A 115,343-nucleotide genomic window follows, 5' to 3' on the forward strand; every position below is an offset into this window, starting at 1 on the left:
GGGTGCGCTCGACCTCCGGGTGGAGGAAGAAGACGAGGCCCGCGGCGACCAGGGGCATGAGGAAGTAGCCGAGATCGGTGAAGGCGGCGGGCGGTACGGCGCCGATGATCAGGTCGCGGAAGAGCCCGCCGCCGAGGGCGGTGACCTCGGCGAGGACGGCGATGCCGAAGACGTCGAAGTTCTTGCGGACGGCGAGGAGGGCGCCGGAGATGGCGAAGACGAAGATGCCGACGAGGTCGAGGGCGTGCTGGACGGAGGGGGTGAACAGGTTGTGGAGCACCGGCCAATTGTGCCGGTAGTTCCCGCGGGGGCCGCGGGGGCTCCCCGCCCGGGGGCTGGGCCCCCGGAGCCCCCGGCTCCCGCGGGTGGCGCGGCGGGTGGCGCGGCGGGTGGCGCTGCGCGCGGCGGGTGGGGTGGGGCGCGGCGGGCGGCGCGGCGGGCGGGGTGGGGCGCGGGGCGGGTGGCGCTGCGCGGGGCGGAGACTCCCCCACCCCACCCCTTCCCGAAACCCTGACGGGACCGGGGGCTCCGCCCCCGACCCCCCGTGCGCCACGGCCCGGCCGGGCGGGCACGCCCGGCAAGGCGGGCGGGGAGCCCGCCGGGACCGGGGGGTCGGGGGAGGCCGGGGGGCCGGGGGCGAGCCCTGGCCACGCCCGGGGCCGGGGCCAGGGCCGGGGCAGGGGCCCCGGGCCGGGGCGGGGCAGGGGCCCGGGCGGGGCGGGGCAGGGGCCCGGGCGAGGCGGGGCAGGGGCCCGGGCGAGGCGGGGCAGGGGCCCGGGCGGGGCAGGTGCCCCTGGGCCAGCCCGTGGCCGGGGCCGGGGCCAGGGCCAGGGCCAGGGCCAGGGCCAGGGCCGGGGCCGGGGCCAGGGCCGGGGCCAGCCCGGGGCCGAGGCAAGGCCCGGAGCCGGGGTCGAGGTCAGGGCCGGGGCCGGGGCCGGGGCCAGCCAGGGGCCAGGGCCACGCCCGGGGTCGAGGCCAGGGCCAGGGCCACGCCCGTGGCCAGGGCGGGGCAGGGGGCCAGGGCCGGGGCGAGGCAGGGGCAGGGGCCGGGGCCGAGGCCAGGGCCAGCCCGGGGCCGAGGCTGGGGTCGACGTCAGGGCCGGGGTCGAGGTCAGGGCCGGGGCCAGCCAGGGGCCAGGGCCACGCCCGGGGTCGAGGCCAGGGCCACGCCCTGGGCCAGGCCGGGGCAGGGGCCAGGGCCAGCCCGGGCCGGGGCTGGGGTCGACGTCAGGGCCGGGGCCGGGGTCGACGTCAGCCCCGGCCCCGGGCCTGGCCAGGACCATGCCGGGCCTGAGGCCCGGTCGGAGGCCGCGTCCGGGCCTGAGGCGGGACCCGAGGCCCGGGCCCCGGGCCTCTCTTGCAGCCGGGCGCGCGGAAGCCCCCGGTGCCTTTCGGTGCCGGGGGCTTCCCCTTGGTCACGCCTTCGGTGCGTCGTCCTCGGCGGCGGCCGGGTCCGCCGGCGACTCCGGCGTCTTCGGCTCGGACGGCGTCTCCGGGTTCGGAGCGGGCTGTGTCTCCGCCTTCGGCTTCGTGATCTCCACCGACTCCCTTGCCCCCGGGATCGTCAGGGACTCCGCGTTCTCCGGGTGGTGGCAGGCCACTCGCTGGCCCGGGCGGAGTTCGACCAGCGGGGGTTCCGCCGTGCGGCAGACGTCCGTGGCCTTCCAGCAGCGGGTGTTGAAGCGGCAGCCCGGCGGCGGGGCGATCGGGGACGGGACGTCGCCCGTCAGGAGGATGCGGTCGCTCTTCGCGCCCCGCCGGCGGGGGTCCGGGATCGGGACCGCCGACATGAGGGCGCGGGTGTACGGGTGCATCGGGTTCTCGTAGAGGGACTTGCGGTCCGCGAGTTCCACGATCTTGCCCAGGTACATCACCGCGATGCGGTCCGAGACGTGCCGGATGACCGACAGGTCGTGCGCGATGATCACGTACGTGAGGCCGAGCTCCTGCTGGAGGTCGTCCAGGAGGTTGACCACCTGGGCCTGGATGGAGACGTCCAGGGCCGAGACCGGCTCGTCCGCCACCACGAGCTTCGGCTTCAGGGCCAGCGCGCGGGCGATGCCGATGCGCTGGCGCTGACCGCCGGAGAACTCGTGCGGGTAGCGGTTGTAGTGCTCCGGGTTGAGGCCGACGAGGCCGAGCAGGCGCTGGACCTCCTTCTTCACGCCGCCCTCGGGCTCCACGCCCTGGAGCTTGAAGGGGGCCGAGACGATCGTGCCGACCGTGTGGCGCGGGTTCAGCGAGCCGTACGGGTCCTGGAAGATCATCTGGATGTCCCGGCGGAACGGACGCATGCCCGAGACGCCGAGATGCGAGATGTCCTTGCCCTGGAACTCGACCGTGCCGCCGGTCGGTTCGAGGAGCCGGGTGATCAAGCGGCCCATCGTGGACTTGCCGCAGCCGGACTCGCCGACGACGCCGAGGGTCTCACCGGGCAGGACCTCGAAGTCGATCCCGTCGACCGCCTTGACCGCGCCGGTCTGCCGCTGGAGAAGCCCCTTCTTGATGGGGAAGTGCTTCTTCAGGCCGGTGACCTTGAGGAGGGGTTCCATGGTCTCGCTCACAGTTTCGGCGCAATCTCTTCGGTCCAGATACGGGTCCGCTCCTCCTGCGGCATGTGACAGGCCGAGAAGTGGCGGTCCCCGGCCGGCGCGAGCTCCGGTCGCCGGGTGCGCGTGATGCCGCCCTTGGGGACGTCCGCGTACGGGCAGCGGGGGTTGAAGGCGCAGCCGCTCGGGATGTTGATGAGGCTGGGCGGGTTGCCCTTCACCGGGATGAGCCGCTCGGTCTGCTCGCGGTCGATCCTCGGCATCGAGCCGAGCAGGCCCCAGGTGTAGGGGTGCTGCGGCTCGTAGAAGACGGACTCGGCCGGTCCGCGCTCGACGCAGCGCCCGCCGTACATCACGAGGATGTCGTCGGCGAGCTCGGCGACGACGCCGAGGTCGTGGGTGATGATGACGACCGCGGAGCCGAACTCCTTCTGGAGGTCCCGCATCAGGTCCAGGATCTGGGCCTGCACGGTCACGTCGAGCGCGGTGGTCGGCTCGTCGGCGATGAGCAGCGCGGGGTTGTTGACGAGCGCCATGGCGATCATCGCGCGCTGGCGCATGCCGCCGGAGAACTCGTGCGGGTAGTTGTCGAACCGCTTGGCCGGCTCGGGGATGCCGACCCGGTCGAGGAGTTCGACGGCCCGCTTGCGCGCCGTCTTCTTGTCGACGTCGTGGTGGACGCGGTACGCCTCCACGATCTGGTTGCCGACCGTGTAGTACGGGTGCATCGCGGACAGCGGGTCCTGGAAGATCATCGCCATGTCGCGGCCGCGCATCCTGCGGACCTCGTCCGGGTCGGCCGAGAGCAGCTCCCGGCCGTCGAGCCAGATCTCGCCCGAGATCTTCGCCTTCTGCCGGCCGTACTGGCCGACGGTGTGCAGGCCCATGATGCCGAGCGAGGTGACCGACTTGCCGGAGCCGGACTCGCCCACGATGCCGAGGGTCTTGCCCTTCTCCAGCTGGAAGCTGAGACCGTCGACCGACTTGACCAGACCGTCGTCGGTCGGGAAGTGGATCTTCAGGTCGCGCACGTCGAGGAAGGCGTCGGAGGGGGCGGACCCGGTGGCGACGGGTTCTCCCACCGCCGCGCCGGTCTTCGTCAGCTTGTCCGTCATGCGAGCCTCACTCGGGGGTCGATCACGGCGTACAGCAGGTCCACGACGAGGTTGGCGATGACGACGCACGCCGCGGTGATGAGCGTGACGGCCAGGATCAGCGGCAGGTCGCGCTCGCTGACGCCCTTGATGGCGAGGCCGCCGAGGCCGTGGAGGCTGAACGCGGTCTCGGTCAGGATCGCGCCGCCGACGAGGGCGCCGAGGTCCATGCCGAAGATGGTCAGGATGGGGGTCATGGTGGAGCGCATGGCGTGCTTGCCGAGCACGACGGACTCCGGAAGGCCCTTCGCCCGCGCGGTGCGGATGTAGTCCTCGCCGAGGACCTCCAGCATGGTGGCGCGGGTGAGCCGCGCGTACATCGCCGCGTACAGGAAGGCGAGGGTCACCCAGGGCAGCAGCAGGCCGCCGAACCAGCCGCCGACGGACTCGGTGATCGGCGTGTACGAGGCGTTGAGCCAGCCCAGTTGGGTGCGGAAGATCAGCATCGCCAGCATGGCGGTGAAGAAGATGGGCAGCGAGACACCGGCGAGCGCGGTGATCATGGCCGCGCGGTCGATGATCGTGCCCCGCTTGAGCGCGGAGACGACGCCCGTGGAGACACCCAGGATCAGCCACAGCACGGCGGCGCCGATGACCATGGAGAGGGTGACGGGGAAGGCGTCGACCAGCATCGACGAGACGTCCTGCTCGGTGCGGAACGAGTAGCCGAAGCAGGGCGCCGCGCAGTGGATGGTGTCGCCGCCACCGGTGTAGTCGCGACCGACGAAGATGCCGGAGACGAAGTGCCAGAACTGCACCAGGATCGGCTCGTCCAGGCCCAGTTTCTGCCGGACGGCCTCGATGGATGCCGGATCCGCCTGCTTGCCGACGAACATCGCGGCAGGGTCGCTGCCGGTCAGCTTGGGTATGAGGAAGAAGATGCTGAGCGTCACGAGTGTGACGACGAGCAGCATCACGACGACCGCGAAGAGTCGCCGGACTATGTATGCAAGCATGCGGTCGGCCGGTCGGCGGCCGGGGGACCCGATCGGGTCCCCCGGCCGCCGCCCTCGGCCATCACCTGCCCTTCGGACCTGGCGGCGGGTGGTGCGCCGGTGGAACGGGTCGGATTACTTGACGACGCCGAGCGACGCGTAGTCGTAGCGGCCGTTGTAGGCGTCCGCCGTGTAGACGTTGGTCAGCCGGGAGCTGCGCCAGATGATGTTCTTCTCGTGGGTGAAGGGCAGGTAGACCGCGGCCTCCGACACCTTCGTGTTGATCTGCTTGTAGAGCTCGCCGGCCTTGACCGGGTCGGTCTCCTTCAGGGCCTGGTCGAAGAGGCCGTTGACGGCCTTGTCGTTCAGCTCGGAGAAGTTGTTGTTGCCGCTCTGCAGGATGAAGCGGCCGTCGACCAGCGGCTGGAGGAAGCCCTGGCCCGACGGGAAGTCGGCGCCCCAGCCCATGATGATGATGCCGTAGCCCTTGTCCTTGACGACCTTCGGCGAACCGATGATGCCGGACGTCTGGGCGCCGTCGAACTGGTCGATCTCGGCCTCGATGCCGACGGCCTTCAGCGACTGCTGGAGGGACTCGGCGGTCGCGATCTCGATCTTCTTGTTGTTGCGGACCGCGATCGTGGTCTTGAAGCCGTTCGGCTTGCCGCACTTCTTGAGCGCGTCCTTGGCCTTGGCCAGGTCCGGGGCGCCACCGAGCTTGCCGTACGGGTCGGCCTTCGGGTCGGCACCCTTGATCGCCGGCGGCAGCATGTTGGAGGCGATGTCGCCACCGGCCTGCGGGCCGCCACGGGCGGTCTGGAGGGACTTGGAGTCGGCCGCGTAGATGATGGCCTTGCGGCAGTCGATGTTGGGGATCACCGTCTGCGGGAAGACCGCGTAGCGGATGAAGCCCGTCTGCGGGTTGTCGACGTTGCCCTTGTGCTGCTGGAGCACCTTCTGGCGGGCGGAGGCGCCGACGCCCGTGGCGTTGATGTCGAGGTCGTACTCGCCCTCGACGAGGCGGTTGTCCATGTCGTCGGCGTTCGTGGTGAACGTGACGCTGACGCTGTCCGGGAGGGCCTTGCGGACGGTGTCCGTCTTGGCGTCCCACTTGTCGTTGCGGACGAGCTTGATGGACTTGTTCGGGGTGTACGACTGCCACTTGTACGGGCCGGAGGAGAAGGGCTTCAGGCCGTACTTGGCCTTGGTGTCCTTGTCCTGGCGGACCGGGGAGGCGGCGGGCATGGCCAGCATCTGCAGGAAGTCACCGTTGGCGACCGGCAGCTTGAAGATGATGGTCTTGTCGTCCGGGGTCTCGATCGCCTTGAGGCCGAGCTTGTCCGCGGAGGTGTCCTTGTAGGGACCCTTGTACTCGCCCTTGGGGTCGAGGACCTGCTGGAGGTAGATCGGGCCGCCGGAGATGACGTCCTGGGCCCAGATGCGCTCGATGCCGTACTTGATGTCCTTGGAGGTGATCGGCTTGCCGTCCTCCCAGGTCACCCCGTCCTTCAGCGTGAAGGTGTAGGTGAGGCCGTCGGCCGAGACCTTGCCGGCGTCGGTGGCGAGGTCCGGGACGAGCTCGGTGGAGGCGGCGCCCGGCTCGGCCTTGAAGGTGACCAGCTGACGCGTGTAGTAGCGCGCGAAGTCCCACACGAAGCCGTAGTAGCCGCGCTGCGGGTCCCACGAGTCGGCCTCCTGCGAGCCGATGAACTTCAGCTCGCCGCCCTTCTTGTCGGAGGCGTTGGCGACCTTGTTCACACCGGCGTTGAAGCCGGGCGCACCGCCCTTGCCCTTGTCGCCGCTGTCGCCGGTGCCGCCACCGCATGCGGTGGTGACGACCATCGTGGCCGCCGCGAGCAGCGCGCCCGCGGCGATTCTGCGCTGAGAGCTCTTCAGCATGGGTCCAGCAACCTCCGGGATAGTGGCGGCCGTACGGCGGTCCGCCGATTGGGGTTCAGCCTCCTGTCGCCAGCGGCAGGGGCGGGTCGTGCGGGTCGTCGGCGAACGGTCAGCGGGAGCCCTTCGGGTCGAGCGCGTCACGCACGCCGTCGCCGAAGAGGTTGAACGCCAGAACGGTGATGAAGATCGCGAAGCCGGGGATCACCATGAACAGCGGATCCGACTCGTAGGTGGTGATGGCCGTCGACAGCATCTGTCCCCAGGAGGCCGTGGGCGGCTTCACACCGGCACCGAGGAAGCTGAGCGCCGCTTCGGTGAGGATGTTGGTGGGGATCATGAGGGTCGCGTAGACCGTGATCGGGGCGATCAGGTTCGGCAGCAGCTCGCGGCGCAGGATGTAGAGGCGGCCGGCTCCGAGGCTCTGGGCGGCCTCGACGTACTCGCGGTTGCGCAGCGAGAGGGTCTGGCCGCGGACGATGCGGCCCACGTACGGCCAGCCGAAGAAGCCGATGACGAGCACCAGGGCGGCGATGCGGACGCCTGAGCCGTCGAGGCCGAGGAGCTGGTTCGGCAGGACGGAGACCAGGGCGATCGTGAAGAGCAGCTGCGGGAAGGCGAGCATCACGTCCATGACGCGGCTGAGGGCCGCGTCGATCCAGCCGCCGAAGTAGCCGGCGATGATGCCGAGGATCGTGCCGAGGACGACGGCGAAGACCGCCGCGAGGAAGGCGACGAGCAGGGAGATCCGGGCACCGTAGACGATGCGGCTGAAGACGTCGCGGCCGTTGACGGGCTCGACTCCGAAGAGGAAGTCGGAGCTGACGCCGCCCCAGGAACCGATCGGGGTGCCGAACAGCGGGTCGATCTGGTCCTCGTGGAACTCGTCCGGCGGGTGGCCGAGGAGGCCCACGATGACCGGCGCGAAGATCGCGACGAGGACGAGGAAGACGACGATGAAGGCGCCCGCGAGGGCCAGTTTGTCGCGCTTGAGGCGGGTCCAGGCGATCTGCCAGGGCGAGCGGCCCTCGATCGCCTTGGCGGGGGCGCCGTCGGGAGTGCCGGGGGCGTCGGGCGCGCCATCGACGGTGGCGGTCGCCTCGCCCGCACTCTTCTCGTGCAGTGGTGCCGTCATCGTGGTGAGGACCCCTCTCGGCCGCCGGTAGCCGGCCCTTGCCCGCCGCGGGTAGCGGCTCGGTGGAACAACCTGCTGGGCACCTGCTCGAAAGGAGCCGACGCCCGGTGTTCCGGGGAGTCTTCAATGCGCTTGTGATCACCCGCCAGCCCTGACGAGGAATGTTTGCTCAAACGTGATGCGGTGCTGCGACTTCCGTTATCCGGACGTCGCGATCACGTGAGCGGACCATCTCGGGTCCTCTTCCCCCCAATCGGACATGTCCCCTCAACTAGGCGTTCGGGCTCCTCAATTGGGGCGAACGAAAGCCTCCGGAGCGAGCTCCGGAGGCTGGTGGGGCGAGGGCGATCAGGGGTACGTCTCAGTATCCGGACGGCGCCGGGGGCGGGTATCCGTACCCCGGAACGGGCGCCGATCCGCGTCCGGCGTGCGCCTCGCGGTCGTAGAACGGGCGGCCGTTCGCCCGCAGCCAGAGCGCCACCGGGTCGTACGCGTCGGAGAGGGCGACCGTCGAGACGGGCAGCCCCTCGGGTACGGATCCGATGGACTGGCGCATCATCGCGCGGACCGTGTCGACGGCCGCCTGCGAGGTGTCGTACAGGTCGAGACCGATGACGAGGTACGGGGAGCCGAGGGCGGGCTGCACCCAGCCGCGGCGCAGTGCCCGGACGGCCGGGGTGCGGTGCGCGTTCTGCGTGAGCAGGGCGTAGAACTGCGGGATCTCCAGGGTGGGCTCGGTGACCCGGAGCGGCCCGGCGGGCATCCGGTCGAGGCCGGTGGCGATCCGGCGCAGGTCGGCCCAGGGGATGCCGACGCCACCGCCGGGGGCGTGCGGATTCAGCCAGACGCCCCAGCGGTCGGGGTAGAGGGCGCGGGCGATCTCCCGGCCGGTGACGAGCTCGTGGGCGCGGTGCCAGCCCGAGGCGGCGAGTTCCTGGGCGGAGGTGACGCAGGGCGCGTAGCCGAAGCCGTCGACCTCCATGTTCCCGTACTGGGCGTCGGACGAGCCGGGCGAGCCGTGCCAGAGCAGCATCCAGAGCTCGCCGTCGGCGAGGGCGTGCAGCAACTGCTCGTACGCGTCGTAGCGTCCGGGTGCCACCTGGCGCAGCATGTGCTCGACCTGTCCGGTCGCCGCGGTGCCTGACGCGCTCACCCTGGGTCCCGCCCCTCTTCCGTCACCACGTCTGTTCCGACGTCCGTCCCTGGCGTCCGTCCTGACGACGTCCGTCCTGCTGTCGAGAAGTTCAGCTTAAACAGGCCGTCCGTCACACGGCGGCGCGCTGGTAGAAGGGGCGCACCCGCTCCAGCATCCAGTCGCCGACCGGGTCCTGTGCCATGTCGAGCAGGATGAGGTTGACCGGCCAGGCGCATTCGACGCGGCCGAGGGCGCGGCCGAGGGCGTCCAGCGGCGCGTTGCGGTCGACGCCGTCCCAGGCGGCGAGCTGCACGCCGACGAAGAGGGCGGGTTCGGTGCCCTCGACGCTGGCGAGCGCCCGGCGGGCGGTGGTGACGACGCCGGTGGCCTCGAACTCGGCGGACGCGGCGGCGAGGAAGTCGACCGGGTCGTCCTGCCAGTCGGGCTCGAAGAGCCGGACGCGGCCGCCGGTGGCGGGCCCGTCCAGCGGGGTGCGGCCGACGCGGCAGAGCTCGGCGACGGCCGGCGGGGGCAGCGGGACGCCGACGACGCCGCCGGGGTTCACGGCGATGCCGAGCTGCGGGGGCAGACCGCGGGCGAAGTCACGGGCCGGGGCGACGGTGAACGACATGTGGCTGCCGACGCAGGCGAGGAACTGCTCCTCGGAGCTGAAGACGGGGACGTACGCCGCGCCGTCGATCTCCATGGTGGCGAGGTCCAGGTTCGGGCTGTCGGGTCCGCCGCCGTTGGGCAGGGGCACCCAGACCGGGCTGCGGCCGAGGACCTCGACCAGGCGGGCGCCCGCCGCGGGGTTGCCGAGGGAGGCGGCAAGGACCTCTTCGAGCTCGTTGCCCGGCCACGTCACGTCCACGGTCCCGTTTCCCCTTCTCGCACGGCCTGCCGTACCGGCCGCCCCGGCAGCACCCTAACGCCGCCCCGGCGCCGCCGTGGCCAAAAGGAGGGGTACGGGCACACCTGGACAGCGGCGTACGTCACAGCGGCCGGCGCCGGGCCCCCCGGCGGGGGACGCGGCCGCGTGTCGGGCGCCCCGGCGCACATCGCGGCGCCCCACCTCGTCCCCTACCTGCGGACGGGGCGGGAGCCCGTCTCAGGCCGCCCCGCGGAAGCCGATCTTCCGCAGGGTGTCCGCCGCGTCCCGGTCGAGCAGGGTGGCGGAGGCGCAGCCGTGCGGCAGCCGGCCGGACTCCGCCGCCGCGACGAGCCGGCCGACGGCCCGCCGGTGCCGGGCGAAGGCGTACGACGAGACGCCCCGGCCGCGGGCCTGCTGGCCCGCACGGGCGGTGTCCGGGTCGACGTCGAGCAGGACCAGATGGAGGGAGCGACCGCGGCGGCGGGCCTCCCGGGCGAGCCAGCCCCGCACCCAGGACTGGGTGCCGCAGTCGTGGACGATCACTCCGGCGCCGGACCGCAGGGCGCGGCGCAGCCCCGCGTAGTGCGCGATCCGGACCAGCGGGCGGTAGACGGCGTACGGCAGCAGGCGGGGCATCCGGGCCTCCCAGCGCTCCCGGGTGTCCTGGGAGTCGATGCCGGCGCCCTCGGCGGCGCGCCGCATGAGGGTGGACTTGCCGCTGCCGGGCAGCCCGGAGACCACCACCAGGTCGCCGGCGGCGAAGGTGAGGGCGCGGGGGCCTCGGCCGCCGCGCTCGCGCAGGTCGCGCAGGAGCCGCCCGCGGCCGCGGGTCCTGGCACGGGCTCGCTGGGACGGTATGCCGGTACTCGGCGCGTACGCGCCGGTGTGCTGGAACCTCATCGCTTCTCCCCCTGCCGGGCCTGGGAAGACCCTTGCCCACAAAGTGTAAAGAAGCGGTAATGGGACACAAGCGATGTGCCGCGCCGACCTCGCGTGCAATGATGTGCGCGCCAGGCGCGCACAGTCGCCACACAATCGCATACCGGCCGCTCGAATCCGCGCGGGAGAGTTCCGGACGCCGTACGTGTCCGGACGCCGAAGGAGCAAGACCCTCCCTTGAATCTCTCAGGCCCCGTACCGCGTGGATGAGGCAGATCTGAAAAGCGGGACACCCTGCCGTGTCCCCACCCAAGGTGCAAGCCGAACTCTCGGTGCCGGTCTCCCGGCGACGAGATGCTCTCGGTGAACCTCTCAGGTTCCATGACAGATGGGGAGGACGTCCTCGCCCGTCATGTGTTTCGTCACCGAACCGCCCTTGGGACCCGGGAGCCACCCCATGAGCACTGCCCCCCGTCTGACCGCCCTCGATGCGCTGCATCGTTCGCTGGGCGCGACCATGACCGACTTCGCGGGCTGGGACATGCCGCTCCGCTACGCCAGCGAGCGGGACGAGCACCTCGCCGTCCGCACCAAGGCGGGTCTCTTCGACCTCTCCCACATGGGGGAGATCACCGTCACGGGGCCGCAGGCCGTGGAGCTCCTCGACCACGCCCTGGTCGGCAACATCTCCACGGTGGGCGTCGGCCGCGCCCGCTACACGATGATCTGCCAGGAGGACGGCGGCATCCTCGACGACCTGATCGTCTACCGCCTCGGCGAGACGGAGTACATGGTCGTCGCCAACGCCTCGAACGCGCAGACCGTCCTGGACGCGCTGACCGAGCGAGCGGCGGGCTTCGACGCCGAGGTGCGGGACGACCGCGACGCGTACGCCCTGATCGCGGTCCAGGGCCCGGAGTCCCCCGGCATCCTGAAGTCGCTCACCGACGCCGACCTGGACGGTCTGAAGTACTACGCCGGCCTGCCCGGCACGGTCGCCGGTGTGCCCGCGCTGATCGCCCGTACCGGCTACACCGGCGAGGACGGCTTCGAGCTGTTCCTGAAGCCCGAGCACGCCGAGGGCGTCTGGAAGGCGCTGACCGAGGCCGGCGCGCCGGTCGGTCTGATCCCCTGCGGCCTGTCCTGCCGGGACACGCTCCGCCTGGAGGCGGGCATGCCGCTGTACGGCCACGAGCTGACCACCGCGCTGACCCCCTTCGACGCGGGCCTCGGCCGGGTCGTGAAGTTCGAGAAGACGACCAACGACGGCCGTTTCGTCGGCCGTGAGGCCCTGGAGAAGGCCGCCGAGCGCGCCGAGTCCGCCCCGCCGCGCAAGCTCGTCGGTCTGGTCGCCGAGGGCCGCCGGGTCCCGCGCGCCGGCTTCTCCGTCGTCAAGGACGGCGTGGTGATCGGCGAGGTCACCTCCGGAGCCCCGTCGCCGACCCTCGGAAAGCCGATCGCGATGGCGTACGTGGACGCGGCGCACGCCGAGCCCGGCACCCAGGGTGTAGGTGTGGACATCCGCGGTACCCACGAGCCCTACGAGGTCGTCGCGCTGCCGTTCTACAAGCGCCAGAAGTGACGTATCCGTCTCACTTCGCGTCTCACCCCGCAAGACCCACGTTCATCAGCACTCCCTCGATCCAGGAGAATCAGGTCATGAGCAACCCCCAGCAGCTGCGCTACACCAAGGAGCACGAGTGGCTGTCGGCCGTTGAGGACGGCGTCGCGACGGTCGGCATCACGGAGTTCGCGGCCAACGCGCTCGGTGACGTCGTCTACGCCCAGCTCCCGGCGGTCGGCGACACGGTGACCGCGGGCGAGTCCTGCGGCGAGCTGGAGTCCACCAAGTCGGTCAGCGACCTGTACGCCCCGGTGACGGGTGAGATCGTCGAGGCCAACCAGGACGTCGTGGACGACCCGTCCCTCGTGAACACCGCTCCGTTCGAGGGTGGCTGGCTGTTCAAGGTACGGCTCACGGGCGAGCCGGAGGACCTGCTCACCGCCGACGAGTACGCCGCCTTCACCGCCGGCTAAACCGAGACCCCTAGGGATCGATTCATGTCGCTTCTGAACACTCCCCTCCACGAGCTGGACCCGGACGTCGCCGCCGCCGTCGACGCCGAGCTCCGCCGTCAGCAGTCCACGCTCGAGATGATCGCCTCGGAGAACTTCGCTCCGGTCGCCGTCATGGAGGCGCAGGGCTCCGTCCTCACCAACAAGTACGCCGAGGGCTACCCGGGCCGCCGCTACTACGGTGGCTGCGAGCACGTCGACGTCGCCGAGCAGATCGCGATCGACCGGATCAAGGACCTGTTCGGCGCCGAGTACGCCAACGTCCAGCCGCACTCCGGTGCCTCCGCGAACCAGGCCGCCCTCTTCGCGATCGCCCAGCCCGGCGACACGATCCTGGGTCTGGACCTGGCGCACGGCGGTCACCTGACCCACGGCATGCGCCTGAACTTCTCGGGCAAGCAGTTCAACGTGGTCGCGTACCACGTGGACGAGGCCGGTCTGGTCGACATGGCCGAGGTCGAGCGCCTCGCCAAGGAGCACCGCCCCAAGGTGATCATCGCGGGCTGGTCCGCCTACCCGCGCCAGCTGGACTTCGCCGAGTTCCGCCGGATCGCGGACGAGGTCGAGGCCTACCTGTGGGTCGACATGGCCCACTTCGCGGGTCTGGTCGCGGCCGGTCTGCACCCGAACCCGGTCGAGTACGCGGACGTGGTGACCTCCACCACGCACAAGACGCTCGGCGGCCCCCGCGGCGGCATCATCCTGGCGAAGAAGGAGTTCGCGAAGAAGCTGAACTCCTCGGTCTTCCCCGGCTTCCAGGGCGGCCCGCTGGAGCACGTGATCGCGGCCAAGGCCGTCTCCTTCAAGGTCGCGGCCTCGGAGGAGTTCAAGGAGCGCCAGCAGCGCACCCTGGACGGCGCCCGCGTCATCGCCGAGCGCCTGGTCCAGGACGACGTCACCGCCCACGGTGTCTCCGTCCTGTCCGGCGGTACGGACGTCCATCTGCTCCTCGTCGACCTGCGCGACAGCGAGCTGGACGGCCAGCAGGCCGAGGACCGTCTCCACGAGGTCGGCATCACGGTCAACCGGAACGCCGTTCCGAACGACCCCCGCCCGCCGATGGTCACCTCGGGTCTGCGCATCGGTACGCCGGCGCTCGCGACCCGCGGTTTCCAGGCCGAGGACTTCGCCGAGGTCGGCGACATCATCGCGGAGACCCTGAAGCCCGGCTTCGACGCCGACAAGGCCGCGTCGCTGAAGGCCCGGGTGACGGCGCTCGCCGACAAGCACCCGCTGTACCCCGGCCTGAAGTAATTTCGTACGCTTTTGTTCGTACGGACCTTCGGGGCACCGCGCACACTGGACGGTGAGCGCGGTGCCCCACCCCATGTCCTCGCGCCGTACCGCACGTCCTTCTTCTCCGCGCTTTTCTGCTCCACCCCGGCAGACAACGGCGTCTAGCCCCCACAAGGAGTCCTCCGTGGCCATCTCGGTCTTCGACCTGTTCTCGATCGGCATCGGCCCGTCGAGCTCCCACACGGTGGGACCGATGCGCGCGGCCCGGATGTTCGCCCGCCGCCTGAAGAACGAGGGCCTGCTCGCCCACACCGCGCGCGTCCGGGCGGAGCTGTACGGCTCGCTCGGCGCGACCGGCCACGGCCACGGCACCCCGAAGGCGGTCCTGCTGGGCCTGGAGGGCAGCTCGCCGCGCACGGTGAACGTCGAGACCGCGGACGCCGAGGTCGAGCGGATCAAGTCGAGCGGCCGGATCAACCTGCTCGGCGCGCACGAGATCCCCTTCGACTTCGACGCCGACCTGATCCTGCACCGGCGCAAGGCGCTGCCGTACCACGCCAACGGGATGACGATCTTCGCGTACGACGCGGAGGGCGGCCTGGTCCTGGAGAAGACGTACTACTCGGTCGGCGGCGGCTTCGTCGTCGACGAGACCGTCCTTTCTCAGGAGGGGGGCCAGGGCGAGAACCCGATCGTCCCCGACGACACCGTCCTGAAGTACCCCTTCCGCACCGGCGACGAGCTGCTCCGCCTCGCGAAGGAGACCGGCCTGTCGATCTCCGCGCTGATGCTGGAGAACGAGAAGGCCTGGCGCACCGAGGACGAGATCCGCGCCGGCCTCCTGGAGATCTGGCGGGTCATGCAGGCCTGCGTCTCGCGCGGCATGTCCCGCGAGGGCATCCTGCCCGGCGGCCTGAAGGTCCGCCGGCGGGCCGCGAACCTGGCCCGCAAGCTGCGCTCCGAGGGCGACCCGAAGATGCACGCCATGGAGTGGATCACCCTCTACGCGATGGCCGTGAACGAGGAGAACGCGGCGGGCGGCCGGGTGGTCACCGCCCCGACGAACGGCGCCGCGGGCATCATCCCCGCCGTCCTGCACTACTACACGAACTTCGTGCCCGGCGCCGACGACGACGGCATCGTCCGCTTCATGCTGGCGGCGGGCGCGGTCGGCATGCTCTTCAAGGAGAACGCCTCGATCTCCGGCGCCGAGGTCGGCTGCCAGGGCGAGGTCGGCTCGGCCTGCTCGATGGCGGCGGGCGCGCTCGCCGAGGTCCTCGGCGGCACCCCGGAGCAGGTGGAGAACGCGGCCGAGATCGGCATGGAGCACAACCTGGGCCTGACCTGCGACCCGGTCGGCGGCCTGGTCCAGATCCCGTGCATCGAGCGCAACGGCATGGCGGCGGTCAAGGCCGTCACGGCGGCGAAGATGTCCATGCGCGGCGACGGCAGCCACCTGGTCTCCCTCGACAAGGTCATCAAGACCATGAAGGAGACCGGCGCGGACATGAGCGTCAAGTACAAGGAGACCGCGCGCGGCGGTCTCGCGGTGAACATCATCGAGTGCTGAATCGATTGTTCACGTGACGGTCCCCGGGCCGGACGGCCGCCGCCGCCCGGGCCGGGGCCGGATCCGTGGCCGCGGTGCGAGTGCGGCTGCGATGCGATGCGGCGGTACATGGCCGGTGGCCCCGGCCCTCGTCACGCCGGGGTCGGCACCACGCTCCTGCCCGTCTCGTGGGCGTACAGCATCGCCCGGTCGCGGAGGGCCGCGTGGACGGCCATGCGGGCGTCGCGGCGGCGCTGGGCCGGGCCGTCGGGCAGGTGCAGGATGCCGGCGTTGCCGCGCGAACCGCGCTGGATCTCCGCCGTGCGGGGGATCCGGAGCGCCTGGTAGCGGTCGAGCCGGGCCGCGGTCGTCGACGGCGCCGGATCGGCCAGACAGGCCGCCAGGTCCATCGCGTCCTCGACCGCCTGGTTCGCGCCCTGCGCCATGAACGGCAGCATCGGGTGGGCCGCGTCGCCGAGCAGGGTCAGCCGGCGCGAGGACCAGACGTCCAGCGGCGGCCGGTCGTGCAGCGCCCACTGGAGGGTCGTCTCCACGGCGCCCACGACGTCCGCGACCAGACCGGTCCAGCCGCCGAACACCCCGCGCAGCGCCTCCGGATCACCCGGGACCGACCAGGACTCGCCCGGGGACTGCGCCATCGGCACCGTCGCCGCGAAGCTCAGGTACTCCCCCGCCGCGACCGGGTAGCACACGAAGTGCCCGCCCGGGCCGAGCCAGAGGCGCACCAGAGGCGCGCGGGCCGCGTCCGGGAGCCGGTCCATGGGCACCAGGCCCCGGTAGATGCCGAGCCCCGAGAACTCCGGCTCGTCGCGCCGGAACGCCTCGCGGACCGTGGAGTGGATGCCGTCGGCGCCCACCACCAGCTCCGCCCCGCGGACGGTCCCGTCCTCGAACGCCAGCCGGACGCCGTCACCCGACGCGTCCGTCTCCCGCGCCTCGCTGAGGCGCTCGCCCAGCTTGAGGCTGCCCTCGTCGACGAGGGTGAGGAGCGCGTCGTGGAGATGCGCCCGGTGCACCGTGAAGTACGGGGCCCCGAACATCCGCTCGCACTCCGCGCCGAGGGGCGTCCGGGCGATCGGCCGCCCGCTCCACCCCCGTACCTCCATGGCCTCGATCGCCACCGCCCGCTCGCGCAGGGCCGGGCCGAGGCCGAGCCGCAGCAGCGGCCTGACCGCGTTGGGCGAGAGCTGGACTCCCGCCCCCACCTCCGCGAGCCGCCGCGTCTGTTCGTACACCGTGTACGGAACACCCATGGAGGAGAGCGCGCCGGCCAGCGTCAGTCCGCCGATGCCGGCACCGACCACCGAGACGTGCGGCCGCTCCTCCGCTCCCCACTCGTCCAGATCCCCGAACCGCACCTTTGAGACCGCCTTCCGCGTCGCTGCTGTGTCGGCACCGTCGGCGTCACCGGCCGCGGTCTCCCGCAGCCCGGCCGTCCGCCGCACCCCGAGCATGGGTCGCCCACCGGCCCCCGGCAACGCGGGTCACGCCCCCCTCTGACAACTGTCGCGGCTTCCATGACGTCCGTCACCGCCGCCCCCGCGGGCCCGGTCCTGCCCACCGGCCCGCGCCTAACGTCGAGGCTGCGCCCCGGAGTCCGTCTGCGGGCGACGACCCCACGACGTCCCACCACCACGCCGGGAGGCACACAGTGACACGAGCCGAGGGACCGCGGTGACCGCCGCGGTGGCCGTCGAAGGCCTGCAGAAGCGGTACGGCGACCACGAGGCCGTGCGCGGCGTCGACTTCAGCGTCGCCGAGGGCGAGATCTTCGCCCTGCTCGGGCCGAACGGCGCGGGCAAGACCACCACGCTGGAGATCCTGGAGGGCTTCCGGGAGCGCGACGGCGGGCGGGTCGAGGTCCTCGGCCGCGACCCCGGCGTCAAGGCCGACGGCCACTGGCTGCGCGGCCAGGTCGGCCTCGTCCTCCAGGACATCGCCGTCGAGCCCTATCTGTCGGTACGGGAGACCGTGGCCCGCAACGCCGGCTACTACCCGGACCCGCGCGACGTCGACGAACTGCTCGACCTCGTCGGCCTGAACGAGAAGAAGAGCGCCAAGGTCAAGGACCTGTCGGGCGGCCAGAAGCGCCGGCTCGACCTGGCGCTCGGTGTCGTCGGCCGGCCCAGGCTGCTGTTCCTGGACGAGCCGACCACCGGCTTCGACCCGAACGCGCGCCGCGGCGCCTGGGACGTCGTGCGCAATCTGCGCGACGACGGCACCACCATCGTCCTCACCACCCACTACATGGACGAGGCGCAGGCGCTGGCCGACTCCGTCGTGGTCATCGCCGAGGGCCGGATCGTCGCCTCGGGCACCCCGGACACCCTCGGCGGCCGCGACAGCGCCCAGACCCGGATCCGCTTCGCGCTCCCGACGGGCGCCGCGCTCGCCGACGTACCCCTGCCGGTGAGCGATGTCGAGGACGGCCTCGTGACGGCCGAGACGACCGAGCCGACGGCCGCGCTGCACCGGCTGACCGGCTGGGCGCTCGACCGGGGCACGCCGCTCGACCGGCTGACCGTGGAGCAGCCCACGCTTGAAGACGTCTACCTGAGCCTGACCAGCGAGTACGTGCAGCAGGAAGCCTCCTCGCCGTCGTCCGGGCGGGAACGCAAGGCGCCCGCCGGACGAGGCCGCCGACCCGGACGGAGCCGCTCATGACCACCCTGATCCCCCCGACCGCCGAGACCACCGCCCCGGCGGTCCCGGCGCCCCGCGCGGACGCCCCGCGCGAGCGGAACCCGCTGGCCCTGCTCGGCCATCAGATCCGTTACGAGCAGCTGTCGTTCTGGCGCAACCCGCAGTCGATGGTCTTCACCTTCGTGCTGCCGATCGTCATCATCGGCATCTTCGGCGCCGTGTTCAGCGGCAGCGAGGGCCAGGACTTCTTCTTCGGTCTGACCGGCATGCAGTACTACACACCGGTGATCGCGGCCGTGTCCGTACTCGGCGCCTGCTACGGCCAGTTGGCGATCGTGCTGGCGATGCGCCGGCAGACCGGGGTCCTGAAGCGGCTGCACGCCACGCCGCTGCCCGCCTGGGTCTACTTCGCCGGTCTGCTCGTGCACTGCGTCGTCGTCAGCATCGTCGACGTCGCGCTCGTCTTCGGCATCGGCGCGCTCTACGGCGTCGACCTGCCCACCCACTGGGGCGCGGTCCTGCTGACGCTCGTCCTCGGCGCGGCGAGCTTCTGCGCGCTCGGGGTCGGCGTGGCCTCGCTGATCAAGAACTCGGAGGCGGCCCCGGCCGTCGTGCAGTTCATCCAGTTCCCGCTGGTCTTCATCTCGGGCAGCTACTTCCCGATCCACGCGGAGCTCCTCAACACCATCGCGGGTCTGCTGCCCGTGAAGCCGTTCAACGACGCCATGCTGGCGCTCTTCACCCAGGACGCCGGCTTCCAGTGGCGCGACCTGGCGGTCCTCGCCGCCTGGGGTGTCATCGGCGCGCTGATCGCCGTCCGCAGCTTCCGCTGGGACCCGCGCCCCGAGTAGGGACCGGGCGCGCACCACGAAAAGGCCCGACCGGGAGACCGGCCGGGCCTTTCGTGATCCCCGTGGGGGGGCTGTGTCGGTCAGACGTTCCGCGGTACGGGGGTGTTCTCCGGTGCCGGGGTCGTCTCCGGTACGGGGGTGTTCTCCGGTACGGGGAAGGCGTGGGCCAGGACCGCGTAGGTGCGCAGTTCCTCCAGGAGGCTCAGGCCGAGCCGGTTGTGGAGCATGTGCGCGTGCGAGAAGAGGACCATGCCCGGGTGGGCCGGCGACTGCTCCCGGATCTCGTCCGCGTGGGCGGCGATCCTGGCGTGCCAGCCGGCGAAGGGGCCGTGGGAGCCCGGGTCGAGGGTCACCGCCCCCTCGACCCGGGAGATCGTGTCGAGCAGTGCGGCCGGGTGGCCGGCCTCGGCTGCCCAGGCGCGCCAGGCGCCGAGCCCGTGGGCGTAGTAGTACGCGCGTTCCGCCGGGTCGCCGAGGGCGGCGGCGACCGCGACGGTACCGCGCAGGGCGAGGGCGGCCCGCTGCCGCTCGTTGCCCACCTTGGGCAGGGCGGCGAGGACGAGGCTGCTGGACAGGGTGAAGAGGGACTCTGCCGCGGGCATGAGGGATCGGCCGCCGTAGCGGTCGTACTCCGGCTCGTAGACGGCCGGATGGACGCCGGGGGGCAGCAGGGCCTTCACGGAGGTGTTCTCGCCGGTCTCGCCCGCGGCGGCGAGCCGCTCGGCCCCGCTGCGGTAGGCGGCGGGGTCGAGCGGCTCCTCGCCCGGGGCGGGCGCGCCGGCGACGGCCAGGCGCTCGGTGAGGGCGGCCTCCACGCGCGCGCGTGCGGCGGTGTCGAGGTCGCCCACGCGGAGCCGGAGGTGCGGGCCGGACTGCCAGTAGCGGATGAAGAACCACGGGGTGCCGGGCTCTAGTTCGCGGATCGTGGGGCCGATGACATCGGTGACGACCCGGTCGTGTGCCGACCGGGCCGTCGTACCGAGGTGGAGGTGCCAGGCGGTCCAGTCGGCCGCCCGCGCCGCGGGTGGCGTGGGCGGGGCCGTGGCCGCCGTGGGGATCGGGGTCGGGGTCGGGGTCACGGGGGACGCTCCTTCAGAGTCTGAGGTCGAGCAGCGCGCCGCCGGTGTCCTGCGGTACTCCCACGACCACGGACAGGACGATCATCTCGTCGGGGTCCAGGCCGAGGACGCGCTGGGTGGGAATCTCCTTGAAGGCCCGCACGGGGCGGGCGAAGAGGCCGGAGGCGGCGGCGGACAGGCAGAGCCCGTGCGCGGCCCAGCCGGCGGCGTGCTGGACGGCACCCCAGCCGGCGGTCCCGAGGCGTTCGAAGAGCTCCCGGGTCCGTACGGAGAGGAACACGGTGAGCGGCGCGTCGCGGATGCCGCAGCCGTTGACGGGCGAGACGCCGTAGCCGTACTGCTCCTCGAGGCGCTCGGGCGCGGTCGGATCGGCGCGCAGGAGACGCGTGGCGCCGTCCCGGAGCCGGTGGACGCCGTCGGCGTGTCCTTCGACGCCCTGGACGACGGCGGTGACGGTCAACGCCTGGAAGGCGGCGGCGAGTTCGGCTCCGGGCGGCGGTACGGAGAGCCAGCGGGCCGCGCTGTCGAGTGCCTCGGCGGGCACGCTCCGGCGTCGGCCGCTCATCCCGTGCAGGGCGCGCGGCATGCGTCCGGAGTGGCGCCGCCAGAGCAGTTCCGCCCAGTCCGGCACGGTCGCGGATGGGCCGAGGCCGGCCGGGACGGCGGTGGTGAGCGGGGCGGGGGCGCCGCCGTATGTCTGCTCCCGGTTGACGCGGATCAGCTCGGCGAGGGCGGGGTCGGTGCGGGCGAGGTGGGCTGGCGGCGCGGGAACGGAGTCGGCCTCCCGGGCCGGCGTTCCCCCGCCGTCGTCCAGCTCCACGACGAACGGCAGAGACCACGCCCAGGCGTCGTCCAGGCCCAGGGCGGGCAGCAGCGCGTGGGCGTCCGGGCCCGGAAGCCGGAGCCGCGCGGGCACCTCGAAGAGTTCGAGCCCGAGGCTCAACGCCCTCAGCACGAAGCCGAGTTCGATGGCGATGAGCGAGCCGCGGAACCACTGGTAGGCGGGCGGCACGCTCGTGTACCGGCCGGTGAGCACGACGTTCCCGGCGGGGGCCGCCGGAGCGCCGGTGAGGGCGTGCCGGTCGGGTTCGAGCAGGCGCCACGGCATGCCCGCGCCCCCGTCCACGAAGGCGTGGACGGGGAAGAGGCAGCGCGGCGAGGCGTACGGCCGGTGGTCGTTGTAGGGGTTCTCGGGCTCTCTTCGCTGCGGCCCGAAGGCGGTGACGAGAGCGCGGCCGAGCCGGTCCCCGACCGGTTCGGCCGCGCCCCGGCCCCGGGCGCCGCCGGGTGGCGGCGCGGGGTAGGGCAGCGCCGCGAGCCGGTCGTGGGTGCCGAGCGGCAGGGCCCGGCGCGGGCCGCCCCCGCGCGGCGGCGGGGGCGGTACGTGCGTGTCGGGCGGCGGTTGCGGCACCCAGGTCCACGGGGGCGCCTCCGGCGCGTCGTCGCCGACCCCGTACGCGTACCAGAGGGGCTCGCGGGCGATGCTGTTGTCGCCCTCGGGGCCGGGCAGGTCGACCGGGCCGCGCCGGGGCGGAACCCCGGCGCCGGTGTCCGTCGCGCGCGGGGCCGTCGGGGCCGTCACGGGAACGGGTGGGGGTCGAGGGGGAACGCCCGGTGCTCCTGCCCGGTGCCGCGCAGGGCGGCGGTGAGCCGGGGCAGTCCGGCCAGCCGCTGCTGGGCGTGGCCGAAGCACATCGGGACGATGCCGGGGACGACCGCGCGGGCCACGTGGATGCCCGCGTCGGCGTGCTCGCGGCTGGTCTGGTCGACGAGCACGATCCGGTCGAGCCCGGCCCCGGCGAACAGTCCGCGGACGAAGTCCAGGGCGCCGCGCACGTCCCCGCCGGAGCCGCGCTCCATCCGGGCCGGCCAGTCGGGGAAGGCCTCGTCGAGCGTCACCCGGGGGCCGCCGAGCGCCGCGGTGGCGCGGGCGGCGGTCTCGGGCAGCGAGGAGAACCGGACGTGGTCCTCCAGCTCCTGGACCAGCCACGGGTCCTCGACCATCGGCTCGACGGTCTCGCGGGTCCAGTCGACCGGGTTGGTGACGAGCTGGGCGACCTCGCGCAGGGCGCCTCGGATCGCGGACTGCGGGTCGGCGCCGGAGCCGGCCGAGGAGAAGGTGGCGGGGAAGGGGTCGAGCCGGTTCACCGCGAGCACCCAGACGACCGGCAGGCCGATGTCCTGGGTGGCGACGAGCAGGTGCACGTCGAAGCCGCGCGACTCCATCAGCTCGATCATGGCGCGGCTGGTGGGGTCGGTGAGGGAGGAGTTCGGGATGGTCGGCAGGGGGGCCGCCCGGTGCCAGGAGAGCAGGAACGCGTCCCGCTCGGCCAGCTCGAACAGCGAGTGCAGGGCGGCCTCTTCGAGGTTGGCGCCGACGGCGCAGCCGCTGGACGACTCGTAGAAGTAGTGCTTGCGGCCGGGTGTCCCGGCGGCGCGGGCGGCCCTGCGGTCGCGGCGGTGGTTGTACTCGTACTGGTAGAAGGCGTGGTCGGCGGGGACGAGCAGGGCGCGCCCGTCGTCGAGGTCGTGGCCCCACACCCAGTCCATCGGGGTGTCCGCGTCGAACGGCGTGGCCCTGCTGGTCGGGTGGGCGAGCTGCTCGGCCGTGTACTGCCCGAGACCGGCCGGGTCGACGGCGTGCTCGGCGACCTCGGCGTACGAGCGGTGGGTGAGGACGGGGATGTCGTACGGGAAGCCCGCGAGGCGCTCGTACGCCTCCAGGATCGCCACGGGTCCGGTCTCGGCGAAGGTCCGGGCGCGGCCGTGGCCCATCGCCGGGGCGTCCGGGACCACGGCCATGCTCATCGCGAACGGGGCGCGGGACTCGCGCAGGAGCGCGCGGACGGGACCGAAGCGGTCGTCGACCAGGCGGTCCTGCAGCACCCCGCGCTCGACGAGCCGGCTGGCGGCGGTGCGGGTGCAGTCGTCCGGGAACGCGGGCCGGTCGGTCGGGGTGAGCGGCGGCGGGGTCTCCGTGCCGTCGAGCCGCTCGTACGCCGGTCCGCAGAGCGGGCAGTGGAAGCTGCGGGCGATCCGGTGCCGGCGCAGGCCGCGCGGCGAGACGGAGAAGAGTTCGCCGGGCCCGAGCGGCCGCCTCACCAGGTGCTCCAGGGTCGCCCGGAGCAGTTCGGGGAGGAGCGGCGCGCCCGGCCCGGGGGCGGTGGTCGCGTGCCGCAGGTCGCCGACGAGGGGGTGGTCGGGGACGGTGCGGTCGCGGACCTCGGCGCAGCCGGCGCAGCCGGCGTCGGTGCCGGGCCGCCAGAGCGGCCCCACGAGGACCTCGTCGCCCAGGAGGCGTACGGAGAGGTGGGCCCGGCCGGCGGCGACGGCCTCGTCGAACCGTGCCCGCTCCCAGTCGAGGTGCCAGCCGCGGTCGACCGCGACCGTTCCCTCGGGGAGGAGGTCCGCGAGGACGTCGAGCGCGGAGCGCCAGGCCTCGTCGGCGGGGTGGGCGTCGAGCCCGGGGCCCCGGGTGAGGGCCGGGGCGGGGACGGGGGTGAGCGTGTCAGTGGGCATCGTGGGCCTCCACGGGGCCGTACCAGAGGGGAAGCTCGCCGAGCACGGGGTCGTGGCGGAGGGCCTCGCCCCGGTACGTGGTGCCGGTGCGGGCGGCCAGTTGGATGCGGAGGGCGTCCAGGGCGGCCCGGTCGGCGAGGAGCAGGGCGTCGGTGGAGAGCGGGTCGACGGTGCCGGGGCCGTCCGCGGTCTGGGTGCGGGCGAGCGCGGTGCAGAGGGCGTTCCGGGCGGCTTCCGCCGCGTCGGCGCCCCAGGCGCGGCCGAGGGTGACGCCGTCGGCGGTCACCTCGGCGAGCCGCCAGTCGAGGCCGGGCACGCCGTGCAGCCGGAGCGCGGGTTCGTGCGGCAGGAGGGCGCGGAGTCCGGCGAGGATCCGCAGGCCCTCCGGGTCGAGACCCTCGCACGCCACGCCGCCCGCGGCCGCGGCGGGAGCGCCCGCCGGGAGGGCCGCGGGCGGCACGTGCGGGGTGGCGGTCTTCGCCGGCAGGGGTGCCGTCTCCTCGGCGAGCAGGCGCAGCGCGCCGTCGAGGAGCCAGTGTTCCCTCGTGAGCCCGGCCGCCGGGGTGGGAGCCCCGGGGATGAGGGCCCGCAGGGCCTGCAGGGTGGCCGCCACGGTGGCGGTCTCCTGATGGGCGGCCCAGGCGAGGACCGTGGTCGTGGGGCGGCCGGCGGCGCGGAGCTCGGCGGCGCGCAGGGCGAGCGGCATCTGGGGCAGGTCGGCGCCCTCGGTGAGGGCGAGCGGTCCGGTCCAGCGCGCGGTGAGCGGGGTCGCCGTCTCGCGTGCCTCGTCCGGTTCGGGCCGGGGGTCGGCGGGGGCGGCGCCGAGGGTGAACGTTCCCTCGGGGAGGGAGCCCGGTCGGCCGGTCGCGGCCGCCTGGTGGGCTCCCTCGACGGTGACCCGGTCGGAGACCAGGTCCGTCCCGTGCACGACATGGGCCTCGCCCGGGTCCGCCGTACCGGTGAGGGTGTCGATGAGGAGCTGCGCCCCGAGGGCGCCGGCGAGCGCGTCCGCCATGGGGCGGGGCGCGGGCGCGGTGGACTCGGCGGCGGCCCAGGCGCGGGCCCGGTCGTGGAACGCGGCCCGGACGGCCGGGTGTCCGGGGCCGGTGAGGGCGGGTCCGACGAGGGTGACGCCGGTGCCGCCGAGGAGGACGGGGACGACGAGCGGCGCGTCGAAGGACGGTGCCGGGCTCCCGTCGTCCTCGCGGACGTCGAGGACCGCGTCCGGGGTGGCGGCCGTCTCCTCCGCCCCGGTGAGGACGGTGCCGACCCCCGCCCTGCGCAGACCGCGGACGGCCGGTCCTGTCGCGGTCGCCGGGCCGGTGACCAGGACCGTCGCCGTACGGAGCCGGGCGAAGGCCCCGTACGGGTCGTCGAGGAGGCCTTCGAGGCGGGCGAGGGACTCGGCGTGCCGCTGCCGTACGTCGGCGGGCGGTTCGGGCGCGGTGTGCGCGGCCGGGTCGAGCAGCAGTCCGTTCTCGCGGAGCTTGTCGACGAGGAGGCGGACGGCGGGGCGGGCGCGTTCGGTGCCGATCTCGGCGACGAGGGCGTCCTCGTCGGTGCCGTCCTCCAGGAGCGGGACGCAGCCCTGGGCGACGGCGTGCAGGACCTCGGAGCCGCGCAGCACGAACCGGGCGCGGGCGCCGCTGAAGTAGACCCCGCCGGGGACGGGTGCGTAGTGCAGGTCGGGGCGCGTCCTGAGCGCCGCTGCGGGCTTCGTCATCGCTCCTCCCCCTCGGTCGTCGGGTGGTAGGTGAAGCGGCCGCCGGCGGTCCGGCCGACCTCGACGACCCACTCGGTGGCGTGGGTGCCGTCGACGACGCCGGGCAGCGCCTCCTCCAGGTAGCTGCCGCCGGTGTCGGCGCCGCGGCGCTCCAGCATCCGGGGCAGGACGCGGGCGCCGAGCGCGCTGCTCAGGTCCACGTACTGGGGCTTCTGCTGGAGGCGCTTGGACTGGATGTCGGGGGCGCCGACGGAGAGCGGGCCCTCGTCCTCGGGGACGGTCTTGATGACGACCTCCTCGGGCACGCCGTACTTGGCGCGCCAGGCGTTGAGGGCGAGGAGCCGCTCGTGCTCCTCGGGCCCGGCGGCCAGGGCGGTGCCCAGCTCCTCTCCCCCGTACCAGCGGCGGCGTCCGATGAGGACGTCGCCGACGGCCATCCGGGGCGCGACGCGGGTGGTGGCCCGGTCCCAGGGGGTGGCCGCGTGCCAGCTGTTGGGGAGGGCGTTGAAGAGGCGGCCGCTGATGGCGAGGCCGGAGGCGACGGAGAGCGGCGGCGGGAAGAGGCCGGGGTGGCCGGTGCCGAGCGGCAGGACCCGCAGCGGGGCGCCCTCGGCGTCCTCGACGCGCAGGGAGTCGGTCTCGGGGTCGTGGGCGAGCCGCAGTCCGAACCAGTCGTCGGGGGTGAGGCCGCCGGGCAGGATCGGCGTGTGGGCGTTGACGTTGAGTCGGTGCAGGCCCAGGTCCTCGGTGACCCGGGCGCCGTCGTAGCCGTACACCCGGCGCACGTGGTCGGCGAGGCGGGGCAGCGCGCGGCCGCCGAGGCGCCGGTCGGCCTCCAGGAAGCGGGCGTAGAGCATGCCGTGGCCGGGCAGGCCGTCGTTGAGGACGAGGTGGCCGTCGCCGCGCTGGAGCAGGATGCCGTAGATCAGCGGGTCGCGGCGGAAGCGTTCCGGCAGGTCGCCGGTGAGGCCGGCGACCTGCTCCGGGCTGATGCGGAGGGTGTCGTCGCCGCGCTCGACGGCCTGGCCGATGAGGGCGTGGAGCGCCTCGGTGACCTCGCGGCGCAGCTCGTAGATGCGTTCGAGGGAGCCGTCGGCGGGGCCGATGCCCTTGAGCGCGGTCGGGTCGCCGGGGCCGTCGGGGCCGTACACGGCGGCCATGGCGGCGGCGCGGCTCGAGACCTCGCCGACGACGAAGGGGGCGTTGGCGGCGAGGGGGACGTTGGCCCCGGGGCCGAAGCGCTCGACGAACGCGGCGGTCATGAGGACGCGCACGTCGTGCAGCCAGTCGAAGACGGTGAGGAGTTCGACGGCCGGGCCGAGGTCCTTCAGCGACTCCTTCCAGGGTTCCGTGGCCACCTTGAGCGGCGGCATCACGTAGTCCTCCTCGACCGTGACGTGGGCGGGGCGGCCCGCAGCGTGGCTGAGTTCGCCGAGGGCGCCGCGCAGCTCTGCGAGCGCGTCGCCGCGTTCGGCGGCCGGCGCGGCGGTGAAGGCGGGCATGCCGGCTTTCACACGGTCGGTGAGCCGCTTGGTCACCGGGCGGGGGTCTTCCGGGGTGAGCAGGACGTCGTAGTCGGTGGAGCCGTCCTCGGCCTCGTGGAAGGTGCAGAGGAGGCCCTGTGCGACGGCGCCGCGGACCTTCTGGTCGGCGTCCTCGGCGGCGATGCCGGAGCGTTCGGCGACATGGGCGACGACGGACGGGAAGGGGCGGGGGCCCATGGAGACCGCGTCGAGGAGGTCTCCGGCGGGGCCGTCGAGGGAGACGGCGGCGCGGCGCATCCCCTCGGGGGCCGGCTTGAGGAAGAACAGCTTCCCGGCCGCCGGGTCGGGCGCGGAGGTCGGCGGAAGGCCGATCCACAGGTCCTCGATCGCCCGGTCGGCGGGGTCGGGCAGTCCGCCGAGCACGTAGTTGAGCATCACGCGGTCGAGTCCGGGGAAGGCGGTCGCGCCGCCGAAGCCCGCCTCGTCGGGTCCGGGGCCGGCCGGGTCGGGCTCGGCGATGCCGACGGCCGTGAACCGGGCGAGCGGGCTCGTACGGACCATGGCGCGGGTGACGTACTGGATGAGGCCGCGCTCGGACTTGCGGGACTTCGACGGCACCCTGCCGGGGGCCCGGACGGCGGCGCGGTAGCGCTCGGCCTCCTGGTGGACCTCGGGTGCGACGAGGGCGAGCGAGCGCAGCAGGTCGGCGTCGCCGAGGAGTTCGGCGAGGACTCCGCGTTCCCGCTCGGCGGCGTCGGGGTAGCCGGCGACGAGCTCCGCGCGGATCCGTTCGCGCTCCTCGCGGGCTTCGAGCCACGCGCCGATCGCGGGGGTGGCGGGCTCCGGCGCCCTCTTCGGGGCCTTGCCGCTGTTCACGGCGCGGCGCAGGGCGATCAGTTCGCGCCGTTCGGCGTCGTCCGTCGCGGCGCCGATCCGCTCGTACAGCTCGGCGGAGGCGGCGGCGGAGGCCTCGGCGAGGGTCTGCTCGGCGGCGGTGACGAGGACGAGCTGCCGGCGCAGTCCGGCGTCGGCGAGCCGGGCCCGGCGCAGCGGGTTGACCCGCAGGAACCAGAGGGGCTCGGGGGCGGGCGCCGGGTGCGCGGCCGCCGGGGCGAGCACGGGCGCGGCCGTCGGCGCGGTGGTCCGGTCGGGAGCCGGTGCGGTCACCGGCCCGGGCGGCGTGTCCCCGCGCGGGTCCGTGGGGATGCCGATCACGGGGGCGGTCATCGGAGGGCTCCCTCGGGGGCGGTGCCCGGAGCGGCGCTCGGGGCGGGGGCGGCGGAACTCGTGTTCCCGGCAGGGGTGTTCGCGGCGAGGCGCGCGCGCCAGGAGACGCCGAGGACCTCGTCGACCGTCTCGGCGACGGCGAAGCAGGTGTAGTAGCGCTGCATCGGGGAGACGGTGAGCAGCGGCAGCTGCTCGTAGAAGAGGTTCGTGAGGAGGCGGAAGGAGGCGAACCACGGGGACGGGGCCGAAGTCACGCCGGCCTCGCCGACGGTCCGGTGGAAGTCGCTGTCGGGCTGCTCGCCCTGCGGGACGACGGTGGTGGCCCCGGGCGGCCCCATCTCGGAGCGGTCGAGCCCGGCGGTGGCGCCGTCGAGCAGGTCGAGCGTGAGGGTGCCGGCGGCGACCGCGCTCTCCAGCGCCCCGGCGCCGTAGGCGAGTCCGGTGCGCCAGGCGGCGGCGGTGGCGGAGACCTCGCCGCTCAGCCGCTGCTCGACGACCCGGCGGAGCACGGGCGCGTCCTTGGCGAGGCGCTGCTGGAAGACGGGGCGCACGTCCTTGGTGGGCGCGGCCCAGGCGAGGAAGGCCTCGACGTGGGAGCGGGGCGAGAAGACGCCGTATCCGAGGCCGAGGGTGTGGGTGTCGGCGAGCGCGACGAAGGCCTCGGCGAGCCGGAGCGTGCCGGAGCCGGGCTCGCCGGCGAGGTCGTCGATGGTCCGCAGGAGCGCGGGGGTCAGGGCCCCGTGCACCACGGTGCGGAAGCGGTCGAGGCGCGGGTCGCGGGCGGCGGCTGCGGAGGGTCCGCCGTCCTGCCCGCCGTCCCGGCCGCCGGGCTCGATCCGCTCGACGGCGCCGTGCTCGCGCAGCGGCAGGTAGGGCGGCTGGACGGCCTCCAGGCGGCCGAACTCGCGGGCCTGGTCGAGGTAGGTCTCCTCGGTGAGGGCCCGGGGCGGGTCGAGCGGGCCGGCGTCCAGGGCCCGGGCGACGCCCTCCCAGTCGGGCCCGCCGCCCGGGACGCCGGAGGCGTCGCGGGCGAGGATGTCGACGTGCGGCCCGTGGAGCCACCCGCGGCGCAGCTGGACGGCGGGAGCGCCCGCCTCGTTCAGCGCGCGGGCGACCGGTACGACGTACCGGGCGAGCCAGGCCGGTGTGACCGGCATCCGTGTGTGCAGCCGCACTCCCGTCAGGCCGTCGGAATCCGGCTTCACGGCAGTGCGCTCCAGCGCATCAACCCCCATGCTTTCGCACCTTCCGAGAATTCGAGAACAACGTCCTGGACTTTCTTTCGCTTCCGACCGCAATCATGTGCCGGGGAATTGAGCGGCGATAGGGGAAAGGGATCCGGACTGACATGTGTCACCCTTTCCGTGACGCTCGGGCCATGGGTTCGTTCGAGACGGGTCCGAGTCGGACTGGCTGAAAATAGACAACGCGGTCGGATCATCGCGGAGCGCCGTTGTAAGGTCCGCGCCATGACTACGGAAACCACCGACGCCGAGTGCCTGGCACTCACGCGTAATCTGCGCCGTCGCGGCGCGATCGTCCTCGCCGTCTTCGCCCTCGTATGGGCCTTCGCGGGCGGTTCGGGAATAGCGGCGGTGCCCGTGTCCGTCGCGGTCGGCGTCGTCGCCGCCGTCGTGACCGCCGGCGCGGTGGTGTTCGCCTTCCGGGGCACCGCGGGTCCGGTGACCCGCCTGGTCCGCCTGCCGGAGAAGTGGAACCGGGGGGTCGGCCTGGTCAACATGGCCGAGCTGGTGGCGATCTTCGCGGTGATCGCGGCGTCGAACGCCTCGGGCCACCCCGAGTTCATCCCGGTCGGGATCTGCCTGGTCGTGGGCCTGCACTTCTTCCCGCTCGCCCGCCTCTTCGACCAGGGGCAGTACAAGTGGACCGCGATCTTCCTGACCGCGGTCGCCCTGGTGGGGCTCGTCGTCCTGGCGGCCGGCACCACTGCGGAAACGATCCGCACGGTGGTGGGCCTGGGCGCGGCGACCGTGCTCTGGGCCTCGTCCTTCCACGTGGCCCTGCGCGGCTGACGGCCCGTCTCCTCACCGACACCGAAACGCACGCGAGGATGCGCCACCCGGCCGGGGCCGGGCGGTCGCATCCTTCGTGCGTCGTGCGTTCAGCCTCGGTTACCCGGTCAGCAGGCCGAGCAGGTGGAGGAGGACGACGACGAGGTGCCGATCGAGCCGCTGGAGGCACCCATCTCCGGGAGGGCCACGCCCTGGGCGACCTCAAGGGTCTCCAGCTCCGCGACGTCGAAGTTGTCGAAGGCCGCGTCGTCGCCGTTCTTGATGTCGTCGATGCTCATGGTGTGTTTCCTTTCAGCGTTTCGGTTGGGGGATGTTCAGCAGGCGGAGCAGGTGGAGGAGCTGGAGGACGAGGTGCCGATCGAGCCGCTGGAGGCACCCATCTCCGGGAGGGCCACGCCCTGGGCGACCTCGAGGGTCTCCAGCTCGTCGACGTCGAAGTTCTCGAACGCCTTGTCCGCGTCCTGGCCCTGCTTGATGTCGTCGATGCTCATTCTGAATTCCTTTCCGAATTCTTCTCGGCAACCGTTCGGCTGCAACACCAATAATGCTGACCGACCATCCCCTGCACCAGCCTTTCCGAGCTCCGCCTGACGTTTATCACGCCCGGAATAACCGGCGTCACGCCGCAAGGGCTCAGGGGTTCTCGGGAAGGGACCACTCGGGGCTGTTGAGCATCCGCCACCCTTCCCCCGGCTCACCTGCGACGGAGTCGTCCGGACGCCGGCTGCCGAGCAGGAAGTCGCCCACCGAGGACTCCTGGAGGTAGTCCAGGCCGAGCACCCGCGCGGACATGTCGGCGTCCCCGTTGCCCAGCGCGCACGGGGCGAGACCGAGGGCCGTCGCGACCAGGTACATCGTCTGGTAGAGCACGCCCGTGTGCCGGAGCGTGGTCGCGTAGGCGATGGCCCGGTACTTCCACGACATGCGCTGGAAGCGGGCCGTGACGGTGACGAGGACGTCGGGGCGCGCCTCCATGCCGGTGGCCCGGGAGGCCACGTGGAAGAGGGACTCGCGGTCGGCCTCCTCCTCGTTCCGCAGCACGAGCCGGTGGCCGACGGGGTCGTAGTAGTAGATGCCGGGTGCCAGGCCCTCGCAGCGCCGCACGGTGACGTAGAGCTCCAGCTCGTATCCCTGGCCGCCGCTCGGGTAGGGGCGGGACACGACCTCGTCGCGGTCGCTGCCGGGCTCCGGCGTGTAGTGGGCGCGCACGCGGGCGACGCGGTAGAGGAACTCGCCGAGCTGGCGCGCGGTCATCTCCTGGTCGCCGTAACCGCGGATGGACCGCCGGGTCTCGATCGCCGTGGTGAGGGACGGGTCGTGCGCGGCGATCTCCTCCCGGGTCGGCCGGTGGAGGGGCACGGAGGGGCCCTCGGGGACGGGGCGTACGGCCGGCCGGGGCTCGATGGCGCCCCGGTGGGGGTAGACGGCGCCGAACACGTCGTCGTACCGGCCGGAGCGGATGCGCGAGTGGAAGAGCAGGTCGTGGAAGTCCCACTGGCGCAGGACGGGTTCGCCGTCCGAGGCGAAGACCCCTTCTCCGTCTGCGAGTTCGGCGAATCCGGCACCGACGAGGTGGCCGAGGACATCGGCGGTGCCGGCCTCGTCGAGACCTGCGTCCGCGCCGAGGCGGGCGGGGGTGCCCGGCTCACCGAGCGCGGCGGCCAGGGTCCGGGCGGCGGGGTCGGTGAGCACCGCCCGGAACTTGACCAGCGGCGACTCCAGGACGAGCGCGCCCTCGCGGCTGCGGCAGAAGGCGAAGCGGGAGAGCCGTACGGTCGCGTCGGCGGGGACGAGGACCGGCGCATGGGCGGCGTCACGCGCCACCGGCTCCAGCCGGAGCAGCTCGCGGCTCCCGCCCCGGGCCAGGACGGCGTGGGCCACCAGGTGCCGGGCGCGGTCGAGGACCCGCTCGAACTGGACGCGTTCGGCGGGGCGGAGTCCCTCGTACAACTCCTCGGCGGGCAGGGGTCCTTCGGCGAGCCGCTCCAGGGCGGTCCGGACGCCGTCCCGGACGGGCCGGAGGGCGAGCGAGGTGGCGGGCCCGGCGAGGGTGGCGACGTCGCCGTCGCCCGAGGCGAAGAAGACGCGCACCCCTCCGGTGAACGCCGGGACGGCGAGGGCGGGTTCGAGGGGGCGCGGGCCGGTGTCCGCTGGTGTCTGCGTGGTCTGCACGGTGCCTCCGTGGGCGCGAGGATGACGGTCCGGCGCCGGGGCCGTGCGGCCCCGGAGGCCGGCGGACGGGAAGGCGCCGTACGCAGGGCAGACGCCGGGCACCACTCTCGCGCGGGGAACCGGACCCCGATCGGCGCCCGCCGGGATCGGTGACATTTCCCGGGCAGGCCGTGACGGAGGGCATTCCGCGCCGTGACTCCCGTCATCCCGGAGTGCCTGATTCCCGTGACCACCGGCGGAAATGACCGAGGTCATCGATCGCGTGACACATGCAAGAACCGGCGCGAACACGCTCGGAGTTCCGGCCGTTCGCGCCCATGCTCGGAGAGCGAATTCACCACCGTTCCGAAGCACCGCTCGAAGCACGGCCCGAAGCCCCGCTCGAAGCACCGCTCGGAGCACCGCCCGAAAGGACCGCCGAAGACCCGCCCGAAAGCACCGCCCGAAGCCCCGCTCGAAGCACCACCCGAAAGCACCGCACGAATCGCCCTTCCGAACCACCGTTCCGGAAAACCGTCACGTTAGGAATCCGCTGTGTTCTCTCGCCGCAACGCGATACGACTCGGACTCACCGCCGGTGCCGTCGGCGCTGTCGGCGCGGCCGGCGGGGTGTTCCAGAGCCTCACCTCCGGTACGCAGGCGGTGGCCGCCGAGCCGCCCGCCGGCCCGCCCGCGGTCACCCCGTTCACCGTGCCGCTGCCCCGGCCCCGCGTCCTCGCCCCGTACCGGCGCACCCGGTCGGCCGACTACTACGCGGTCACCATGCGCAGGGCGCGGGTCGAGATCCTGCCCGGGCTGCGGACCGAGGTCCTGACGTACAACGGCACCTTCCCCGGCCCCACCATCCGGGCCCGCAGCGGGCGCACGGCCGTCGTGAAGCAGATCAACGCCCTCTCCGCGCCGACCTCGGTCCATCTGCACGGCGGGAACAACCCGCAGGACCAGGACGGCGGGATGATGGACCTGATCCAGCCGGGCCGGTCGAAGACCTACGTCTACGCCAACCGTCAGGTGGGCGCCACGCTGTGGACCCACGACCACGCCCACCACATGGAGTCCGAGCACGTCTACCGGGGCCTCTCCGGGCTCTACCTCCTCGGCGACGAGGCCGAGGACGCGCTCGGACTGCCCTCGGGGCCCTACGAGGTGCCGCTGATCCTCCGGGACGCGCACTTCGACGCGGCGGGGCAGATGCTCTACACGATGGACGACGCGCTCAACCGCACGACCATCCTGGTCAACGGGGCCCCGTGGCCGTACATGAAGGTGAAGGCCCGCAAGTACCGCTTCCGGATGGTCAACTCCTGCAACCTGCGCATCTTCGTGATGGCGCTCTCCGACGGCAGCCCCATCATCCACGTCGGCTCCGACGGCGGGCTGCTGCCGGCGCCGGCGCCCTCGCCGGTGATCGTCCTCTCCCCCGGCGAGCGCGCCGACTTCGTCGTCGACTTCTCGCGGTACGCGCCCGGCACCCAGGTCACCCTGGCGAACATGCTGGGCCCCGGGCCGACCGAGCTCGTCGGGCAGATCATGCGCTTCGACGTCGAGGAGAAGGTGACCGACACCAGCCGGGTCCCGGACGTCCTGACCACCCTCCCGCCGCTGCCCACGCCGACCGTGGAGCGCAGCTTCGAGCTGCGGATGGACGAGCCGGGCACGGGCCACCTCGCGTACATCAACGAGAAGACCTTCGAGCACGGCAGGATCGACACCGAGATCGCCTGGGGCTCCACCGAGGTGTGGACGGTCAAGAACACCAGCACGACCGTCCCGCACAACTTCCACACCCACCTGGTGCAGTTCCGGATCCTCGAACGGGACGGAATGCCGGTCTATCCGGCGGAGGCGGGACTCAAGGACACCGTCCTCCTCTTCCCGGGGCAGACCGCGAAACTCCAGCTGACCTTCGACACACACCGCGGGGTCTTTCCCTATCACTGCCACATGATCGACCACAGCGCCATGGGAATGATGGCGCAGATGCGCATCTCCTGAATTCTTCCGCACCACTGAACTCCTCGTTCCGGAAAGGAGGAACCATGTACGTACGCCGCATTCTCGACGCACTCGGAAAGGACCCGGGGCGCGTGGTGATCCACCGCCCCGACGAGGCCGTCACCGCGGGCCGGCTCGCCGGCTCGGTGCGGGCCACCACGGCCCTGCTGCACTCCCGCGGCGTCCGCCCCGGTGACACCGTCGCCGTGCTGACCGGCCCCAACCGGCCGGTGATGCTCGGCGCGCGGTACGCCGTCCATCTCCTGGGCGCCACCTCCGTGTACGTACGGTCGATGAACCCGCGTACCGACACGGAGACCTTCTCGGTCGCCACCCAGGCCCGACTCCTGGAGGACCTGGGGGTGTCGGTGCTGCTCGTCGACGACGAGAGCGCCGAACGCGGCGACTGGCTCACCCGCCGCGTCCCGGCCGTGACCGCGCTGACCATCCCCTGGGGGGCGGCGGCCGGATCCACCGAACCGCTGCCGGCGCGACTCCCCGAGCCGCGCCCGGACGACCTCGCGACCGTCGAGTTCACCAGCGGGAGCACCGGCCGGCCGAAGATGGTCGCCCAGCGGTACGACACACGTGAGGAGCTCGTCAGCCGTCTCGCCCATGGCCTCGATCCCCGGGGACCCGCGACGCTGCTGTCCGTCACGCCGATCAGCCACACGACCGCGCCGATGGCCGACGCGGTGCTCGCGAGCGGCGGACGGGTCGTGCTGCACGACGAGTTCGACGCGGGCCACGTCCTGGACGCCTTCGAGCGGCACGGGGTCACCGACGTCTACCTCGCCGTCCCCCACCTCTACCGGCTCCTGGACCATCCGGCCGCCCCGCGCACCGACCTGTCGTCGCTGCGCCGCATCACCTACAGCGGCACCCCGGCCGCGCCGGCGCGGGTGGCGCGGGCCGTCGAGCTCTTCGGCGACGTGCTCATCCAGGTGTACGGGACGACGGAGGCGGGCGGCATCAGCAGCCTCAACCCGCTGGACCACCGCGAGCCGGAGCTGCTCGGCTCGGCGGGCCGCCCCTTCCCCTGGGTGCGGGTGGAGATCCGCGGCCCCAGCGGCGGCCCCCAGGTGGAGCGGGGGGTGTCGGGCGAGATCTGGATCAGCTCGCCGACGGTCACGGCCGGCTACCTCGGCGACGAGGAACGCACCGGGACCGTCTTCCGCGACGGCTGGCTGTGCACCGGCGACCTGGGGCACTGGGACCGGTACGGCTACCTCCGGCTCGACGGCCGGGTGGGCGACGTGATCAAGCACGGCGGGCTCAAGCTGGACCCGGCGGCCATCGAGGAGGCGCTGATGCGCCATCCGCAGGTGCGCCAGGCCACGGTGTTCGGAGTGCGGGACCGCGACTGGGTGGAGCAGGTGCACGCGGCCGTCGAGCTGTACTCGGGCGCCGGGCAGACCTCCTGCGACCTGCGGGGATACGTGGCCGCGGCGCTGACTCCGGAGCACACTCCGGTACGCGTCTCGGTCTGGCCGCAGCTGCCGCTCACGCCCTCGGGCAAACCGGACCGCGCCTATCTGCGCTCCGTCTCGCCACCGGACCCCGCCCCGCGCGCCGGCGGGCCGGCCCTCAGCTCCCCGCGCGGAGCCACCGCGCGGGACGACCCCGTCCGCGTGAGCGGCGCGGGTCACCAGCCCGATCACGCCTCCTCGCGAACCAGAAAGGGCGTCCCATGACCGGTTTCGGCCACTTCGCCCGGTCGCTGCGGCTACGGCGGCTCTACCGCCACAGCACGGCCGGCCTGATGATCACCCCTCTCGACCACTCGATCCACGACGGTCCCGTGGTGCCGAAGGGCACCACGCTCGACCAGCTCGCCGCCCGGATCGCGGCCGGCGGCGCCGACGCCGTCGTCGTGCACAAGGGCAGCGTCCGGCACATCAGCCCGGAGCGGTTCGCCGCGATGTCGCTGATCATCCACCTCAACGCGAGCACCAGCCAGGCGCTCGACCCCAACGCCAAGTACGTCGTCGCCGGCGTCGAGGAGGCCCTGCGCCTCGGCGCGGACGCCGTCAGCGTCCACGTCAACCTCGGCTCCGACGACGAGCGGCAGCAGATCGGCGACCTCGGCAGGATCGCCGACGCCTGCGACCGCTGGAACCTGCCGCTGCTCGCGATGGTGTACCCGCGCGGGCCGCGGATCAGCGACCCCCGGGACCCGGCGGTCGTCGCGCACGCCGTGACGATCGCCGCGGACCTGGGCGCGGACCTGGTCAAGACCGTCTTCCTCGGATCCACGGCGGAGATGCTCGACCTGACCGCGGCCTGCCCGGTGCCGGTGCTCGTCGCCGGCGGACCCGCCCTGGAGAAGGAGGAGGACGTCCTGGCGTACGTCAGGGACGCCATCGCCGGAGGGGCGGGCGGGGTGGCCATGGGCCGCAACATCTTCCAGGCCAAGGACCCGCGCGCGCTGGCGGCCAAGGTCGCCAGGATCGTGCACCACTTCCCCGAACAGCACTTCACCACCGGCCCGTTCAGCGAGTCGGGCGGCCGGGAGCGGCTTCACAGCGAACGCCTCACCCCCGACCACCTCGACGGCACACCGCTCGACGACCCGCACCACGACGACACCCACCTCGACGGCCCGTCGCTCGACGGCTCGTCTCTCGACCATCTGACAGGAGGTCCGCATCATGACGGACGCCAAACTGTGCTGGCTTGACATCCGTGAGGCCGGCGCCGCCACCGCCGCCGTCCTCGAGGAGGCCGTGCACCAGAAGATCGACGGCATCGTCGCCGCCGACCCGGCCGTCTTCGCCGGTCTGCCGCCCACCGTCCGCAAGGTCCTGCTCTTCGAGGACGGCGGCGCCACCGTGCCCGCCGACCTGGGCGAGGCCGACGTCGTGATCGTCCCCGGCCCGAAGGACGGCCGGGCCGAGCTCGAAGCGGCCCACCCGGGCGTCCAGTTCGGGCGGTACGTGGAGATCGTCGACGCCGACACCCTGGAGGACGCCTGCCTGGCGGCGCGGCTCGAGGCGTGGAGCGTCCTCGACTTCCGCGACCCGACGAAGATCCCGCTGGAGATCGTCATCGCGGCCGCCTCGGGCGCGCCCGGTTCCATCGTGACGACGGCCGCCGACACCGAGGAGGCCGAGATCCTCTACGGCGTCCTGGAGCACGGCTCGGACGGTGTCCTGATGCGGGGCCGTACGGTCGGCGACGCGACGGCCCTGCGGACCGCGGCGACCGCGCACGGCGGGGAGATCTCCCTGGTCGAGCTGGAGGTCACGGCCACCACGCACATCGGCATGGGCGAGCGTGCCTGCGTCGACACCACGACCCACTTCCGCAAGGACGAGGGCATCCTGGTGGGCTCCCACTCCAAGGGCATGGTCCTGTGCGTCAGCGAGACCCACCCGCTGCCGTACATGCCGACCCGTCCGTTCCGCGTCAACGCGGGTGCCCTGCACTCGTACACCGTGGGGCAGAACGGCCGCACCCACTACCTGAGCGAGCTGCACGCCGGCAGTTCCGTCCTGGCGGTCGACGTCGACGGCCGTACGCGGCCCGTCAGCGTCGGCCGGGTGAAGATCGAGACCCGTCCGCTCATCTCCATCGACGCGGTCGCGCCCAGCGGTCAGACGGTCAACCTGATCCTCCAGGACGACTGGCACGTGCGGGTCCTCGGTCCCGGCGCCTCGGTACTCAACAGCACCGAACTCAAGCCGGGCGACCGCATCCTGGGTCACCTTCCGACGGCCGACCGCCATGTCGGCTACCCGATCAACGAGTTCTGCCTGGAGAAGTAGGAGCGCACGGAGCGCCCTGCTCCACCATGTCGTGAAGCCCCGCCCCGGCACGCCTCGTGCCGGGGCCGGCGCACGTCCGGACTCCTCCGCCGTCCTCACAGCAGCCCGCACTCCGCCGCGATGCGCGCCGCGTCGAACCGGTTGCGCCCGCCGAGCTTCTTGATCGCCGCCGAGGTGAGGTTCCGTACCGTCCCCGCCGCGAGGTAGAGCTCGCCCGCGATCTCCTTGACGGTCGCCCCGCCCGCGGTCAGCCGCAGGACGTCGGTCTCCCGGACGCTGAGCACCGTCTCCCCCGCCGTCGGCGTCCGCAGCAGTCCCGGGTCGACGGTGAGACAGCCCCCGGCGACTCCCACGAGGGTGGTGATCAGCTGCGGCAGCCGGGCCGTCTTCGGGACGACTCCGAGTGCTCCGGCGGCCACCGCCCGGTCCACCACGGACGGGGTGGCGGAACCGACCATCAACGCCACTCCGCAGCTCGGATGGTGCGAACGCACCTCCGTGGCGGCGTGCAGGGCCTTGCCTCCCATGGTGCTCTCGCCGAGCAGGAGCACCGTGGGCCGGTGCCGCTGGACGGCCGGGAGCACCGCCTCGAAGGTCGTGGCGAGCCCCACGACGTCCAGGCCGTTGGTGCCGTTCAGGGTCTCGGCGAAGGCCTCCAGGACCAGTTGGTGGTCACCGGCCACGACGACGCGAATGGACATCTCTCTCCCCGTGGTGACTTCTGTGGTGCCTTCTGTGTGGTGTGTGCGGTGGTAAGTGCGGTGCGGTGTGTCTCAGCGGCTGGTCGCCCCAGCCGCGTCCGCGGCCAGGCCGTCGACGACGGAGCGGAGCCAGCTGCGGTCGCCGGCCGTCGTCGTGGCCGGGCCGGCGGCGTCGCCCGGGGTGTGCTCGATGTGCCGGGCGCCGGGCGGCAGCGCGGCCGCGAGGGCGGCCGACACGGCGCGGAAGGCGCGCGGCAGTTCACCAGGAGCGTCCGGCGCCGGCAGCACGACGACGGCGGCGTTCACCGGGCCCGCGTCGGCGGCGATCTGGCCGGGCAGCCGGCCCGCCTCGCCCGGATCGCGGATGTCGATGCGGTACGGCAGGGCCAGCAGACCCGCGTCGTTGAGCGCCTTGCAGAGGAAGGCCGCGTTGGTGGCGGCGTCGTCGCCGCGGTCCGGGTGACCGGCGCCGACGACGGCGACGATCGCCCCCGCGGCGCTCAGCCGGGTCGCGAGCTCCCGGCCGACGCCCGTGGTGGCGTCGACGACGAGGACGACGAGACCGTCGAGCCGCGGCGGGGAGGAACCGGTCTGGAGCACGTGACGTCCCTTTCGAGGAGATCGTCGAACGGGTAGCGTGATGATCGTGTGAATGGGGTGAATCGGGTCGCTCGGGCGATGGAGCGCGGAATCCGGTTCAGATCTCCGTCCCGAACGCCCCCGGGGCGGTACGACCATTGGGGGACACCGTGGACGAGGTCTCGTCGCTCGACCAACACACGCTGGGCGTGTACCGCGCGATCCTGTTCCACAAGGAGCACGATCCCGAGCGCCTGGCGAAACTGCTGAGCTGCACGACGGAACAGGTGGACGAGGCGCTCGACCTGCTGACGCGGCTCTCCCTGCTCGCGCCGTCCCGGGACAGTCCGGGCCGGATGCGCGCGGTGAACCCGTCGCTCGGTCTGAAGGTGCTGCTCCAGCGGGAGGAGCGCGAACTCGCCTCGCGCCAGCAGCGGATCGAGCAGAACCGTGCCGCCCTCGCCGCCCTCGCGGCCGAGTACACGGCCTCGGGCCGCTCGGGCGGTCTCGACGGGGCGGAGCACCTCGACAACGTCGACGACATCCGTACCCGCCTGGAGGCGCTCGCCGAGTCCTGTACGCGGGAGTCGCTCGCCTTCCATCCCGGCAGGGCCCTCACGGAGGAGTCCGTCGAGGCCGGCCGGCCGCTGAACGAGCGGGCGATGGAGCGGGGCGTCCGCTTCCGGACCATCTATCTGGACAGCGTCGCGGGCGACCGGGTCACCCGGGCGCACGCCCAGTGGATGGCGGAGCACGGCAGCGAGATCCGTACCTCGCCGACGCTGCCCATGCGGCTGCTCATCGTGGACACGGCGGCGGCGGTGGTCGCCGGTCTGCCCGGTCAGGCCCAGCCGTCCGCGCTGCTCTTCAGCAGCCAGCCGGTGGTCCTGGCCATGCGCGCCCTGTTCGAGGCCTACTGGGAGCACGCCTCCCCGCTGAACGGCCCGGGGGACGCCCTGCCGGGCGGACTCACCCCGCAGGAGCGCAAGCTGCTCCAGCTTCTGGCGAGCGGTCTCACCGACGAGGCCGTGGCGCGGGCACTGGGCATCGGGGTGCGGACGGAGCGGCGGATCGTGGCCGACCTGATGGAGCGGCTGGGTGCGTCGAGCCGGTTCGAGGCGGGGGTGCAGGCGACCCGCCGGGAGTGGATCTGAGGCCCGGAGCGGAGCCGGAGCGGCGCGGCGGCCGTGGCGGCGGTCGTGATGAGCATGGTGGTCAGTCCCTGGGGGCGGTCGGCCAGACGAAGTCGTCCGGGATGTCGATGACGCAGGGCAGGCCGGGGAGCGTCGGGACGCAGGGGAAGTCCGGCATCTGCGGGTGCGGCGGCGTCGGCCAGACGAAGTCGTCACCGCGCTGGGCGACCGTGTTCGGGGCGGTGGGGGCGGCCTCGGCCGGGGAGGCGATCACCAGTCCGCCGAGGACGGCGGCGGCGACGGCGGCGAGGACACTGCTTGCGCGGCGGGAGCGACAGGACATGTGGGTCTCCGTTTCCTGGTGCGGATGCGGTACGAGTGCGGCGTACGTGCGTGTCAGGAGGTCCTTGGCGGCCGGTGGCTTTTCAGCCGTCCCGGCCGCACACCTAGAGGAAATCACCGCGGGGCCCTGGCTGTCCGCTTCCGGACAGGCCAGGAAGCTGCCTGGCAATGAGCTGCCTCACCACCTGTGGGAAAGCAGGGGGGCGGGCTCGGGGCGGGCCCCTTGGTTCCGGCCAAAAGGCCAGGTGGGAGGCGCAAGCGGGGGCGATCGCACGGCGGGCCGGGATTCGGCCACGGGCATGTGGTGCAGCGAGTTGCCACGGGCACGGAGCGGCCCGGCGACGGACTCCGCCCCTCCGGTCGGCCGGCGGCGAACGGCGGGGGGACGCGGGGAAGGCGACGGGGGAACGTCAGGGAAACGGTTCCGTGCGGGTCCGGAGCGTCTCCGGGCGGGCGCGCAGCGCCTGGGCGGCGACGGCGAGCGGCCGGACGGCCGGCCCGGGGGGAGGTGCGCGGGGAGGCGGCACGGAGGCCGCGGGAACGAAGGCGTCGGCCACGGACCAGGCGAACCCTCGCGGAGCCGGTACACGGCGAGGACGAGACGGGCCCTCTAGGAGCCGGTCCACGCGGTCCCTCGCGGAGCCGGTGCTCGACGGGTCCGGGTCACGTCACCGGACGGTCGTCACCGTGCCCCGGACGGGCGGCGACTCAGCGTTGCGCCGCCCGTCGGGGCGGGCGGGTCACGCCTTGCTGTAGTGGGCCCAGAACTCGTCCCAGGAGAGCACGCCGTCACCGTTGTCGTCGCGCTGCTTGATCAGCACCTCGGCGACCGACTCGGTGACGTGGAAGTCGCCGTGCCGGGCCATGAGGCTCTTGTACTCCGCGGCGGTGATGAAACCGTCCCCGTCGGCGTCGAACGTGTTGAATGCCGTGCGTGCCGCGTCGATGTCCGCCACTGCTTCCGCCCCTTCTTGGTGCTTGTCTGACGGGGGTCAGATTAGCTGGCCCGGGCCTGCCGGATGATGGGGGTATGAGCGACGAGGTGGCACGCATCCTGGCGGCGGCGGCGCGCGGACAGTTCCCTCCCCCGGACGGGTCGACGACGGTCGTGCCCCAGCCGGGCCCCCGGGACGCCGGGGTGCTGGCCTTCACCGCCCACTCGGTGGTCTTCACGGACGCCGACCCGGAGTGGGTGCGGGCCGCGCTCGCGGCCACGTCGAGCGACCCGCTGGCGGCCAGCATGAACCCGGGCTTCCTGATGGCTCTGATGACCCGCACCGGCCGCCGCATGAACACGATCGACCTGCTGACCGCCGCCGACGCCCTGCCGGGTCCTCCCCCGCTGGAGCTCCGGGAGATCGTGGAGCCGGACCATCCCCGGGTCGCGCGGGCGCTGAAGTTCCGCGACGAGGTCCGGGTGTGGGCGGCGGACGGCGGTCTCGTGGTCCTGGGCCGGGGCGTGGCGGGCCGCTGGGAGGCGGCGGTCGAGGTCGACGAGGAGGTGCGCCACCGGGGTCTGGGCCGCGCCCTCGCCACGGCGGCGCGGCACCTCACCCCGGACGCCGTGGTCTGGGCCCAGCAGTCCCCGGGCAACGCCCGCAGCGTCCGCGCCTTCCAGGCGGCGGGCTACCGCCCGGTGGCCTCGGAGGCACTCCTGGTGGCGGGCTGACCGTCCGCGCACCGGCTCTACCGGAAGACGCCCGTGTGGCCGAGCGAGTAGCGCCCCGGCTGCGGGTACACGGCGAGCCCGTGGGGTCCGCTGCCGACGGGGATGCGGGCCAGCTGCTTCCCGGTGGCGGTGTCGATCGCGTACACCTCGGAGTCGTAGCGGCCGGAGAGCCAGAGGACCTTGCCGTCGGCGGAGACTCCTCCCATGTCGGGGGAGCCGCCGTCCGGCAGCCACCACTTCTTCGTCAGCCTGCCCTTCTCGAAGTCGAAGACGGAGATGGAGCCCTCGCCGCGGTTGGGGACGTACATCTCGCGGGAGTCCCGGCCGACGTAGAGCCCGTGGGCGCCCTTGCCGGTGGGCATCAGGGTCGGGGTGGTGAACTTCTCGCCGTCGAGGACCCACATGCCGTGGGCCATCATGTCGGCGATGTAGAAGGTCTTGCCGTCGGGGGAGATCTTCACGTCCTGCGGCATGGCGCCCTCGAAGGGCAGTTTCTGCTGGCCGATCACCTCCATCCGCTCGGTGTCGACCTTGAGCAGCTCGCCGGAGAACTCGCAGGAGACGACGAAGTAGCGCCCGTCGGCGGAGAAGTCGGCGTGGTTGACGCCGTAGCAGCTGACCGGGACGGTCTTCCTCCGTTCCATGGTGTGCGGGTCGCGGAAGACGAGTTCGCGGTCGAGGGAGGCCATCACGACGGCGTACTTGCCGTTGGGCGTGAAGTAGAGGTTGTACGGGTCGTGGACCTCGACGGGCTTGCCGGCGGCGCCGGTGGCCGGGTCGATGGGGGTGAGGGTGTGGCCCCGGTTGTTGTTGACCCAGAGGGTCTTCAGGTCCCAGGAGGGCACGACGTGCTGGGGCTGGTTGCCGACGGGGATGGTCTCGACGACCTGGTAGGTGGCCGGGTCGATGACGGAGACGGTGTTGGAGTTGGTGTTGGGGACGTAGACCCGGGAGGGGAAGTCCTTGACGACCGGGGAGAGCCGGTCGGGCCGGTCGGCGGCGTAGACGTCCTTGGGGTCGAGCAGCGGGGGCATCCCGGGGAGTCCGGCGGGGGCCGCGGCGGGCTTGGGGACGGGGGCGGCCTTCTTGACCGGGGCGGCGCCCTCCCCCGGGTCCCCGCTGCCGCAGCCGGCGAGCGCGGCGAGGAGGGCGGCGGCGAGGAGGGTCCTGGTCCGCCGCGTGAGGGGGCGCCGTGCGAGGGGGCGCCGCGTGCGGTGCCCCTGCGGTCGGGGTCCCTGGCTGGGGTGTCTCTGCGTGCGGTGTGCCATCAGGTCAGCAGCTCCGTGGTGGTGACCGCGCGCAGTCCGCGGCGGTCGAGGTCGGCGAGGAGGAGGGGCAGCGCGGCGGCGGTGTCCGGGTAGCCGAAGTGCAGGCTGACGACGGATCCGGCGCGGACGGATCCGGTGACGTTGCGGACGACGGCGGTGGCGCCGGGCGAGGTGAAGTCGAGGGAGTCGACGTCGTACGAGAGGACGTGCGGGTATCCGGCGCGGTGGGCGGCGCGCAGGACGGCGGGGGCGGCGTGCTGGGTCCGGGAGGGCCGGAACCAGGTGCCGATGGAGCCGGTGAGCCGGCGCAGCCGGGTGGCGCAGGCCTCGATCTCGGCGAGGGCCTCGGTCTCGGTCATGGCGTTGACGTCGATGTGGCGCTGGGTGTGGTTGCCGAGGTCGTGTCCGCCGTCGAGGACGCGGCGGGCCAGGTCGGGGTGCTGGTCGAGCCAGCTGCCGACGGCGAGGACGGTGACGCGGGCGCCGGCCTTCTCGGCCTGGCCGAGGAGCGTCCGGGCGAGGGCGGGGTCGCCCTGGCCGTGGAAGGTGAGCGCGACCCCGGGCCGGTCGCGGGGGCCGTGGGTGATCTCGGCGGGCTGCCCGGGGAGGCGGCGGGGGGCGGGGGCGGCGACGGGTGCGGCGGCGGGGCGTCGGGGCGCGGGCGCGGCGGGGCGGGGGGCCGTGCCGCAGGCGGTGGTGAGGGCTCCCGCGAGGGCGGCGGCCGCACCGGCCCGGAGGGCTCCGCGGCGGTCGATCGGCTTCACGCGACCATTTAAGTGCGATAGCGACCGGTTTATTACGATTAGGCCAATTCAGGACGTTTACGGACCCCGCAGGGGCGTCCAGCATGCGGACGACCCCGAGGAACAATCAGGGAACCGCATAGTCATTCACTGTTTGCAAGGTGAGTGCCGCAGGTCACCAACGATTCACTATTAAAGTGTCCGGTTTTAGTGCAGTTTGCCCCACTAGGGACTTTTGGCGGTATGGCCGCCTGTCTGCCATAGTCGGTGGCACGACCCCCATTGACCCGGGCCAGGTCGACAGAGCAGCCGTGGATACACCCCCCCGTCCGCGGCGCACCACACGAAAGCCCCCACGCGCCCCACTACGGCGCACGGGGGCTTCCGTGCGTCCGGGAGCGGTCGTCGAGCCTCGCGGACGCTCGGCGACCCGCGTCGAACCGGCCTCAGGGGCGGTCGGCGACCCGCATCTCGAACCAGGTCGTCTTGCCGCGGGGCGCCAGGTCCACACCCCACCGGTCCGAGAGCTTGTCGACCAGGAAGAGCCCCCGGCCGCTCGTGTCGAGCTCGTGCACCGGCATCAGACAGGGCAGCCCGCGCGAGGGGTCCCGCACCTCGATCCGGATCCAGCCCCGCCGCCGCTGCAACCGCAGCGCGAACACCCGCGCACCGGTGTGCCGGACCGCGTTCCCCACCAGCTCCGACACCAGGAGCACCGCGTGCTCGGCGATCTGCGGGCCGAGCGCCCACTGCCTCAGTACGACGTGCTGGGTGAGCCTGCGGGCCACCCACGCGGACTCGGGCCGGGACGGCAGCCGGACATCCTCATCCGCCGGATTACCGTACAACTCCACTGCTTCGGCGGCCTGTTCGTCCTCCGCGGCCGGTGACCACCGCGCTGCGGCGGCGCCAGTGCGCTGCCACGGTTGTTCCCTACCCTCCAGGCCCGCCATGCCCCCCATCATGGCCGCACGGAGCCGATCGCGGGGGCCGTTCCGGTGGAATCGGCCCCTCACGAAGGGAGGTCTGTCACCTCAGGCGAACTTCGCCTTGCCCGGGCCCTCCTCGACGAAGCTGCGCATCCCGTTCGCGCGGTCCTCCGTCGCGAACAGGCCCGCGAACCAGGTGCGCTCGATGGCGAGGCCGGTGTCGATGTCGGCCTCCAGGCCCTGGTCGATCGCCTCCTTCGCCGCCCGCAGCGCGACGGCCGGGCCCTGCGCCAGCTTGGCGGCCCAGGCGTGGGCCTGCTCGTACACCTCGGCGGCGGGGACGACCCGGTCGACCAGACCCAGCGTCAGGGCCTCGTCGGCCTTGACCATCCGGCCGGTGAAGATGAGGTCCTTGGCCTTGGAGGGGCCGACGAGCCGGGCCAGCCGCTGGGTGCCGCCGGCGCCGGGGATCAGGCCCAGCAGGATCTCCGGCTGGCCCAGCTTGGCGTTGTCGGCGGCGATCCGGTAGTCGGCACAGAGCGCGAGCTCGCAGCCGCCACCGAGGGCGTAGCCGGTGACGGCCGCGACGACCGGCTTGGGGATGCGGGCGACGGCGGTGAAGGAGTCCTGCAGGGCGCGGGAGCGCTTGACCATGGCCACGTGGTCCATCACCTGCATCTCCTTGATGTCCGCGCCGGCCGCGAACACCTTCTCGCCGCCGTAGATGATCACGGCCCGCACGTCGTCGCGGTCGGTCGCCTCCTGGGCGAGCTCGCGCAGCCGGTCCTGGGTGGCGATGTCCAGCGCGTTCATCGGGGGGCGGTCGAGGCGGATCGTGCCGACGCCATCGGCGACTTCGAGGTTCACAGTCATGGGAGGAAGGTTAGTGTCCGTTAACGCGAAGGGGCCCGGTGCTGTTGCTCACAGCACCGGGCCCCTCAGACGTACGAGCGGTGGATTACCTGATCCACTCCGCCCAGTCCATGTTCCAGCCGTTGAGGCCGTTGTCCGGCTGGATCTGCTTGTCCTTCGAGTTCTTCACGACGACCACGTCACCGATGATCGAGCGGTCGTAGAACCAGGCGGCCGGCATCGAGCTGTCGCCCGCGCCCCGCGCGTCCTGGAGGCCGACGCAGCCGTGGCTGACGTTGGCGGAGCCGAACGTGCCCGCCGAGGCCCAGTAGTTGCCGTGCACGAAGGTGCCCGAGGTGGACAGGCGCATGGCGTGCGGGACGTCCTTGATGTCGTACTCGCCGCCGAAGCCGACCGTGGCCCCGTTCATGCGGGTCACCTTGTACTTCTCGCTGATGACCATCTGACCGTTGTACGTGGTCGTGGACGGCGCCCCCGCGGTGATCGGGATCGTCTTGATGATCTTGCCGTCGCGCTCGATCTTCATCGTCTTGGCGCTCGCGTCGACGGTGGAGACCTGACGGCGGCCGATGGTGAAGGTGATCGTCTTCTTCTGCTTGCCGTAGACGCCCGGGCGGCCCTCGACGCCGTCCAGGTTGAGGTGCACGGTCACCTTGGTGCCCGCGGCCCAGTAGTTCTCCGGGCGGAAGTCGAGGCGGTCGTTGCCGAACCAGTGGCCCTCGATCGGCACGGACGGCTCGGCCGTCACCTTGATGGCCTTCTCGACGGCCTCCGGGTCGGTGATGCCCCGGGTGAAGTTGATGGACACCGGCATGCCGACGCCGACGGTCGAACCGTCCTCCGGCGTGTACTGGCCGATGAACGTGTTCTTCGGGACGAGCGTGGTGAAGGTGGTGTCCTTCGCCGACTCACGGCCCTCGGCGTCCTTCGCGATCGCGTGGACCTTGTACTGCGTGCCCGCGGCCAGGTGCGCGGTCGGCGACCAGCTGGTCCCGTCCGCCGCCATCTTGCCCTCGACCGCGGTGCCCTTGGAGTCGGCGACCGTGACCGTGGTCAGCTTGCCCTGCGCCGCGGTGACCTTGAGGACCCCGCTCGTGGCGACCGAGTCGGCGCCGTCCTTCGGAAGGACGGTCACGACCGCCTGGGACGCCGCGTTCTCCTGCTTACCGCCGCCCTGGGCCGCCGGCCCCTGGCCCCCCGTACCGCCGCCGTTCGCCGTCTCACCGCCGCCGCAGGCGGTGAGCACCAGAAGCAGCGCCCCCGCCGCCAGGGCCTGCAGCCTGACGCCCCCGCGTCGGCCGCGCCGCCCCGTAGCTCCGACCGATGCCCCCGATATCGGCTGCCCGTTCACTGTGGTCTTCTCCCCTCGCACGGCCCGGCACCGCCCGGCCCCACCCCCGTGCACATCCACTCGCGCACACGGCGCTAGATAATCACACCGCAGGACACGAAAGATCCTCGTGAATGTCACCGTTCCGTCCCGATCGACCTGCTAAGACAACGAAAGAGGCCGAAAGCGCCGGACGGTACGAGGGGGACGGGAGCGTCAGCCCAGCGCGGAGCCGGCCTTCCACCGGTTCCACTCCATGTTCCAGCCTCCGAGGCCGTTGTCGGGAGCCACCTTCCGGTCGCGGGAGTTGACCACTTCCACCACGTCGCCGATGAGGGTCCGCTCGAAGAACCAGCCCGCCGGTGACTCGGCGCTGCCGCCCTTGTCGTCCCGGAGCCCGATGCAGCCGTGGCTGACGTTGGCGGAGCCGAAGGTGCTCGGATCCGCCCAGTAGTTGCCGTGCAGGAAGGTGCCCGAGTCGGTGAGACGGATGGCGTGCGGCACGTCCTTGATGTCGTACTCGCCGCCGAAGCCGACCGTGGCCCCGTTCATGCGGGTCACGTCGTACAGCTCGGTGACCACCATCCTCCCGTTGTACGTGGTGGTCTTCGGCGCCCCCGCGGTGATCGGCACGGTGGCGAGGACGTCGCCGTCCCGCCTGACCTCCATGGTGTGGGCGGCGGCGTCGACCACGGACACCTGGGAGCGGCCGACGGTGAACCCGACGGTCTTGCGCTGGATGCCGTACACGCCGGGGGCTCCCTCGACGTCCCGCAGGCCGATCTCGACGGTGACCTCGGTCCCCGGCCGCCAGTACGCGGCGGGACGGAAGTCGAGCCGCTCCTTGCCGAACCAGTGCCCGACGACCTCCACCGGCGGCACGGAGGTGATCCGGATGGCCCGCTCGACCTCCGCCCGGTTCTCGATCGGCATGTTGAAGCCGAAGGAGACGATCATGCCGGTGCCGACAGTGGAACGGTTCTCCGGCTTGAAGTAGCCGATGAAGCGGCTCTCGGGCACCACGGTGGTGAAGGTGGTGTGCCGCGCCGACCGGCGGCCGTGCGCGTCGAGCGCGACCGCGTCCACGCTGTACTTCGCGGCCAGCGCGAGACGGGTCTCCGGCCGGGGCCGCCAGCGCAGCCCGTCGGCGGAGATCTCCCCCGCCACCTGGGTCCGTCTGCCATCTTCCACCTGGGCCACGGTCACCCGTTCGAGTCGCCCGCTGTCCACCTTCACCTCGACCGGGCCCTCGGCCGGCAACCCCCGGCTGCCGTCCTCCGGGCTGACCCGGATGACGTCGCCGGGAGCCCGTGCCTTGCCCGGCAGACCGATGCCGGTCCCGCCTTCACCGTCCGGCGCCGTGCAGCCCACGAGGCCCGCCACCAGTCCCGCCACCGCGAGGGCGTACCTCGCCCGCTTCCATACAAGTGTCACGCTCGGCCCAACGACGGCCACCCTCCAGGGGAAACGTGCGTGCGGGTCATGTTGGGAGCCGGGCCGTTCGGGCAGAACAGGGGGAGAACCACGCGCGGGAGCGGCGGCCGGGACGCCGCCGCCCCCGAGGGTGCGGGCCCGACGAGCCGCTGGAGGCCGGGACGGTGACGAGCGCAGCCGAGCAGGAGGCGGTACCTGAGCATGCCCCGGAGCGGGCCGGGCCGCCCGTGTGGCCGGGCGCGCCGACGCCGCTCGGCGCGCGCTGCCGGGTCGGCCCCGACGGGGTGACCGGCACCAACTTCGCCCTGTGGGCGGGCGGGGCGGAGGCCGTGGAGCTGTGCCTCTTCGACCCGGACGGCACGGAGCTGCGGCTGCCGCTGACGGAGCTGACGCACGAGATCTGGCACGGGTTCGTGCCGGGGATCGGGGCGGGACAGCGGTACGGCTACCGCGTGCACGGCCGCTGGGACCCGTGGACGGGGGCCCGCTGGAACCCGGCGAAGCTCCTCCTCGACCCGTACGCGCGGGCCGTCGACGGCGACTTCACGCTGCCACCCGAGGTGTACGGACACGTGCGTGACTGGCCGCAGCAGCATGTGGCCGACACCGTCCGCGACGAGCGGGACTCGGCGCCGTACGTGCCGAAGGGGGTCGTCGTCCTGGACGACGACGACTGGTCCGACGACCGCAGGCCCAAGACGCCCTGGCAGGACTCGGTCATCTACGAGCTGCACGTGAAGGGCTTCACCCGGCTCCACCCGGGCATCCCCGAGCATCTGCGGGGCACGTACGCGGGTCTGGCGCACCCGGCGGCCGTCGAGCACCTCGTACGCCTCGGGGTGACGGCGGTGGAGCTGCTGCCGGTGCACCAGTTCGCGCACGAGGACCACCTCCTCCGGCGCGGCCTGCGCAACCACTGGGGCTACAACTCCATCGGCTACTTCGCCCCGCACGCCGGCTACTCCTCCTCGGGGACGACCGGCCAGCAGGTCGGCGAGTTCAAGCGGATGGTGCGGGCGCTGCACGCGGCCGGGATCGAGGTCATCCTCGACGTCGTCTACAACCACACGGCGGAGGCGGGCGAGCTCGGCCCCACGCTCTCCCTGAAGGGCATCGACAACCGCGGCTACTACCGGCTCCAGTCCGACGCCCGCCGCTACGCCGACTACACCGGCTGCGGCAACACCCTGCACGTCGTCCAGCCGCAGGTGCTGCGGCTCATCACCGACAGCCTCCGCTACTGGGTCACCGAGATGGGCGTCGACGGCTTCCGCTTCGACCTGGCGGCCGCCCTGGCCCGCTCGATGCACGACGTCGACATGCTCTCCCCGTTCCTCGCGGTCATCGCCCAGGACCCCGTGCTCCGCCGGGTCAAACTCATCGCCGAACCGTGGGACGTGGGCAACGGCGGCTACCAGGTCGGTGCCTTCCCGCCGCTCTGGACGGAGTGGAACGACCGCTACCGGGACGCCGTACGGGACTTCTGGCGCGGCGCGCTGCCCGATGTCCGGGACCTCGGCTACCGGCTCTCCGGCTCCAGCGACCTGTACGCCTGGGGCGGGCGCCGGCCGTACGCCTCCGTCAACTTCGTCACCGCGCACGACGGCTTCACCCTGCGGGACCTCGTCACGTACGAGCGCAAGCACAACGAGGCCAACGGCGAGGGCAACCGCGACGGCACCCACGACAACCGCTCCTGGAACTGCGGGGTGGAGGGCGAGACCGACGATCCCGGCATCAACGCCCTCCGCCTCCGCCAGCAGCGCAACCTCCTCACCACCCTGCTCCTGTCCACCGGCGTCCCGATGCTCGTCGCCGGCGACGAGATGGGCCGCACCCAGGGAGGCAACAACAACGCCTACTGCCAGGACAACGCCACCGGCTGGCTCGACTGGGCCCTCCCGGACGATCCCGGCAGGGCCCAGCTCCTCGCCCTGACACGCCGGCTGCTCGCCCTCCGCCACGACCATCCGGTGCTGCGCCGCCGCGCCTTCTTCTCCGGCCGCCCCCAGGGTACGGACGGGCTGCGCGACCTGGCCTGGTTCACCGCGGAGGGCGCCGAGATGACGGAACCCGACTGGTACGCGCCCACGGCCACGCTCGGCCTCTACCTGTCGGGCCGCGACATACCGGGCCGGGACGAGCGCGGCGAGCAGATCACCGACGACAGCTTCCTCGCCGTCCTCCACGCGGGCCCCCGCCCCCTGGAGTTCCGCCTGCCGGGCCCCCCATGGGCGGAGACGTACGAACTGGTCGTGGACACGGGCCGCGAGGACCAGTCGGCACCGCCCGGCACGGAACACGCGGGCGGCGGGACGATCACGGTGGGGGCCAGGTCGATGGTGCTGCTGCGGGTGCGGGCGTGAGGGGACGGTCGGCCGCGGCCGGGGATCCCCCGGCCGTATCCGGCGGCGACCGCGGACGCGCGGTCGTTCACGAGCAGTCTGGCGTCGGCCGGCTCGCGCGTCCCGGCCGTCGACCGGCCGGTTGACGGCGGGTACGACTCGCCGCCGTCCGGGGCGTGCCCCGCCTGGCCGGAAAACAGGATGAGACGTGTCAGTGGTGAACCGTATGGTCGGGCCTGATGCCCGAGAAACCTGTCGCCCCAGAGCCCCCCGCCCCCGACTCCCCCGACGGCCACGGCGCTCCCGCCGCCCACGACCGCTCCGCGGTGCGGACGCTGCTCCGTCTCTGGCCGTACGTGCGGCCCGTGCGGGCGCGCCTGTTCACGGCCGCGTTCGTCGCGATCGTCGCGTCCTGTCTGTCGCTCGTCATCCCGCTCGTACTGAAGTGGCTGGTCGACGGGCCGGTCGCGGACCGGGACCCGGGCGGCGTGTGGCTGGGGGCGCTCTACCTCCTGCTGCTCGGCGTCGCCGAGGCGGTGCTCTTCGGATACCGGCGGTGGCTGGTCGCCCGGCCCCTGTCCGGCGTGGAGGCGCGGATGCGGGCCGATCTGTACGGCAGGCTCCAGCGGCTCCCGATCGCCTTCCACGACCGGTGGGCCTCGGGCCAGCTCCTCTCCCGCGGCACGACCGACCTCATGCTGGTCCGGATGTTCCTGGCCTTCCCGCTGACGTTCCTGCTGGTCAACGCCGTGACGATCCTCGCGGGTTACGTCCTGCTGCTCGCCCAGGACTGGTCCCTCGGGCTCGTCCTCCTCACTCCGGTCATCCCGCTCGTCATCGTCTGCTCGGTCTTCGAGGGCCGGTACGGGGCGGTCGCGCGCCGCGCCCAGGACCAGGTGGGCGATCTGACGACGGTCGTCGAGGAGAGCGTCCTCGGCATCCGCGTCGTCAAGGGCTTCGGCCGTCACCGCAGCCAGGCGACGGCCTTCCGGGAGCTCTCCGGCCGGCTGCGGGGCACCGAACTCCTCAAGGCGCGGCTGCTCGCGATGATCTGGGCGGTCATCACCTTCGTACCGGAGCTGGCCATCGGTGCGGCCCTCGTCCTCGGCACGGTCCAGGTGGCGGACGGCGACCTGTCGGCGGGCACGCTCGTCGCGTTCCTGTCGACGGCCCTGGCGCTGCGCTGGCCGGTGGAGTCGATCGGCTTCCTCCTCGCGATGAGCCAGGAGGCGGCGACCGCGACGGAACGGTACTTCGAGGTGATGGACGCCGAGGAGGAGCCGGACACCGCCCCGGCCGCCGGGGGCGCCCGGGCCACTCCGGCCGGCGGTCCGGGCGGGGTGCGCTTCGAGGGCGTGTCGTTCCGCTACCCCGACGCCCCGGCGGACGCCCCGCCCGTCCTGGACGGCATCGACCTGCACATCCGCCCCGGCGAGACCCTGGCCCTGGTCGGCGGCACGGGCTCCGGCAAGACCACGCTCACCGCCCTCGTACCGAGGCTGCACGAGGCCTCGGGCGGCCGCATCCTCCTGGACGGCGAGGACATCGCCCTGATGGAGCGGGACCGGCTGCGGTCCCTGGTGTCGATGGCCTTCGAGGAACCGACCCTCTTCTCCGCCAGCGTCGGGGAGAACGTCCTGATGGGCGCGGACGGTGCGGCGGGCGAGCCGGAACTGCGCCGCGCGCTCGGCGTGGCGCAGGCCGACGGCTTCGTCGGGCGGCTGCCCGAGGGCGCCGGGACCCAGGTCGGCGAGCAGGGCCTGAGCCTGTCCGGCGGACAGCGGCAGCGGCTCGCCCTCGCGAGGGCGGTCGTCGGCCGCCCCCGCTTCCTGGTCCTGGACGACCCGCTGTCCGCGCTCGACGTCCACACGGAGGCGCGTGTGGAGGCGGCGCTGCGGGAGGTGCTGCGGGACACCACGGCACTCGTGGTGGCGCACCGCCCGTCGACCGTGATGCTGGCCGACCGGGTGGCACTGCTGTCCCGCGGCCGGATCACGGCCGTGGGCACCCATCACGAGCTGCTGCGGAGCAGCGAGGAGTACGCCTGGCTGATGTCCGGCGAAGGCGAGGGCGGACCCCGATGACGGAACAGACGACACAAGCAGCACACACGACACAAACAGCTCACACGGATCAGGCGGATCGCACGGATCAGGCGGATCGCACGGATCAGGCGGATCAGGCGGCACCGGCGGGTCAGCAGACCGGCGATCCTTTCGACCGCGACGACCTACCGGCACCCCCCGGAGCCACGGGCGCCCTGCTCCGCTCGCTCCTCTCGGCCCACCGCGTACGGGTCGCGGTCGCCGCCCTGGTGCTCCTCGTCAAGGAGGGCGCGGTCCAGGCGGGCCCCCTCCTCGTCGCGTACGCCATCGACGAGGGCGTCCCCGCGTTCCGCGCGGGCGACCACGGCCCCGTCCTCGCGGTGGCCCTCGGCTACCTCCTCTGCGCGGCGCTCTCGGGCGTCCTCCAGTACGTCTTCGTCCGCGGCGCGGCCCGCGTCAACCAGGACGTCCTCCTCGACCTGCGCGGCCGCATCTTCCGCCACTCGCAGATCCTGAGCGTCGACTTCCACGAGCGGTACACCTCGGGCCGGCTCATCTCCCGCTCCACCACCGACGTCGAGTCCCTCCGGGAGCTCCTCTCGGAGGGCCTGCAGGAACTGATCGGCGTCGTCCTCTCCTTCGTCTCGATCTCGGCGATCCTCCTCTACCTCGACCTGGGCATCGGCGCGGTGGCGGTGGCGTCCTTCGTCCCCCTCGCCTTCCTGGTGCGCGTCTACCGGCGACGCGCCGGGGCGGTGTACGCCGAGCGGTCCACGGCCATCGCCGGCGTCATCGTGAAGTTCGCGGAGACGATGAACGGCATCCGTCCGGTACGGGCGTTCCGCCGGGAGCGGGTGAACGAGACCGAGTTCGCGGCGCTCAACCACCGGCACGAGCGCAGCAACGGCGACGCGCTCCTCGAGATGGCCCGCTACGTCGTGGGCTCGCGGCTGGTCGCCAACACGGCGGTCGCCGGCATGTGCCTCTGGAGCGCCTACCGGGTGGCTTCGGGCTCCCTCGAACTGGGCGTCCTCGCGGCGGCGGTCCTGTACATGCGGCGCCTCTACGACCCGATCGACCGGCTCGGCATGTTCCTCAACTCGTACGAGTCGGCCGCCGCGTCCCTCGCCAAGATCGCGGGGCTCCTGGCCCAGGAGCCCGGAGTCCCGGAGACGACGGCCCCCGCCACCCTGCCCGCCCGCACGGGCTCCCCGGGGCGCGAGGTCACCTTCGACAAGGTCCGCTTCGCCTACCGCACGGGCGGCGAGGTCCTCCCCACCTTCGACCTGACCGTCCCCGCCGGCCAGACGGTCGCGGTGGTGGGGGCGACGGGTGCGGGCAAGTCCACCCTGGCGAAGCTCCTCGCCCGCTTCTACGACCCCACGGACGGCGCTGTGCGCCTGGACGGTGTGGACCTCCGCGACCTCACCACCCCGGACCTCCGCCGGGGCGTCGTCATGGTCACCCAGGAGGCGTTCCTCTTCTCGGGTACGGTCGCCGAGAACATCGCGATCGGCCGCCCGGAGGCGACCCGCGAGCAGATCGAGGACGCGGCCCGCGCGATCGGGGCCCACGACTTCATCAAGGGCCTGCCGGACGGGTACGACACGGACGTACGCAAGCGGGGCGGCCGCATCTCGGCAGGTCAGCGCCAGCTGGTCGCCTTCGCGCGGGCGCTGCTCGCGGACCCGGCGGTGCTGATCCTGGACGAGGCCACCAGTTCGCTGGACGTCCCGGGCGAGCGGGCGGTGCAGCGGGCCATGGACACGGTCCTGGCGGGTCGTACGGCCGTCGTCATCGCCCACCGGCTGTCCACGGTCGAGGTCGCGGACCGGGTCCTGGTGATGGAGGCGGGGCGGATCGTCGAGGACGGTGCGCCTTCGGACCTGGTGACCGGTGAGGGGCATTACGCGGGGTTGCACCATGCCTGGCGGGAGAGCCTGGTGGGCTGAGCCTCCGGGCCGGGGCTCCGGGGCGGGGCTCCGGGGCGGGGCTCGGGGGCGGGGCTCCGGGCCGGGGCTTCGGACTGCCTCCGGGCTGCCTTCACCCGTGGGGGTGCCGTGGGGGCCGTTCCGGGGGCCGCATTCGGGACTGCATGATTTACGGCGCCTTCGCCGCAGTTGGGGTGAAGGTGCTGTTCGCGCCACAAATCACGCTTTACGTCCCGAACGCGGCCCCCTCCACGTCCCCCACTCCCGTTTCAGGGGCGTGCCTTCCGCAGCAGGATGAGGGACAGTGCGGCCGAGGCCGCCATCAGCAGCGTCGCCCCGACGGCTACCGCACCCATCGCGTCGACGAACGCGGTCCGCGCGGCGTCCAGCACCGACGGGCCGGAGGCCAGCGCGCCGCCCAGGGTCTCGCGTGCCGCGGTCGGCGCGTCCGCGGGCATCGCGCCGGTGTAGACCGCCGCGCCCAGGGCGCCCAGGAGCGCCATTCCCAGCGCGCCGCCCAGCTCGGCTCCCGACTCCAGGACGGCGGCGGCGGAGCCGGCCCGTTCGGGCGGTGCGGCGCCGAGGGCCAGTTCGTTGGCGAGGGTCATCGTGGAGACGAGGCCGCCGGCGTAGACGGCACTGGCCGCGATGACCACCCACAGGGGCGTGGCGCGGTCGATGCCGGCCAGCCAGGCGAAGCCGGCGGCGGACACGAGGAACCCGCCGGCCATCACGTACGCCCGGTCGGTCTTCCGGGCCAGCGCCGCGGTCGTGGGCGCGGCGGCCAGCACGCCCGCGGTCGGCACGAGGCTCCAGAGCGCCGCCTCGAACGGGCTCTGGCCCAGGACGGACTGCAGGTACTGGGTGAGGAAGACGGCGAAGCCGACCGTCGCCGTCATCGCGAGCAGGTTGGCGAGGACGGAGCCGCCGTAGGCCCGGTTCCGCAGCAGTGACAGGTCGACCATGGGGTGGGCGAGCCGCGCCTGGCGGCGGACGAACAGCAGACCGACGAGCAGCCCCACGGCGGCACCGCCCGCCGGTAGCGGCGCCCAGCCGTCCTCGGCCAGCTCCTTGACGCCGTGGATGAGCGGCAGCAGGGCTCCGAGCGAGAGGGCGGCGCTGAGGACGTCGAACCGTCCGGTGACGGCCCCCTGGGACTCGGGCAGCAGCAGCGGCCCCAGGACGAGGAGCAGGGCCATGGCCGGCAGGTTGACGAGGAACACGGACCCCCACCAGAAGTGCTCGACGAGCGCGCCGCTGACGACGGGCCCGAGGGCGATGCCACTCGCCATCACCGAGGTCCACAGGGTGACGGCCTTCGCGCGCTGGGCCGGGTCGGCGAACAGCACCCGGATCAGGGCGAGCGTGGCGGGCATGAGGCAGGCGCCGCCGATGCCGAGCAGCGCCCGGGCGCCGATCAGGGCGCCGGGGGTGTGCGCGTACGCCGCTGCCACGGAGGCGAGGCCGAACAGCGCCGTGCCGCCGAGCAGGACCTTGCGGCGCCCGACGCGGTCGCCGAGCGCGCCCATGGTGATGAGGAGCCCGGCGAGGACGAAGCCGTAGATGTCGAGGATCCAGAGTTGTTCGGTGGCTCCCGGCCGCAGGTCGGCGCTGATGGAGGGGATGGCGAAGTAGAGGACGGAGACGTCCATGGAGACGAGGAGCAGCGGCAGCATGAGGACGCCGAGGGCCGTCCATTCGCGGCGGCCGGCGCGAGCGGGGCCGGGCCCGGTGGCGGGCTCCGGGTGTGCGGTGAGTGTCATGGGGAGGAGGGAAGCAGCGGTGTGCGTACGGCGCCATTCCCGCCCTAGTGCACCTGGACTCCGTTGTACGAGTGCGCAGTTCAGGGACGTGTACACGCCTCCAGGTGCACTAGTACACTCCCGCCATGCCGACGCAGCCGCCCTACCTCGCGATCGCCGCCGAGCTCCGTCGCCGGGTGCAGGTGGGCGAGTTGGGCCCGGGGGACCGGCTTCCGTCGACGCGGGCGATCACCCGTGAGTGGGGTGTGGCCATGGCGACGGCCACGAAGGCGCTCGCGGTGCTGCGCCAGGAGGGCCTGGCCCGGCCGGAGCCGGGGGTGGGCACGGTGGTCGCGCCGGTGGCGAAGGGCGCCCGGGGCGGGGGCGGGGCGGCGCGTCCCCTCGCCCGGGAGGAGATCGTCACCGCGGCCCTCGAACTCGCCGACGCGGAGGGGCTGCACACCCTGACGATGCGCCGGGTGGCGACGAAGCTCGGCGTCTCGACGATGGCCCTGTACCGCCACGTCCCTGGCAAGCCGGAGCTGATCCGCCTGATGACGGACGCGGCCTGCGGCGAGGTCCCGCTCGGTCCGGTGCCGGCGCACTGGCGGACGGGCCTGGAGCACGGCGCGCGCTGGCTGCGTGACGTGTACGCCCGGCACCCGTGGCTGGCGCACGCGATGGCCTCGTACACGCGGCCCGTGGCGACGCCGAACGCGATGGCGTACACGGAGTGGATACTGCGGGCCATGAGGGGCACGCCGCTCACCCGCGCCCAGAAGATCCACACGCATCTGGCGATCTTCGCCTACGTGCAGGGGCTGTCGATGGCGGACGATCTGGAGGAGCAGGCCCGACAGGATTCGGGCATCTCCGACGACGAGTGGATGGAACAGAACGAGCCACGATTCGACGCGATCCAATCGGGTGGGGCGTACCCGGAGTTGGCCTTGGTGACGAGCGGCGACTGGTTCGGTCTCGATCTGCGGACGCTCTTCGAATTCGGGCTCGGGCGAACACTGGACGGCATCGCGTCCTTGATCGATGAAACGTCCGCTTAACGAACACGGCCTTACGAGCAGCGAACGATTTCCGGCCAACTTGCCGACGCACTCCTGACAGGTCCTCGTCATTCCTGTCACTCTCTCCCCGGCTCTTCGCACCAGAGTTCGCCGCTTCACCCGAACGTGCTCCACAGCTCTGCTTGCTCCGCCCGGCTGGCCCGACCCAGTCCGCCGGTACCCCCCTCGCAAGAAGGAGTCTGCGTGAGATCCACGCCCAGCCGTCGCGCCACCGCGACCGGCGCTCTGATCGCTGCCGCCGCCATGCTCGCCGTGAGCGTCCAGACAGGCGCCGCCACCGCGGCGGACGCCCCCTGGAGCATCGCCCCGAAGGCCCAGCAGGGCACCTCGGCGAACCCCGGCAAGCTCCCGGCCGACCTCACCCCCGCCGAGCGCACCGCGCTCATCAAGGCGGCCGACGCCGACAAGGCCGCCACGGCAAAGGAACTCGGCCTCGGCGCCCAGGAGAAGCTGGTCGTCCGTGACGTCGTGCAGGACCGCGACGGCACGACCCACACGCGCTACGAGCGCACCTACGCCGGGCTGCCCGTCCTGGGCGGCGACCTCATCGTCGCCGAGACCAAGGCCGGCGCGACCACCGGTGTCACCAAGTCCACCCGCGCGGAGCTCAAGAACATCTCCACCTCCGCCACCGTGGCCCCGGCCGCCGCCGAGAAGCAGGCCGTCGGCCTCGCCCAGGCGGACGGCTCGGACAAGGCCAAGGCCGACCGCGCCCCGCGCAAGGTCGTCTGGGCCGCCAACGGCAGCCCCGTCCTCGCGTACGAGACCGTCGTCGGCGGCCTCCAGCACGACGGCACCCCGAACGAGCTGCACGTCGTGACGGACGCGAAGACCGGCGCGAAGCTCTTCGAGTGGCAGGCCATCGAGACCGGCACCGGCAACACGCAGTACAGCGGCCAGGTGACGCTCGGCACCGCGCCCTCGTACACGCTGACCGACACCGGCCGCGGCAACCACAAGACGTACAACCTCAACGGCGGTACGTCCGGCACCGGCACGCTGTTCAGCAACACCACCGACGTGTGGGGCAACGGCACGCCGCAGAACAAGGAGACGGCGGGTGCCGACGCGCACTACGGCGCCGCGCTCACCTGGGACTACTACAAGAACGTGCACGGCCGCAGCGGCATCCGCGGTGACGGCGTCGGCGCGTACTCCCGGGTCCACTACGGCAACGCGTACGTCAACGCCTTCTGGTCGGACTCCTGCTTCTGCATGACGTACGGCGACGGCGCGGGCAACACCAAGCCGCTCACCTCCATCGACGTGGCCGCGCACGAGATGACGCACGGCGTCACCTCCAACACCGCCGGCCTGGTCTACAGCGGCGAGTCCGGCGGCCTCAACGAGGCCACCTCGGACATCTTCGCGGCGGCCGTCGAGTTCTACGCGAACAACGCCAACGACCCGGGCGACTACCTGGTCGGCGAGAAGATCGACATCCGCGGCAACGGCACCCCGCTGCGCTACATGGACAAGCCGAGCAAGGACGGCTCGTCCAAGGACGCGTGGTACTCGGGCCTCGGCGGCATCGACGTCCACTACTCCTCGGGCCCGGCGAACCACTGGTACTACCTGCTCTCCGAGGGCAGCGGCGCCAAGACCGTCAACGGCGTGAACTACGACTCGCCGACCTCCGACGGCCTGCCCGTCACCGGCATCGGCCGTGACAAGGCCTCGCTGATCTGGTTCAAGGCGCTCACCACCAAGTTCAGCTCGAACACCAACTACGCCGGGGCCCGCACGGGCACCGTCGCGGTGGCCACCGAGCTGTACGGCGCCAACAGCCCCGAGACGCTCGCGGTCCAGCACGCCTGGGCCGCCATCGCCGTCGGTACCCGCCCGGGCGGCGGCGAGCCGCAGCCCGGCAAGGTCTTCGAGAACACCGCCGACGTGTCCATCCCGGACAACGGCGCCGCGGTGACCTCGACGGTCAACGTCACGGGTGTCACGGGGAACGCGCCCTCCGCCCTCAAGGTGGACGTGAACATCGTCCACACCTACCGCGGTGACCTCATCGTCGACCTCGTCGCCCCGGACGGCTCGGTCTACAGCCTGTCCAACCGGTCGGGCGGCAGCGCCGACAACATCGTCCAGACCTTCACCGTGAACGCCTCCTCCGAGGTCGCCAACGGTGCCTGGAAGCTCCGCGTCCAGGACAAGGCCTCGGTCGACACCGGCTACATCAACAGCTTCAAGCTCACCTTCCCGTAAGCCCGCGAGCGGGCCCACGGGTGAGTGAGTGACCCGAGTCACAAGTGCCGGACGCCCGGAGGGATCCTTCCCTCCGGGCGTCCGTGCGTCCCGGCGGCCGCACGGACCCTCCGTACCCTGGGACCCATGATCAAGGTGCTGCTGGCCGACGACGAGACGATGATCAGGGCCGGGGTGCGGGCCATCCTCGCCACCGACCCCGGGATCGAGGTGGTCGCCGAGGCCGGCGACGGCCACGAGGCCGTCGAGCTCGCCCGCGAACACCGCCCCGACGTCGTCCTCCTCGACATCCGGATGCCCCGGCTCGACGGACTCGGCGCCGCCGAGGAGCTGCGCGGGGCCGTCCCGGACGCGGCCGTCGTCATGCTCACCACCTTCTCCGAGGACGCGTACATCGCCCGCGCCCTCGGCAGCGGCGTCAGCGGCTTCCTGCTCAAGTCAGGAGACCCGCGCGAACTGATCGCCGGGGTCAGGGCCGTCGCCGGCGGCGGCGCCGCCCTCTCCCCCACCGTCGCCCGCCGGGTCATCGACACCCTCGGCGGCGAGCGCCTCACCCGCGCCGCCACCGCACGCGCCCGCCTCGACCGGCTCACCGGCCGGGAGCGGGAGGTCGTCGCCCTGCTCGGCGCCGGGCTCTCCAACCAGGAGATCGCGGACCGCATGTACGTCGTCGAGGGCACCGTCAAGGCCCATGTCAGCGCGGTCCTCGGCCGGCTCGGCCTGCGCAACCGGGTCCAGCTCGCGGTCCTCGCGTACGAGGCGGGCCTGGTCACCGATGCGTGAGGCACCGCGCGAGCCGCTGCGCGAGCGCCTCTTCGACCTCCTCCTGTGGCTGCTGCTCTGCGTGCCCGTCCTGCTGAAGTCGGACCCTAACGACGGCGGCAGCTGGACCCGGGTGTCCGTCGGCGTGGTGGTCCTCGCGGGCTGCGTCGCGGTCAGCCGGAGGTGGCCGCTGGTGTCGCTCGCGGCCACGGTCGCGGCGAGCCTGCCGGCCGGCCTGGAGCTGTTCACCCCCTCGTACAGCCTGGCCCTGGTCGCCTTCGGATACCTCGCGGGGCGGCGCCAGGAGCACACCCGGGCGGCGCTCTGGCTGTTCGGCGCGATCGCGGCCACGGGGCTCGTCCTCACCTGGGTCACCCGTACCTCGCTCGGCCAGTGGTTCACCCTGCTGCTCGCGCTCGCCCTCGCCGTCGTCGCGCCCTGGCTGATCGGCCGGTACGTGCGCCAGTACGACCGCCTCGTGCAGAGCGGCTGGCAGCTGGCGGACCGGATGGAGCGCGAGCAGGCGGCGGTCGCCGACCGGGAGCGGCTGCGGGAGCGGTCCCGGATCGCGGGCGACATGCACGACTCGCTCGGCCACGACCTGGCCCTGATCGCGATCCGCGCGGGCGCCCTGGAGGTCTCCCCGGCCCTCGGCCCCGACCAGCAGCGGGCGGTGGGCGAGCTGCGTCGCGCGGCGGCGGACGCGACGGCCCGGCTGCGGGACATCATCGGCGTCCTGCGCGAGGAGGACGACGCGGCGCCGACGAGTCCGCCCGGTGAGACGGTCGAGGAACTGGCGGCCCGCGCCCGCGCGTCGGGGCTCACGGTCACCCTCGCCGCGGCACCGGTGTCCCCGCTGCCGGGGATGTCGGGGCTCGCCCTGCACCGGGTCGTGCAGGAAGGTCTCACCAACGCGGCCAAGCACGCGCCCGGCGCGGCGGTGTCGATCGCCGTCGCCCCGGAGGGAGACGAGGCCGCGACGGTACGGGTCGAGGTGGTCAGCGGTCCCGGCACGGGCGGGCCCTCCCTCGGGTCCGGCTCCGGTGGCACCGGCCTCGTCGGTCTCGGCGAGCGCGTCCGGCTCGCCGGCGGCACCCTCACCCACCGCGCCACCGAGGACGGCGGCTTCGCCCTGACCGCCGTGCTGCCCCGCAAGGCCCCCGCGCCGCTGCCGGCCGCCCCCACCTCGGCCAGGGAACTGGACCTGGCGCGCCGCGAGGTCCGCAAGGGCCTGGCGCGGGCGATCTGGATCCCGCTCGCGCTCCTCGCCGCGCTCGGCGCGCTGATGCTGGGGGTCGCCGCGTGGACGCAGGCCCAGTCGTACCTGGAGCCGGACGACTACGCGAGGATCCGGATCGGTCAGACGCCCGCGCAGCTCGACGCGGCCGTCGACGACTGGCCCGAGCATCCGCTGGACGCCGCACCGCAGGTGGCTCCGCCGGAGCCGCCCGGCATGGACGAGTGCCGGTACTACCGCTCGACGATGCTGGCCGCCGTGCCGGTGTACCGGCTGTGCTTCGTCGCCGGGCACCTCGCCGACAAGGCCGAGGTGCCCTAGGACGGGACAGGTTCGCGCCCTACCGGAGCAGCACCCCCGCCCCCTCCCCCGTCGTCTCCTCCGGCAGGGCCACCAGGCCGAGTTCCGCCGGGTGGGCGAGGAGCGGGTGGGAGGGGCGGACGCGGACCGTGCAGCCGAAGGAGCCGGTGCGGTCGAGTGCCAGGGTGCCCGCGTACGGCTGCCGGCCCTCCAGGTCCGGGCCGCCCGCCGGCTTCAGCGGGACGGCGCGGGTGTCGGCGAGGGTGTCGTCGGCGTCGACCCGGCCGGTGACGACCTGTACCTCCACGTCGTCGGTCCGCAGCCCGTCGAGGGTGACCTTGACGCGGACGACCGGGGTCGCGCCGAGCTCGGCATCGGCCAGGTCGTCCGCGAGGTCGTCGCCGACCTCCACGTGGTCGACGGTCACCTTGGGCCAGGCCTCCCGGACCCGGGCCTTCCAGGCGGCGAGGTCCCGCGCCCGGTCCGGGGTGAGCGCCCGGCGGGCGGCCGCGGCGGGGACGTACAACCGCTCGACGTACTCGCGGACCATGCGGTCGGCGAGCACCTTCGGACCGAGGTCGGTGAGGGTGCGGCGGACCATCGCCGTCCAGCCGGCCGGGACGCCGTCGGGGCCCCGGTCGTAGAAGCGGGGGGCGACCCGGCGTTCGATCAGCTCGTAGAGGGCGGCGGCCTCCAGGTCGTCGCGGCGGTCCTCGTCCGCGGCGGCGGCCCCGTCGGCGGTGGGGATGGCCCAGCCGAAGTCCGGCTCGAACCACTCGTCCCACCAGCCGTCGAGGACGGAGAGGTTGAGGCAGCCGTTGAGCGCGGCCTTCATGCCGCTGGTGCCGCAGGCCTCCAGCGGGCGGAGGGGGTTGTTGAGCCAGACGTCGCAGCCCGGGTAGAGGCCGCGGGCCATCGCCATGCCGTAGTCGGGCAGGAAGACGATCCGGTGCCGGACCCGGGGGTCGTCGGCGAACCGGACGAGTTCCTGCACGAGCCGCTTCCCGCCGTCGTCGGCGGGGTGCGCCTTGCCCGCGACGACGAGCTGCACCGGCCGCTCGGGGTGCAGCAGCAGCGCCCGCAGCCGGTCCTTGTCGCGGAGCATGAGGGTGAGCCGCTTGTACGAGGGGACCCGGCGGGCGAAGCCGATGGTGAGGACGTCGGGGTCGAGGACGGAGTCGGTCCAGCCGAGTTCGGCGGCGGCCGCCCCGCGCTGCCGCCAGGACGCCCGCAGCCGCTCCCGTACGTCGGTCACGAGTCGTTCGCGCAGGGTGCGGCGGAGTTCCCACAGCTCGCGGTCGGCGGGGTCGGGGCCGAGCAGGCCGACCTCGGGCGCGACCCAGGTGGGGGCGTGGACGCCGTTGGTGATGGAGGTGATCGGCACCTCTTCGGCGTCGAAGCCCGGCCAGAGCCCGGCGAACATGGCCCGGCTGACGGCCCCGTGGAGGGTGGAGACGCCGTTGGCGCGCTGGGCGAGGCGCAGGCCCATGGCCGCCATGTTGAAGACGCCGGGCTCGCCGCCCAGCGGGGTCTCGTCGCCGAGTGCGAGGACCTTCCCGGTGTCGACGCCGGGGAGCGCGCCGTCCTCGCCGAGGTGGCGGGCGACCAGTGTGCGGTCGAAGCGGTCGATGCCGGCCGGGACGGGGGTGTGGGTGGTGAACACGGTCCCGGCGCGGACGGTCTCCAGGGCGCTGTCGAAGTCGAGTCCCTCGCCCTGGAGTTCGCGGATGCGTTCGAGGCCGAGGAAGCCGGCGTGGCCCTCGTTGGTGTGGAAGACCTCGGGCGCGGGGGTGCCGGTGAGCCGGGTGTACGTACGGACGGCGCGGACGCCGCCGATGCCGAGCAGCATCTCCTGGAGGAGCCGGTGCTCGCTGCCGCCGCCGTACAGCCGGTCGGTGACGCTGCGTTCGCCGGGGGCGTTCTCCTCGACGTCGGAGTCGAGCATCAGGAGGGGGACGCGGCCGACCTGCGCGATCCAGAGGTGGGCGTGCAGACTGCGCCCGCCGGGCAGGTCGAGGGTGATCCGGGCGGGGGCGCCGTCGGCCTCGCGGAGCAGGGTGACCGGCAGCTCCCCGGGGTCGAGGACGGGGTACTGCTCCTGCTGCCAGCCGTCCCGGCCGAGGGACTGGCGGAAGTAGCCGTGCCGGTAGAGCAGGCCGACGCCGATGAGCGGGACGCCGAGGTCGCTGGCGGACTTGAGGTGGTCGCCGGCGAGGATGCCGAGGCCGCCGGAGTACTGCGGCAGGGCGGCGGTGACGCCGAACTCGGGTGAGAAGTAGGCGAGGGCGGCGGGCGCGTCGGCTGTTCGCCCGGCGGCCTGCTGGTACCAGCGGGGGGCGTGCAGATAGGTGTCGAGGTCCTCGGCGGCGGCCCGGAGCCGGGCCAGGAAGTCCTGGTCGGCGGTGAGCGCGGCGAGCCGGGGGGCTTCGAGGGCGCCCAGGATCCGGACGGGGTCGGTGCCGTCGGAAAGGCCCTCGGGGGCGAGGGATTCGAAGAGGGCGCGGGTGGGTTCGTGCCAGGACCAGCGCAGGTTGTGCGCGAGGTCGGCGAGGGGTCGAAGGGTGTCGGGGAGGACGGGACGCACGGTGAATCGACGGATTGCCTTCACGCGTTCCACCTTCGCAGGCGAGTACGGAGCGGAGTGGACGCACCACGCTGTGCGTCCGTCGTTCCGCCCAGACCTTAGGGCACACCCCTCCCGCCGTGCGACGGCGCACGGGGAGCGGTGGGGCGCGTGTCAGCCGACGGCCGGGAGGGGGACCTCGTACGGGGAGCCCTGGTTCACGGTCGCCGGGTCGAAGGCGCCGGTCGCGGCGTACCGGCAGGCGATGGCGGCGAGTTCCTCGGCGGGGATGACCTGGTGGATGTCGGTGAAGCCGTGCGGGGCGCGCGCGTGCGCGAGGTCGATGACGACCTCGGGGCCCTGTTCGCGGTTGGCCCGCTGGAGCGCGGTGGTGACGGGGCGGCGGTCCCGTTCGTAGGCGGCGAGGCCGTCCTCGGGGTCGGCGTGCCGGGCGAGGGCGTGGGCGAGGGCGCGCGCGTCGACGATCGACTGGCTCGCCCCGTTGGAGCCGATCGGGTACATGGCGTGGGCGGCGTCGCCGATGAGGGTGGTGCGGCCGTGGGTCCACCGGTCGAGCGGCTCCCGGTCGACCATCGGGTACTCGTACGCGGAGTCGGCGGCGCGCAGGATGTCGGGGACGCTGACGCCGTCGAACTCCCAGCCCTCGTAGAACGGGAGGAACGTCCCGACGGGGACGGAGCGGTTCCAGTCGCCGAGGAGCCGCTCCTCCCCCGCGGCCGTCCCGGCCCGGCAGGTGCGCTCGGCCGGGCGGGCGAGCGCCCAGTTCACCAGGACCTCCCGGTCGGGTCCGGTCGGCCGGCCCATGGGGTAGACGACGGCCTTCTGCCGGTCGTCGCCGGCGATGAGCATGAACGAGCCCACCGCCCTCGCCGGCATCCGGGACACCCCCCGCCACACGAGCATCCCGTTCCACGGCGGCTCGCCCTCCCCCGGGTGCAGCGCCGCCCGTACCGTCGAGCGGATGCCGTCCGCGCCGACGAGCACGTCCGGTTCGAGGGAGGCCCGGCCGTGCACGGCGCCCGACCGGTGTTCGAGCCGCAGCCGGGGCCGCCCGTCCGGTGTCGGCTCCACGCCGCTCACCCGGACCCCGGTGACCAGGGCGCCGGGGCCGAGCCGGGCCCGTACGGCGCCGGCGAGGACCTGCTGGAGGTGGCCGCGGTGGACGGAGAGCTGCGGCCAGAGGTAGCCCGCGCCCAGGCCGCGCGGTTCCCGGGATATCAGCCCGCCGGAGCGGTGGTAGTAGCGCAGTTCGCGGGTGCGCAGGGCGCCCGCCTCCAGGGCGTCGAGCAGGCCGAGCGCATCCAGTTCGCGGACGGCGTTCGGCATCAGGTTGAGCCCGGCGCCGACCGGGCGGATCGCGGGCGCCGTCTCCACGACCGTCACCCGTTCGAAGCCGGCGGCGTGCAGGGAGAGGGCGGTGGTGAGGCCGGCGATGCCGCCGCCGGCGATCACGACGTGCGGGCTCTGCCCGTAGTCCGGCGCCGGACGGCGGCGGTGGACCGGGAGGAACGCGGAGGGGGTGTGGGGGGACATGACGACTGCTCCTTCGGCGCCGCTACGCGGCCGACGGCCCGACGGGGGCCCCTGCGGGACGGCGCCGCACGGTCGCGCGGCGCACCATGGTCTCGTTCTCCCTGGTCAGATCCAGGATGGAGCGCAGCAGCGCGACCGGGGCCCCGCCGCTGCCCTCCTCGTACAGCCGGGTCTCCTCGCTGTACGCCTTGCGGGCGATGCCGAGGTGCCGGGCCCGGAAGGTCTTCAGGAGGCGCAGCACCCGGCCGAGCGCCTCCGCCGACGCGGTCAGCGAGGGCGGGAGCCGGTCCGCGCCCTCCCAGCTGACGGCGGCCGAGAGCTTGCTCACCGCCGACACCCCGCCCCGGTGCCGGGTGTGGAAGGCGCGCCAGGCCGGCAGGGCGTACGGCACGGACTCCGCGAGGAAGGCCTCGTAGGCGGGGTCGGAGCGGTCGCACTGCCACAGCGTCAGGTCGACCAGCCAGAGCGGCACCTGCGCGGCGGCCGGGCCGAGGTAGTCCCGGCCGTCCACCTCGATCTCCTCGAAGTAGGGGCGCAGGGTGGCCGCGAAGTACTCGGGGGACACCTGCGCCACCGTGAGGTCGATGGAGTCGACCATCACCCGCACGTGGCGGGCCACCCGGTCGAGGGCGGTGGCGAAGCCCGGGTCGTACGGTTCGAGGCGGGCGACGCGGGCGCAGTCGTCGACCGCGGCGACGAGGCCGGGGAAGACCATCCGTACCGCGTCCTGGAGCCGTGCCTCCGTCGGGTGGCCGGTGTAGGAACGGCGGCGGGGGCCTGGCGGGTTCCAGGTCGTGTAGTGGTGGACGGTGTCCCTGGGCACCATGTCGGTGCGGCGGCCGAGGAGTTCGAGGACGGGCAGCGCCTCGGGCACGGCGCTGAGGGGCTGTACGCCGTGGCGTTTCAGCGAGCCGAGCAGGATGCCGAGGTCCCGCATGGCGGCGAGGGCGTGGCCGACGCTCCACTGGGCGGCCCGGTCGATGTCCGGCACGAGGGCGCGCAGCGCGACGGTGAGCGCGGCGACGTCGGCGTCGGCGTTCATCGCGGGCACGGCGGCGAGCAGGCCGTCGGCGCCGAGCGGGTCGGCGGCGCGTATGTCCTCGGTGCGGTGACGTGGGTCGCCCAGCAGCACGGGGGTTCCTCTTTTCCGGGGCTCTGTTCGCCGAAGAGGCACGGCTCACTCGCCGGTGGTCGGGGGGCGGTGTTTCCGGTGGGGGCGGTCAGTGGCGGTCCGGGACCTGGTGCCCGGGGGAGGGTTGCGGCACCCGTCTCGGCGGGTGGAGGCGTACGGACAGGAGTGCGGCCGCGGCGGCGAAGGCGGCACCGGTGAGCAGGGCGGCGCGGTGTCCTGAGGTCTCGGCGGCCGCGCGGGCCGCGTCGACGGCCTCCGTACGGCTCGTGGCGACGGCCACCAGGACGGCGAGGCCGAGGACGGAGCCGAACTGCTGGCTGGTGTTGACGAGTCCGGAGGCGAGTCCGGTCTCCTCGGCCGGGGCCTCCGCCGTGGCCGCCACGTTCGTGGTGACCATGACGAGCGGCAGGGCGGCGCCCAGGAGCAGGCTCGGGGCGAGGACGGTGGCCGCGAAGCCGCCGTCGGGGGTGAGGGCCAGGGCCAGCCACAGGGTCCCCGCGCACAGCAGGACGAATCCCAGGGTCATCGTCCGGTGCAGGCCCATCCGGAAGATGAGCCGGCCGGTCTGCGGGGCGACCGCGACGACGACGAGCGACAGCGGCAGCAGACCGAGGCCGCCGCCGAGGGGCGAGTACCCGAGGACGTTCTGGAGGTGGAGGCTGACCAGGAAGAACATCGGGAACAGGGTCGTCTGGGCGAGTGCGGCCAGGGTGTTGGACAGCCGGAGCGCGGGCCGGCTCAGGACGGACGGCGGGACGAGGGGCGCGGCGGCCCTGGCCTCGACGGCGGTGAAGGCGAGCAACAGCGCGAGGCCCGCTCCTCCGGCGCCGAGGGTGCGGGCGGACAGCCGTCCGGCGTCGGCCGCGCCGACCAGCGCGTAGGCGACGAGTCCGAGTCCTGCGGTGGCGGTGAGCGCCCCGGCGAGGTCGAAGCCGCCCTGCCGGACGGGTCCGGTGCGGCGGTCGAGGACGAGCGGGGCGAGGCCGGCGAGGACGGCCGCGAGCAGGACGTTCAGCCAGAAGGTGGAACGCCAGCCGAGCAGGTCGGTGAGGACGCCGCCGAGGACCGTGCCGAGGACTCCGCCGAGGCCGCCCATCGCGGCGAACGCGCCGAGCGCCCGGTGCCGGGCGGGCCCGTCGGGGAAGAGCAGGAGGAGCAGGGCGAACGCGGCGGCCGCGGCGAACGCGGCGCCGACGCCCTGGGCGGCGCGGGCCGCGACGAGGGCGTCGGCGCCGGGGGCGAGACCACCTGCGGCGGAGGCGACGGCGAGCAGGCCGAGGCCGCCGAGGAAGACCCGCCGGTGGCCGAGGAGGTCGGCGGTCCGGCCGCCGAGGAGGAGGAGTCCGCCGAAGGTGATGAGGTAGGCGTTGGCGACCCAGGAGAGGTCCGCGGAGCCGGCGGTGAGGTCCTCGCCGACGGACGGCAGCGCGACGTTGACGATCGCGGTGTCCATGATGAGCAGCAGTTGGGTGGCGGCGAGCAGGGCGAGTGCCCCGCGCCGTGGTGCCGGTGCCGTCGTCACCGGTTCGTCCCGAGGCCGTAGCCGTCGAGGCAGGCCTGGGCGAGGTTCTCGCAGTCGTCGGCGCCGCCGGCCAGGGTCTGCATGGTCAGGTAGACGTGCGGGGCGCCGTGGTAGAAGCGCTCGTACTGCTCGTGGCGTCCGGCGAACTCGGAACCGAGGGCGTCCCAGGCGAGCTTGAGGAGCTTGACGCGGTCCTCCGCGGGGTGGCCGGTGGTGCCGAAGTAGCGGCGGACCAGGGGCCCGAGTTCGGGGTGGAGGAGGTCGCGACCGCCGGCGGGCAGCTGGACGAGGGCGCCGCCCGCGAGGAGCCTGATGTCCTGGACGGCCCGCGGGTAGAGCTCGCCGGCCATGATCCGCTGGGCGAAGGAGATGTCCTGCCCGGGGCGGACGCCGCCGCGTCCGCCGTCGACCTCCTCGAACGAGGCCTCGGCGGCGAGTACGAAGGCCTTGGCCTGGGCGACCATGCCGAGGAGCCGGCCGACGGCCTGGGTGACGGGCGGGAGGCTCTCGGTGCCGTTCGAGCGGGTGATGAGGATCGCGAGGCCGGTGAGGAACTCCAGCTTGGTCCAGAAGCGGGTCGCGGACTGGTGGACGAGGTGGAGGTAGGCGGGGGTCTGCCACCAGACGGCGCCGGTGGTGGCCGGGTCGCGGTGGGTGAGGACCCGTTCCCAGGGCACGAAGACGTCCTCGCAGACCAGCATCGCGTCGTTCTCGTCGTACCGGGAGGACAGCGGGTGGTCGAAGACGGACCGGGAGCGTTCCTCGTACGAGGTGCGGGAGATCAGCCCGAGGCCGGGGGTGTCGGGCCGTACGGCGAAGGTCAGGGCGTGCGCGTGGTCGTCGGCGGGGAGCGGCTCGATGGTGCCGACGAGGATCTCGTCGGCGAAGACGGCGCCCGTGCCGACGGTCTTGGCGCCGCGGACGACGATCCCGCCGTCCCGTTCCGCCACGACCCGCAGGGTGAGGTCCTCCCCGCCGTGGCCCGGGGGCGGGTTGCCGAGGGTGAACGCGCAGTGCAGGTCGCCCTCGGCGAGCCGGCGGTGGAAGGCGAGGGCGTGCTCGGCGCCGTCGAAGGTCCCGCCGGTGAAGACGGCGGGCGCTGCGGCGAACCCGGCCGCGCCGGCGGCCATGTAGTCGGGGGTGCGGCCGAGGAAGCCGAAACTGGCCCGGGCCGTGGTGCGGAAGGCGCGGCGGCGGGCGACGAGGTCCTCGTACGAGCGGGGCACGGCGTACGCCCGGCGCACCCCGCCCTGGACGAGGACGGGGTGGTGGACGGGGTCGTCGGCGAGGTCGTAGAGCCCGGCGAAGGAGGCGGCGGTGGACCGGAAGGCCGGGTGGGCGGTGACGTCCTTGACCCGCTCCCCGTCGAGCCAGATCTCGCGCCCGTCGCGCAGCCCCTCCAGATACTCCTGCCCGGACCTCGTCACCGGTGTATCGCCTCTCCTCGGGTGTCACGGCTGTGCCGGTCCCGAGCCTGTCCGGGGCGACCCGTCCGGACAATGAGCGTCCGTCCAGGGGTCCTTAAGAACCGGCCAGGGAGTCCCGAAGATGTCAGGTCGGTGGATCCGGGGCGGCGCGGACGGCCGCAGGGCACCGTCCGGACGGCCGCCCACCGGCCGTCCGCCGGCCGTCGAGGAGCGCCGGTCCGCCGTCCTTCAGGCGGCCCGGTCGGCTCCCGAGCGGTACTCCCCCGGGGTCACCCCGAACCATTTGCGGAAGGCGAGGTGGAAGCCCACGGCGCTCTGGTATCCGACGCGGGCGGGCACGGCCGACTGCGGGAGGGAGGTCTCGGTGAGGAGCCGGCCGGCCTCCTGCATACGGCGGGCGGCGAGGTACCGGGCCGGTGACTCGCCGACCAGGTCGCGGAAGGAGGCGGTGAAGGCGGAGCGGGACATGCCGACCTCCCGGGCGAGGGAGTCGATGGTCCAGGGTTCGGCGAACCGCGTGGCCATCATGACGACGGCCCGGCTGATCCCGGGGTGCCGGAGCAGGGGCAGCGAGGCCGGGTTGCCCGCGAGTTCCCGGAGCAGCGGGCGGAGCGCCAGGACCAGGGCCATCTCGAAGGCGCGCAGGGTGATGAGCCGGTCGCCGGGGCCGACGGGCCGGTCCGGGGCGGCGAGCAGCCGCAGGGTGTCGCGGAGCAGCGGCTCGCGGGCGACCTGGGGCCCGTCGAGGACGAGTGCCCAGGGCAGCGAGGTGTAGAGCCCGGTGGCGGCGCTGGCGTCGTAGTGCAGTCCGGCGCAGAGCAGCCGGCTCTCGGGGCCGCTGCCCTCGATGACGATCTCGCCGGAGGTGCCGGGATGCCGCTCGGGCAGGACGGCCTTGAGCGGGAGGCCCTGGCGGTCGGGCCGGTCGGAGAGGCGGTGCGCGGTGCCGGTCGGGAAGACGACGAGGTCGCCGGCGTGCAGTTCGACCGGGGCCTCGGCCTCGGTGGTGATCCAGCAGTCGCCCTCGACGACGTAGTGGAGGACGGCGCAGCTGCGTTCGGCGTCGCCCTCGATGGCCCAGGGGGCGCGGACGTGCCAGCGGCTGTCGAAGACTCCGGTGAGCCGGAGGGGTTTGAGCAGTTCGCTCAGCAGGTCGTCCTGCTCTTCCAGCTCGGGCTGCTGCGCGTGACGGTCGGTTCCCACGATTGCCATGGACGATCCTTCAACTTCCGCCCCGGTTTGTTAATTGAACGGCCGAAGCCGTGGCGGCGAGCCTGGAAAGACGCCGACACCACAGCCGGGAAAGTCTATCGAAGGGCCTCAGACACACATGTCCAGTGAGATACCGATGCGGGTGGCGGTCGTGGGCGCGACGGGGTTCCAGGGGGGTGCGGTGGCCCGTCTGCTCGCCGAGCGGCGCCACCGGGTCCACACGCTGACACGGCGGCCCTCGGCGGACCGGCCGCCGCTTCCGGGGGCCGCCTTCGTCGCCGGTGATCTGGGCCGTCCGGACGATGTGCGGCAGCTCTTCGAGGGGACGACGCACGCGTTCATGACGATGCCTCTGGTGTACGAGAGCGAGCGGGTGGAGGCGTACGCGCGGAACGTCGCGGAGGCGGCCCTGGAGGCGGGCACGGAGCGGCTGGTCTTCAACGCCAACACCCGCATCCCGCTGGGTCCGACGGACGTCGCGGCCTTCGAGACGCGGCGGCTCGCGGAGCGGGTGCTGCGGGACAGCGGGGTGCCGCTGGTGGTGATCCGTCCGCCGGTGTACCTGGACAACCTGTTCTCGCCGTGGAACGGGCCCGCCCTGGTCGACGACGGCGTGCTCGCCTATCCGCTGCCGGCCTCCGCGCGGACCGCGTGGCTGTCGCACCGGGGCCTGGCGGAGGCGGCGCTCGCGGCGCTCACCCGGGAGGACCTGGAGGGGCGGACGTTCGACATCGGCGGGGAACGCTCCCTGACTGGCGGCGAGCTCGCGGCGGCGTTCGGCCGGGGGCTCGGCCGGGCGGTGCGGTACGAGGAGCTGGATCCGGCCGCTTTCGAACGGAGCCTCGCCCGGCTGCTCGGCCCGGAGACGGCGGCCGGGGTGGCCGGGATCTACCACTTCATGGCGAGCGGCGCCGATCCGCTCCTGATGGCGGACGACGACGGCGTGTCGACGGAGGTCCTGGCCCTCGGACCTCCTCCGGTGGAGGAATGGGTGGCCCGCCAGCCGTGGCAGGTCTGGTCCTCGGACACGCCCTCGCAGCGCTGACCGCGACGCGCGGAACAGGTCCCGCCCCACAAGGGCGGGGTCTTTTCTTTGTCCGGGTCCTGTGCTTGCCGCTTCGGCTACGCCCTAGTAGTTAACAAAGCGCCGGGATTGCCCACCCGAGAACCGTGGGAAGGCTTCACCGGTAATCCCCCGAACCCTTCTCCCCGTGACCCCTGTTCATCCCTGTGGACCCGCCATCCGAGTGAACGCGGACAGGAGCGGCCATGCCCGCAACCCGTCGGCCGTCGACGGAGCTAGAAAGAGCGCACAACCACCACCCGCACCCCCGTAACCCGTCAGGTGATGCTGTGAATCCGCTCATGGGACGCATTCCCGTACTGGACGTACGCCCGCTGGTCGACTGTGGCCGGCGCCCCGCCAAGGCGGTGGCCGGAGAGTCCTTCGAGGTGACGGCGACCGTCTTCCGCGAGGGCCACGACGCGGTCGCCGCCAATGTCGTGCTGCACGGCCCCTCGGGCCGCCCCGGCCCCTGGACCCCGATGCGCGAACTGGCGCCGGGCACCGACCGGTGGGGTGCCGAGGTCACCCCGGACGCCGAGGGCCGGTGGACGTACACCGTCGAGGCGTGGAGCGACCCGGTGGCCACCTGGCGCCACACGGCGAGGATCAAGATCCCGGCCGGGATCGACTCCGAACTGGTCCTCGCCGAGGGCGCCGAGCTGCACGAGCGGGCGGCGAAGGGCGTCCCGAAGAAGGGCGGCGCCCGGGAGGCCGTGCTCGCCGCCGCGGACGCGCTGCGCGACGCGTCCCGGCCCGCCGCGGTCCGGCTCGCGGCGGCCCTGAACCCCCGGGTCGTCGAGTCCCTCGGCCGGCACCCGCTGCGCGAACTCCTCTCGTCCTCGCCCGCGTTGCCCCTGCAGGTGGAGCGGGAGCGCGCCCTGTTCGGCTCCTGGTACGAGTTCTTCCCGCGCTCCGAGGGCGTACGGAAGGTCAAGGGCCGTACGGTCCCGGGGAACTTCCGCACCGCCGCCGAGCGGCTCCCGGCGGTGGCGGCGATGGGCTTCGACGTGGTCTACCTGCCGCCGGTGCACCCCATCGGCGAGACCCACCGCAAGGGCCCCAACAACTCCCTCTCCGCGGCGCCGAACGACGTCGGCGTGCCGTGGGCGATCGGTTCGCCGGAGGGCGGGCACGACGCGCTCCACCCGGACCTGGGGACCTTCGAGGACTTCGACGCCTTCGTGGCGCGGGCCCGGGAGCTGCGTCTCGAGATCGCCCTGGACTTCGCGCTCCAGTGCTCCCCGGACCACCCGTGGGTGGAGAAGCACCCGGAGTGGTTCCACCACCGTCCGGACGGCTCGATCGCGTACGCCGAGAACCCGCCGAAGAAGTACCAGGACATCTACCCGATCGCGTTCGACGTCGACATGGACGGGATCGTCGCGGAGACCGTGCGGATCCTCCGGCACTGGATGGGCCACGGGGTGCGGATCTTCCGCGTCGACAACCCGCACACCAAGCCGGTGGTGTTCTGGGAGCGGGTGATCGGCGAGATCAACGCCGCCGACCCGGACGTGATCTTCCTGGCAGAGGCCTTTACCCGGCCGGCGATGATGCGGACGCTCGGCGCGATCGGCTTCCAGCAGTCGTACACGTACTTCACCTGGCGGAACACCAAGGAGGAGCTCACGGAGTACCTGACGGAGCTGTCCGGCGAGACGGCGGCGCAGATGCGGCCGAACTTCTTCGTGAACACCCCGGACATCCTGCCCGCCTATCTGCAGGAGGGCGGCCGGCCGGCGTTCGAGGCGCGGGCGGTGCTCGCGGCGACGCTGTCGCCCTCGTGGGGCATGTATGCCGGGTACGAGCTCTGCGAGGGCACCCCGCTGCGGGACGGCAGCGAGGAGTACCTCGACTCGGAGAAGTACCAACTCCGGCCGCGTGACTGGGAGTCGGCGGAGCGTGCCGGGGCGACGATCACCCCGCTGATCACCGCCCTGAACCGGATCAGGCGCCGTCACCCGGCTCTGCGCCGGCTGCGGAATCTCACCTTCCATGACACGGACAACCCGCAGGTGATCGCGTACAGCAAGCGTTCGGGTTCGAACATCGTTCTGGTGGTCGTCAACCTCGACCCGCACCACACCCAGGAGGCGACGCTCTCGTTGGACATGCCGGAACTCGGCCTCGACTGGCACGAGACCGTGCCGGTGCGCGACGAGCTCACCGGCGAGACCTATCACTGGGGCAGGACCAGCTACGTGCGCCTAGAGCCGGGTGTCACACCCGCGCACGTCCTCGTCCTGCGACCGTCCCCGCAGACCGGAGGGTCACCCACATCATGACTGTCAACGAGCCCGTCCCCGACACCTTCGAGGACACTCCCGCCAAGGACCGCGATCCCGACTGGTTCAAGCGGGCCGTCTTCTACGAGGTCCTCGTCCGGTCCTTCCAGGACAGCAACGGGGACGGCGTCGGCGACCTCAAGGGCATCACGTCCAAACTGGACTACCTCCAGTGGCTGGGCGTGGACTGCCTCTGGCTGCCACCGTTCTTCAAGTCCCCCCTGAGGGACGGCGGCTACGACGTCGCCGACTACACGTCGGTGCTGCCCGAGTTCGGCGACCTGGCCGACTTCGTCGAGTTCGTCGACGCGGCCCACCAGCGCGGGATGCGGGTGGTCATCGACTTCGTCATGAACCACACGAGCGACCAGCACGAGTGGTTCCAGGAGTCGCGGCGCGACCCGGAGGGGCCGTACGGCGACTACTACGTCTGGGCCGACGACGACAAGCAGTACGCGGACGCCCGGATCATCTTCGTCGACACCGAGTCCTCGAACTGGACCTTCGACCCGGTGCGCAAGCAGTACTACTGGCACCGGTTCTTCTCGCACCAGCCCGACCTCAACTACGAGAACCCGGCGGTGCAGGAGGAGATCCTGTCCGCGCTGAAGTTCTGGCTGGACCTGGGGATCGACGGCTTCCGGCTCGACGCGGTGCCGTACCTGTACCAGCAGGAGGGCACCAACTGCGAGAACCTCCCGGCGACCCACGCCTTCCTCAAGCGGGTCCGCAAGGAGATCGACGACCACTACCCGGACACGGTGCTGCTCGCCGAGGCCAACCAGTGGCCGGAGGACGTCGTCGACTACTTCGGCGACTTCCGTTCCGGCGGCGACGAGTGCCACATGGCGTTCCACTTCCCGGTGATGCCACGGATCTTCATGGCCGTACGGCGCGAGTCCCGTTACCCGGTCTCCGAGATCCTGGCGAAGACCCCGGAGATCCCCTCCGGCTGCCAGTGGGGCATCTTCCTGCGCAACCACGACGAGCTCACGCTCGAGATGGTCACGGACGAAGAGCGCGACTACATGTACGCCGAGTACGCCAAGGACCCGCGCATGCGGGCCAACATCGGCATCCGGCGCCGTCTCGCCCCGCTCCTCGACAACGACCGCAAGCAGATGGAGCTGTTCACCGCGCTGCTCTTCTCGCTGCCCGGTTCGCCGGTGCTCTACTACGGCGACGAGATCGGCATGGGCGACAACATCTGGCTGGGCGACCGGGACGGCGTCCGCACCCCGATGCAGTGGACCCCCGACCGGAACGCCGGCTTCTCCTCCTGCGACCCGGGACGGCTCTACCTGCCGGCCATCATGGACCCGGTCCACGGCTACCAGGTGACCAACGTCGAGGCGGGCATGGCCTCGCCGTCCTCGCTGCTGCACTGGACGAAGCGGATGATCGAGATCCGGAAGCAGAACCGGGCCTTCGGGACGGGGACGTACACCGAACTCCCGGCGTCCAACCCGGCGGTGCTCGCCTTCCTCCGCGAGACCACCCCCGAAGAGGGAATGGATGCCGATCTCGTCCTCTGCGTGAACAACTTCTCGCGGTTCGCGCAGCCGACCGAACTCGACCTCCGACGCTTCGACGGCACCCAGCCGGTGGAGCTGATCGGCGGGGTGACGTTCCCGGCCATCGGCCAGCTCCCCTACCTCCTGACCCTTGCGGGACACGGCTTCTACTGGTTCCGTCTCAAGAAGGGCTGACCGCCGGTCAGTTCGGATTCGTCCGGGGTGGGACGGTTTCCTCCCGTCCCACTCTGGGCACTGTGACCCACACACGTTCCGCAGCACGATTCAGGTCCATACGGGCCTTCTTGCCGGGCCCATACGGATCTTCCCCTTCCGACACGTCCCGCACATCCGGACAGCCCCAGCCGCCATCCGGGACACTCTGCGCATTTGAACGCATACGACAGCCAACTGCGTGCCCCGGGGAAAGGACGCGATGCCATGCCGGAGACCGCATCCACCACCCGGGCCCCGGACGCCCTCCTTCCGTCCCTCGCTCCCCTGCTCCACGAATGGCTGCCACGGCAGCGCTGGTTCGCGGGCAAGGGCCGCCGGGTCGCCGGATTCACGCTGGACGCGGCCACCGAGCTGCTGCCCCTGGACGGCGCGGGCCCCGGCCTCCTCCATCTGCTCGTACGGGTCGAACAGCCGGGCCGCCCGGCCGAGACACCCGCCGACTGCTACCAACTGCTCCTGGGCGTACGGACCCAGCTCCCGCCCCGCCTCGCCCCCGCCCTGATCGGGCGGATCCGGCAGGGGCCGCTCGCCGGACGCGCCGTGTACGAAGGGCTGCGCGACCCGCGGCTCGCCGGCCTCCTCTACGAGCGACTGCGCACCCCGGGCCGGACCGGCCCCCTGCACTTCCACGCCACGACGGCGCTCCCGCCCGCCCTGGCCCCCCGCGTGCTGGACGCCGAGCAATCCAACTCGTCCCTGGTGTACGGAGATTCGTTCATCCTCAAGATCTTCCGCCGGGTCAGCCCGGGGGCCAACCCGGACCTGGAACTGCCGCTCGCCCTCGCCGGAGCGGGCTGCGCCCGGGTCCCGGCACCGGTCGCCTGGTTCGAGAGCGGGGCGGCGACCCTGGGCGTCCTCCAGCCGTACCTGCGGGACTCCCGCGACGGATGGCGGCTCGCGCTCGACGCGCTCGCCGACGGACGGGACTTCACCGCGGAGGCGCGGGCACTCGGCCGGGCCACGGCCGAGGTCCACCTCGCCCTCGCGGAGGCGCTGCCGACCCGTCGGCTCGGCCGCGCCGAGACCGAGCAGCTGGCGGCCGCGATGGACCGCCGGCTGCACGCGGCGGCACAGGCGGTACCGGCGCTGCTGCCGTTCGTCCCCGGCCTGCGCGCCGTCTTCGAGGCGGCGAGCGGCACGTCCGGCGGCGGGCTCGTCCAGCGCATCCACGGCGACCTGCACCTCGGGCAGACCCTGCGGGGGTCCGACGGCGGCTGGGCCGTCATCGACTTCGAGGGCGAGCCGGCGAAGCCGCTCGACGAACGGCGCAGCCCGCAGCCCACGGTCCGCGACGTGGCCGGCATGCTCCGCTCCTTCGACTACGCGGCCCGCACGCACCGGCCGTGGAACGCGGAATGGGCGGCGCGGAGCCGGGCGGCGTTCTGCACGGGGTACGCGGAGGCCTCGGGGGCGGATCCCCGGTCGGATCCGGCGCTGCTGCGTGCCTACGAGACGGACAAGGCGGTGTACGAGGTCGTGTACGAGGCCCGGCACCGGCCGGACTGGCTCCCGGTCCCCATGTCCGCCATCGAACGCCTCTCGGCCCCCCGGTGACGCGGCCCCCGGCCCCGCCGCGGGCACCGCCACCACGCTGCCGGGGCCCGCGGGCAGCCCCCCGGCGCCCCACCCGGGCCCCACCCCCCGCGGGCCCGCACGGCCCCCCGCCGTACGGGCTGCGCCCTCGCCCCCCGTGTGGGCGATCGTCCCGCCCGGGGGTCCCCCTGGACGAAGTGCCCCGGGAAGGAACGACTGCCCACGACGGGGTGTCCGGGGTGGGCACCGCCCGATGCAGACGCCTGCCGCGCGCCACCGGTGGGCGGCACCCGCCCTGAGCGCCTTTCCGCTCACCACCCTCACGCACCGCCCGTTCGGCCGAGTGTCCCGTCCCCGTACCGCGCCGTTGCGCAGTCATACCCCCCGTACCCCCAGGAGGCATCCCGGTGACCGCCCGCCCCGCAGGCAAGTCGGCCCGCACCAGCACAGCAGCCAGGAAGGACAAGACCGCCGCCACGCCGCCCGCCCCCCGCCAGGCCCCCCCGCTCGACCCGGTCGACCGGGCGCGCCTGCTCGCCGGGGAGCATCACGACCCGCACGGCGTGCTCGGCGCGCATCCGGTGCGCGGCGGCGTGGTGATCCGGGTGCTGCGCCCATGGGCGAAGGAGGTCACCGTCCTGGCGAAGGGCAGGCGGATCCCGCTCCGGAGCGAGGGCGACGGGATCTTCTCCGGGCTGCTGCCCCTGCTCCGCAAGGTCCCCGCGTACGAGCTGCGCGTCCGGTACGACGACGGTCCCGACGAGCTCGCCGTCCACGACCCGTACCGCTTCCTGCCCTCGCTCGGCGACCTCGACCTGCACCTGATCGGCGAGGGCCGGCACGAGGAGCTGTGGACGGCCCTCGGCTCCCACACCATGACCCACGACGGAGTCGCCGGCACCCGCTTCGCGGTCTGGGCGCCGAACGCCCGCGGCGTCCGCGTCACCGGTGACTTCACGCACTGGGACGGCACGGGGCTGCCCATGCGCTCGCTGGGTTCGACGGGTGTGTGGGAGCTGTTCGTGCCGGGGATCGGCGAGGGCGCGCTCTACAAGTACGACATCACGCGGCCCGACGGTACGCACACCGTCCGCGCGGACCCGATGGCCCGCCGTACCGAGTGCCCGCCGAACACCGCGTCGATCGTCACCGCCTCGCACTACACCTGGGACGACGCGGAGTGGATGGAGCGGCGCGGGGCGCGCCCGCCGCACGAGGCGCCGCTCTCCGTCTACGAGGTCCATCTGCCGTCCTGGCGGCCGGGGTTGAGCTACCGGCAGCTGGCCGAGCAGCTGCCCGCGTACGTCCGCGACCTCGGCTTCACGCACGTGGAGCTGATGCCGGTCACCGAGCACCCCTTCGGCGGCTCGTGGGGCTACCAGGTCACGGGCTTCTACGCGCCGACGGCCCGCATGGGCACCCCCGACGACTTCAGGTTCCTGGTGGACGCGCTGCACCGGGCGGGCATCGGGGTCCTGATGGACTGGGTGCCGGCGCACTTCCCGAAGGACGACTGGGCGCTGGCCGAGTTCGACGGGCGGCCGCTGTACGAGCACGAGGACCCGCGCCGCTCGCACCATCCCGACTGGGGCACCCTGGAGTTCGACTACGGCCGCAAGGAGGTGCGGAACTTCCTGGTGGCGAACGCCGTGTACTGGTGCCAGGAGTTCCACATCGACGGCCTTCGGGTGGACGCGGTGGCGTCGATGCTCTACCTGGACTACTCGCGGGAGCACGGCGAGTGGCTGCCGAACGAGCACGGCGGGCGGGAGAACCTGGACGCGGTGGCCTTCCTCCAGGAGATGAACGCGACGGTGTACCGGCGCTGCCCGGGGATCGTGACGTTCGCGGAGGAGTCCACGGCCTGGGACGGGGTGACGCGGGCGACGGACCAGGTGGGGCCGGGCGGCTTCGGTGGTCTGGGCTTCGGCATGAAGTGGAACATGGGCTGGATGCACGACTCGCTGGAGTACGTGCAGAAGGAGCCGGTGCACCGCAAGTACCACCACCACGAGATGACGTTCTCGATGGTGTACGCGTACAGCGAGAACTACATCCTGCCGATCTCCCACGACGAGGTCGTGCACGGCAAGCGGTCGCTGGTGTCGAAGATGCCGGGCGACTGGTGGCAGCAGCGCGCCAACCACCGTGCCTACCTCGGCTTCATGTGGGCCCACCCGGGCAAGCAACTGCTCTACATGGGGCAGGAGTTCGCGCAGGGCGGCGAGTGGTCGGCGGACCACGGGCCGGACTGGTGGCTGCTCGATCCGGCGTACGCGGCGGAACCGGACCACCGGGGTGTGCGGGATCTCGTCCGCGACCTGAACACGGTGTACCAGGCGACGCCTTCGCTGTGGGAGCGGGACACCGTGCCGGACGGCTTCCAGTGGGTGGTCGGGGACGCGGCCGAGGACAACGTCTTCGCGTTCCTGCGCTTCGACGCCTTCGGCTCGCCGCTGCTCGCGGTCTCGAACTTCTCGCCGGTCGTCCGGCACGACTACCGGCTCGGTGTGCCGGACGCGGTGGTGGCCTGGTCGGAGGTCCTGAACACGGACGCCGGCCGGTACGGCGGCGGGGACGTGGTGGGGCGGGATCCGGTGAAGACGGAATCGGTTCCGCACCACGGGCGTGCGGCCAGCATCCGGATGACGCTGCCGCCGCTCGCGACCGTCTGGCTGCGCCCGGCCTAGCCTTCGGGCCCGGGCCGGCGGGGCGGAAAAGGTCACTACCTGTCCGATAATTGACGGTCGTTCAGTTGATGGTTCACGCGTTCGGGCATCTCACCCGTTGTTCGGATATCTTCGCTCTCCAGATCAGGCCGACAGGCCCGGAGGGCGGGGAATGATGCAGGACACCGTCGCGCGGCGTCTGTCGCCGCAGCTCTGCCATCGGGTGCGCGGCGAGGACACCTTCCCCGTCGAGTGGCGACCGCTCGACGGGAGGGACCGCTTCGCGGTCCGGGCCGCCTGGCCCACCGACCACCCGTTCTTCACCCCGGTCCGCCGGGGTGCGGAGCGGTGCCACGACCCGCTTCTGGTCGTCGAGACGCTGCGGCAGGCCACGATGGCGCTTCTGCACTCGGTCCACGGGCTTCCGCTGACCCGGCACATCCTGCTGGGCGAGATCTTCCTGACCTGTGACCCGGCGGGCCTCGCCGTCGCCGGCGACGAGCCGGGCATCGAGATCCGGTTCGTCGAACTCGTCCTACGCGGCGATCAGTTGGCCGAGATGATGGTGGAGTGGACCGTTCGGCGGGGCGCGCGCGTGGTGGCGACGGGCGGTGGCCGCGCCCGGTTCGCCGGCGGCGCCGCCTACCGCAGACTGCGCGGCGGGCACGTCGAGGCCGGCGTCGCCCACCCGGGACCCTGGACCCACCGGGCCCCGGCGCCGCTCGCCGGGCGGGCGAGGCGCGAGGACGTCCTCCTCTCCCCCACCGGCCGGGAGGGGGTGTGGGAACTGGTCGTCGACACCGGTCACCCCACCCTCTTCCCGCGGCCCAACGATCACATACCGGGGATGCTCTTCCTGGAGGCCGCCCGACAGGCCGTCTCCGCCGCCGTGTGGCCCCGCCCCTGCCTGCCGGCCGCTCTGCGGATCCGTTTCGACCGGTACGCCGAGTTCGACGGCGGCCCCTGCCTGCTCCGCGTGGAGCCCAGGGGCCCGGCGGGGACGGCGGAGTCCGCCGGGACGGCAGGGACGTCCGAGGGGCCCGGGACGTTCGAGGTCACCGGGTACCAGGACGGTGCGCGGCTCTTCAGCTGCGAGCTGCGGACCGGATGATCCCGAGCCGCTGGGTCGCCCGGGTCAGCGCCACGTACAGGTCGTTCGTCCCGTGCACGGCCCCGGCCACGATGCTCTCCGGGTCGACGACCAGCACGGTGTCGAACTCCAGGCCCTTCGCCTGCCGGGGGTCGAGCAGCACGACCGGCCGGGTGAGGTCGGGAGCCGGGCCGTACGCGGCCTCGGGCAGCGCGGTGATCAGTCCCGGGTGCAGCTCCGGCGGGGCGATCACGGCGATCCTGCCCTCTTCGCGCAGCTCGGCCGCCACCGCGTCGGCGGCCTCCTTCACCGGGTCGTCCACCGTCCGGTCCCAGGGCTCCACCCCGGTGGACCGTACCGAGCTCGGCGGCTCGAACCCCGGGTCGTCGGCCCGTCGCACCTCGGCCGCGACGGCCATGATCTCGGCGGGCGTACGGTAGTTGACGCCGAGGCGCACCAGCTCCCAGCGGTCCTCCACGTACGGGGCGAGGATCCGCTCCCAGGCGCCGACTCCGGCCGGGTCGCCGGTCTGGGCGGGGTCGCCGACCAGGGTCATCGAGCGGGTGGGGCTGCGGCGCATGAGGAGCCGCCAGGCCATCGCGGAGAGCTCCTGCGCCTCGTCGACGATGATGTGCCCGAAAGCCCAGGTGCGGTCGGCGGCGGCGCGCTCGGCCGCCGTGCGGTGGTCGGCCTCCTCGTGGCGCTCGGCGAAGCGCTCGGCGTCGATGATGTCGTGGGCCGAGAGGACCTCGGACGCGTCCTTGTCGTGCTCCTCCTTGTCCTCGAACTCGTAGGTGCGGGAGGCGTAGGAGACGTCGAGGACGCCCTGCGCGTACTGGATCTGCTTCTGCCGTTCGGCCTCCTCGGCGGCGCGGACCGCGGAGTCGTCCTCGCCGAGGAGTTCGGCGGCCTCGTCGAGCAGCGGCACGTCGGCGGGGGTCCAGGGGCCGCCCTCGCGCCGGATCTCCCGGGCGTCGGCCTCGTCGAGGTGGGTGGGTTCGGCCAGGTAGTCGGCGAGGAAGTCGTGCGGGGTGAGCGCGGGCCAGAGGGTGTCGATCGCCGCGTACACCTCGGGGTTCCCCGCGATGCCCTTGGCGAGCAGGGCGATGTCGTCGGGGCCGAGGAAGTTGGGGCCGCCGTAGGGATCGGCGCCGATCCGGTCGGCGAGCTGTTCGGCGAGCGCGTCGAGGATCCGGAAGACGAAGTACGGGCGGGCCAGGTTGTGCGGGAGGGCCGTCTCGCGGGCCTTGTGGCGGGCCTCCAGGGCCATGTCCCAGTCGATGACCAGGTCGCCGTCCTCGTGCGGGACGATCAGCGGTTCGCCGCGCTCGGGGACCTGCTGGCGGTCCCGTACGGCCGCGGCGAGGGCTTCCGCCATGGTGGCGGAGCCCTTGACGGCGGCGGCGCGGGAGGTGTCGGTGCCGGTGGCGCGGACGCCGGGGAACAGCTCGGCGGGGGTGGCGAGGAGGACGCCGGTCTCGCCGAGCGAGGGCAGGACGTTGCCGATGTAGCCGAGGAAGGCCGGGTTGGGGCCGACGATGAGGACGGCCCGCTTGGCGAGCTGCTCGCGGTGCGCGTAGAGGAGGTAGGCGGCGCGGTGCAGGGCGACCGCCGTCTTGCCGGTGCCCGGGCCGCCCTCGACGACCAGGACCCCGCGGTGCGGCGAGCGGATGATGCCGTCCTGCTCGGCCTGGATGGTCTGCACGATGTCGTGCATCCGGCCGGTGCGGGCGGCGTCGAGCGCGGCGAGCAGCACCTCGTCGGCGTCGCGGTTCTCGTGCCCGGTGCGGGTGGCGTCGCCGAGGTCGAGCACCTCGTCGTGGAGTGCCGTGACCGTCCGGCCGAGGGTGCTGATGTGCCGGCGGCGGGAGAGCCCCATCGGCTCGTACCCGGTGGCGAGGTAGAAGGGGCGGGCGACATCGGCGCGCCAGTCGACGACCAGCGGGGTGCGGTTCGGGTCGTCCTCGCGGATGCCGAGCCGGCCGATGTGGTGGTCGCGCCCGTCCTTGAAGACGAGCCGGCCGAAACAGAGCCCGCTCTCCCCCGCGTTGAGCGCGGCGAGCAGCCCGGACTGCTCGGCGACCATGACGTCGCGTTCGAGCCGGCCCTGGTTGCCGCCGGCCCCAGGGGTACGCAGGGCCCGCTCGACGGCGGCCTCGGCCTGGTCCCTCAGGTCGTCGAGTCGTGTGTAGAGATCGGTGATGAATTGCTGCTCGTTCCGAAATTCCTCGGTTGACAATTCGACTCCCGGCGCGATACAGTGCGTTTATTGAACTTCTCTGCGCCTGTGGTGATTCCGGGCGCAGAATCCCTCAATATACGCGATGAAATACCCCGACTGTCAATTGTAGTCGGGGTATTTCTGTGTGCCCTGCCGAACTGTCGGGGTCCCCTTAGGCGAGGACGTCCTCCAGCTCCTGCAGCAGGCGGCGCTTCGGGCGGGCGCCGACGATCGACTTCACGGGCTCGCCCGCCCGGAAGACCATGAGGGTGGGCGTCGCCAGGACGCCGTACCTCACCGTCGTCTCCGGGTTCCGGTCGACGTCGATCTCCACGATCCGGAGCCGCTCCGCCTCCTCCGCGGCGATGGCCGCCAGCACCGGCGTCAGCTGCCGGCACGGTCCGCACCACTCCGCGGTGAACTTCACCAGGACCGGCAGCTCGGCGGCCAGCACCTCCGTACCGAACTCCGCGTCGGTGACCTCGGCCACGCCCTCCGCGTACGTCCTCATCCTTGCCGTCCCTCCGTCGTCGCCGCTTCCGTGTCCCACTCCGCACCGAGCTCGCACCGGGGCTCCGGGCCGTGCGGCAGCTCCGCCTCGGCCCGCAGCAGCTGCGCGCCCACCTCGGCGCGTACCGCCTGGAGCTGTGCGATCAGTCCGTCCAGCTCGGCGACCTTCCGCCGGTAGACGGCGATCGACGCGGGACAGGAGTCCCCCGCCGGATGCCCGGCGCGCAGGCAGTCGACGAACGGCCGCGTCTCCTCCAGCTCGAACCCGAAGTCCTGCAGGGTCCTGATCTGCTGGAGGAGGCGCAGGTCGTCCTCGTCGTACGTGCGGTAGCCGTTCTCCGTCCGCCGGGCGGCCAGCAGGCCACGGGACTCGTAGTACCGCAGAGTCCGCGTGGTCGTTCCGGCCCGCTCGGCGAGCTCTCCGATGCGCATGTCCACGACCGTAGGCCTTGACGCCCACGTCAAGGCAAGGACGGGGCGGGGGCGGGCGGCAGCAGCGGTTTCCGTTCCACCGGGGACGAGAGCACGATCGAGGTCGTGGTCCGGCCGAGCGCCGACGTCTGCTCCAGGACGTCTTCGAGGTGGACGGTGTCGGTGACGGCGACCTTGAGGATCCAGCAGTCCTCGCCGACCACGTGGTGGACCTCCAGGATCTCGGGGCGCGCGATCAGTTCCAGGGTGCGGGGTGCTTCAGGGTGTAGCCGCCGTGCGGATTCACCCGGATGAAGGCCTGGATGCCGTAACCGAGGCGGGCCGGCGAGACATGGGCGCCGTAGCCGGTGATCGCGCCCCTCGCCTCCAGGCGGCGGACCCGCTCGGTGACGGCCGCGGGGCTGAGCCGGACGCGGCGGCCGAGCTCGCTGAGCTTGATGCGGCCGTCGCTCTGGAGGAGGTCCACGATCTGCCGGTCGACGGCGTCGAAAACGGCCACCGAGGTTTCGTCGGTGGCCGTCCGCGAATGCCGTGGTTCCTTCGGTGCGACTGCCTGCACTCCCATGTCTCCCCCTTCAGACGGCGAACGGCGAACGTAACACTTGAGGGGTGGAGCAAGGGAGTTGGGACGGTGGGACGGCAATGAAGGACGTACTGGTCATCGGTGGGAACCGCTATTTCGGAAAGCGGCTCATCGCCCTGCTGAGGGAATCCGGGCATCGGGTCACGATCCTCAACCGGGGCTCTTCCGGAGCGCCGGACGGAATCGAGCACCTCGTCGCCGACCGCGACGACGAGACCGCGCTGGAGTCCGTTCTCGCGGGCCGCTCCTTCGACGTCGTCGTGGACCAGGTCTGCTACACCCCGCGCCAGGCGGAGATCGCCCGACGCGTCTTCGCGGCGCGCACCCGGCGCTATGTGATGACGTCGACGGTGGAGGTGTACGAGTACGAGGACTCCGCCGCACCCGTCGCCGAGGACGCCCTCGACCTGGGCACGGTCACCGTCGACACGGGCGCGGCCTGGGAGGACCCGGAGTTCCGCGAGGCGCACTACGGGGAGGGGAAGCGGCAGGCGGAGGCGGTCTTCGCGGGTGCGGGTGCGGGCCCGGGTACGGGCGCGGATGGGGGCGGCGGGGCGGGCGCGGCCGCCGACGGCGGCGGTCCGCCGTTCGCGTGGGCGTCGGTGCGGGTGGCCCATGTGCTGGGCGGCGCCGACGACTTCACCGGCCGGCTCGACCACTACGCGCGGCGCATCCGGGCGGGCGAGCCGATCGCCGTACCGGTCGTGAACCGTCCGGCGACCTATGTGTACGTCGAGGAGATCGCCGCCTTCCTCGCCTGGGCGGCGGTCGGAGCGGACTTCACCGGCCCGGTGAACGCCCATTCCCACGGGCCGCTGACCACGGCCGAGATCTGCGCCGAGATCGAGCGCCGGGTCGGCGGCCGGACCGTCTTCCGGGAGGTGGAGGTCGGCGAGATCTCGCCGTTCTCCTTCTCCCGCTCGTACGGAATGGACAACTCCCGCGCAGTCGGCCTCGGTTATACCTTCTCCCACTCCTCCGCATGGCTCGCGGACGCCGTGGCCGAGACGGTCGGCGAGGTGACGACGTGACGCGCCACCGGATGCTGGGAGACGTACGGGTCGGGGCCGTCGGCCTCGGCACCATGCCGCTCTCCGTCGAAGGCCGGCCGGACGAGGCGCGGGCCGTGGCCACCGTGCACGCCGCCCTCGACGCGGGCGTGACCCTGCTCGACACCGCCGACTCCTACCACCCGCCGACCGGCACCCCCGGGGAGGGCGAACTGCTCGTGGCACGGGCCCTCGCCTCGTACGGAGGCGGCGCGGACGGCGTACTCGTGGCGACGAAGGGCGGCCGGGGCCGGACGGCGGACGGCGGCTGGACCGTCGACGGCCGGCCCGAGCACCTGAGGCGGGCGGCCGAGGCGTCGGCGCGCCGGCTCGGCTCCACGCCGATCGGCCTCTACCAGCTCCACAAGCCGGACCCGGCCGTCCCGTACGCCGAATCCCTGGGAGCGATAAGGGAGTTGCTGGACGCGGGAACGGTGCGGCTGGCAGGGGTCTCCAACGTCGGCGTCGAGCAGATCCTGCTCGCCCGCGAGATCCTGGGCGACCGGCTGGTCTCGGTGCAGAACCGCTACTCACCGGCGGTCCGCACGAGCGAGGCGGAGTTGCGGCTCTGCGCGGAGCTGGGCCTTGCCTTCCTGCCGTGGAGCCCGCTGGGCGGCATCTCGCGCAGCTCCCTGGACGGCCCCTCCGCCCAGCAGGAGGACCCGGAGTTCGCGGCCTTCCACCGGGTGGCGCGGGCGCGGGGGGTCAGCCCGCAGCGGGTGGCCCTGGCGTGGTCGCTCGCCCGCTCGGAGACGGTCCTGCCGATCCCGGGGGCGAGCCGGCCGGAGTCGGCCCGGGACTCGGCGGCGGCGGGGGCGTTGGTCCTGACGGCGGAGGAGGTGGGGGAGCTGGACGGGGGGTGAGGTCGGGGCAACGCGGCAAGGGCGCCCCCGCGCGGAGGCGCCCTTCCCTCGGGCCCCGGATCCGGCTCAAGGCCCGGGACCTGACTGTGGGGGGCTGTTCCCCACCCTGCCCGTTTCCGAACCGGGCTCCGCCCCGGACCCCGCGCGGCGATCCCGCCCCGCGGCCCGTCGTCAGACGCCCGCCCGGGCCTTCTCCTCCCCCTCCTCCGCCCGCTGGTCCGGGACCTCCGCGGGAGCCGGCGCATGGTCGTCGACCAGCGTCTTCTCGTCGAACGGCAGCCGCCCGGCCAGCACCTCCGCCACCCGCTCCTTGTCGATCTCCTTCGTCCACGTCCCGACGAGCACCGTCGCGACCGCGTTGCCCGCGAAGTTGGTCAGCGCACGCGCCTCGCTCATGAAGCGGTCGATGCCGACGATCAGGCCCACCCCGTCGACCAGCTCGGGCCGGTGCGACTGGAGGCCGCCCGCGAGGGTGGCGAGACCGGCGCCGGTGACGCCCGCCGCACCCTTCGAGGCGATGATCATGAAGACGAGGAGGGAGATCTGCTCACCGACGGAGAGCGGGTCGCCCATCGCCTCGGCGACGAAGAGCGAGGCCATCGTGAGGTAGATCGCGGTGCCGTCGAGGTTGAAGGAGTAGCCGGTCGGCACGGTGATGCCGACGACCGGCTTGCTGACACCCAGGTGCTCCATCTTCGCGATGAGCCGCGGCAGCGCGGACTCGGACGAGGAGGTGGAGAGGATCAGCAGGAACTCGCGGCCCAGGTACGTGAGGAGGGTCCAGATGTTGAGCCCGGCGACCAGCCGGAGAAGCGTCCCGAGGACCACGAACACGAAGATCGCGCAGGTCAGATAGAAGCCGATCATGATGACGGCGAGGGACTTCAGCGCGTCGACGCCGGTCGCGCCGACGACGGCCGCGATCGCGCCGAACGCGCCGACCGGGGCGGCCCACATGATCATGCCGAGGATCCGGAAGACGAGCCGCTGGATGTGCCCGATGCCGCGCAGGACCGGTTCGCCCGCCGCCCCCATGGCCTGGAGCGCGAAGCCGGCGAGCAGCGCGACGAGGAGGGTCTGGAGGACCTCGCCCTCGGTGAAGGCGGAGACGATGGTCGTGGGGATGATCCCGAGGAGGAAGTCCGGCGTGGACTCGCTCGCGCCCTCGGCCTGCTTGGCGCCGGCCTCGGCCAGTTCCTTGGTGAGGTGCAGCCCGGAGCCGGGCTCCAGGATGTTGCCGACGACGAGGCCGATCGCGAGGGCGACGGTGGACATGAGGAGGAAGTAGCCGAGGGCGAGACCGCCCACGGCGCCGACCTTCGCGGCCTTCCGGACCGATCCGACGCCGAGCACGATCGTGCAGAAGATGATCGGCGAGATCATCATCTTGATCAGATTGACGAAGCCGGTGCCCAGCGGCTTCAGCTCGACGGCGACGCCGGGCGCCAGGAATCCGACCACGATGCCGAGCACCACGGCTCCGATCACGGCCAGGTACAGATAGTGCGTACGGTCCCGTCTTGCGGCCACGGGGTCCTCCTCGTGCTGATGGGTGTCCACGTCCCGGTGGACTCCGAGAGCATCCATCAGCCTGTGACCGGGGTCACCGTTACGTACGTTTCGTTCACGACCGAACCGTTCGGACGCGGCGGACGGGGGGGCGGCCGCGGAGGGTGGCGAGGGAACGATTCGGGAACGCAATGCGTCGGCGCACCGTCCCACGTGCACACTTACCCGCATGCGTTTCCCCCTCCCCCACCCCCGCAGCCTGGCCGGCCAGCTCTTCGCGATGCAGGTCGTGCTCGTGGCCGTCGTCGTGGCCGGGTGCGCGGTCTTCGCATACGTCACGGACCGGGCCCAGGCCGAGGAGAACGCGCGGCGCCAGGCCACCGCGACCGCCGCCGCCGTCGCCGACTCCCCGTCCGTCGTCGCCGCGGCGCGGTCCGCCGACCCGACGGCGGTGCTCCAGCCGTACGCCGAGGCACTGCGCCGCCACGCGGGCGTGGCCTTCGTGGTGATCATGGCGCCGGACGGCACGCGCTGGACCCACCCCGAGCCGGAGCAGATCGGCCGGACGTACCTCGGACACATCGAGGAGGCGGCGGCGGGCCGGACCCACTCCGAGACCCACCTGGGGGTGCTCGGCCCCTCCGTACGGACGGTGGCGCCGGTCTTCGACGGCGGCGGCCGGGTCGTGGCGCTGGTCAGCGCGGGCATCACGATCGAGAAGATCAGTGAGCAGGTACGGGAGCAGGTCACCGCGCTGCTCGGCATGGCGGGCGCGGCGCTCGCGCTCGGCGGGGCGGGGACGTACGTGATCAACGCGCGACTGCGGCGGCACACGCACGGCATGAACGCGACGGAGCTGAGCCGGATGCACGACTACCACGAGGCCGCGCTGCACGCGGTCCGCGAGGGCCTCGTGATGCTCGACGGGCGGCGGCGGATCGCGCTCATCAACGACGGGGCGCGGGAGCTGCTGGGCCTGGACGAGGGGGTCGTCGGCCGGCCGGCGGCGGAACTCGGCCTCCCTGCGACGCTGACCGGCGCGCTGCTGTCCTCGGAGCCGCGGGTCGACGAGACGCATCTGACGGCGGACCGGGTGCTGGTGGTCAACACCCGGCCGGTGGTGGGCGGGGAGCGACGCGGCACGGTCGCCACGCTCCGGGACCGTACGGAACTGCAGGCCCTGTCGGGAGAGTTGGACTCGGAGCGGGGGTTCACGGAGGCGCTCCGCTCGCAGGCCCACGAGGCGGCGAACCGGCTGCACACGGTCGTGTCGCTCATCGAACTGGGCCGGGTGGCGGAGGCGGTGGAGTTCGCGACGGCGGAGCTGGAACTGGCCCAGGCGCTCACGGACCGGGTCGTGGACGCCGTCGGGGAGCCGGTGCTCGCGGCGCTGCTGCTCGGCAAGGCGGCGCAGGCGAACGAGCGGGGCGTGGAGCTGGTCCTGACGGAGGACAGCCGCATCGACGACGGCCTGGTGCCGTCGGCGCTGCCGTCCCGGGACCTGGTGACGATCCTCGGCAACCTCATCGACAACGCGGTGGAGGCGGCGGGCGGCACCCCGCACGCCCGCGTGACGGTCACGGTCGCGGCACGCGCGGGAGACGGCGAACTGCTCCTCCGGGTCGCCGACAACGGCCCCGGCGTCCGCCCGGCCGACCGCGACGCGGTCCTCGGCCGGGGCTGGAGCACCAGGGGCCCGGGCCGGGGCCTGGGCCTGGCGCTGGTGGGCCAGGCGGTGTCCCGCGCGGCGGGCACGCTGGACGTGACGGACGCGGTGGAGGGCGGTGCGGCCTTCACGGTCCGCCTCCCGCTGCCGACGCCGGGGCCGGTGGCGGTGGCGGTGGCGGTGGCGGGGCCGGGGCCGGTGGCGGGGCCGGTGGCGGGGCCGGTGCCGACGTCGGGGCCGGTGCCGGTGCCGGTGCCACGCGAGGGCCCGCCGGGCACGACGACCGCGCCCGGCACGGCCGCCGGGCCGGGCAGCCCGGGATCCGGTACGGCCCCCGGCCCGGACACGGCCACCCGCCCGAGCACGGCCGCCCCCGGCCCGGACACGGCCCGCACGCCCAGCGCCACCCTCGGCACGAGCCCGGCCCCCGGCCCCGACACGGCCACCCGCCCGAGCACGACGGCCCCCGGACCGGACACGGCCCCCGTGCCCGGCGCCGGCCCCGGCACGGGTACACCCCCCGTCGGCCCCTCCGAGGTGGTCTCGTGAGCACGCTTCCCCTGCGGGTGCTCGTCGTCGAGGACGATCCCGTCGCCGCCGACGCCCATGCCCTCTACGCCGGGCGCGTCGACGGGTTCACCGTCGTCGGCGTCGCCCACTCCCGGGCCGCCGCCGTACGCCTGCTCGAGCGGACGCCCGTCGATCTGATCCTGCTCGACCTCTACCTCCCGGACGGCCACGGCCTCCAGCTGCTGCGCGCGCTGCGCGCCGCCGGGCATTCCGCCGACGTCATCGCCGTGACCTCCGCCCGCGACCTGGCGATCGTCCGCGAGGGCGTCTCGCTCGGCGTCGTCCAGTACGTCCTCAAGCCCTTCGCCTTCGCGACCCTGCGGGACCGGCTCGCCCGGTACGCCGAGTTCCGGGCGACGGCGGGCGAGGCCTCCGGGCAGGACGAGGTCGACCGGGCGCTCGCCACCCTCCGGGCCCCGCACCCCACCACCCTGCCGAAGGGCCTGAGCGCGCCCACCCTGGAGTCCGTCACCCGGACCCTCCGGTCCACCCCGGCCGGGCTCACCGCCGCCGAGGCCGGCGCGGCCGTCGGGATCTCCCGGATCACCGCGCGCCGTTATCTCGAACACCTGGTGACCGAGGGCCGGGCCGTGCGCGCCCCGCAGTACGGCCAGATCGGGCGGCCGGAGCTCCAGTACCGCTGGCTCGACGGCCCCGCCCGCGGTCACTGATCGTCTTCTCCGCCACCACCGGCGGTTACCGACCGGTTCCCACGTTCCTACGACTTCTCATGTTTGGGGGAACGCACCGTAGCCCGCCGTCACCCTCCGCACCTACGTTGACCGGGTGCACCAACCCTCACCACCCTTCAACGCCCTCGCCGCGCGGCGCTTCCGCGAGGGTCTCGGCATGACCCCCGGTCACGTCGCGTACGGCCTGCGCGCGCAGTACGGCCTCTTCGTCACCCCCGACGCCGTCGTCGCGTGGGAACGCGGCCGGGCCCTCCCCAGCGAACAGGAGCTCACCGCCCTCGCGGGCGTCCTGTGGTGTGCCCCCGCCGAGCTCATCGCCGCCGCCTCCACCCTCCGCGAGCACCGGATGACGCGCGGCCTCGCCGCCGAGGAGCTGGCCCGGCGGGTCGGCGTCTCGGCCCAGGCGTACCAGCGGATGGAGGACGAGGGCCGCTGGCGCGGCACCGAACGCCAGACGGCCGCCCTCGCCGAGGTGCTCGGTCTCGGCCCGCGCGCCCTGATCACCGCCACCGGCGGCGACGAGTCCCTCGCGGAGCTGCTGCGGGACGCCGCCACCACCCACCGCTGGCAGGCATACGTGAAACCGGCCGTGAAGATGCTGCCGCTGCCCAGGAAGACCCTGGAGTACGCCCTGCAGCGGCTGCACACCGAGTACCACGCCCGGATGGCGGCGACCAGCAGCTGGGGCGCCTCGGCCGGCACCGGCGACGAGGGCCGCGCCTATCTCGACGAGATCACCGGGCACTTCTGGGCCGCCGTCGGCGCCTAGCCGGCGCCCCTTCGGATCCCGGAGGCCACCCCGCTGCCGGAGCACCGAATTCCGCATCCTGGCCCGTACATTGGCGCCGTGAGACGACACATACCTTTCGAACGACTCCACAACTTCCGTGACCTGGGCGGCTATCGGACCGCCGACGGCGGGACCGTGCGGTGGGAGACCCTCTACCGCTCCGACTCCCTCGCCAAACTGGCGGACGCCGACCCCGCCGATCTGGAGCGCTTCCGCGCGCTCGACGTGACCACGGTGATCGACCTGCGCTACCCGTGGGAGATCGCCGCCAAGGGCCGCCTCCCGGAGACCGAGGACGTCTCCTGGCACAACCTCTCCATCGAGCACCGCCCCTACGACCAGGCGGAGATCGACCCGGACCTCGACCCCTGGCGCTATCTCGCCGACCGGTTCGCCGAGGTCGCCGAGGACGGCGCGGTGGAACTCCGTGCGGCCCTGGAGGTGATCGCCTCCGCCGACGGCCCGCTCGTCTTCCACTGCGCGTCCGGGAAGGACCGTACGGGGCTGCTCGCCGCCGTCGTCCTCGCCCTCCTGGGCGTTCCGGACGAGGAGATCCTCGCGGACTTCGCGCTCACCGAGCTGGCCACGGAGCGGCTGATCGCCGACTGGCGGGCCTCCCACCCCGGCCGCGAACTGCGCTGGCCTGGCTACGGCCGGGCGCCCGCCGACATCATCCGGCTCTTCCTCGCGGACCTGCGCGCGCGGTACGGCTCCGTGGACGCGTACGTCACCGGCCACGTCGGGCTCGACCCGGCGGTGGTGACGGCACTCAGGGCCCGACTGGTCGAGTCGCCCTGACCCCCGTCCCGGGCACTGTTCTCTTTCCCGCTCCCCCGCCCCCGCTCGCGCTCGCGCTCAGTCCCGCCGCTCGAAGGAGAAGAGCTGGCCGGCCGCGTCCGGGGTGCAGGGCGCCTGGGCCAGCTTCGCCCAGGCCGCTTTGCGGTCGCCGACGACGGTGACGCAGGTGCCGGGGGTCGCGGAGCCGACCGGGACGATCCGGTAGCCGCGGACGGGCCCTCCGGGAGCGCCGTACGGCTCCAGGGCGAAGGCCTCGACGCGGCTCGGGTCCCCGCACTCGGAGTCCTCGTACGCGGAGTCGGGTATCCGGCCGCCGGAGGGTATCCCGGAGCAGCCGGGGCCGAAGTCGGGGTGGTCGGAGACGATCCTCCACCGGCCGGTGCCCACCGTCGCGAGGGAGTAGAGGGGGAAGTCCGACTCCGCGCACGGCACCTGATGGACCTGTCCGGTGCGGGTGCCGCGCCGTTCGGCGAGGCAGAAGTCGGTGCCGCTCACCCGGATGCGTACGTCTCCCACGGCGGGGGCCGCGGCGGCGGGGGTGCGGGGCGGCTGACCCGCGCGGCCGGCGCCGCCGTCGCGGAGGAGGGCGACGACGCTGGCCCCGGCGAGGACCAGCCCGGCCACGGCGACGGCGGCGACGAGCGCGCGCCGTATGCGGGACGAGGTGCCGGGAGGGGCCCCGGACGGGGTGCCGAAACCGTCCTGCGGGGCGGCTGCGGCCTCGGCCTCGTGCCCGGGCCAGGCGGGCGGCGGGCCGGCCGTCTCCGCCGGGTCGGGGACCGCGGTCGGACCCGCCGCCCCCGGGTCGGCGGGCGCCCCGGCGCTCTCGGCCCCGGCGCTCTCGTCGCCGTCCGGAGGTTCCGCACCCGCGTCCGCGTCCGCCGCGCCGTCCCCGTACGCCCCCCGTCCCGCCAGCTCCCCCCGTACCGTCCGCCACTCCTCCAGTTCGGCCGGTGTCACTCCGCAGGCGCGGACGAAGGCGGTCAGGAGTTCCTCGCGGGGCAGGGTCGCGCGGGCCAGCATGTTCGCCACGGTGGACCGGGGCAGGACGTCCCCGTGTGCCTCCGCCCGGGCTGAGAGCTCGCGGTAGGTCAGGCCCGACCAGTCCTTGAGGGCCTGGAGGCGCGCGAGGAACTCGGCGGGGGTGCGTGCCTCGCGTGGGTCAGGGGTGTGCCGCCCCGGTGTCATCCGCGCCTCTTCCCTTCGAACGGGCCCGCCGAACTCCGCCGGACAGGGGTTGGGACATGTCCGGGACAAGCCCCAAGCCTTGTTGATCGCACGCTCCGGCTCAAGAGTGGAACCCGGCGTTTCCAGGGGTGATGCCGAGCACAGCGGAGTGGCCCCGACCGTCCACGGGGGGACGGTCGGGGCCACTCGGGTGTGTCGGGGTCCCGGCGGGAATCCGGGACGGGTCGGGACGGAGGTCCCGACGGCAGGGTCGTACGGACAGGGTCGTAAGGACGGGGCCGTACGAACAGGGTCGTAAGAACAGGGCCGTACGGACAGGGTCGTAAGAACAGGGCCGGACGGACAGGCGTCCCGGGAAGCCCTGGAGCCCCGAAGCCCTAGAAGACGGACTCCGCCTCGCGGATGCGGTCCTCCGGGACCGTCTTGAGGCGGGTGACCGCCTCGGCCAGCGGCACCATCTCGACGCCCGTGCCGCGCAGCGCCGTCATGCGGCCGAAATCGCCGCGGTGCGCTGCCTCCACCGCGTGCCAGCCGAAGCGGGTCGCGAGCACCCGGTCGTACGCGGTCGGCGTGCCGCCGCGCTGGACGTGGCCGAGGATGACCGGGCGGGCCTCCTTGCCGAGGCGCCGCTCCAGCTCGACGGCGAGCTGGTTGCCGATGCCCTGGAAGCGCTCGTGGCCGAACTGGTCGATCTCGCCCTTCTTGTACTCCATCGAGCCCTCGACCGGATGGGCGCCTTCGGCGACGCAGATGACGGCGAACTTCTTGCCGCGGGCGAAGCGCTCCTCGACCATCTTGACCAGGTCGTCGACCTCGAAGGGCCGCTCGGGGAGGCAGATGCCGTGCGCGCCGCCGGCCATGCCGGACTCCAGGGCGATCCAGCCGGCGTGGCGGCCCATCACCTCGACGACCATCACCCGCTGGTGGGACTCGGCGGTGGTCTTGAGACGGTCCATGGCCTCGGTGGCGACGCCGACGGCGGTGTCGAAGCCGAAGGTGCGGTCCGTGGACGAGATGTCGTTGTCGATCGTCTTCGGGACGCCGACGACGGGCATGCCGGCGTCGGAGAGCATCCGGGCGGCGGTCAGGGTGCCTTCGCCGCCGATCGGGATGAGGACGTCGATGCCGTACTCGCGGGCCAGGTCGGGGGCGGATTCGGCGGCCTCGGCCAGCCGGTTCCGCTCCAGACGCGCGGAGCCGAGGATGGTGCCGCCGCGGGCCAGGATGCCGCTGACGGCGTTGAGGTCGAGGGGGCGGTAGTGGCCGTCGAGGAGGCCCTTGAAGCCGTCCTCGAAGCCGATGACCTCGTCGTCGTGGCCGGTGAGCGCCCGGTGCACGACCGACCGGATCACTGCGTTCAGGCCGGGGCAGTCGCCGCCTGCGGTGAGAACTCCGATGCGCATCGTGCTGTGTCTCCTGCTCGGTCGCGTTCCTTGATGAGCCAGAGCGATTCTCACACGCCCGGCCTGAGGGGCGCGCTCGCGGCCGCTCCGCGCGTCCTTGCCCCGGGCACTCGCCAGGGCCTTTCGTCCCGGCGTTCCGGGCCCTTCGTCCGGCGGGCGACCTAACCATCGGCGGGGGTATTGTCAAGGGGGTAATGCCGCCCTATCGGGGCTTTCTGAGCACAGTCGGTTGACGCGAGGGATGACGGCGTCGAGCGGCGCACGGGCCGCGAGCGTGCCGCGAGGGCACCGCTCGCCCCGGCTCCGTGAGTCCCGTTTTCCGCAGGACTGGACAGGAGACCACGGCGTGACGCGCAGCGTGTACGTGACCGGGATCGACCGCGGAGACGGCCGCCAGGTCGTCGAGCTGGGAGTCATGGAGCTCCTCACCCGCCAGGTGGACCGGGTGGGGGTGTTCCGGCCGCTGGTGCACGACGGTCCCGACCGGCTCTTCGACCTGCTGCGCACCCGCTACCGGCTCTCGCAGGACGCCTCGACGGTCTACGGCATGGACTACCACCAGGCCTCCGCGCTGCAGGCCGAACGGGGCACCGACGAGCTGGTGTCGCAGCTGGTCGACCGTTTCCACGCGGTCGCCCGCGACTACGAGGTCGTCCTCGTCCTCGGTACCGACTTCGCCGCCACCCAACTCCCCGACGAGCTGGCCCTCAACGCGCGGCTCGCCAACGAGTTCGGCGCCTCCGTCATCCCGGTCGTCGGCGGCAAGGGCCAGTCGGCGGAGTCCGTACGGTCCGAGGCGCGCAACGCCTTCCGGGCGTACGACGGACTCGGCTGCGACGTGCTCGCGATGATCGTCAACCGGGTGGCGGGCGAGGACCGGGAGGTCATCGCCGAGCGCCTCAAGGCCCGGCTGCCCGTGCCCTGCTACGTCCTGCCGGACGAGCCGGCGCTCGCCGCGCCCACCGTCGCCCAGATCAAGCAGGCGCTCGGCGCATCCGTGGTCCTCGGCGACGACGCGGGCCTCGCGCGCGACGCGCTCGACTTCGTCTTCGGCGGCGCGATGCTGCCGAACTTCCTCCACGCGCTGACCCCGGGCTGTCTGGTCGTCACCCCCGGGGACCGGGCCGACCTGGTCGTCGGGGCGCTGGCCGCGCACTCGGCGGGCACCCCGCCGATCGCCGGTGTGCTGCTCACCCTGAACGAGCGGCCCAGCGACGAGATCCTGACCCTGGCGGCCCGTCTCGCGCCGGGCACCCCGGTCATCTCCGTGCCGGGCAACAGCTTCCCGACCGCCACCGAACTCTTCGCCCTGGAGGGCAAGCTGAACGCCGCCACGCCGCGCAAGGCGGAGACGGCGCTCGGCCTCTTCGAGCGGCACGTGGACACGGCCGACCTGCTCAAGCGGGTCTCGGTGGCCCGCAGCGGCCGGGTCACCCCGATGATGTTCGAGCACGAGCTCATCGAGCAGGCGCGCGCCGACCGGCGCCGGGTGGTGCTCCCCGAGGGCACCGAGGAGCGGGTGCTGCGCGCCGCCGACGTGCTGCTGCGCCGTGACGTGTGCGATCTGACGCTGCTCGGCGACGTCGAGGTCATCCGCAAGAAGGCCGCCGATCTGGGCATCGCGCTCGCCGGCACGCAGCTGATCGACCCGGCGACCTCGGAGCTGCGGGACTCGTTCGCCGAGAAGTACGCGGCGCTGCGGGCCCACAAGGGCGTCACCGTGGAGCTGGCGTACGACGTGGTCTCGGACGTCAACTACTTCGGCACGCTGATGGTCCAGGGGGGCCTGGCCGACGGCATGGTGTCCGGTTCGGTGCACTCCACGGCGGCGACGATCCGTCCGGCCTTCGAGATCATCAAGACCAAGCCGGACGCGTCGATCGTCTCGTCGGTCTTCTTCATGTGCCTCGCCGACAAGGTCCTCGTGTACGGCGACTGCGCGGTCAACCCGGACCCGAACGCCGAGCAGCTCGCGGACATCGCCGTCCAGTCGGCGGCCACCGCGGCCCGCTTCGGCGTCGAGCCGCGGATAGCGATGCTCTCGTACTCGACCGGCACGTCGGGCTCCGGCGCCGACGTCGACAAGGTGCGGGAGGCGACGAAGCTGGTCCGCGAGGCGCACCCCGAGCTGCGGATCGAGGGGCCCATCCAGTACGACGCCGCCGTCGAGCCCTCGGTCGCGGCGACGAAGCTGCCGGAGTCGGAGGTGGCGGGGCAGGCGACCGTGCTGATCTTCCCGGACCTCAACACCGGCAACAACACCTACAAGGCCGTGCAGCGTTCGGCCGGCGCCGTGGCCGTCGGCCCGGTCCTGCAGGGTCTGCGCAAGCCCGTGAACGACCTCTCGCGCGGGGCGCTCGTCAGCGACATCGTCAACACGGTCGCCATCACGGCGATCCAGTCCCAGGCCCAGGAGATCCCGGCATGACGCCCCACCCGTCCCCCACCACCGCCCTGTCCGAGGAGCTTGGCCCGGCCTCTCCCGCTCGCGTCCTGGTCCTCAACTCCGGTTCCTCGTCGGTGAAGTACCAGCTGCTCGACATGCGCGACGACAGCCGTCTCGCGCAGGGACTCGTGGAGCGCATCGGCGAGGAGACCTCGCGGCTCGTGCACACCCCGCTCCAGGGCGGCGGGGGCGAGAAGCGCGAGAAGAACGGCCCGATCGCCGACCACGCGGCCGCCCTGAAGGCGGTCGCCGAGGAGCTGGCGGCGGACGGGCTCGGACTCGACTCCCCCGAGCTGGCGGCGATCGGCCACCGGGTGGTGCACGGCGGGCTGCGGTTCACCGAGCCGACGGTCGTCGACGACGAGGTGCTGGCGGAGATCGAGCGGCTCGTGCCGGTGGCCCCGCTGCACAACCCGGCGAACCTCACGGGCATCCGTACGGCGATGACGCTCCGCCCGGACCTGCCGCAGGTCGCGGTCTTCGACACGGCCTTCCACACGACGATGCCGGAGTCGGCGGCGCGGTACGCGATCGACGTGGAGACGGCCGACGCGTACCGGATCCGGCGGTACGGCTTCCACGGCACCTCGCACGCGTACGTCTCCCGGGAGACGGCGAGGCTGCTCGGCAAGGCGCCGGAGGAGGTGAACGTGATCGTGCTGCACCTGGGCAACGGCGCGTCCGCCTCCGCGGTGCGCGGCGGCCGGTGCGTGGACACCTCGATGGGTCTGACGCCGCTGGAGGGCCTGGTCATGGGCACCCGCTCGGGCGACATCGACCCGGCGGTCACCTTCCACCTCAAGCGGGTGGCGGGCATGTCGGCCGACGACATCGACGTCCTGCTGAACAAGAGGTCCGGCCTGGTGGGGCTCTGCGGCGACAACGACATGCGGGAGATCCGCCGCCGGATCGACGAGGGCGACGAGCGTGCGGCGCTCGCCTTCGACATCTACATCCACCGGTTGAAGAAGTACATCGGGGCGTACTACGCGGTGCTGGGCCGGGTGGACGCGGTGGCGTTCACGGCGGGGGTCGGGGAGAACGCGGCCCCGGTGCGGGAGGCCGCGATCACGGGCCTTGAGGAACTGGGGCTCGCGGTGGACGCGGACCTCAACGCGGTGCGGTCGGACGAGGCACGGCTGATCTCGCCGGACTACGCGCGGGTGGCGGTCGCCGTGGTGCCGACGGACGAGGAGCTGGAGATCGCCCGTCAGGCCTTCGCCCTGGTGAGCGGGGAGGCACCCGGGGTAGGGGCAGGAGAAACACTCGGAGAAACGCTCGGAGAAGTGAACGCCTGAGCGACCCCGCGCCCATTTGTACTTTCCGCCAGTCGGAATATTCCGCAGTGAAACAAACCGATAGGATCCGCCTCATGCGCCGTTCCAAAATCGTCTGCACCCTGGGCCCCGCCGTCGACTCCTATGAGCAGCTGAAGGCTCTCATCGAGGCCGGCATGAACGTGGCCCGATTCAACTTCAGCCACGGATCCCAGGCGGAACACCAGGAGCGGTACGACCGCGTCCGGCAGGTCTCCGCGGACACCGGTCGTGCCGTCGGCGTGCTCGCCGACCTCCAGGGCCCCAAGATCCGTCTCGAGACCTTCGCCGAGGGCCCGGTCGAGCTGGTGCGCGGTGACGAGTTCACCATCACCACCGAGGACGTCCCCGGTGACAAGTCCATCTGCGGCACCACCTACAAGGGCCTGCCCGGCGATGTCTCCAAGGGCGACCAGATCCTGATCAACGACGGCAACGTCGAACTGCGGGTCGTCGAGGTCGAGGGCCCCCGGGTCAAGACCATCGTCGTCGAGGGCGGTGTCATCTCCGACCACAAGGGCATCAACCTGCCCGGCGCGGCGGTCAACGTCCCCGCCCTGTCGGAGAAGGACGTCGACGACCTCCGCTTCGCGCTCCGCATGGGCTGCGACATGGTCGCGCTCTCCTTCGTCCGTGACGCCGACGACGTCAAGGACGTCCACAAGGTGATGGACGAGGAGGGCCGCCGGGTCCCCGTCATCGCCAAGGTCGAGAAGCCGCAGGCCGTCGAGAACATGGAGGCCGTCGTCGCGGCCTTCGACGCGGTCATGGTGGCCCGTGGCGACCTCGCCGTCGAGTACCCGCTCGAGAAGGTCCCGATGGTGCAGAAGCGCCTCGTGGAGATGTGCCGCCGCAACGCCAAGCCGGTGATCGTCGCGACCCAGATGATGGAGTCGATGATCACCAACTCCCGTCCGACCCGCGCCGAGGCGAGCGACGTCGCCAACGCGATCCTGGACGGCGCGGACGCGGTCATGCTGTCGGCCGAGTCCTCGGTCGGCGCGTACCCGATCGAGACCGTGAAGACGATGTCGAAGATCGTCACCGCGGCCGAGGAGGAGCTGCTCTCCAAGGGCCTCCAGCCCCTGGTGCCGGGCAAGAAGCCGCGCACCCAGGGCGGTTCCGTCGCCCGCGCGGCCTGCGAGATCGCCGACTTCCTCGGCGGCAAGGCCCTGGTCGCCTTCACCCAGTCCGGCGACACCGCCCGCCGCCTCTCGCGCTACCGCGTGCAGCAGCCGATCCTCGCCTTCACGACGGACGAGAACACCCGCAACCAGCTCACCCTGAGCTGGGGCGTCGAGTCCTTCGTCGTCCCGCACGTGGACAACACGGACGCGATGGTCGACCTGGTGGACGCCGAGCTCCTGAAGCTCCAGCGCTACAACGCGGGCGACACCATGATCATCACCGCCGGCTCGCCCCCTGGCGTCCCCGGCACGACGAACATGGTCCGCGTCCACCACTTGGGCGGAGCCCAGCAGGGCTGACGCGAAACCGCCGAATGGCCGGTGGGGGCCGCACCCTCCAGAAATGGTGCGGCCATCACCTTGCCGTCTCCCTGCCCCCATCGGGCGCTGCAGAAGGTCGCCGTCCGGGCAGGCCGGAGGCGTTTGAGCTGCTGTTTCACCGTGTCATGGCGAGGTTATGCATGGCGGCGACGGCATGATGCAGACCCTCTCCTTGCTGCTGGCAGTCGCGCAGGATCTTCCAGTTCTTCATCCGGGCAACGCTGTGCTCGACACGGGCTCTGACACGTCGGCGCTCGGCGTAGTCCCCCTCCTGCCGCGCAGGAGGGGGCGGCGGCTCTCTTGCGGTGCGGAATGATCAGGCCGGTGCCTAGGTAGCTCCCGGTGCATCTCGCACCGGGGAAGCCCTCTCCGCGCAGGTCCGCTCAGGCAGCCCTGATCGCCCGGTCGATCTCCGCACCGGTCTGGGCGACAACCAGTGGGCAGTCGTCCGTCAAAGCCTCCGGCAGATGCGGCCGGACCTCGTCCCGCTGGACCACGACGGGCCCGCCGGGGACGACCAGCACGGCGTCGAGGCGTTGCAGCAGGACGGCGAGAACGTCCATGACCCCGCCGCCGCCGAACCGGTTGAAGGTGATGCCGTCCGGGGCCCTGAGGTACACGTCTGCCTCCTCGCCGTCCGGCGTTCTCAGCCACAGGAAGTCCGCCTCGGAGTCCTGTGTCACCGCGAAGGGGTCGAGGACCTCGTGGGCGACGGCCATGTCCAGCGGAGCCGTCTCGCCCTCGTCGAACCGCATCACAAAGATGTCGAAACTCACGTCTCTCCAGCTAGGGGAACGCGGGGCCGGCGCCCCCGGAGATCGCTGGGCGCCGGCGCACCGCCTAAGGGGTGGTGGGCGGAGTGTAGACGACAGTGATCCGCTTGAGATCGTCCGTCTGACCGAAGATCCGCTTGGCCTCCAGGTAGACGTCCTCCTCTGCGATATGCCAGGTGATGGGCGTGTTCGGCGCCGCCTGGACCTGCATCCTCGCCTGGTCGACGAAATCCTTCTCGACGACCTTCTTGTTGTAGCTGTTCATCGCCTTCGAGTAGCCGGGGCCCTTGGCCTCCAGGAGAACACCGCCCTTGTATCCGTCGAGCTTCAGCTCGCCCTTGGGGTTCGGCGTGTTCTTGAGCAGGTAGCCGAATCCTTCGGGAACTCCCGTGATCTGGAACTCGTAGGCGATGGCACGAGCGCTCTTGCCGCGCTCATTGGAAACGTTCCAGAATCCGGGACCGCCCATCTCGACCCAGCACCCGGGGTTGTGCGGGACGCTGGAGATGGCGAAGGCCCGCGGAGCGACGTTCTCGACCTTTTCGCATGCCTTCTGAAGCCGCTGGATGATCTTCGTGCCGATACCGGCGATGGCGCCCTCGGTCAGACCGATGGAACGCAACGCCACCCAAGCCTCGGTGAAGCCGATCCCGGTCTTCACCGAGGCATCCAGCGCTGTCACGGCGGCCTTGGCGCCCTTGAACAGCGCACCGGCGACGAACCAGCTCGCCGCCCAGGCGCAATCGCCCCAGCTTCCTCCCGAAACCCCCGGGGTGATCAGCTTGGCGCAGCCGATGAAGTCACCGAGCAGGATGTCCACTGGATCGATGCCCGAGTTGAACTCGGCCATCGTCAGCGTAATCGTCATGCGGTCGGTCTTCGGGTCCGTGACGTCCGGACCGAGGTAGAACGTGTCCGCAGCCGGACAGCTGCCCGTGTATGTCTCCGGCGAGGCCATGCACATGAACAGGTCGACGTGCGACTTGTACGTGACGGTCGCCGTGATCCTGCAGTCCCCGACGTGGATGATCGGGTTGCAGTTGTCTTTGACGACGTTCTGCGGCTCGCCGATGTACTCGATGTGGTCCAGGACGGCCCACACCCCACCGATGCCGGTGGTGACGCCCTGCGAGATCTGCTCGTTGCTGCCGTTCGTCTCCGTGCGGTCTGCGGAAGCCTGGGCCTCCTCCGCCGACTCCCTGGCCCGGGCCGCGGCTTCCTCAGCCGTTGACGCATCGGATTCCGCCCGGGCGGCGGTGTCCCGGGCGCCAGCGGCGTCCTCCTCTGCCTCAGTGGCCGCCGACCGGGCCGAAGCGGCATCCTTTTCCGCATCACTGGCTGCGGCATCGGCCTGATCGGCATAGTCCGCAGCAGTATCGGCAGACGCCTGGGCGGCAGCCGCGTCCTCCACCGCGTCCTGGTGATACTTCACCGTGTTTGCTTCGGACTGCTGAGCGGCCTTGGCCGAGCCATCGGCCGCGTTCGACGACTTCTGTGCATCCGCTGCTGAAGCCAGTGCCTGGGCACTGGAAACCGCCGCGTCCGCAGCCGCCGCAGCCGCCGCCTTGGCGTCGGCGCTCGCCTCCGCAGCAACCTTCTGGGCCAGTTTGGCGGCCGCAGAAGCTTGGTCGGCCTTGGCCTTGGCCAAGGCCGCCTGCTGGGCGGCAGCCGTCTTCGCCGCCTGCCCTGTCAGTACAGCCAGGCCGGCCGACGCGTCTGTGTCCTGGTAGGGAGCTCCCAGCTCAATGGCGTCGTTGGCCGGCTTGATCACCTTGAGAGCGGACTCGCCCGCGGCCTTCGCTGCCTGGGCCGTGGCATAGGCGAAGCCCGCAGCGCGGACAGCCTCTCTGCCCGCAAGAATCGCTTCCGAACGGGCTACAGCCGCATCAGTCTTTGCCTTGCGGGCATTGAGCTGTGCTGTCTCAGCTTCGGCCTTGGCGACTGCAGCGTTCCCCTTGGCCGCTCCGGCGGCGTCTATGGCCTCTGCGGCAGCGGCATGTGCGGTCCGCATCGCAGACTCGGTGACGGCCACATCACGCTTTGCACCGTCGGCGAGGGCTTGGGCTCTTCTTGCCGCGCCCTCTGCCCTGGTGGCGGCCTCACGTGCCTTGGTCGCTGCTTCGGTGGCCTCTCCGGCAGCCGACCTGGCAGAAATGGCGGCAGAAGTTGCACCATTGGCGGCTGCTCGGGCTCTGGTCGCAGCCTCGCGTGCCTCGGTCGCTGCCTCTGTACCTTCAACAGCGGCGAGGAGGGCATCGAGCGCCTCTGCCTTGGCCACAAGGCTGTCACGCCGAAGCTCGGCCTCACGTGCGCCGTCACGCGCCTTACTCGCACGGAGTTCAGCGGCCAAAGCCGCGTCCTTCTTGAATGCCGCCGTCGATCCCGCGGACTGCGCGGCGGCCAACTGGTCCGCCGCTGTCTGCCTCTCGTTCCTCGCCTTCGTCTCCGCGGCAGAGGCCTTACCTCTCTCCGCGTCCGCCAGTTCCTTCTGGGACTTCGCATACGCGGCCTCGGCCTGGGCCTTGAGCCGCTTTGCGTCAGCGGCTTCGGCCGCGGTCTTGGCCTTCGCCTCAGCCTCCTTCGCCTTGGTCTCGGCAGCCTTGGCCTTGGCGGCATTCTCAGATGCCTTCGCAGCCTGAGCGGCAGCCCCCTCAGCCGCAGCCTTGGCCTGCCGGGCCGCTTCCTCCGCGGCTTCGCGACGGAAGTCGGCCTTCGCCGCATGCGCCTGTGTCATCGCCAGGGCGGAGAGCGTCTTGGCGTCCGCTGCCGAGGCCCGGGTGGCGTGAAGCGCCGTTTCCGTGGACTTCGTCGCGGCCGTGACCGCCGCGGCGGATGCCTTGGTGATCTGTGCCGCCTGCTGTCCGTACATCAAGCCACGGCCACGCGGCAGGCCGGCCGCGTCAGCGATGGCGTAGGCCTCGGCCTGCGCCTTGTCCACCCTGGCGACCTGCGCGTTGGCATCGACCAGGGCGCGGCCGGCGACGTACAGACGTCCGCCGGCGCGGCCTTGGGCGTGCTGGATGTTCCTGTCGACCTCGGCGAACTGCGCGGCGGTCGGGTAGTTGTCCGACTGCTGGTTCTGCGTCGTCCAGTAAGCCCGCCATGCGGAGAGCCGGCTGGCGATCATGGACTGACCGAGAGCCTCCCCCATCGCCTGGGTGGCCGTCTGGAGCGCCTTGTTCGCCTGCGCTTCGGCGGCGAGGATCGTGTCCCTCTGGAGCCGCTGCCCCCGAAGTTCGTCCTGCCACTCGACGGACGCGACCGCCACCTCCGCACCGAGGACACCGTGCGGGTCCGGCGGATTGTGGCTGGTGCACGAAGCGAAACGCGCCTTCAGGTTCTCCACGTCGATCCGGAACTCGGTGGAATCCGGATCCGGTGCGCTGGTCGGGAATCCGCCGTACTGGAGTACCAGGCGAATGTCGTCGGCGTAGAGCCATTCAGGCGACGGGAAGTTCATTCTCGTCCACGCGTCCCAGTCCTTCGCGTCCTCGTACCCGTTCGGTGAGTACCGGGACGTGATGACCGTGGTCGCCGCGTCTGCCGCCTCCTGACCTGCCCGAGGCGTCACGTTCTCGTAGAAGCTGCTCTCCGAGGTCCAGAACTGGTCGGCGATCCAGCCGGAGAAGCCCGTCTGGCTGAAGATGTCGCCTTCGTCATCTCCCGGATGCCCGGGCGGCCAGTTCTGGTATCCGGGAACGAGCGGGAAGCCGGCGAGTTCGATCTGACTCTGCCAGGCTTTCTGACGATCCGTGGACAGCTCCTCGCCCTTCGCGAGCGCGTACCGCCAGTCCGTCTGGTACGCGTCGTGAAGCGGGGTGGTGTCCTCCCACAACCTCTCCTTGGCCGCCGCGTGGAGCTCCTCGTCCGTCCCCGCGAGGCCGCCACGAGCGACCGCCTTCATCGCTGCCCCGCCCTTGCGCAGGACGTAGTTCAGTCGGCACTGGTCGGTGCGGACCGCGGCGGCTTGCTGAGGGTCGAAAGCTGCTGGATCTTCCTGGGTCGACGCGACGCTGCTCAGTCTGAGCGGGAGCGGTTGCTGGAGGTCGCTCCCCGCGATCGCGACCGTCAGTGCCGTCGTCAGGGCGGTCGCGGCGACGAGCGCTCTTCCCGCACCTCTTCGGCGCAAGAGCGCCAGGGTTCTTTTACGCATGGGTGAACTGCCGTCCCGATCAGAAGAGGTGGTCGAAGGCGGCCCAGCCGCCGGTGCCGATCTGAACCCGTGGCGCGAAGGGTGCACTGGGATTCCCCGTGCCCTTGAAGAGCCACAGCGGTCCGGCAGTGTCCGCGGCGATCAGGTCGGTCTTCCCGTCGCCGTCGTTGTCGCCCGTGGAGACGATCAGCTTGTGGATGTTCCATCCGCCGCCCACGGTGATGCGCGAGCCGAGCACTCCGTCCGCCACGAGGTTCCCGGTGCCGGGGTAGATGTAGAGCGTGCCGTCCGCGGACCGCGCCACCAGGTCGGTCTTGCCGTCCCCCGTGTAGTCGCCGCGCCCGGCGAGCGCGGTCATCCCGCTCCATCCGCCGCTGCCGATACGCATGCGCGCCTGGAGAGTGCCGTCGGCCTTGCCCTGGTAGAGCCAGAGGGTTCCGTCCGTATGACGGGCGACGAGATCGGGTTCCGCCGACCCACCCATGTTGCCGACGGAGACGAGCAGGTTGTAGATCTGCCAGCCGCCGCCTACGACCTTGGTGTCGTTGCCGTGCTCGGCCGTGTAGAAGAGGGTGGCGCCCAGACGGTGATAGACGTCGTCGCCTTTCCCTCCCTCCGAGATGTTGGCCTGGACGAGGGCATCCGCCTCCGCCCATCCACCGCCCATGTCGACCATCGGCTTGACGCCGCCGGTCCCCTTGGGCTCGTAGTCGTAGAGCCGGCCGGACTTTCGGGCGAACAGCGGGAACATGACGGGGCCCGGAGCCACTTGGGCCTGCTGCGCGGCCGCGTTGCCGGTGCGGTCATCCCATGGCGTGGGTGCTCTCATGGCCGTGAGAAGCGCGGCCAGCAGGCCGCTCAGTACGGCCACGCAGATCGCCGCCCGGCGGAGCGGGCGGTCGAGTGGACGAAGCATGGATCTGGTGGGTCCTCACAGGGATTGCCTGCGCGGACGCAAGGAGGGACGCTGCACGACGGCCGCCCCCCGACGCCCGCACGCTGAAGCGGATCCGCTTCAACCACGATCAAAATAGAACATCAGTTTGATCCTGTGAAGATTCTTTCAGGTCTCTGTGAAGCCGCCGTGGCCCGCGCTCGACATGAGCGCGGGCCACTGCGGTGTGCGGCTCCCGGAATGGTTCGGGGATCAGCTGGGCTCGATCGTGTTGCGGAGGCCGGGGACCCGGAGGGTGCCGCCGAACTGGCCGGCCTGTATCACCGTCACATCGGTGAAGATGGCGAGCGGCACGTCCAGCGGGGGCGGGGTCGCGGGGCTGAAGGTAACCGGGAAGATCCCGAAGAGGTTGCCCTTCAGGGACTCCGTGTACATGGTCACCGTGCCCTCGGTGATGGTCGACTCCTCGCCCGGGGTGGACCGGACGTGGCCCGACAGGCCGTCGGAGTGGACCGTCGTCTGGTGCAGATCCTTGATCTTGACCGTGGACGCGGTGAACTTCAGCGCCTTCTTGATCTTGCCGCTGCCGGTCTTGACCTCGACGATGCCGTGGTACTTGAGGCCCAGCAGGGTCAGCTTCGTGCTGTCCAGGCGCCACGGCTCGTCCGGGAGCAGTGGGATGCCGGGCTCCAGCTCGGCCGCCGCCAGCGCCTCGGGGTCCGGCACGGCGCACGGGATGTGCGGCTTGGCGCCGTCGGGTATGGACTCGTCCTTCTTGGCGTCCAGGCCCTTGGCGCTCTCCGGCAGTTCCTGGACCTTCGCGCCCGCCTGCTCGGCGGCCTTCTCGATATCCCGCTTCGTCTTCTCCGCGGCCGGATCGGTGGTCGGCTTCGGCGCGGTGGTCGACTTCGGAGGGGTGGTCCCGGCCGGATCGTCGGCGGTCGCCGGCTCGTCGGCGGGGGCCGTCGCGGAGGCGCTCGGGGTGGGTGCCTGGGTCGTCGGGGCCGCGGTGGTGGGCGTCTCCGTCGGCTTCGGGTCCGGGCCGTCGAACAGGTCCTTGAGGGCGTCGCCGACGCCCAGCGGGTCGAGCGGGTTCTTCGACTTCGTCGGCGTGGGGGTGGCCGTCGGTGTCGGCGTCGCGGTCGGCGAGGCGGTGGCCTTCGCCTCTTCCTTCGACTGCTGCGTGGTCGCCTGCTCGGTCTCCGTCGCGGTCGGCGTCGGGTCTCCGGTGGCGGTGGGGCTCGCGGTGGCGGTGGGGGTGGCCGTCGCGGTGGTGGACGGCGTCGAGGTGGGGGTGGAGGTGGGCGTCGGCTTCGTCGTCTCGGCCGGCTTCTCGGTCTCCTCCTGCGTCGGCTCGTCCGAGCGCGTCACACAGGGACCGGGGGCGAAGGGGATGTCCTTCTCGTCGGCGAGGGCGAGCCTGGGCGTGAGGCCCATGCCCACGAACACCGCGGTCGGCATGGCGGCCAGCGCCATCGCCTTGCCCGCGGGGCCCTGGATCCTGTTCAGCAGCGACTTGCGCGGGGCCGCGTGCCGCGGGCCCTCCTTCGCGAGCGCCGACTGAGTCTCGTCACCCCGCACTGTTCCTCCCGCCCTTGGCGTCGATCGTCGTGTCGGTCAGCGGCTGCGCGCCCTCGCGCTGCTCCGGGAACACGGCCGCAACCATGGCCTCGGTCTCGGGGTCGAGGGCGGGGGCGGCCTCGTCGGAGGCCTCCGGCCGTCCGTCGTGCTCTGCGTCGGCCTCAGCCTCTGCCTCTTCGGTCTCCTCGGCCGGCGGGGCGGGCGCCCACGCGGCGGACATGCCGCCGCCGATGACCGCGAACAGGTAGCCGATGATCAGGCCACCGAAGTTCGAGACCGGGATGGAGACGAGCGCCAGGACGATCGTCGCGACACCCGCGAACACCCGGACGATGGGCTGGAACCACATCGTCAGACCGAGCGTGATGAGCAGGACGCCGATGATCAGCGCGCCGGCTCCGGCGGTCGTCTGCATGGCGAGGGTGACATTGCCGAGCCGCATGTCCCCGTACGGAAGGTAGGCGATCGGCACGCCGCCGATCATGGTGAACAGTCCCGCCCAGAAGGGCCGGGTCTGCCGCCAGACCTTGAACCGGTTCTCCTTCTTGGGGACTTCGCGGGAGGCGGGGATCTCGGCGCTCATGGAACAGCTCCCTGGAAGCGGTGTTGCTGAGAAGTTGAAGAGAGGGTGCCTGGCGGGTGGGACCGCACGGGGCGGCCCCACCCTCAGGACGACCTGGTCCTCACGGACCGGTCAGTCCTAGTAGCACTCCTTCGAGGTGCCCCGGTGCAGGGACAGGTGAAGGTCGGGGAGCTTGAAGGTGCCGGCCGTGGTGGCCCACGCCTTCTGCTCCACCCCGTTCAGCGTCGCCTGCTCGGCACGCTGGCCGAAGCCGTACGGGTTGGCCTTGGTGTTGGGCTGGATGCCCGGCTTGCCCGGAACCGGCTGGCCGTTGACCTTGTGCAGGTCGCCGGCGGCGATGCCGATGTCGATGTTGGTGAAGACGGCGTCGGCCTTGAGCTCGGAGACATCGAGGTAGATGTCCTTCGCGTAGACCTTGTCCTCGGGCCTGCCGGTCTTGGCGGCCTCGGTGCCGGCCTCCAGACGGAGGGTGACGTCACCGATGAACGGCACCTTCGGCGTCACGACCGACTGGCACATGTTGGTGATCCAGGCCTCGGAGAAGCCGGACACCGCCACCGGGGCGGCGAAGTCCTTGCCCTCGAGGTCCTTGCCGGCGTCGACGCTGCCGTACTGCACGAAGTTCGTGCCGACGAGGCTGTTCGCCTTAACCTTGAATTCCTGGCCGGAGATGCTGAAGGACGCGGCGAGCGCGCCCTGGGCCAGGCCGACACCGATCGCGGCCGTCGCGGCCACACTCGGGACCATGACGACGGCGAACCGCTTCCATCTGGTCCCGCCACGAACCTGGGACTTCATGAGAATTCCTCCTTCTCGGACGTACATCTCCGGAAGGGCGCGGGGCCCGTCCTGGGATGGGAGAAGAGCTACGTCCTCGGGAAGGAGAGCGCCGAGGCATCAGGCGGCGCGTTGCGCGTCCGAATCACCGGCGATCACCCCCGAGCGACAACCATGGGCCGCGTCTTGGAACGCGACCTGATTGGACAGGCCCCGTTCGATGAGAGCGGGAACCCCCCTGTCCACGACCGGTGCCGGAACACCGGTCCACCCGGTGGGGACCCTCGCCGCGTCCCGGGTGGTTGCCGGGGTGGTGCGGTTCGGACCGAGCGTCGCCGATCGTGGTCCATTCCGGGCCCCCGCACAAGGGGGTTCGTTACTGGCTAGTAACGGGTGGATAACCACGCCATGGCGGGACGGGACCGAATGGGCACGGAGGGTGCATTCGCCTGGTGAGGAATGTCAGCAGATTGCCGGAAGAATACGGACAGAACCACAGGTTCGATTTACTGCAAGTAACAGCGGCCGCGATTACCAAGTTTTGGTAAAGCGCGGCCGCCTTTTGTCACCCTGCTGCCAAATCGTCGGACGATCCGGCACACCGGACGGGACTAGAACAGCACCCGCGCCAGGGCCTGCCGGGCCGCCGTGACCCGCGGGTCGTCGGCGCCGATCACCTCGAAGAGCTCCAGGAGACGCAGCCGCGCCGCGTCCCGGTCCTCGCCGACCGTGCGGCGCACGGTCTCGACGAGACGCCCGAAGGCGTCCTGCACATGACCGCCCACCAGATCGAGGTCGGCGGCGGCGATCTGCGCGGTCACATCGGCCGGACCGTCGGCGGCGGCCTTGCGGACCGCGGCCGGGTCGAGGTCCTGCACCCGGGTGAGGAGTTCGGCCTGGGCCAGACCGAGCTTGGCCTCCGGGTGCGCCGGGTCGTCGGCGAGCACGTTCTTGTACGCCTGGACGGCGCCGGCCAGATCACCCGCGTCGAGCGCGGACATGGCCGCTTCGAGGAGCGCGTCGTAGGGGCCGACGGGCTGCGCGGCCGCGGCCGTACCGCCGTCGGGGGCCTCACCGTTCGCGTCGACGACGATGCCGGTCAGACCGAAGCGCTCCTCGCCGATCTGGATCAGCTGGTCGAGGGTCTCGCGGATCTGGGCCTCGGGCACGGCGCCCTGGAAGAGCGGCAGCGCCTGACCGGCGACCACCGCGAAAACGGCCGGAATTCCCTGGATGCCGAACTGCTGCATCAGCATCTGGTTGGCGTCGACGTCGATCTTCGCGAGCAGGAAGCGGCCGTTGTACTCGACGGCGAGCCGATCCAGGAGGGGGCTCAGCTGCTTGCAGGGCTCGCACCACTCGGCCCAGAAGTCGAGGACGACCGGGACCTCGGCGGAACGCTGGAGCACATCGCGCTCGAAGCCCGCCTCGTCGACGTCGATCACCAGGGCGGACGGGGGCACGGCGGCGGGGCCACCCTGCCGGGCGGCTGCGGCGCGCGTCTGCTCCGCCTTCGCCTTGGCCTCTCCGGCCGCCTTCACCGCGGCGAGGTCGACGACGCCGCTCATGGACATGTTTCGGGGCTGCATACGTACATCCTCCCCCTTCCGCGCGCGTAACCGGTAAGTCATGGCTGAACCGTGCCGTCCGCACGTCTCCCGCCGGTGTGCGAGACGTGGGGCGACACGGTTCCTCGTCTTCGGTTCGCACCAGGTCCCCACCCGGTGCGGTGCACCGGGTCCCCACCCGGTGCGTGGTTGTCGCTCAGGCCGCTCAATGCCTTTCGCTACAGGTCGTAGCGTAACTCTCCCGGGTGACCCGGGGGGAGTGCGCGGACCGGATCCGTACGGTGAACTGCCTCACACGCCGCCCCTCTGGCGCACTACCTACCGGCGGGTATGGTCGACGTCCATGTCGTCGATGTGTCGCCGCACCAACCCCAGCACCCGTACGGGACGCCCCCGCTCCACCGAGGCCGACACGGCCATCCTGGAGGCGACCCGCGCGGCCCTGGTCGAGCTGGGTTGGTCCAAGCTCACGATGGGGGACGTGGCCGGCCGGGCCGGGGTGGCCAAGACGACCCTGTACCGCCGCTGGGCCAACAAGAGCGAGCTCGTGGTCGACGCCGTCGCCGTCCTCTTCGACGAACTCGAACTGCCCGACCTGGGTTCCCTCCAGGCCGACATCGAGAACGTCGTCCTGCAGTTCGCCGCTCTCCTCGAACGCCCCGAGACCAAGACGGCCCTGATGGCGGTGGTGGCCGAGTCGACCCGCGACGAGCCGCTGCGCGAGCGGATACGGGCCTCGATCGTCGACCGGCAGAAGCGGCTCGTCCTGGAGGGCCGGATGCGGGCGCAGCGGCGCGGTGAACTCCCGGCGGACCGGGACCCGGTCGCGGTGGACGCCACCGACGACCTGATCTTCGACGTGATCGCGGGCGCCGTGGTGCACCGGGCGCTGGTGAGCGCGGAGCCGGTCGACGGGCCGTGGGTGGCGCGGCTGTCGGCGCTCCTGGTGGGCGGTCTGGGAGCGGCGGCGGCCGTCGGCTGAGCGCGTGACGCGCGGGCTCAGAAGCCCGGGGGCTCCGTGTAGACGCCCCACTCGTCCCGCAGCGCGTCGCAGATCTCGCCGAGGGTGGCCTCCGCGCGGACGGCGTCCAGCATCGGGGCGATCATGTTCGAGCCGTCCCTGGCGGCCGCGAGCATGGCGTCGATCGAGGCGCGGACCCTGGCGTCGTCGCGGCGCTCCCTGCGCTCGCCGAGGACCCGGACCTGCTCCCACTCGACCTCGTGGCTGACCCGGAGGATCTCCAGGTCGCCGGTGACGGAGCCGTGGTGGACGTTGACGCCGACGACCCGCTTGTCGCCCTTCTCCAGGGAGCGCTGGTACTGGAAGGCGGACTCGGCGATCTCACCGGTGAACCAGCCGTCCTCGATGCCGCGCAGGATGCCGGAGGTGATCGGCCCGATCGGGTGCTGCCCGTCCGGGTGGGCGCGGCGGCCGCGCTCCTTGATCTGGTCGAAGATCTTCTCGGCGTCGGCCTCGATGCGGTCGGTGAGCTGCTCGACGTACCAGGAGCCGCCCAGCGGGTCGGCGACGTTGGCGACGCCGGTCTCCTCCATGAGCACCTGCTGGGTGCGGAGCGCGATCTCGGCGGCCTGCTCGCTGGGGAGCGCGAGGGTCTCGTCGAGGGCGTTGGTGTGGAGGGAGTTGGTGCCGCCGAGGACGGCGGAGAGGGCCTCCACTGCGGTCCGTACGACGTTGTTGTACGGCTGCTGGGCGGTGAGGGAGACACCGGCGGTCTGGGTGTGGAAGCGGAGCCACTGGGCCTTGTCGGTCGTGGCGCCGTACACCTCCTTCATCCAGCGCGCCCAGATCCGGCGGGCGGCGCGGAACTTGGCGATCTCCTCGAAGAAGTCGAGGTGGGCGTCGAAGAAGAAGGACAGACCGGGGGCGAAGACGTCCACGTCGAGGCCGCGGCTGAGGCCGAGCTCGACGTAGCCGAAGCCGTCGGCGAGGGTGTACGCGAGCTCCTGCGCGGCCGTCGCCCCGGCCTCGCGGATGTGGTACCCGGAGACGGAGAGCGGCTTGTACGCGGGGATGCCCTGCGCGCAGTGCTCCATCAGGTCGCCGATGAGGCGCAGATGGGGCTCGGGCTCGAAGAGCCACTCCTTCTGCGCGATGTACTCCTTGAAGATGTCGGTCTGGAGCGTGCCGTTGAGCCGGGCCGGGTCGACGCCCTGGCGCTCGGCGGCGACCAGGTACATGCAGAAGACGGGTACGGCGGGGCCGGAGATCGTCATCGAGGTGGTGACGTCGCCGAGTGGGATCTCCTTGAAGAGGACCTCCATGTCGGCGGCGGAGTCGATGGCGACGCCGCAGTGGCCGACCTCGCCGAGGGCGCGGGGGTCGTCGGAGTCCCGGCCCATGAGGGTGGGCATGTCGAAGGCGACGGAGAGGCCGCCGCCGCCGGCGGCGAGGATCATCTTGTAGCGCTCGTTGGTCTGCTCGGCGTTGCCGAAGCCGGCGAACTGGCGGATGGTCCAGGTCCGGCCGCGGTAGCCGGTCGCGTGGAGCCCCCGGGTGAACGGGTACTCGCCGGGCCAGCCGATGCGTTCGAAGCCTTCGTAGGTGTCGCCGGGCCGGGGCCCGTAGACGGGTTCGACGGCGTCGCCGGAGAGCGTGGTGAAGTCGGCGTCCCGCTTGTGAGCCTTGTCGTAGCGGGCCTGCCAGCGACGGCGGCCCTCCTCGATGGCGTCAGCGTCCATGCTTCGAATTTACTAGGGCGTCCTAGTAGATGTCGAAGGGAAACCCCCGCACATCCGTGCGGGGGTTCGCGTCAGGCCTTGACCGGCTCCGGCCGCGCGCCGCTGATCAGCGGCAGCGTCTCGGCGACGACCTTGCGCTCGACGAAGAACGCCGCGAACGGGATGGTGCCCGAGACCAGGACCCAGAGCAGCTTCCCGAACGGCCAGCGGGCCTTGGAGCCCAGGTCGAAGGCGAAGACGAGGTAGATGATGTAGAGGACACCGTGGGCCTGGGAGACCGCGAAGGTCACGTCCTCGCCCATGTCGAACCCGTACTTGAAGACCATGCAGGTGCACAGCACGAGCAGCATGACGGCGGTGATGTACGCCATGACGCG

At 72.4% G+C, this 115,343-nt stretch carries 86 protein-coding genes, 3 pseudogenes and 1 riboswitch (2 of these 90 cut by a window edge); of the genes and pseudogenes, 36 read left to right on the plus strand and 53 right to left on the minus strand.

Annotated elements, in window-relative coordinates; genetic code table 11:
- The 9 genes from ACIP84_RS23875 to ACIP84_RS23915 form a co-directional block, all read right to left on the minus strand.
- A protein-coding gene (locus ACIP84_RS23875) for a trimeric intracellular cation channel family protein (protein ID WP_355969789.1) crosses the window boundary here: on the minus strand, positions 1–280 show its start. 398 nt of this gene lie to the left of the window's left edge; only the first 280 of its 678 coding nucleotides appear in the window; the start codon lies at positions 278–280; its stop codon lies off the left edge, out of view.
- 1,135 nt (positions 281–1,415) lie between these two features.
- Positions 1,416–2,552: a dipeptide ABC transporter ATP-binding protein gene (locus tag ACIP84_RS23880; protein ID WP_355970394.1), complete on the minus strand. Its 1,137-nt coding sequence runs from the start codon at positions 2,550–2,552 to the stop codon at positions 1,416–1,418.
- An 8-nt stretch (positions 2,553–2,560) separates the two neighbouring features.
- Positions 2,561–3,664, minus strand: a complete 1,104-nt coding sequence (locus ACIP84_RS23885; protein WP_266969520.1) for an ABC transporter ATP-binding protein — start codon at positions 3,662–3,664, stop codon at positions 2,561–2,563.
- Positions 3,661–4,659 carry an ABC transporter permease gene (locus tag ACIP84_RS23890; protein WP_355970390.1) on the minus strand — a complete coding sequence of 333 codons (999 nt, stop codon included), beginning with the start codon at positions 4,657–4,659 and terminating at the stop codon, positions 3,661–3,663. The genes ACIP84_RS23885 and ACIP84_RS23890 overlap by 4 nt, the downstream gene beginning before the upstream one ends.
- A 114-nt stretch (positions 4,660–4,773) precedes the next feature.
- Entirely contained in the window at positions 4,774–6,537 is a 1,764-nt protein-coding gene (locus ACIP84_RS23895; RefSeq protein ID WP_073912650.1) for an ABC transporter substrate-binding protein, read from the minus strand.
- A gap of 109 nt (positions 6,538–6,646) precedes the next feature.
- On the minus strand, positions 6,647–7,669 hold the full coding sequence (locus ACIP84_RS23900; protein WP_355969957.1) for an ABC transporter permease: 1,023 nt from the start codon (positions 7,667–7,669) through the stop codon (positions 6,647–6,649).
- Between the two features lie 361 nt (positions 7,670–8,030).
- Positions 8,031–8,822, minus strand: coding sequence for an enhanced serine sensitivity protein SseB C-terminal domain-containing protein (locus ACIP84_RS23905; protein WP_355969960.1), 792 nt, complete (start codon positions 8,820–8,822; stop codon positions 8,031–8,033).
- A gap of 112 nt (positions 8,823–8,934) precedes the next feature.
- Entirely contained in the window at positions 8,935–9,675 is a 741-nt protein-coding gene (locus tag ACIP84_RS23910; RefSeq protein ID WP_355969962.1) for an enhanced serine sensitivity protein SseB, read from the minus strand.
- A gap of 237 nt (positions 9,676–9,912) precedes the next feature.
- On the minus strand, positions 9,913–10,575 hold the full coding sequence (locus ACIP84_RS23915; protein ID WP_401800112.1) for an AAA family ATPase: 663 nt from the start codon (positions 10,573–10,575) through the stop codon (positions 9,913–9,915).
- 151 nt (positions 10,576–10,726) lie between these two features.
- Positions 10,727–10,825: riboswitch (glycine riboswitch) on the plus strand.
- Between the two features lie 186 nt (positions 10,826–11,011).
- Here ACIP84_RS23915 and gcvT point away from each other — a divergent pair.
- From gcvT to ACIP84_RS23935, 4 genes are all read left to right on the plus strand, one after another.
- A complete protein-coding gene (gene gcvT, locus ACIP84_RS23920; protein WP_355969967.1) occupies positions 11,012–12,136 on the plus strand; it encodes a glycine cleavage system aminomethyltransferase GcvT in 1,125 nt (374 codons plus the stop codon).
- 77 nt (positions 12,137–12,213) lie between these two features.
- A complete protein-coding gene (gene gcvH / locus ACIP84_RS23925; RefSeq protein ID WP_073912638.1) occupies positions 12,214–12,591 on the plus strand; it encodes a glycine cleavage system protein GcvH in 378 nt (125 codons plus the stop codon).
- Positions 12,592–12,615: 24 nt separating this feature from the next.
- Entirely contained in the window at positions 12,616–13,884 is a 1,269-nt protein-coding gene (glyA, locus tag ACIP84_RS23930; RefSeq protein ID WP_355969971.1) for a serine hydroxymethyltransferase, read from the plus strand.
- A gap of 166 nt (positions 13,885–14,050) precedes the next feature.
- Positions 14,051–15,436, plus strand: a complete 1,386-nt coding sequence (locus tag ACIP84_RS23935; protein WP_401800116.1) for an L-serine ammonia-lyase — start codon at positions 14,051–14,053, stop codon at positions 15,434–15,436.
- A gap of 131 nt (positions 15,437–15,567) precedes the next feature.
- On the opposite strand, the gene ACIP84_RS23940 is transcribed toward ACIP84_RS23935, so the two are convergent.
- The gene (locus tag ACIP84_RS23940) at positions 15,568–16,890 is read right to left on the minus strand and encodes an FAD-dependent monooxygenase (protein WP_401800119.1); all 1,323 of its coding nucleotides are present in this window, start codon (positions 16,888–16,890) and stop codon (positions 15,568–15,570) included.
- 220 nt (positions 16,891–17,110) lie between these two features.
- Here ACIP84_RS23940 and ACIP84_RS23945 point away from each other — a divergent pair, with 220 nt between their 5' ends.
- Positions 17,111–18,100: an ABC transporter ATP-binding protein gene (locus ACIP84_RS23945; protein ID WP_355969977.1), complete on the plus strand. Its 990-nt coding sequence runs from the start codon at positions 17,111–17,113 to the stop codon at positions 18,098–18,100.
- On the plus strand, positions 18,097–18,930 hold the full coding sequence (locus ACIP84_RS23950) for an ABC transporter permease (protein WP_355969979.1): 834 nt from the start codon (positions 18,097–18,099) through the stop codon (positions 18,928–18,930). The genes ACIP84_RS23945 and ACIP84_RS23950 overlap by 4 nt, the downstream gene beginning before the upstream one ends.
- Positions 18,931–19,010: 80 nt before the next feature.
- Here ACIP84_RS23950 and ACIP84_RS23955 read toward each other — a convergent pair whose 3' ends face one another.
- The 6 genes from ACIP84_RS23955 to ACIP84_RS23980 are packed head-to-tail and all read right to left on the minus strand — an operon-like array spanning position 19,011 to position 29,197.
- Complete coding sequence (locus ACIP84_RS23955) at positions 19,011–20,009, minus strand: thiopeptide-type bacteriocin biosynthesis protein (RefSeq protein ID WP_401800123.1); 999 nt, start codon at positions 20,007–20,009, stop codon at positions 19,011–19,013.
- A 13-nt stretch (positions 20,010–20,022) separates the two neighbouring features.
- Positions 20,023–21,591, minus strand: a complete 1,569-nt coding sequence (locus ACIP84_RS23960) for a nitroreductase family protein (RefSeq protein ID WP_401800125.1) — start codon at positions 21,589–21,591, stop codon at positions 20,023–20,025.
- Positions 21,588–23,528, minus strand: coding sequence for a TOMM precursor leader peptide-binding protein (locus ACIP84_RS23965; protein ID WP_401800127.1), 1,941 nt, complete (start codon positions 23,526–23,528; stop codon positions 21,588–21,590). The genes ACIP84_RS23960 and ACIP84_RS23965 overlap by 4 nt, the downstream gene beginning before the upstream one ends.
- Positions 23,518–25,251, minus strand: a complete 1,734-nt coding sequence (locus ACIP84_RS23970) for a hypothetical protein (RefSeq protein ID WP_401800129.1) — start codon at positions 25,249–25,251, stop codon at positions 23,518–23,520. Before ACIP84_RS23970 ends, ACIP84_RS23965 begins: the two co-directional genes overlap by 11 nt.
- Positions 25,248–27,962: a hypothetical protein gene (locus ACIP84_RS23975; RefSeq protein WP_401800130.1), complete on the minus strand. Its 2,715-nt coding sequence runs from the start codon at positions 27,960–27,962 to the stop codon at positions 25,248–25,250. The genes ACIP84_RS23970 and ACIP84_RS23975 overlap by 4 nt, the downstream gene beginning before the upstream one ends.
- Positions 27,959–29,197 carry a hypothetical protein gene (locus ACIP84_RS23980; RefSeq protein ID WP_401800131.1) on the minus strand — a complete coding sequence of 413 codons (1,239 nt, stop codon included), beginning with the start codon at positions 29,195–29,197 and terminating at the stop codon, positions 27,959–27,961. The genes ACIP84_RS23975 and ACIP84_RS23980 overlap by 4 nt, the downstream gene beginning before the upstream one ends.
- Positions 29,198–29,431: 234 nt before the next feature.
- Between ACIP84_RS23980 and ACIP84_RS23985 the strand changes: the two genes are divergently transcribed.
- The gene (locus tag ACIP84_RS23985) at positions 29,432–29,995 is read left to right on the plus strand and encodes a DUF7010 family protein (protein WP_401800134.1); all 564 of its coding nucleotides are present in this window, start codon (positions 29,432–29,434) and stop codon (positions 29,993–29,995) included.
- Positions 29,996–30,102: 107 nt separating this feature from the next.
- Here the strand turns inward: ACIP84_RS23985 and ACIP84_RS23990 are convergent, their stop codons facing one another.
- From ACIP84_RS23990 to ACIP84_RS24000, 3 genes are all read right to left on the minus strand, one after another.
- A complete protein-coding gene (locus ACIP84_RS23990; RefSeq protein ID WP_015036315.1) occupies positions 30,103–30,273 on the minus strand; it encodes a thiazolylpeptide-type bacteriocin in 171 nt (56 codons plus the stop codon).
- 36 nt (positions 30,274–30,309) lie between these two features.
- Complete coding sequence (locus ACIP84_RS23995; RefSeq protein WP_073912617.1) at positions 30,310–30,486, minus strand: thiazolylpeptide-type bacteriocin; 177 nt, start codon at positions 30,484–30,486, stop codon at positions 30,310–30,312.
- Positions 30,487–30,628: 142 nt separating this feature from the next.
- On the minus strand, positions 30,629–32,167 hold the full coding sequence (locus tag ACIP84_RS24000) for a SagB family peptide dehydrogenase (protein WP_401800137.1): 1,539 nt from the start codon (positions 32,165–32,167) through the stop codon (positions 30,629–30,631).
- 534 nt (positions 32,168–32,701) lie between these two features.
- Here ACIP84_RS24000 and ACIP84_RS24005 point away from each other — a divergent pair.
- Genes ACIP84_RS24005 through ACIP84_RS24020 form a run of 4 tightly spaced genes read left to right on the plus strand, consistent with a single transcriptional unit; the run spans position 32,702 to position 37,929 of the window.
- Positions 32,702–34,162 carry a multicopper oxidase family protein gene (locus tag ACIP84_RS24005; RefSeq protein ID WP_355957845.1) on the plus strand — a complete coding sequence of 487 codons (1,461 nt, stop codon included), beginning with the start codon at positions 32,702–32,704 and terminating at the stop codon, positions 34,160–34,162.
- Between the two features lie 44 nt (positions 34,163–34,206).
- Positions 34,207–35,856, plus strand: a complete 1,650-nt coding sequence (locus ACIP84_RS24010) for a class I adenylate-forming enzyme family protein (protein WP_401800139.1) — start codon at positions 34,207–34,209, stop codon at positions 35,854–35,856.
- Positions 35,853–36,842, plus strand: coding sequence for a 2-amino-3,7-dideoxy-D-threo-hept-6-ulosonate synthase (locus ACIP84_RS24015; RefSeq protein WP_187623149.1), 990 nt, complete (start codon positions 35,853–35,855; stop codon positions 36,840–36,842). The genes ACIP84_RS24010 and ACIP84_RS24015 overlap by 4 nt, the downstream gene beginning before the upstream one ends.
- The gene (locus ACIP84_RS24020; protein WP_355957838.1) at positions 36,814–37,929 is read left to right on the plus strand and encodes a 3-dehydroquinate synthase II family protein; all 1,116 of its coding nucleotides are present in this window, start codon (positions 36,814–36,816) and stop codon (positions 37,927–37,929) included. The genes ACIP84_RS24015 and ACIP84_RS24020 overlap by 29 nt, the downstream gene beginning before the upstream one ends.
- Positions 37,930–38,024: 95 nt before the next feature.
- Here the strand turns inward: ACIP84_RS24020 and ACIP84_RS24025 are convergent, their stop codons facing one another.
- Positions 38,025–38,630, minus strand: coding sequence for a response regulator transcription factor (locus tag ACIP84_RS24025; protein WP_030320420.1), 606 nt, complete (start codon positions 38,628–38,630; stop codon positions 38,025–38,027).
- A gap of 72 nt (positions 38,631–38,702) precedes the next feature.
- Positions 38,703–39,230 (minus strand): hypothetical protein, encoded by a 528-nt coding sequence (locus ACIP84_RS24030; RefSeq protein WP_401800142.1) that lies wholly within the window; start codon positions 39,228–39,230, stop codon positions 38,703–38,705.
- A gap of 149 nt (positions 39,231–39,379) precedes the next feature.
- Here ACIP84_RS24030 and ACIP84_RS24035 point away from each other — a divergent pair, with 149 nt between their 5' ends.
- Positions 39,380–40,363 (plus strand): helix-turn-helix transcriptional regulator, encoded by a 984-nt coding sequence (locus ACIP84_RS24035; RefSeq protein WP_355957833.1) that lies wholly within the window; start codon positions 39,380–39,382, stop codon positions 40,361–40,363.
- A 61-nt stretch (positions 40,364–40,424) separates the two neighbouring features.
- Here ACIP84_RS24035 and ACIP84_RS24040 read toward each other — a convergent pair whose 3' ends face one another.
- Both ACIP84_RS24040 and ACIP84_RS24045 read right to left on the minus strand, forming a co-directional pair.
- Positions 40,425–40,685 (minus strand): hypothetical protein, encoded by a 261-nt coding sequence (locus ACIP84_RS24040; RefSeq protein ID WP_355957831.1) that lies wholly within the window; start codon positions 40,683–40,685, stop codon positions 40,425–40,427.
- Between the two features lie 739 nt (positions 40,686–41,424).
- Positions 41,425–41,640 carry an EF-hand domain-containing protein gene (locus ACIP84_RS24045; protein ID WP_266969473.1) on the minus strand — a complete coding sequence of 72 codons (216 nt, stop codon included), beginning with the start codon at positions 41,638–41,640 and terminating at the stop codon, positions 41,425–41,427.
- A 74-nt stretch (positions 41,641–41,714) separates the two neighbouring features.
- On the opposite strand from ACIP84_RS24045, the gene ACIP84_RS24050 reads away from it, so the two are divergent.
- A complete protein-coding gene (locus tag ACIP84_RS24050; RefSeq protein ID WP_355957827.1) occupies positions 41,715–42,353 on the plus strand; it encodes a GNAT family N-acetyltransferase in 639 nt (212 codons plus the stop codon).
- Between the two features lie 17 nt (positions 42,354–42,370).
- Here the strand turns inward: ACIP84_RS24050 and ACIP84_RS24055 are convergent, their stop codons facing one another.
- The 6 genes from ACIP84_RS24055 to ACIP84_RS24080 all read right to left on the minus strand — a co-directional run bounded on the left by ACIP84_RS24055 (position 42,371) and on the right by ACIP84_RS24080 (position 48,951).
- The gene (locus tag ACIP84_RS24055; protein ID WP_355957825.1) at positions 42,371–43,621 is read right to left on the minus strand and encodes a hypothetical protein; all 1,251 of its coding nucleotides are present in this window, start codon (positions 43,619–43,621) and stop codon (positions 42,371–42,373) included.
- On the minus strand, positions 43,621–44,385 hold the full coding sequence (locus ACIP84_RS24060; protein WP_401800146.1) for a polysaccharide deacetylase family protein: 765 nt from the start codon (positions 44,383–44,385) through the stop codon (positions 43,621–43,623). Before ACIP84_RS24060 ends, ACIP84_RS24055 begins: the two co-directional genes overlap by 1 nt.
- A gap of 425 nt (positions 44,386–44,810) precedes the next feature.
- The gene (locus ACIP84_RS24065; protein WP_073912589.1) at positions 44,811–45,317 is read right to left on the minus strand and encodes an ATP-binding protein; all 507 of its coding nucleotides are present in this window, start codon (positions 45,315–45,317) and stop codon (positions 44,811–44,813) included.
- Between the two features lie 81 nt (positions 45,318–45,398).
- A complete protein-coding gene (locus ACIP84_RS24070) occupies positions 45,399–46,166 on the minus strand; it encodes an enoyl-CoA hydratase/isomerase family protein (RefSeq protein WP_401800149.1) in 768 nt (255 codons plus the stop codon).
- 85 nt (positions 46,167–46,251) lie between these two features.
- A complete protein-coding gene (locus ACIP84_RS24075) occupies positions 46,252–47,517 on the minus strand; it encodes an Ig-like domain-containing protein (RefSeq protein ID WP_401800151.1) in 1,266 nt (421 codons plus the stop codon).
- A 195-nt stretch (positions 47,518–47,712) separates the two neighbouring features.
- On the minus strand, positions 47,713–48,951 hold the full coding sequence (locus ACIP84_RS24080; protein ID WP_401800153.1) for an Ig-like domain-containing protein: 1,239 nt from the start codon (positions 48,949–48,951) through the stop codon (positions 47,713–47,715).
- A gap of 143 nt (positions 48,952–49,094) precedes the next feature.
- On the opposite strand from ACIP84_RS24080, the gene glgX reads away from it, so the two are divergent.
- The 3 genes from glgX (at position 49,095) to ACIP84_RS24095 (ending at position 55,272) form a co-directional block, all read left to right on the plus strand.
- Positions 49,095–51,296, plus strand: a complete 2,202-nt coding sequence (glgX, locus tag ACIP84_RS24085; RefSeq protein ID WP_401800156.1) for a glycogen debranching protein GlgX — start codon at positions 49,095–49,097, stop codon at positions 51,294–51,296.
- Positions 51,297–51,514: 218 nt separating this feature from the next.
- On the plus strand, positions 51,515–53,359 hold the full coding sequence (locus tag ACIP84_RS24090) for an ABC transporter ATP-binding protein (RefSeq protein WP_355957811.1): 1,845 nt from the start codon (positions 51,515–51,517) through the stop codon (positions 53,357–53,359).
- Positions 53,356–55,272, plus strand: a complete 1,917-nt coding sequence (locus ACIP84_RS24095) for an ABC transporter ATP-binding protein (RefSeq protein ID WP_401800159.1) — start codon at positions 53,356–53,358, stop codon at positions 55,270–55,272. The genes ACIP84_RS24090 and ACIP84_RS24095 overlap by 4 nt, the downstream gene beginning before the upstream one ends.
- Positions 55,273–55,520: 248 nt before the next feature.
- Here the strand turns inward: ACIP84_RS24095 and ACIP84_RS24100 are convergent, their stop codons facing one another.
- A complete protein-coding gene (locus tag ACIP84_RS24100) occupies positions 55,521–57,014 on the minus strand; it encodes an MFS transporter (protein ID WP_401800161.1) in 1,494 nt (497 codons plus the stop codon).
- A 125-nt stretch (positions 57,015–57,139) separates the two neighbouring features.
- On the opposite strand from ACIP84_RS24100, the gene ACIP84_RS24105 reads away from it, so the two are divergent.
- The 4 genes from ACIP84_RS24105 to ACIP84_RS24120 all read left to right on the plus strand — a co-directional run bounded on the left by ACIP84_RS24105 (position 57,140) and on the right by ACIP84_RS24120 (position 62,609).
- Positions 57,140–58,054 carry a TetR/AcrR family transcriptional regulator C-terminal domain-containing protein gene (locus ACIP84_RS24105; RefSeq protein ID WP_401800163.1) on the plus strand — a complete coding sequence of 305 codons (915 nt, stop codon included), beginning with the start codon at positions 57,140–57,142 and terminating at the stop codon, positions 58,052–58,054.
- Positions 58,055–58,258: 204 nt separating this feature from the next.
- Positions 58,259–60,289 (plus strand): M4 family metallopeptidase, encoded by a 2,031-nt coding sequence (locus tag ACIP84_RS24110; protein WP_355957802.1) that lies wholly within the window; start codon positions 58,259–58,261, stop codon positions 60,287–60,289.
- 126 nt (positions 60,290–60,415) lie between these two features.
- The gene (locus tag ACIP84_RS24115) at positions 60,416–61,072 is read left to right on the plus strand and encodes a response regulator transcription factor (protein ID WP_355957799.1); all 657 of its coding nucleotides are present in this window, start codon (positions 60,416–60,418) and stop codon (positions 61,070–61,072) included.
- A complete protein-coding gene (locus tag ACIP84_RS24120) occupies positions 61,065–62,609 on the plus strand; it encodes a sensor histidine kinase (protein ID WP_401800166.1) in 1,545 nt (514 codons plus the stop codon). Before ACIP84_RS24115 ends, ACIP84_RS24120 begins: the two co-directional genes overlap by 8 nt.
- 19 nt (positions 62,610–62,628) lie before the next feature.
- On the opposite strand, the gene glgP is transcribed toward ACIP84_RS24120, so the two are convergent.
- The 6 genes from glgP to ACIP84_RS24150 all read right to left on the minus strand — a co-directional run bounded on the left by glgP (position 62,629) and on the right by ACIP84_RS24150 (position 71,998).
- Positions 62,629–65,196 carry an alpha-glucan family phosphorylase gene (gene glgP, locus ACIP84_RS24125; RefSeq protein ID WP_355957793.1) on the minus strand — a complete coding sequence of 856 codons (2,568 nt, stop codon included), beginning with the start codon at positions 65,194–65,196 and terminating at the stop codon, positions 62,629–62,631.
- Positions 65,197–65,325: 129 nt separating this feature from the next.
- Positions 65,326–66,705: an FAD-dependent monooxygenase gene (locus tag ACIP84_RS24130; RefSeq protein WP_401800168.1), complete on the minus strand. Its 1,380-nt coding sequence runs from the start codon at positions 66,703–66,705 to the stop codon at positions 65,326–65,328.
- A gap of 22 nt (positions 66,706–66,727) precedes the next feature.
- Complete coding sequence (locus tag ACIP84_RS24135; RefSeq protein WP_401800527.1) at positions 66,728–67,834, minus strand: monodechloroaminopyrrolnitrin synthase PrnB family protein; 1,107 nt, start codon at positions 67,832–67,834, stop codon at positions 66,728–66,730.
- Positions 67,835–67,925: 91 nt separating this feature from the next.
- Positions 67,926–69,359 carry an MFS transporter gene (locus tag ACIP84_RS24140; RefSeq protein WP_401800170.1) on the minus strand — a complete coding sequence of 478 codons (1,434 nt, stop codon included), beginning with the start codon at positions 69,357–69,359 and terminating at the stop codon, positions 67,926–67,928.
- Positions 69,356–70,786, minus strand: coding sequence for a 4-hydroxyphenylacetate 3-hydroxylase family protein (locus tag ACIP84_RS24145; RefSeq protein ID WP_401800173.1), 1,431 nt, complete (start codon positions 70,784–70,786; stop codon positions 69,356–69,358). The genes ACIP84_RS24140 and ACIP84_RS24145 overlap by 4 nt, the downstream gene beginning before the upstream one ends.
- Before the next feature lie 228 nt (positions 70,787–71,014).
- Positions 71,015–71,998 carry an AraC family transcriptional regulator gene (locus ACIP84_RS24150; protein ID WP_187623177.1) on the minus strand — a complete coding sequence of 328 codons (984 nt, stop codon included), beginning with the start codon at positions 71,996–71,998 and terminating at the stop codon, positions 71,015–71,017.
- A 118-nt stretch (positions 71,999–72,116) separates the two neighbouring features.
- Here ACIP84_RS24150 and ACIP84_RS24155 point away from each other — a divergent pair, with 118 nt between their 5' ends.
- The 6 genes from ACIP84_RS24155 (at position 72,117) to ACIP84_RS24180 (ending at position 82,413) form a co-directional block, all read left to right on the plus strand.
- Positions 72,117–73,043: an SDR family oxidoreductase gene (locus ACIP84_RS24155; protein ID WP_401800175.1), complete on the plus strand. Its 927-nt coding sequence runs from the start codon at positions 72,117–72,119 to the stop codon at positions 73,041–73,043.
- A gap of 320 nt (positions 73,044–73,363) precedes the next feature.
- Positions 73,364–75,349, plus strand: a complete 1,986-nt coding sequence (locus ACIP84_RS24160) for an alpha-1,4-glucan--maltose-1-phosphate maltosyltransferase (RefSeq protein ID WP_401800176.1) — start codon at positions 73,364–73,366, stop codon at positions 75,347–75,349.
- The gene (gene treS / locus ACIP84_RS24165) at positions 75,346–77,058 is read left to right on the plus strand and encodes a maltose alpha-D-glucosyltransferase (protein WP_355957773.1); all 1,713 of its coding nucleotides are present in this window, start codon (positions 75,346–75,348) and stop codon (positions 77,056–77,058) included. Before ACIP84_RS24160 ends, treS begins: the two co-directional genes overlap by 4 nt.
- A 246-nt stretch (positions 77,059–77,304) precedes the next feature.
- Positions 77,305–78,654, plus strand: coding sequence for a maltokinase (locus tag ACIP84_RS24170; protein WP_401800178.1), 1,350 nt, complete (start codon positions 77,305–77,307; stop codon positions 78,652–78,654).
- A 386-nt stretch (positions 78,655–79,040) separates the two neighbouring features.
- On the plus strand, positions 79,041–81,323 hold the full coding sequence (gene glgB, locus ACIP84_RS24175; protein WP_401800180.1) for a 1,4-alpha-glucan branching enzyme: 2,283 nt from the start codon (positions 79,041–79,043) through the stop codon (positions 81,321–81,323).
- Between the two features lie 151 nt (positions 81,324–81,474).
- Positions 81,475–82,413, plus strand: a complete 939-nt coding sequence (locus ACIP84_RS24180) for a ScbA/BarX family gamma-butyrolactone biosynthesis protein (RefSeq protein ID WP_401800182.1) — start codon at positions 81,475–81,477, stop codon at positions 82,411–82,413.
- Here ACIP84_RS24180 and ACIP84_RS24185 read toward each other — a convergent pair.
- The 4 genes and pseudogenes from ACIP84_RS24185 to ACIP84_RS24200 form a co-directional block, all read right to left on the minus strand.
- Positions 82,388–84,631 (minus strand): HelD family protein, encoded by a 2,244-nt coding sequence (locus ACIP84_RS24185; protein ID WP_401800184.1) that lies wholly within the window; start codon positions 84,629–84,631, stop codon positions 82,388–82,390. The two genes, ACIP84_RS24180 and ACIP84_RS24185, sit on opposite strands and share 26 nt — an antisense overlap.
- 154 nt (positions 84,632–84,785) lie before the next feature.
- A complete protein-coding gene (locus tag ACIP84_RS24190) occupies positions 84,786–85,124 on the minus strand; it encodes a thioredoxin domain-containing protein (protein WP_355957759.1) in 339 nt (112 codons plus the stop codon).
- The gene (locus tag ACIP84_RS24195) at positions 85,121–85,555 is read right to left on the minus strand and encodes a MerR family transcriptional regulator (protein ID WP_073913216.1); all 435 of its coding nucleotides are present in this window, start codon (positions 85,553–85,555) and stop codon (positions 85,121–85,123) included. Before ACIP84_RS24195 ends, ACIP84_RS24190 begins: the two co-directional genes overlap by 4 nt.
- 29 nt (positions 85,556–85,584) lie before the next feature.
- A pseudogene (locus ACIP84_RS24200) lies at positions 85,585–86,120 on the minus strand (Lrp/AsnC family transcriptional regulator).
- 77 nt (positions 86,121–86,197) lie between these two features.
- Here ACIP84_RS24200 and ACIP84_RS24205 point away from each other — a divergent pair.
- A complete protein-coding gene (locus ACIP84_RS24205; RefSeq protein ID WP_401800187.1) occupies positions 86,198–87,169 on the plus strand; it encodes an NAD-dependent epimerase/dehydratase family protein in 972 nt (323 codons plus the stop codon).
- Between the two features lie 11 nt (positions 87,170–87,180).
- Positions 87,181–88,050: an aldo/keto reductase gene (locus ACIP84_RS24210; RefSeq protein ID WP_401800530.1), complete on the plus strand. Its 870-nt coding sequence runs from the start codon at positions 87,181–87,183 to the stop codon at positions 88,048–88,050.
- A 171-nt stretch (positions 88,051–88,221) separates the two neighbouring features.
- Here ACIP84_RS24210 and ACIP84_RS24215 read toward each other — a convergent pair whose 3' ends face one another.
- Entirely contained in the window at positions 88,222–89,637 is a 1,416-nt protein-coding gene (locus ACIP84_RS24215; protein WP_401800190.1) for a cation:dicarboxylate symporter family transporter, read from the minus strand.
- A 151-nt stretch (positions 89,638–89,788) separates the two neighbouring features.
- Here ACIP84_RS24215 and ACIP84_RS24220 point away from each other — a divergent pair.
- From ACIP84_RS24220 to ACIP84_RS24235, 4 genes and pseudogenes are all read left to right on the plus strand, one after another.
- Positions 89,789–91,378, plus strand: a pseudogene (locus ACIP84_RS24220) (ATP-binding protein); the annotation flags it as partial.
- A 392-nt stretch (positions 91,379–91,770) separates the two neighbouring features.
- Complete coding sequence (locus tag ACIP84_RS24225; protein ID WP_401800193.1) at positions 91,771–92,466, plus strand: response regulator; 696 nt, start codon at positions 91,771–91,773, stop codon at positions 92,464–92,466.
- Positions 92,467–92,644: 178 nt separating this feature from the next.
- Positions 92,645–93,256 (plus strand): helix-turn-helix transcriptional regulator, encoded by a 612-nt coding sequence (locus ACIP84_RS24230; protein ID WP_355957875.1) that lies wholly within the window; start codon positions 92,645–92,647, stop codon positions 93,254–93,256.
- A gap of 78 nt (positions 93,257–93,334) precedes the next feature.
- A complete protein-coding gene (locus ACIP84_RS24235; protein WP_401800196.1) occupies positions 93,335–94,075 on the plus strand; it encodes a tyrosine-protein phosphatase in 741 nt (246 codons plus the stop codon).
- A gap of 57 nt (positions 94,076–94,132) precedes the next feature.
- Here the strand turns inward: ACIP84_RS24235 and ACIP84_RS24240 are convergent, their stop codons facing one another.
- On the minus strand, positions 94,133–95,263 hold the full coding sequence (locus ACIP84_RS24240) for a helix-turn-helix domain-containing protein (protein WP_401800198.1): 1,131 nt from the start codon (positions 95,261–95,263) through the stop codon (positions 94,133–94,135).
- Between the two features lie 377 nt (positions 95,264–95,640).
- Entirely contained in the window at positions 95,641–96,666 is a 1,026-nt protein-coding gene (locus ACIP84_RS24245; RefSeq protein WP_355957738.1) for an ATP-dependent 6-phosphofructokinase, read from the minus strand.
- A gap of 346 nt (positions 96,667–97,012) precedes the next feature.
- On the opposite strand from ACIP84_RS24245, the gene pta reads away from it, so the two are divergent.
- The 3 genes from pta to pyk all read left to right on the plus strand — a co-directional run bounded on the left by pta (position 97,013) and on the right by pyk (position 101,915).
- Positions 97,013–99,094, plus strand: coding sequence for a phosphate acetyltransferase (pta, locus tag ACIP84_RS24250; RefSeq protein ID WP_401800202.1), 2,082 nt, complete (start codon positions 97,013–97,015; stop codon positions 99,092–99,094).
- On the plus strand, positions 99,091–100,410 hold the full coding sequence (locus ACIP84_RS24255; RefSeq protein ID WP_401800203.1) for an acetate kinase: 1,320 nt from the start codon (positions 99,091–99,093) through the stop codon (positions 100,408–100,410). The genes pta and ACIP84_RS24255 overlap by 4 nt, the downstream gene beginning before the upstream one ends.
- 74 nt (positions 100,411–100,484) lie before the next feature.
- A complete protein-coding gene (pyk, locus tag ACIP84_RS24260) occupies positions 100,485–101,915 on the plus strand; it encodes a pyruvate kinase (protein ID WP_401800205.1) in 1,431 nt (476 codons plus the stop codon).
- Between the two features lie 136 nt (positions 101,916–102,051).
- On the opposite strand, the pseudogene ACIP84_RS24265 reads toward pyk, so the two are convergent.
- The 8 genes and pseudogenes from ACIP84_RS24265 to ACIP84_RS24300 form a co-directional block, all read right to left on the minus strand.
- Positions 102,052–102,277: pseudogene (locus tag ACIP84_RS24265) on the minus strand (IS5/IS1182 family transposase); the annotation flags it as partial.
- Between the two features lie 42 nt (positions 102,278–102,319).
- The gene (locus ACIP84_RS24270; RefSeq protein ID WP_355957729.1) at positions 102,320–102,712 is read right to left on the minus strand and encodes a hypothetical protein; all 393 of its coding nucleotides are present in this window, start codon (positions 102,710–102,712) and stop codon (positions 102,320–102,322) included.
- A 64-nt stretch (positions 102,713–102,776) separates the two neighbouring features.
- Positions 102,777–106,862, minus strand: a complete 4,086-nt coding sequence (locus tag ACIP84_RS24275; protein ID WP_401800207.1) for a hypothetical protein — start codon at positions 106,860–106,862, stop codon at positions 102,777–102,779.
- Positions 106,863–106,881: 19 nt separating this feature from the next.
- On the minus strand, positions 106,882–107,778 hold the full coding sequence (locus ACIP84_RS24280) for a VCBS repeat-containing protein (protein ID WP_355957724.1): 897 nt from the start codon (positions 107,776–107,778) through the stop codon (positions 106,882–106,884).
- A gap of 231 nt (positions 107,779–108,009) precedes the next feature.
- Complete coding sequence (locus ACIP84_RS24285) at positions 108,010–109,338, minus strand: hypothetical protein (RefSeq protein WP_401800209.1); 1,329 nt, start codon at positions 109,336–109,338, stop codon at positions 108,010–108,012.
- On the minus strand, positions 109,328–109,921 hold the full coding sequence (locus tag ACIP84_RS24290) for a DUF6114 domain-containing protein (RefSeq protein ID WP_401800212.1): 594 nt from the start codon (positions 109,919–109,921) through the stop codon (positions 109,328–109,330). Before ACIP84_RS24290 ends, ACIP84_RS24285 begins: the two co-directional genes overlap by 11 nt.
- A 117-nt stretch (positions 109,922–110,038) precedes the next feature.
- Complete coding sequence (locus tag ACIP84_RS24295) at positions 110,039–110,719, minus strand: DUF6230 family protein (protein ID WP_355957718.1); 681 nt, start codon at positions 110,717–110,719, stop codon at positions 110,039–110,041.
- 590 nt (positions 110,720–111,309) lie between these two features.
- Positions 111,310–112,287, minus strand: a complete 978-nt coding sequence (locus ACIP84_RS24300; RefSeq protein ID WP_401800215.1) for a tetratricopeptide repeat protein — start codon at positions 112,285–112,287, stop codon at positions 111,310–111,312.
- 331 nt (positions 112,288–112,618) lie between these two features.
- On the opposite strand from ACIP84_RS24300, the gene ACIP84_RS24305 reads away from it, so the two are divergent.
- Positions 112,619–113,248, plus strand: a complete 630-nt coding sequence (locus tag ACIP84_RS24305; protein WP_401800533.1) for a TetR/AcrR family transcriptional regulator — start codon at positions 112,619–112,621, stop codon at positions 113,246–113,248.
- A 17-nt stretch (positions 113,249–113,265) separates the two neighbouring features.
- Here the strand turns inward: ACIP84_RS24305 and ACIP84_RS24310 are convergent, their stop codons facing one another.
- Positions 113,266–114,966, minus strand: coding sequence for a methylmalonyl-CoA mutase (locus ACIP84_RS24310; RefSeq protein WP_401800218.1), 1,701 nt, complete (start codon positions 114,964–114,966; stop codon positions 113,266–113,268).
- 71 nt (positions 114,967–115,037) lie between these two features.
- On the minus strand, positions 115,038–115,343 hold the 3' portion of the coding sequence (locus ACIP84_RS24315; protein ID WP_055601175.1) for a DUF3817 domain-containing protein. Its footprint extends 27 nt past the window's final position; 306 of the gene's 333 nt are visible here — the last part of the coding sequence; its start codon lies off the right edge, out of view; its stop codon occupies positions 115,038–115,040.

The sequence above is a fragment of the Streptomyces sp. NPDC088707 genome (assembly GCF_044752725.1).
Taxonomy (GTDB): domain Bacteria; phylum Actinomycetota; class Actinomycetes; order Streptomycetales; family Streptomycetaceae; genus Streptomyces.

Coding starts and splice junctions, on each gene's coding strand:
- ACIP84_RS23880 (WP_355970394.1), bottom strand. CDS start 2,552: ATGGAACCCCTCCTCAAGGTCACCGGCCTGAAGAAGCACTTCCCCATC.
- ACIP84_RS23885 (WP_266969520.1), bottom strand. CDS start 3,664: ATGACGGACAAGCTGACGAAGACCGGCGCGGCGGTGGGAGAACCCGTC.
- ACIP84_RS23890 (WP_355970390.1), bottom strand. CDS start 4,659: ATGCTTGCATACATAGTCCGGCGACTCTTCGCGGTCGTCGTGATGCTG.
- ACIP84_RS23895 (WP_073912650.1), bottom strand. CDS start 6,537: ATGCTGAAGAGCTCTCAGCGCAGAATCGCCGCGGGCGCGCTGCTCGCG.
- ACIP84_RS23900 (WP_355969957.1), bottom strand. CDS start 7,669: ATGACGGCACCACTGCACGAGAAGAGTGCGGGCGAGGCGACCGCCACC.
- ACIP84_RS23915 (WP_401800112.1), bottom strand. CDS start 10,575: ATGAGGTTCCAGCACACCGGCGCGTACGCGCCGAGTACCGGCATACCG.
- gcvT (WP_355969967.1), top strand. CDS start 11,012: ATGAGCACTGCCCCCCGTCTGACCGCCCTCGATGCGCTGCATCGTTCG.
- gcvH (WP_073912638.1), top strand. CDS start 12,214: ATGAGCAACCCCCAGCAGCTGCGCTACACCAAGGAGCACGAGTGGCTG.
- glyA (WP_355969971.1), top strand. CDS start 12,616: ATGTCGCTTCTGAACACTCCCCTCCACGAGCTGGACCCGGACGTCGCC.
- ACIP84_RS23940 (WP_401800119.1), bottom strand. CDS start 16,890: ATGCTCGGGGTGCGGCGGACGGCCGGGCTGCGGGAGACCGCGGCCGGT.
- ACIP84_RS23950 (WP_355969979.1), top strand. CDS start 18,097: ATGACCACCCTGATCCCCCCGACCGCCGAGACCACCGCCCCGGCGGTC.
- ACIP84_RS23965 (WP_401800127.1), bottom strand. CDS start 23,528: ATGCCCACTGACACGCTCACCCCCGTCCCCGCCCCGGCCCTCACCCGG.
- ACIP84_RS23970 (WP_401800129.1), bottom strand. CDS start 25,251: ATGACGAAGCCCGCAGCGGCGCTCAGGACGCGCCCCGACCTGCACTAC.
- ACIP84_RS23975 (WP_401800130.1), bottom strand. CDS start 27,962: ATGACCGCCCCCGTGATCGGCATCCCCACGGACCCGCGCGGGGACACG.
- ACIP84_RS23980 (WP_401800131.1), bottom strand. CDS start 29,197: ATGGGGGTTGATGCGCTGGAGCGCACTGCCGTGAAGCCGGATTCCGAC.
- ACIP84_RS23985 (WP_401800134.1), top strand. CDS start 29,432: ATGACTACGGAAACCACCGACGCCGAGTGCCTGGCACTCACGCGTAAT.
- ACIP84_RS23990 (WP_015036315.1), bottom strand. CDS start 30,273: ATGAGCATCGACGACATCAAGAACGGCGACGACGCGGCCTTCGACAAC.
- ACIP84_RS23995 (WP_073912617.1), bottom strand. CDS start 30,486: ATGAGCATCGACGACATCAAGCAGGGCCAGGACGCGGACAAGGCGTTC.
- ACIP84_RS24010 (WP_401800139.1), top strand. CDS start 34,207: ATGTACGTACGCCGCATTCTCGACGCACTCGGAAAGGACCCGGGGCGC.
- ACIP84_RS24015 (WP_187623149.1), top strand. CDS start 35,853: ATGACCGGTTTCGGCCACTTCGCCCGGTCGCTGCGGCTACGGCGGCTC.
- ACIP84_RS24020 (WP_355957838.1), top strand. CDS start 36,814: ATGACGGACGCCAAACTGTGCTGGCTTGACATCCGTGAGGCCGGCGCC.
- ACIP84_RS24025 (WP_030320420.1), bottom strand. CDS start 38,630: ATGTCCATTCGCGTCGTCGTGGCCGGTGACCACCAACTGGTCCTGGAG.
- ACIP84_RS24040 (WP_355957831.1), bottom strand. CDS start 40,685: ATGTCCTGTCGCTCCCGCCGCGCAAGCAGTGTCCTCGCCGCCGTCGCC.
- ACIP84_RS24050 (WP_355957827.1), top strand. CDS start 41,715: ATGAGCGACGAGGTGGCACGCATCCTGGCGGCGGCGGCGCGCGGACAG.
- ACIP84_RS24055 (WP_355957825.1), bottom strand. CDS start 43,621: ATGGCACACCGCACGCAGAGACACCCCAGCCAGGGACCCCGACCGCAG.
- ACIP84_RS24065 (WP_073912589.1), bottom strand. CDS start 45,317: ATGGCGGGCCTGGAGGGTAGGGAACAACCGTGGCAGCGCACTGGCGCC.
- ACIP84_RS24070 (WP_401800149.1), bottom strand. CDS start 46,166: ATGACTGTGAACCTCGAAGTCGCCGATGGCGTCGGCACGATCCGCCTC.
- ACIP84_RS24090 (WP_355957811.1), top strand. CDS start 51,515: ATGCCCGAGAAACCTGTCGCCCCAGAGCCCCCCGCCCCCGACTCCCCC.
- ACIP84_RS24095 (WP_401800159.1), top strand. CDS start 53,356: ATGACGGAACAGACGACACAAGCAGCACACACGACACAAACAGCTCAC.
- ACIP84_RS24100 (WP_401800161.1), bottom strand. CDS start 57,014: ATGACACTCACCGCACACCCGGAGCCCGCCACCGGGCCCGGCCCCGCT.
- ACIP84_RS24105 (WP_401800163.1), top strand. CDS start 57,140: ATGCCGACGCAGCCGCCCTACCTCGCGATCGCCGCCGAGCTCCGTCGC.
- ACIP84_RS24115 (WP_355957799.1), top strand. CDS start 60,416: ATGATCAAGGTGCTGCTGGCCGACGACGAGACGATGATCAGGGCCGGG.
- ACIP84_RS24120 (WP_401800166.1), top strand. CDS start 61,065: ATGCGTGAGGCACCGCGCGAGCCGCTGCGCGAGCGCCTCTTCGACCTC.
- ACIP84_RS24130 (WP_401800168.1), bottom strand. CDS start 66,705: ATGTCCCCCCACACCCCCTCCGCGTTCCTCCCGGTCCACCGCCGCCGT.
- ACIP84_RS24150 (WP_187623177.1), bottom strand. CDS start 71,998: ATGGCAATCGTGGGAACCGACCGTCACGCGCAGCAGCCCGAGCTGGAA.
- ACIP84_RS24155 (WP_401800175.1), top strand. CDS start 72,117: ATGTCCAGTGAGATACCGATGCGGGTGGCGGTCGTGGGCGCGACGGGG.
- ACIP84_RS24160 (WP_401800176.1), top strand. CDS start 73,364: ATGGGACGCATTCCCGTACTGGACGTACGCCCGCTGGTCGACTGTGGC.
- treS (WP_355957773.1), top strand. CDS start 75,346: ATGACTGTCAACGAGCCCGTCCCCGACACCTTCGAGGACACTCCCGCC.
- ACIP84_RS24170 (WP_401800178.1), top strand. CDS start 77,305: ATGCCGGAGACCGCATCCACCACCCGGGCCCCGGACGCCCTCCTTCCG.
- ACIP84_RS24180 (WP_401800182.1), top strand. CDS start 81,475: ATGATGCAGGACACCGTCGCGCGGCGTCTGTCGCCGCAGCTCTGCCAT.
- ACIP84_RS24190 (WP_355957759.1), bottom strand. CDS start 85,124: ATGAGGACGTACGCGGAGGGCGTGGCCGAGGTCACCGACGCGGAGTTC.
- ACIP84_RS24195 (WP_073913216.1), bottom strand. CDS start 85,555: ATGCGCATCGGAGAGCTCGCCGAGCGGGCCGGAACGACCACGCGGACT.
- ACIP84_RS24205 (WP_401800187.1), top strand. CDS start 86,198: ATGAAGGACGTACTGGTCATCGGTGGGAACCGCTATTTCGGAAAGCGG.
- ACIP84_RS24210 (WP_401800530.1), top strand. CDS start 87,181: ATGCTGGGAGACGTACGGGTCGGGGCCGTCGGCCTCGGCACCATGCCG.
- ACIP84_RS24215 (WP_401800190.1), bottom strand. CDS start 89,637: ATGGATGCTCTCGGAGTCCACCGGGACGTGGACACCCATCAGCACGAG.
- ACIP84_RS24230 (WP_355957875.1), top strand. CDS start 92,645: ATGACCCCCGGTCACGTCGCGTACGGCCTGCGCGCGCAGTACGGCCTC.
- ACIP84_RS24240 (WP_401800198.1), bottom strand. CDS start 95,263: ATGACACCGGGGCGGCACACCCCTGACCCACGCGAGGCACGCACCCCC.
- ACIP84_RS24245 (WP_355957738.1), bottom strand. CDS start 96,666: ATGCGCATCGGAGTTCTCACCGCAGGCGGCGACTGCCCCGGCCTGAAC.
- ACIP84_RS24255 (WP_401800203.1), top strand. CDS start 99,091: ATGACGCCCCACCCGTCCCCCACCACCGCCCTGTCCGAGGAGCTTGGC.
- pyk (WP_401800205.1), top strand. CDS start 100,485: ATGCGCCGTTCCAAAATCGTCTGCACCCTGGGCCCCGCCGTCGACTCC.
- ACIP84_RS24275 (WP_401800207.1), bottom strand. CDS start 106,862: ATGCGTAAAAGAACCCTGGCGCTCTTGCGCCGAAGAGGTGCGGGAAGA.
- ACIP84_RS24280 (WP_355957724.1), bottom strand. CDS start 107,778: ATGCTTCGTCCACTCGACCGCCCGCTCCGCCGGGCGGCGATCTGCGTG.
- ACIP84_RS24290 (WP_401800212.1), bottom strand. CDS start 109,921: ATGAGCGCCGAGATCCCCGCCTCCCGCGAAGTCCCCAAGAAGGAGAAC.
- ACIP84_RS24295 (WP_355957718.1), bottom strand. CDS start 110,719: ATGAAGTCCCAGGTTCGTGGCGGGACCAGATGGAAGCGGTTCGCCGTC.
- ACIP84_RS24300 (WP_401800215.1), bottom strand. CDS start 112,287: ATGCAGCCCCGAAACATGTCCATGAGCGGCGTCGTCGACCTCGCCGCG.
- ACIP84_RS24305 (WP_401800533.1), top strand. CDS start 112,619: ATGTGTCGCCGCACCAACCCCAGCACCCGTACGGGACGCCCCCGCTCC.
- ACIP84_RS24310 (WP_401800218.1), bottom strand. CDS start 114,966: ATGGACGCTGACGCCATCGAGGAGGGCCGCCGTCGCTGGCAGGCCCGC.